Below are 115,343 nucleotides of genomic sequence, written 5' to 3' on the forward strand. Positions count from 1 at the left end.
GCCCGCAACTGGACGATGCCGACGATGGACTTCGGCACCCGCCTCCTCTACCGCACGCTCGTCACCTTCAAGGCCGAGCCCGGCAAGGCCGGCAGCGAGCTCGTCCCCGACCTCGCCACCGACCTCGGCACCCCCTCCAACGGCGGCAAGACCTGGACCTTCACCCTCAAGGAGGGCGTGAAGTACGAGGACGGCTCCCCGATCAAGGCGCAGGACATCAAGTACAACGTCGAGCGCTCCTTCGCCCCCGACCTCACCGGCGGCCCCGACTACGCCGCCCAGTACCTGGTCGGCGGCGAGGGCTACAAGGGCCCGCTCCAGGGGCAGCACCTCGACTCCGTCAAGACCCCCGACGACCACACCATCGTCTTCGAACTCAAGCGTCCGGTCGCCGAGTTCTCCGCCACGGCCACCCTCCCCACCTTCGCCCCGGTCCCGCAGTCCCAGGAGAAGGGCACCCAGTACGACGCCCGTCCGTTCTCCTCCGGCCCGTACAAGATCGAGTCGTACGACCGCGACAAGAAGCTCGTCCTCGTCCGCAACGAGCACTGGGACCCGAAGACCGACACCGTAAGGAAGGCCTACCCCGACAAGTTCGTCGTGGTCATGGGCCTCAAGGGCGGCCAGATCGACGACCGCATCATCGCCGGTGAGGGCGCCGACGCCTCCGCCGTCCAGTACGCCGACATGCGCCCCGAGAGCGCCCCCAAGGTACTGCCGAAGCCGGAGGTCAAGGCGCGCCTGCTCGCCGAGTCCCAGGGCTGTACGGAGATGCTCCACCTGAACAACTCCCGCGCCCCCTTCAACGACCCGAAGGTCCGCGAGGCCCTCCAGTACGCCGTCGACAAGGAGGCCGTGATCACCGCGGGTGGCGGCCCGGCCCTCAACGAGGTGGCCACCGCCTACTTGCCCCCGGCGCTCTCCGGCGGCAAGCAGGCCGACACCCTGAAGATCCCCCCGGCGGGCGACCCGGCCAAGGCCAAGGAACTCCTCAAGGCCGCCGGAAAGGAGAGCCTGAAGGTCTCCCTCGCCGTCTCCACCGGCGACAAGGGCAAGGCCGAGGCCGTCCAGCAGGGCCTGTCCCGCGTGGGCATCGAGGTCGTCATCGACACCGTCGACCCCGGCGCGTACTACGACGTCATCGGCGACCTTTCCACCACCCCCGACATGACCCTCACCGGCTGGTGCCCCGACTACCCCTCCGGCTCCACCTGGATCCCCTTCGTCTTCGACGGACGGACCATCAAGGACAAGGGCAACCAGGGCAACTACAGCCAGTTCCGCGACGAGGCGACCATGAAGCGGATCGACGAGATCAACGCCATGGCCGACGCCAAGCAGGCCAACCAGGCCTGGATCGACCTGGACGCGGAGCTCATGAAGAAGTCGCCGTCCGTCCCGGTCCTGCTGGAGCGCAAGCCGCTGCTGGTCGGCCCCAACATCGCGGGTGCCTACGGCCACCCCGTGTGGACCGGCACCATCGACTACGGCACCGTCGGCCTCAAGGACCCCTCGAAGAGCCAGGGCTGAGGAAGAGGGAGCCCACGACACCATGACCACCACCGCACCCGGCGCCGACGGCCGCACGGCCCCGGCTCCGGATCCGGGCGGGGCGCCTGGCCCCGGCGCCGCCGAGGACGGGCCCGCAGCGGCAGCCACCGGCAGCAGCCCCTGGCAGCTCGCCCGGCGGGAGCTGCGCCGCCGCCCCGCCGTCCGCGTCAGCCTCTGCGTCGTCCTCCTCTTCGTCCTGATGGCCGTCACCGCCCCCTGGCTGGGCGCGCTCGGCGGCTGGTCCCCCGAGGAGTTCGACAAGACCGCCATCGACCCCTACCTCGGCGGCCAGCCCCTCGGCGCGCTCGGCGGGATCAGCCCCGAGCACTGGCTCGGGGTCGAACCCGTCACCGGCCGCGACCTGTTCGCCCGCGTCGTCCACGGCGCCCAGGTCTCCCTCCTCATCGCCTTCGCCGCCACCGCCATCGTCGTCGTCGCGGGAACCGCCGCCGGGATCGCCGCCGGCTACTTCGGCGGCCGTACCGACACGGTCCTGTCCCGCCTCATGGACCTGACCATGTCCTTCCCCTCCCTCATCTTCATGATCGCGATGCTGTCGGTGGCGAAGGACGTCAACCGGATCGTGCTCATGACCGCAGTCATCGGCGTCTTCGGCTGGCCCGGCGTCGCCCGCGTCGTCCGGGGCCAGACCCTCTCCCTCAAACACCGCGAGTACGTCGACGCCGCCCGCGTCGGCGGCGCGAGCTCCTGGCGGATCCTGACCCGGGACGTCCTCCCGGGCGTCTCCGGCCCGGTCATCGCCTACACCACCCTGCTCATCCCCGGCATGATCAGCACCGAGGCCGCGCTCAGCTACCTCGGCGTGGGCGTGCGCCCGCCCACCCCCTCCTGGGGCCAGATGATCGCCGAGTCCGTGGCCTTCTACGAGACCGACCCCATGTACTTCGTCATCCCGAGCACCTTCCTCTTCCTCGCGGTCCTCGCCTTCACCCTGCTCGGCGACGCCCTGCGCGACATCCTCGACCCGAGGGGCGGTCGCACGTGATCCTCTACCTCGCGCGCCGGCTGCTCGCCCTCGCGGGCGTCCTGCTCGCCATCGCCGCCGTCACCTTCCTCATCTTCTACGTGCTGCCCTCCGACCCGGCCGCGGCCGCCTGCGGCAAGACCTGCAGCGCCGAACGGCTGGCCGACGTACGCGAGTACCTCGGCCTCGACCAGCCGGTGTGGCGGCAGTTCACCGACTTCCTCACCGGGATCTTCACCGGCCGCACCCTCGGCAGCGGCCAGTACGCCGTCCAGTGCGACTTCCCGTGCCTGGGCTACTCGTACGAGAACTCCCTGCCCGTGTGGGACCTGCTCATGGACCGCCTCCCGGTCTCCGCCTCCCTCGCCCTCGGCGCCGCTGCGCTGTGGCTCGTCCTCGGCCTCGGCGCCGGGGTCGCCGCGGCCCTGCGCAAGGACACCGTCACCGACAAGGCACTGATGGTCGGCGCGGTCGCCGCCGCCTCGCTGCCCGTCTACTTCACCTCCGTGATGCTCATCTACGGGGTCATCCGGGTCGCCGGGCTGCTGCCCTACCCCACCTACCAGGCCTTCACCGACGATCCGCTCGCCTGGGCCGCCAACCTGCTGCTGCCCTGGACCGCGCTCGCCCTGCTCTACGCGGCCATGTACGCCCGGCAGAGCCGCGGCTCCATGATCGAAGCCATGGCCGAGCCGTACATCCGTACCGCCCGCGCCAAGGGCATGCCCGAACGCACCGTCGTCGTCAAACACGGCCTGCGCTCCGGGATGACCCCCATCCTCACCATCTTCGGCATGGACCTCGGCGGGCTGCTCGCCGGCGCCGTCATCACCGAGTCCATCTTCGGACTGCCGGGCATCGGGCGGCTGTTCTACGGGGCGCTGGTCAGCTCGGACCAGCCGGTCGTCCTCGGGGTCACCCTGCTCGCCGCCTTCTTCATCGTCGTCGCCAACCTCGTCGTCGACCTCCTGTACGCCGTCATCGACCCGAGGGTGAGGTACTGATGGCCGCCCTGCTGGAAGTACGCGATCTGCGCGTCACGTTCGCCACCCCGCGCGGCCCCGTACGGGCCGTCGACTCGCTCGGCTTCACGGTGGAGGCCGGGCGGACCCTCGGCATCGTCGGGGAGTCCGGCTCCGGCAAGTCCGTCACCTCGCTCGCCGTCATGGGCCTGCACCGGGACGCCGAGATCGGCGGCTCCATCGCACTGTCCGGGCAGGAGCTCACCGGGATGTCCGAGAAGGAGCTGTCCCGGCTGCGCGGCCGGAAGATGGCCATGATCTTCCAGGACCCCCTGTCCAGCCTGCACCCCTACTACACGGTCGGCGAGCAGATCGCCGAGCACTTCCGCGTGCACTTCAAGGCCGGCCGGGCCGCCGCGCGCAAGCGGGCCGTGGACATGCTCGGCGAGGTCGGCATCCCGGAACCGGCCCGCAGGGCCGGGGAGTACCCGCACCAGTTCTCCGGTGGCATGCGCCAGCGCGCGATGATCGCCATGGCCCTGGCCTGCGAGCCCGACCTGCTGATCGCGGACGAGCCCACCACGGCCCTCGACGTGACCGTGCAGGCGCAGATCCTGGAGCTCATCGCACGGCTCCAGCAGGAACGCGGCCTCGGCGTCGTGATGATCACCCACGACCTGGGGGTGGTCGCCCGCGTCGCCCACGAGGTACTGGTCATGTACGGCGGCCGGGCCGCCGAACAGGCCGGGGTCGACGAGCTGTTCGCCGACCCCGCGCACCCGTACACGCGGGGCCTGCTCGACTCGCTGCCCCGGCTCGACGACGCCGACGACGCACCCCTGCGGGCCATCCCCGGCTCCCCGCCCTCCCTGCTCGCGCCCGCCCCGGGCTGCGCGTTCGCCCCGCGCTGCGGCCTCGCCGCCGCGGGCACCCCGGACCAGCGCAGCCGCTGCGCCACCGAGCGCCCCGAGCTGCGGGCCCACGGCACCGCCCCGCGCACCGCCGCCTGCCATTTCGCGGGGGCCGGAGCCCCGACGTCCGGCGTGGTGTCCGCCCCACCCGCCCCCACTGCACCGACCGCCCCGGAGGCGATCCGATGACCGTAGAGGCCCGCCCCCCGGACACCACCGCACGGGTGGACAGGATCGGGACGGACCCGGCCCCGCCGCCCGAGCCGCTGCTGTCCGTACGGGACCTCACCATGGCCTTCCCCGGCAGGCGCTCCGCATCCGGGCGCAGGGGGGCGCCCGTGCGCGCCGTCGACGGGATCTCCTTCGACCTCGCCGCGGGCGAAACCCTCGGCCTGGTCGGCGAGTCCGGCTGCGGGAAGTCCACCACCGGCCGGATGCTGGTGAGGCTGCTGGAGCCCACCGCGGGCAGCATCACCTTCGACGGCAGGGACATCACCCGGCTTCCGCAGGGAAGGCTCCGGCCGCTGCGCCGCCACCTCCAGATGGTCTTCCAGGACCCGCACTCCTCCCTCAACCCCCGCCAGACGGTGGCCCGGATCATCTCCGACCCGCTGCTCGTGCAGGGCCGGTCGGCAGCCGACGCGCGCCGCCGGGCGGCCGAGTTGATGGACCTGGTCGGGCTGATCCCGGAGCACATCGACCGCTACCCGCACGAGTTCTCCGGCGGTCAGGCCCAGCGCATCGGGATCGCCCGCTCACTGGCCACAAGCCCCCGGTTGATCGTCGCGGACGAGCCGGTCTCCGCGCTCGACGTCTCCGTCCAGGCGCAGATCGTCAACCTGATGGAACGCCTGCGCCGCGAACTGGGCCTGGCCTACGTGTTCATCGCGCACGACCTGTCGGTGGTCAAACGGGTCAGCGACCGGGTCGCCGTCATGTACCTCGGCCGGATCGTCGAGATCGGGGAGAAGCGAGCCCTGTACGAGAGCCCCCAGCACCCGTACACCCGGGCGCTGTTGTCCGCCGTACCGCTGCCGGACCCGGCGGCGGAGCGGCGGCGCGAGCGGATCGTGCTGCTCGGCGACCCGCCGAGCCCGGCCGCTCCGCCCCCGGGCTGCACGTTCCATCCGCGCTGCCCGAAGGCGCAGGAGATCTGCCGAACGGAGCGCCCGCTGCTCCGGATCGCCGCCTCGCGCGAGGTGGCCTGCCACTTCCCCGGTGACTGACGGGGATCCAGGGGGAGAAGGAGGGCCCCGGAGCCGACACGATCGGCCCGGGGTCCTCCCGCCTCCCGCCTTCCGCCTCCCGCCTTCCGTCTCCCGCCTTCCGCGGTACGACGGCCCGGTGGCATGATCACGACGTGACCAGTGTGGCGAGTGTGACCAGTGAGACCGGCGGGCCGACCCGGCCGGGCTCCGTGCGACACGTCCTCTTCGACGTCGACGGGACGCTGATCGACGCGGTGGCCAACCAGCGCCGCGTCTGGGAGACGTGGGCGGCACGTCACGGACTCGATCCCGTCGCCGTCCACCGGGTGGCGCTGCGGACGCGTCCCCTGGAGACCTTCGCGGAGGTGGCTCCGGAGCAGGATCCGCAGGCATGCCTGGCCGCGTTGCACGAGCTGGAGGACGAGGACGTCCGGTCCGGCGTCTACGCCGCCTTCGACGGCGCTGCGGAGCTGCTGTCCGGCCTGCCCTCCGGGCGCTGGGCGCTGGTGACCTCGAACTACGCGCACCGGGTGCGCGGGCGGTTCGCCCGCACCGGCCTGCCGGTCCCGGGCGTCGTCGTGGACGCCGCCTGCGTCGAGGAGGGCAAGCCGTCGCCCGTCCCCTACCTGCTGGCCGCCGAGCGCCTCGGCGCCAGGCCGCAGGACTGCCTGGTCATCGAGGACGCGCCGTCCGGCGTCGAGTCGGGGTTGCGGGCCGGCATGACGGTGTGGGGGGTCAACACCCCGGCTCCGGTGGACGGGGTGCACCGGCATTTCACGAGCCTGCGGGAGGCGGTGCCCGCGGTCCTCGCCTTCGCGGGGGGAGGGCACCGGGATCCCCTCGGCTGAGCTGCGTCGGAGGGCGGGCGGACGGTGGCTGCTGCGCCGGTGACGGGCCGCCGGCGCCCGCACCCGACGGTGCGCCGGCCCGCCCCGCCACGTGTCAGGCCAGTTCGCGGCGGAAGAATTCCAGTTCCAGCGCCATGAGCTTCTCCTTGGTGCCGTTCGGAGTCATGTGGGTGACGCCGGGCAGGGCCAGGAGCTGGTGCGGGCGGCCCGCGTCCGTCAGGGCCTGCGAGAGCCGCAGGGTGTGCGAGGGGTGGACGTTGTCGTCGGCCAGGCCCGTGATCAGCAGCAGCGGCCGGATCAGGTTCGGGGCGTCCGGGATCAGCGAATCGCGCTCGTACACCTCGGGGTGTTCCTGCGGGAGGCCCAGGTAGCGCTCGGTGTACGCCGTGTCGTAGTTCCGGAAGTCGGTCGGCGCGGCCCCGGCGGACGCCGCGTGGAAGACGTCCGGGCGGCGCAGCACCGCCATCGCGGACAGGTAGCCGCCGTACGACCAGCCGCGCACCCCCACCCGGCCGAGGTCCAGGTCCGGGTGGCGTTCGGCGAGCGCGTGCAGGGCCGCGACCTGGTCCTCCAGGGTGACCTCGGAGAACCCGCGGTACATGGCGTGGGTGAAGTCGGGCGAGACGTACGGGGTTCCGCGGTTGTCGACGGTTACCACGGCGAAGCCCCGGTCGGCCCACCACTGGCGGTGCTGCCAGCGGCGCGGCTCGGCGGACACGTCCTGGAAGCCGGGGCCGCCGTAGCCGTCCACGAGGACGGGTAGCCGCCGGCCGGGGACATGGCCGCGGGGGAGCACGAGCGCGGTGGGGACGCCGTGTTCGGTGACCCGCTCCAACAGCGGGGCCGCGCGGTACGGCAGCGGCGCGGACAGGTCGGCGGGGGCGCACGTCCGTCCGTCGGCGGTGCGTACGGTCCGCCGGATCCCGTCGGCGTCGGCGGTGGTGAGCAGCAGCGTCCCGGCGCAGGCCTGGACGCTGTGCACGCCGGGTCCGTCGGCGAGCGGGGCCAGCTCCCCGGTGGCGGGGTCGAGGAGCAGCACCTGCTGTTCGGCGGGGTCGCGCTGCCCGGCCTCGATGAGCAGCCGGTCGTGGTGGGTGCCGGCCACCCGGCGGACCTGGATCCCGTCCCCGGTCAGCAGTTTGCCGTCGATGGCGAGGGCGCGGGCGGCGCCGCCGGTGGGGGCACCCCCAGCGGCGGCCGGGGGAGTGTCGGCGGCGGTGAGCATCCGCCCGTCGGCGAGCCGGGCCGGGGTGCCGGGCAGCATCGGGTCGACCCAGTGGGGGTGGGTGGTGCGGGACAGCTCCCGGGTCCGGCCGGTCGCCGGGTCGGCGCTGAGCAGCAGGACGCACTTCTGGAGCCGGTCCTGGACGGTCAGCAGGATCTCCTCGGCCGAGTCCCAGTCGGCGTCGGAGACGTAGGGGTACGTCGAGGCGTCCCAGTCGAGCCGCACCCGGGTGCCCGCCGGGCCGAGCACCCACAGCTGGACCTCCGCGTTGGGCCCGCCCGCCTCGGGATACGCGAAGTCCTCGGCCGGGAGCTCGGGGTGCGCGGGGTCGGCGAAGTACCGCCGCTGGAGGGCGGACTCGTCGACGCGGGCGGCCAGCAGGCTCTGTCCGTCGGGGGACCACCAGTGGCCGCGGTCCCGGCCCAGCTCCTCGGCGGCGGCGAACTCGGCGACGCCCCAGCGGGCCCCGTCGGCGGGGCTGACCCGCCCGCCGGGGCAGGTGTGGAGGGCGTCGCCGGTGACGTACGCGGTGCGGGAGCCGTCGGCGTTGGGGCGGGGGTCGAAGACGGGTCCGGCGGCAGGGATCTCCTCGGGCCGCCCGTCCGGGCCGCAGCCGACCCGGTACAGCCGCCCGTACAGCGGGAACACCGCGCTGCGGCCGTCGCCGGAGAGCGCGTACGAGCCGATCCCGGCGGCGACGAGCCGGATGCGCTCCCGGAGCCGGCGCTCGGCGGCCGGCAGGACGCCCGGCTCGGGGGACAGCTCGCGGGGGTCGGCGAGCCGGGTCTCGCTGCCAGTGGCGGTGTCCAGGACCCAGAGGCTGTCGAAGGCGTCGGTCGGGCCGGTGGAGCGGAGGAACCAGAGCAGCCGGCCGTCCTCCCCGAAGGAGAACGCGCGCGGGGCGCCGTACGTGAAGCGACCGGTGCTTGCGGAGAGCCTGAGGAAGTCATCCATGATCGTAGTGTGTCATGTGAAATGGCACACTGTATATGTCATGCAGCCTAGGCTATTCGAGTGGTGTACCCCCCTGAGCAGGTTTAGCGTCGGAGAGGTGGACCGCAACGCAACGCCGACCAGTAAGGGGACCGACGGCAAGGTCCGGAAGAGCGGCAACGGGCTCGCGCTGATCGTCATCGCCTCGTGCCAGCTCATGGTCGTCCTCGACATCACCATCGTGAACATCGCCCTGCCGCACATCCAGACCGCCCTCGGGTTCTCCACCGAAAGCCTGTCCTGGGTCGTCAACGCCTACACCCTCACCTTCGGCGGACTGCTCCTCCTCGGCGGGCGCACCGGCGACATCCTCGGCCGCAAACGCGTGTTCATCTCCGGCGTGCTGCTCTTCGGCCTGGCCTCGATGCTGGGCGGACTCGCGCAGAACGAGGGCCAGCTGATGGGCGCCCGGGCCCTGCAGGGCGTCGGCGCCGCCATCGCCTCCCCGACCGCGCTGGCGCTGATCTCCACCACCTTCCGTGAAGGACCGGCCCGCAACCGGGCGTTCGGGGTGTTCGCCGCGGTCTCGGCGGGCGGCGGCGCGATCGGGCTGCTGGCCGGCGGCGTCCTCGTCGAATGGCTCAGCTGGCGCTGGGTGTTCTTCGTCAACGTGCCGATCGCCCTGGTCATCGCCGTGATGGCCCGCCGGGTCATCCGCGAGTCCGAACGCCACCCCGGACACTTCGACCTCGCGGGCGCACTGCTGTCCACCCTGGGCATGGTCGCGCTGGTCTACGGCTTCATCCGCGCCGCCCAGGAGGGCTGGACCGACCCGATCACCCTCGGCTCCTTCGGGGCGGCCGTGTGCCTGCTCCTGCTGTTCTTCCTCAACGAGCGGCGCTCGCCGCAGCCGATCACCCCGCTGCACATGTTCGCCGACCGCAACCGGGCCGGGTCCTACGGGATCATGCTCTTCCTCGCCTGCGCGATGTTCGGCATGTTCTTCTTCCTGACCCTGTTCGTGCAGAACGTACTGGACTTCAGCCCGATCCAGGCCGGCCTCGCGTTCCTGCCGGTGAGCGTCGTCATCGCCGTCGGCGCGGGCATCACCTCCCAGCTGCTGCCCAAGATCGGGCCCAAACCCTTCATGGTGACCGGCGCGCTCTGCTCGGCGGCCGGCCTGGCCTGGCTGACGCAGACCGACATCAACTCGACGTACCTCGGCAGCATCCTGGGCCCGATACTCGTGTTCAGCCTCGGCATGGGCATGCAGTTCGTCTCGCTGACCCTGATGGCCCTGTCCAACGTCGCCGACCGTGAGTCGGGCGCGGCCTCCGGACTGCTCAACACGACGCAGCAGGTGGGCGGGTCGCTGGGCCTGTCCATCCTGGTCACCGTCTTCGGCACGGCCAGCCGCAACGAGGCCCATGACCAGGTGCCGGCCTTCCTCAGCCAGGCCGGCCCCGTCCAGAAGGCCCTGTTCCTGCGCACCGGCCGGCTCCCGGACCCGTGGGGCGACCAGGTGCTCACCTCGGGCGTGAGCGCCGCCTTCATCGTCGCGGCCTGCTTCGCCCTGGTCGCCGCCGTCATCGCGCTGTTCGCGATCCAGGTCCGCCCCTCGGACCTGGAACGCCTCAAGGGCAACCACGCCCCGGCGGCGGTCTAGCCGGCCCGGCCCGTCCCGGCCTTCCGGATGCGGCAGCGGATCGGGCCGTCCGCCCGGAGGGTGATTCCGGCACTGACCGGGACCTCGGTGTCCACGGCCTCGAACTCGTACGCCCGCAGGACCATCGCCAGCGCGATCACCGACTCCAGCATCGAGAAGTGCTGCCCGATGCAGGCGCGCGGGCCGCCGCCGAACGGGAACCAGGCGTAGCGGGGGCGGCCGGCCTCCGCCTCCGGGGTGAAGCGGTCCGGGTCGAAGCGGTCCGGGTCCGGCCAGTAGCGGGGGTGGCGGTGCGTCACCCACGGGGCCAGGATCACGTCCGAACCCGCCGGGATCGTGCGGCCGCCGACCTCGGTGGCCGCGACCGAGCCGCGCCCGATGACCGGCGCCGCCGGGTAGAGCCGCATCGCCTCCTTGAGGACCTGCGTGAGGTACGGGAGCCGGTCCAGGTCGGCGGCCTGCGGCATACGGTCGCCCAGGACGCGGGAGATCTCCTCGCGGGCCCGCGCCTGCTGCTCGGGGTGGCGGGCCAGCAGGTGCAGGGAGAAGGCGAGCGAAGTGGCGGTCGTCTCGTGCCCGGCGAGCAAGAAGATCAGCACCTGGTCGCGCAGTTCGGCGGCGTCGAACTGCACGTCGTCCGTACTCGTGGCGGCGGCGAGCAGGCTCAGCAGGTCCTCGCCCCCGGCCGTGTCGCCGCTGCGCCGCTCGGCGATGATCTCGTCGCAGACCGCGTACAGCTCGTCCATCGCGGCGGCCGCCCGCTTGTTGCCCGGAGTGGGCCAGGTGCGCGGGACGTTGGCGGGGGAGTAGCCGCGGCGCAGCACGTACTCCGTGATGACCGGAAAACACCGGTCGACGACGTCGACGGTGGCCTCCACGTCGGTGCCGAAGAGGATGCGGGCGACCGCGCGCAGGGCGAGCCGCATCATCTCCTCGCCGACGTCGACCACACCGCCCGGCGCCCGCTCCCAGCCCTCGACGACGGCCCGGGTCTCGGCGGCGACGGCACCGGCGTAGCCGTCCACCCGGCGCTTGGTGAACAGCGGCTGGACCAGCCGCCGCTGGCGCATGTAGTCCTCGTCCTGGCTGGTCAGCAGGCCGTTCCCGAAGGAGTCCCGCAGCTCCTGGTAGAAGGCGTTGTCCTTGCGGAAGTTGACCGACTCCGCGGCCAGGACCTGCTGCGCGCCCTCCGCGGAGAAGACGCAGTAGAGCTCGGCACGCAGCCCCGGCGGCCCGGCGGTGATCCGGACGACGTCGCCGTGCTGCTGCTGGGCGCGCAGGTAGGTCCCGAGCGAGTCCGATTTCAGGTCGAAGAGGGACCCGAGCAACGGGACCCCCGCGAGCGCGGGAACCTCCGTACCACCGGTTCCGCCGTCCGTCCGTGTTCCCACTGCCATGGCCGCCCCCTCGACACCGTACGTACGCCCCGATTCTGCCCGCCCCGTGCCGGGGACCGTCGAGGATCGCCCCACCATGCGGCCGAAACCCACCGGTCGCCCCGCCCGCCCGCCCCGTGTCGCAGGCGCCGCCGACCGTGTCCCGAACGAGGGCGTCCCGGCTGCCGGCCCGGCGGAGCCGCACGGATCAGGCGCGACGCTGTTTCACGTCGTGCTCCACCGGCCACACCAGCACCTCGTGGCCGTCCGGGTCGATCACCCGAAGGGAGCCGGAGATGTCGCGGGGCCCCGGCGGGATGACCGGCACGTTGTGCTTCTCCACCATGGCGGTGACGCGCGCGGTGTCCGAGGAGGACACGGTGAACTGCAACGGCCCCGCCGTCGGGGTGTCCGAGGGCCCTGGTGTCTCCAGCAGGGCGAGCCAGGGCGTCACGTACAACACGGGCCCGTTTCCCTGCAACGCAAGCCCGAGCACCTCGCCGTAGAAGCGTCGGGTCTCCGCGAGATCACGCACAGGTACGCCACATCCGACTGCCGTCCCACCGGCTCCGGAAGCCCCATCCCCCACCCCTTCCGATATGAGGCACCGTCAGTGCCACTGTGAAGGATGCCTGTTCTGCCCCGGTGGTCGAGATGGTTTTAGGTCAAGATCTCCGCTGACGCTTGGGACGAGCCCTGCACCGAAACGTCGTTCGGTTCCGGTGAGTTCGGCGCACTCCGAGAACCGCCGAGCCTCTCCCCGAACGGCTCGATGGACGCGCAAACGGAGGATCCCCCGCTCTCGATGGAGAGCGGGGGATCCCGGACTTGCCCCTTGCTAGAGCATGCGTGCAGTGGCTGGAGGCCGTCCCCAAGTCCCGCTCGTCCCCGCTGGGTTCGACGGACTAGATGTCGCGGAAGATTTCGATCTGGGCGCCCACCGAGTTGAGGCGTTCGGCCAGTTCCTCGTAGCCGCGGTTGATGACGTAGACGTTGCGCAGGACCGAGGTGCCCTCGGCCGCCATCATCGCCAGGAGGACGACCACCGCCGGGCGCAGGGCCGGGGGGCACATCATTTCTGCCGCGCGCCAGCGGGTGGGGCCCTCGACCAGGACGCGGTGGGGGTCCAGGAGCTGGAGGCGGCCGCCGAGGCGGTTGAGGTCCGTCAGGTAGATGGCCCGGTTGTCGTAGACCCAGTCGTGGATCAGGGTCTGGCCCTGGGCGACGGCCGCGATGGCCGCGAAGAACGGGACGTTGTCGATGTTCAGCCCGGGGAACGGCATCGGGTGGATCTTGTCGATCGGCGCTTCGAGCTTCGAGGGGCGGACCGTCAGGTCGACCAGGCGGGTGCGGCCGTTGTCGGCCGTGTACTCCGCCGAGCGGTCGTGGTCGAGGCCCATCTCCTCCAGCACCGCGAGCTCGATCTCCATGAACTCGATCGGGACCCGGCGGATCGTGAGTTCCGATTCCGTGACCACCGCGGCGGCGAGCAGGCTCATCGCCTCGACCGGGTCCTCGGAGGGGGAGTAGTCCACGTCCACGTCGATGTTCGGGACACCGTGCACGGTGAGGGTGGTCGTGCCGACGCCCTCGACCTTGACGCCGAGCGCCTCCAGGAAGAAGCACAGGTCCTGGACCATGTAGTTGGAGGAGGCGTTGCGGATGACCGTGACGCCGTCGTGCCGGGCGGCGGCCAGCAGCGCGTTCTCGGTGACGGTGTCCCCGCGCTCGGTCAGCACGATCGGGCGGCCCGGCGAGACCCCCGCCTCGACCTTCGCGTGGTAGATGCCCTCGGTCGCCGTGATGTCCAGGCCGAAGCGGCGCAGGGCGATCATGTGCGGCTCGATGGTGCGGGTGCCGAGGTCGCAGCCACCGGCGTACGGCAGGCGGAACTGGTCCATCCGGTGCAGCAGCGGGCCCAGGAACATGATGATGCTCCGGGTGCGGCGGGCCGCGTCCGCGTCCATGGCGTCCATGTCGAGGCGGGCCGGCGGGACGATCTCCAGGTCCACGCCGTCGTTGATCCAGCGGGTGCGGACGCCGATGGAGTTCAGGACTTCGAGGAGGCGGTAGACCTCCTCGATGCGGGCGACCCGGCGCAACACCGTACGGCCCTTGTTCAGCAGCGTGGCGCACAGCAGCGCCACGCACGCGTTCTTGCTCGTCTTGACGTCGATGGCGCCGGACAGCCGGCGGCCGCCGACGACCCGCAGGTGCATCGGGCCGGCGTAGCCCAGAGAGACGATCTCGCTGTCGAGCGCTTCACCGATTCGGGCGATCATCTCAAGGCTGATGTTCTGGTTTCCGCGCTCGATTCGGTTCACGGCGCTCTGGCTGGTGCCGAGCGCATCCGCGAGTTGACTCTGCGTCCAGCCCCGGTGCTGCCGGGCGTCACGGATGAGCTTGCCGATGCGTACGAGGTAGTCGTCTGCCATGGGTGCACCGTATCTCAGATATGAGATGACTCCTGCTTCAGGTGTGGCAGACGGGTGTTACGGACCGTCAGTTCCGCGGGACCTTCCCCGCCATCCCTCTGATTACGGACATCTACCCCCTTATCCGTATCGGCAACCTCATGTCACCCGTCAGTGGCCGCAGGCGTGGTGGCGGTTCGCGTGGACCGCCGTGTACGACGCCGGGCGCGCGGCCCCGGCGGCGCGGGTGAGGGCGATCGCCGCAGCCCGACCCGCCGCCGAGTCCGCGTCGTGCACCACCCGGCCGCCGACCAGGGTCATCCGTACGCCGGTCCCGCTGATGTCGGCCACCGGACAGCGGGTCACATCCCGGTCCAGCAGCACCAGGTCCGCCGCCTTGCCCGGTTCCACGGTCCCCGTCAGCCCCTCCTGCCTCAGCTGCCACGCCGTCCCGGCCGTGTGCATCCGCAGTGCCGAGGTCCGGCTCAACCCCTCCAGCTCCCGGTGCAGCTCACCCGTGCCGTACGCGCCCTGCCGGTCGATCGCGGTCCGCAGCTGGTTCCACACCTGGAGCGCGTCCACCGGCCAGTCCGAACCGCCGGTCAGCCGGGCCCCCGCCCGCTCCAGGCTGCGCGCCGGGTACATCCACCGGTGGCGCTCGGGACCGATGTACGGGAGCAGCGCGTCCATCGTCCAGGTGTCCTGCGCCGCCCACTGGAGCTGCATGCAGGCGGCGACTCCCAGCTGCGCGAAGCGCCGCAGGTCCGCCGGGTCCACGAGCTGCAAGTGGGCGATCGTGTTGCGCGGGTCCCGCAGGCCGGTAGCCCGGCGGGCGTACGCGTACCCGTCCAGGGCCGTGCGCACCGCCCGGTCGCCCAACCCGTGGGCGTGCAGCTGCCAGCCGGCCTCGTTGAACACCGCCGTCAGCCGGCCGTAGTCCGCCGCCGAGGTGTACAGCTCGCCGCGGTTCGCGGTCGGCTTGCCGTTCCCGTCCAGGTAGGGCTCCAGCAGCGCGGCCGTCTGCGCCGGGTACTCGATGACCCCGTCGAGGAACACCTTGACCGTCCCGAACCGCAGGCCCCGTACGCCCTCGAACTCCTTTCGCAGCCCGCGCGCGTACGCCAGTGCCCCCGCGGGGTCCTTGGTCTGCTCCGCGTCGAGCCGGATCGCCGGCACGATCCGCTGCGGCAGCTTCCCCGCCGCCGAAAGGACCTGGTAGAGCTCCAGCTCGTGCCGCCCGACCAGGGCGTCCATCATCGTCGTGACCCCGGACGCGGCCGCCAGCCCCAGCACCTTGGCGCAGGCCGCGACCAGTTCGGCCCGGGAGGGCTCCGGGACGTGCCGCTGCACCAGTTCCTGCGCGTCGTCCTTCAGGACGCCCGTCGGCTGCCCGTCCGGCCCCTTCACGATCCGGCCGCCGACCGGGTCCGTGGTGGCCGCGGTGATCCCGGCGATCTCCAGGGCCCGCCGGTTCACCCAGAGGTTGTGCCCGTCGCCGCCGACCAGCGCTACCGGTCTGCGGGTCGCCAGCGCGTCCAGCATCGAGTGGTGCGGCACGCTTCCGGCCGGCAGCAGCCCGACCGGGTTCCAGTCCTCCACCACCAGCCACCGGTCCGGCTCCGCGCCGGCGCCGCCGGTGTCGGCGAGGAAGCCGGCCAGCAGCTCCAGGAGCTCGGGCAGGGTGGTCTCCGCCCCCTCCAGGGAGGGCCGCAGGGACCGGTCGCCGGCGCCCAGCGGGTGGACGTGCCCGTCGTGGATCCCGCTCATCACCGTGTTGCCGCCGGCGTCGACGACCTCGGTGTCCCGCCCGACGTGCCGGCGCACCGCCGAGCCGCTCCCAGTGGCCAGGACCTTCCCGTCCCGCCCGACCGCGACGGCCTCCACCGGCGCGCCGCCCCCGGTGGTCCCGGTGAACACCCGGGCGTTGTGGATCACCAGGGCGGCCGAGCCGCGCCCGCCGGAAGCGGCCGCGGCCGCCGGGCCCGCGCCCATCAGGCCGGCCGCGCCCGCCGCCCCGGCGGCCGCCAGCAGTCCCCGGCGGGAGAGGAAGGAGCGGACGGGGGAAGAAGAGGCGGGAGAAGAGGCAGGAAAGGGGGCGGGAGAAGAGGGGGAAGACGAGGTCATGGCCACTCCAAAACGTCGGTGTGGCCAGGACACTGTTTGATTAACCCCTTAACCAGAACCCGTCGCCGCCGACGAAATCCGCACCGCCGTCCGTACGATGACCCCGTGCCCGGGCCCGGACCGACCATCGCCGACATCGCGCGCGCCGCGGAGGTCTCCACCGCGACCGTCTCGCACGCGCTGGGCGGCACCGGCCGTGTCGGCGAGTCCACCCGCCGGCGGGTCCGCGAGGTGGCGGCCGCCCTCGGCTACAGCGCCCGCCGCGGCCCCCGTACCCGTACGCTCGGCCTCGCCGTCACCACGTACGCGGGTTCCGCCTGGAACTACGTCGAGATCGCCTACTTCTCCCGGCTGCTGACCGCCGCGACCGCGGCCGCCCACGCCCGCGGCTACGCCCTCACGGTGCTGCCCGCCGACCGGGGCGCCGAACCGCTGTGGCACACCCTCGCCGTCGACGGGATGCTGCTGCTCGACAGCCCGGCCGGTGATCCGGTGCTCCGCGCCCTACGGGCACGAGGCCTGCCGGTGGTCTTCGACGGTCGCCCCCCGGACCCGCGGCCGGGGGACGTGTGGGTGGACAACGACCACGAGGCCACCACCCGGGAGGTCCTCGACCACCTCGCGGCCTCCGGGGCCCGCCGGATCGCGCTGCATTCCGCCTACGGTCGGGAGCACTACACCCAGGCCGTCACCTCGGCTCACGCCTGCTGGTGCGCCGAGCGCGGGACGGCCCCGATGGTGGTGCCCTTCGACCCCGAGGACGGCGCCGGGCACGCTTTCGACGACGTGTTCGCCACGCCCGGCGGTGAGCGCCCCGACGCCGTGTACTGCGTGTACGACCCCGGCGGCCGCCAGGTGCTGGCCGCCGCCGCGCGACACGGGCTGCGGATACCGCGGGATCTGCGGCTCGTCTGCGCGAGCGAGGACCCCTCGTACGCGGCGGGCGAGCCGGCGGTGAGCACGGTGACCCTGCGGCCGGAGGTGATCGGGGAGAGCGCCGTCGACTCGCTGGTGGCCCTGCTGGAGTCCCCGCAGGGCGCGCCGCCGGGGCAGCGGACCGTCCCGGCGGCGCTGGCCGTGCGTACGTCTTCGCTGGCCGTGCGCACGTCCGCGCGGCGGGGCTCCGTGTGATGTGGCCCGTTGCCCCGTCTCAGTGAAGTTCGTCGCCGAGCTCGCATGGACCTGCGTGGACCGGGTGGGGTGAGACGGCTTCGTGAGGCACCGATCCGGCCCTGGACCGCTGGTGTCCTTCGACGTCGGTCGTGCAGTACTGGCTGGCCTGGGCGGACTGGGTTGGACGTCAATGTGCGCGAGCGTCCTCGATGTGGTGCTCCGGTCGGGTCCAGAGGGTGAGGTCGCTGCTGGTGGCGACTGCCAAGGTGAGACCGGACGGGGAAAAACCGGCGGCGCGCAGTTCCGAGTCCTCGGAGTGGAAGACGTGCCACCAGGTGCCTCCCGCCGGTCCTTTGATACGAACTCGCTGGCGAGGCCCGAATGGCTCCGTTCGACTCCTCGGGGTGGCGGCTGCATCGTGTCCGGGGCGAGGCGGACGAGACGGCGGGGGACTTCGTGCCGCAGAGCCAGCTCGTGATTGGTGTGGCCTCTGTGGGCGTCGATGTAGACGAGCAAGGGCAGATGGGGCCGGTCGGGGAACAGCTCTGATCGAGTGGTGCCGGGGTTGGGCCTCATGCGGCCGCGCGGGGAGCCGGCATCAGCGAGTGCCCGGTCCAGAGCCTCCGTGGAGCGTCCGGAACCAGCGGCACCACCTCCGGCCCCCCGGCCCGCTCGAAGCCCCCTCCGGCCTGGCCGCAGGCCAGGCGCGTCCCCTCGAACGCCTCCGCGTCCTTCGGTTCGATCCGCTCATCGGCGCGGACATCGACGACCGCAGCCGAGCCGTCCGCGCGGCGTACGAAGTGCTCCGGAGCGTGCCGACGCTCCCGTAGCCCGTCGTGCCAGTGCAGCTAGAAAGGCTGCGAGGCGATCCCCGTCACCCTCGGGTCGAAGTCCATGAGCAGCAGCCGGTCCCGTTCCAGCCAGGACTCGAAGCCGACATGCTGCCCGGTCGTGGCCGCCCCGTACCAGCCGGAGAGGTGACGCTCACCAGCGACCGGCGAAGCGGCCGGACCGCGGCTGCGTCCTCGAACCGGGCTGTCGCACGGTCCAGCAGCGGACGGCGTTGTCGCTCGCGTACGGCATCCACGTACGGCATCCACGTACGACAGCTCGGCGTACGGCTCCGGAAGATCCACCCCGACCGGTACGGCCACCCAGCCACCCCAGGGCGTCACCTCGTACGACTCCGTTCGCTGTCAAACGCCTCGATTGGATGACAGGACACCCATGCCGTGCATGACCACGGCGCGGCAATGCATTAGAGTTATCTCGACATCGAGATATCTGCCGAAGGCGTACCGCAGCCGCCCCTGCTGGTAAGGGTTACCTAACTTAGCCTTACCTTAGCGGATTGGCCACAGGGCGTGGCGGCAGGATTGCGGTAAAACGCGCGAATTTCATGCATGAAGGAGACTGTCGTGTCGGCGAACAGCTTCGACGCCCGCAGCACGCTGCAGGTGGGCGACGAGTCGTACGAGATCTTCCGGCTGGACAAGGTTGAGGGCTCGGCCCGTCTTCCCTACAGCCTGAAGGTGCTGCTGGAGAACCTGCTCCGCACCGAGGACGGCGCGAACATCACCGCCGACCACATCCGGTCGCTCGGCAACTGGGACTCGCAGGCCCAGCCCAGCGAGGAGATCCAGTTCACGCCGGCCCGCGTGATCATGCAGGACTTCACCGGCGTCCCCTGCGTCGTGGACCTCGCCACCATGCGTGAGGCCGTCAAGGCCCTCGGTGGCGACCCGGCGAAGATCAACCCGCTCTCGCCCGCCGAGATGGTCATCGACCACTCGGTCATCGCCGACAAGTTCGGCACGAAGGACGCCTTCGCGCAGAACGTCGAGCTGGAGTACGGCCGCAACAAGGAGCGCTACCAGTTCCTGCGCTGGGGCCAGACCGCCTTCGACGACTTCAAGGTCGTCCCGCCGGGCACCGGCATCGTGCACCAGGTCAACATCGAGCACCTGGCCCGCACGATCATGGTCCGCGGTGGCCAGGCGTACCCCGACACCCTCGTCGGCACCGACTCGCACACCACCATGGTCAACGGCCTGGGCGTGCTGGGCTGGGGCGTCGGCGGCATCGAGGCCGAGGCCGCGATGCTCGGCCAGCCGGTCTCCATGCTGATCCCGCGCGTCGTGGGCTTCAAGCTGACCGGCGAGCTGCCGACCGGCACCACCGCCACCGACCTGGTGCTGACCATCACCGAGATGCTGCGCAAGCACGGTGTCGTCGGCAAGTTCGTCGAGTTCTACGGTGAGGGCGTCGCCGCCACCTCGCTGGCGAACCGCGCCACCATCGGCAACATGTCGCCGGAGTTCGGCTCCACCGCCGCGATCTTCCCGATCGACGACGAGACCCTGAAGTACCTGCGCCTGACCGGCCGCGACGCCCAGCAGGTCGCGCTCGTCGAGGCGTACGCCAAGGAGCAGGGCCTGTGGCTGGACCCGGCCGCTGAGCCCGACTTCTCCGAGAAGCTGGAGCTCGACCTCTCCACGGTCGTCCCCTCCATCGCCGGCCCGAAGCGCCCGCAGGACCGCATCGTCCTGGCCAACGCCGCCGAGCAGTTCGCGGTTGACGTGCGCAACTACGTCTCCGACGACGAGGAGGCCGGCAAGGAGTCCTTCCCGGCGTCCGACGCCCCGGCCTCCGCCAACGGCGTGCCGACCCGTCCGACCCAGGTCACCCTGGCCGACGGCACCTCCTTCGAGATCGACCACGGCGCCGTCACCGTCGCCGCGATCACCTCCTGCACCAACACCTCGAACCCCTACGTCATGGTCGCCGCGGCGCTCGTGGCCAAGAAGGCGGTCGAGAAGGGTCTCGCCCGCAAGCCGTGGGTCAAGACCACCCTGGCCCCGGGCTCGAAGGTCGTCACCGACTACTTCGACAAGGCCGGCCTGACTCCGTACCTCGACAAGATGGGCTTCAACCTCGTCGGGTACGGCTGCACCACCTGCATCGGCAACTCCGGTCCGCTGGACGAGGAGATCTCGAAGGCGATCAACGAGCACGACCTCGCGGTCACCTCGGTGCTCTCCGGCAACCGCAACTTCGAGGGCCGGATCAACCCCGACGTCAAGATGAACTACCTGGCCTCCCCGCCGCTGGTCGTCGCGTACGCCATCGCGGGCTCCATGAAGGTGGACATCACCAAGGACGCCATCGGCATCGACACCGAGGGCAAGCCGGTCTTCCTCCAGGACATCTGGCCGTCCGAGGCCGAGGTCAACGACGTCGTGGCGAACGCCATCGGCGAGGACATGTTCAGCAAGTCCTACCAGGACGTCTTCGCGGGCGACGCCCAGTGGCAGGCGCTGTCGATCCCGACCGGCAACACCTTCGAGTGGGACCCGCAGTCCACCTACGTCCGCAAGCCCCCTTACTTCGAGGGCATGACGATGGAGACCACCCCGGTCTCCGACATCGCCGGTGCGCGCGTGCTGGCGAAGCTGGGCGACTCGGTCACCACCGACCACATCTCCCCGGCCGGTGCGATCAAGGCCGACACCCCGGCCGGCAAGTACCTCACCGAGCACGGCGTCGAGCGCCGCGACTTCAACTCGTACGGTTCCCGTCGCGGCAACCACGAGGTCATGATCCGCGGTACGTTCGCCAACATCCGCCTGCGCAACCAGATCGCGCCGGGCACCGAGGGCGGCTTCACCCGCGACTTCACCGTCGAGGGCGCGCCGGTCGCGTTCATCTACGACGCCTCCCAGAACTACCAGGCCGCCGGCATCCCGCTGGTCATCCTGGCGGGCAAGGAGTACGGCTCGGGCTCGTCCCGCGACTGGGCCGCCAAGGGCACCGCGCTGCTCGGCGTCAAGGCCGTCATCGCCGAGTCGTACGAGCGCATCCACCGCTCGAACCTGATCGGCATGGGCGTGCTCCCGCTCCAGTTCCCGGAGGGCGCCTCGGCGGTCTCGCTGGGCCTCACCGGCGAGGAGACCTTCTCCTTCACCGGTGTGGAGGAGCTGAACAACGGCACCACCCCGCGCACCGTCAAGGTCACCACCGACACCGGCGTGGAGTTCGACGCGGTCGTCCGCATCGACACCCCGGGTGAGGCGGACTACTACCGCAACGGCGGCATCATGCAGTACGTGCTCCGCAACCTCATCCGCGGCTGAGGTCAGTAGCGGCACCAAAGGGCCGTATCCCCGTTAAGGGGGTACGGCCCTTCCGCTTTTTCCGGCCCGGGCCAGGTTTCGGGGAGGTCTCAACTCGGAAAAGCTGACGGACAACTGTGTGCATGATCTTGCTCACACGAGCGGAAGTGGACTATACCTGTGCCCGTCCGGATCACCGCGTTACGAGCGGTACCGGACCGGGGGGCGGCGGGGACCTGCGGTGATGTCCGTATGCGCGGTGACCACGGGCATTCGTCGAGTCCCGGCCTCCTTCACACTTCTGACGAAGGCGAGGACATGAGCATGCGATCCACTGGTGAGGGCATCGGCCGCCGTGACCTGATCAAGCGCTCCGCAGCGCTGGGACTGATCTCGGTGCCCACGATGAGCTTCCTGTCCGCCTGCGCCTCCGGCGGTGGGGACACCTCGACGAAGGGGCCGGACAAGGGCGCGGTGACGAAGGAGAACCCCTTCGGCGTCGCCAAGGGCGGCAAGCTCGACGTCGTCGTCTTCAAGGGTGGGTTCGGCGACGACTACGCGAAGGCCTGGGAGGCCGCCTTCGACAAGAAGTGGGGCACCACCAGCTCCCACCTGGGCACCCAGGAGATCGCCGCCAAGCTCCAGCCCCGCTTCAACGGCGGCAACCCGCCGGACGTCATCGACGACTCGGGCGCCCAGCAGATCAAGGTCGACGTCCTGGCCAAGGGCGGTCAGCTCGCCGAGCTCACCGCGGTGCTGGACGCCCCCTCGCTCGACGACCCGGCCAAGAAGGTGCGGGACATGCTCATCCCCGGCACCGTCGAGCAGGGCACCCAGGGCGGCAAGTTCGTCGCCCTCTACTACGTCTACACCGTGTTCGGATTCTGGTACTCGGGCAAGCTCTTCAAGGAGAAGGGCTGGGCCGAGCCCAAGACCTGGGACGAGTTCCTCGACATCTGCACCAAGGCCAAGGCCGCCGGCATCGGCGGACTCGCCCACCAGGGCAAGTACCCGTACTACATCAACGTCGTCATCATGGACCTGATCGCCAAGAAGGGCGGTCTGGAGGCCATGAAGGCGATCGACAACCTGGAGCCGAACGCCTTCGAGGGCAACCCCGCCGCCCTCGCCGCCGTCGAGGCGGTCTACGAGGTCGTCGAGAAGGACCTGCTGATGGCCGGCACCAACGGCCTCACCCACACGGAGTCCCAGACGGCCTGGAACCAGTACAAGGCCGCCTTCATCCCCTCCGGCTCCTGGCTGGAGAACGAGCAGCTCAAGCAGACCCCCGACGACTTCGACATGAAGTTCCTGCCGGTGCCGACGCTCGCCGACAGCAAGCTGCCCTTCGAGGCCATCCGCGCCGGCGCGGGAGAGCCCTTCATCGTCCCGGAGAAGGCCGCCAACAAGGCCGGCGGCCTGGAGTTCCTGCGTTCGATGCTGTCCCGCGAATGGTCGACCCTCTTCGCCCAGCAGGCCAACTCCCTCACCGTCGTCAAGGACGGCGTCGACCCGAACGTGAAGCTGCGCCCGGGCACGGCCTCGGCGGTCGCGGCCGTCAAGACCGCCGGTTCGAACACCTTCAGCTACCTGTACCCCGACTGGTACAGCGAAATGGACACCGAGATCCAGAACGCGTCCAATGAGCTGATGGCCAAGCGGATCCAGCCAAAGGAATGGATCAAGCGGGCCCAGGCTGCGGTAGACAAGGCTGCCAAGGACCCGAACGCCAAGAACAACCACCGCAGCTGACATACGTCCAAGGGGCGGACACCATGAGCCAAGTAGCCCAGGGCAAGGGACGGATCGGCTTCATCGCCGGCTTCCTCGTCCTGCCGCTCGCGCTGTACCTGACTTTCGTCATCTGGCCGTACATCCAGACGTTCGGTTACTCCTTCACCAACTGGTCGGGACAGTCGCCCACGTTCGATTTCGTCGGCCTGGACAACTATGCGGCGCTGATGAAGGACGAGGTCTTCCGCGGCGCCCTGTGGCACAACCTGCTCCTCCTGGTGTTCGTCCCGACCGTCACCATCCTGCTGGCCCTCTTCTTCGCCTTCATGGTGAACGCGGGAGGGCGCAGCGGGGCCGGCGGCGTCCGGGGCGTCTGGGGCTCCTCCGTCTACAAGATCGTCTACTTCTTCCCGCAGGTACTCTCCCTCGCCATCCTCGCGGTGCTGTTCGGCGCCGTCTACCGCAGCGACGAGGGCGGCCTGCTCAACGGGTTCCTGACCAAGCTGGGGCTGGTCGACCCGGTCCACCCCGTCGAATGGCTCAACCAGCCCGACCTCGCGCTGTGGTGCCTGCTCCTGGTGGTGGTCTGGCACGGGGTCGGCTTCTACTTGGTCCTCTTCTCGGCCGCCATGCAGTCCGTACCCAAGGACATCTACGAGGCCGCCCTGCTCGACGGCGCCGGGCGCGCGCAGACCTTCCTGAAGGTCACGCTGCCCCTGCTGTGGGACTCCGTGCAGACCTCAGCGGTCTACCTGGGCATCGCCGCGATGGACATGTTCGTGCTGGTGTCGACCATGACTTCCGGCCAGTTCGGCGGCGGGCCCGACCACCACAGCGAGGTCATGGCCACGGTGCTGATGCGCAACTTCCTCTACTTCGGCAAGAGCGGCTACGCCTGCGCCATGGGCGTCGTCATGCTCGTCCTGACCATGATCCTCTCCATCGTCACGCTGCGCGCCACCCGCCGCGAGCGCATCGAGTTCTGAGAGGAGATCCCCGATGACTACAGAGTCCACAGTGATCAAGGCACCGGGCGAGGCCTCGGCCGAGCGGTCCGGCGGCAGCGGGCGCGCCAAGGACGGTGCGAAGCCCGCCTCCGACGGCACGGTGCTGAACGTCTTCTCGCACGGGTTCCTCGCCGTCTGGGCGATGCTGATCGTCCTGCCCCTGATCTGGCTGGCGCTCGGCTCGTTCAAGACCGACTCGCAGATCGGCGGCTCGGCCCTCAGCTGGCCCTCCAACTGGCACTTCGACGCCTTCTCCCGGGCCTGGGACAAGGGCATCGGCGACTACTTCGCCCACACGCTGATCGTGATGGTGTTCTCGGTCCCGCTGACCATGCTGCTCGGCTCGATGGCGGCGTACGTCCTGGCCCGCTACCCCTTCCCGGGGAACCGGCTCTTCTACTACTTCTTCGTCAGCGGGGCGATGTTCCCCGTCTTCCTCGCGCTCGTCCCGCTGTTCTTCATGGTCAAGCGCCTGGACATGCTCAACACGTACCAGGGTCTGATCCTCGTGTACGTGGCCTACTCGATGCCCTTCACCGTCTTCTTCATGCACTCGTTCTTCCGCACGCTGCCGACGGCCGTGCACGAGGCGGCGGTGATCGACGGGGCCTCCGACACCCGGATCTTCTTCCAGGTGATGCTGCCGATGGCCAAGCCCGGCCTGATCAGCGTCGGGATATTCAATGTCCTGGGCCAGTGGAACCAGTACATCCTGCCCTCCGTGCTGATGCAGCCGCAGACCGGATCGGACCCCGAGCGCTACATGCTCACCCAGGGCCTGATCCAGCTGCAGTACCAGATGGGGTACGAGACGGACCTGCCGGTGCTGTTCGCCGGCGTGACCATCGCGATGATCCCGATGCTGGTGGTCTACCTGTCCTTCCAGCGGCAGATCCAGGCCGGCCTGACCTCCGCCACCCTCAAGTAGCGGGCCGGCGACGGCCGGGGGCGACGCCGATCGCCCCCGGCCGTCCGCGCGGGCCCCGCACCTACAGCCAGGTGCCGAACGTGCGGATGTACAGGGTCTTCAGGAGCTGCGTGAGCGTGCAGTACGCCAGCAGCACGCCGACCAGCCACGGGAAGTAGCCCGCAGGCAGGGCCGTGAAGCCCAGCGGGGCGGCCAGCGGCGAGAAGGGCAGGTACAGACCGGTCAGCACCGCGAGGACGGTCATCACCATCACCGGCCAGGAGGCGCGGGACTGGATGAAGGGGATCTTCCGGGTACGGATCATATGGACGATCAGGGTCTGCGAGAGCAGTCCCTCGATGAACCAGCCGGACTGGAACAGCGACTGCTCGGCCTCGCTGTTGGCACCGAACACGTTCCACATGATCACGAACATCGCGATGTCGAAGATCGAGCTGATCGGGCCGATGCAGACCATGAACCGGCCGATGCCCTTGGCGTCCCAGTTGCGGGGCCCCCGCAGGTACTCCTCGTCCATCCGGTCCCACGGCGTCGCCAGCTGCGCGATGTCGTAGACCAGGTTCTGCACCAGCAGCATGATCGCGAGCATCGGCTGGAAGGGGATGAACGCGCTCGCCACCAGGACCGAGAAGACGTTGCCGAAGTTCGACGACGCCGTCATCTTGATGTACTTGATCGTGTTGCCGAAGGTCGTCCGGCCCTGGATCACACCCTGTTCCAGGACGGTCAGGTCCTTCTCCAGCAGGATGATGTCCGCGGACTCCTTGGCGATGTCGACTGCGGTGTCGACGGAGATGCCGACATCGGCGTCGCGCAGCGCGGCGGCGTCGTTGATGCCGTCCCCGAGGAAGCCGACGGTGTGCCCGTCGGCCTGCAGGGCGCGGACGATCCGGGCCTTCTGGACGGGATTGACCTTGGCGAAGACCGTCGTACGGGCGGCCAGCGCGCGCAGCGCCGTGTCGTCGAGGGCGTCGATCCCGGTGCCGAGCACCACGTGCCCGACGTCGAGACCCACGTCCGCGCAGACCCGCGTGGCCACCAGGTCGTTGTCGCCGGTGACGACCTTGACCGCGACGCCCTTGTCGGCCAGGGCCTGCAGGGCCCGGGCGGCGTCGGCCTTCGGCGGGTCGAGGAAGGCGAGGAAGCCGACCAAGGTGAGGCGGTCCTCGTCCGCGACGGAGTACGTGTCGCGGGGGGCGCTCACCGTGCGGGTGGCGACGGCGAGGACGCGCAGGCCGCGGCGGTTGTTGTCCTCGGCGATGCGGGTGACGTGCCGGCGCAGCCCGTCGGTGAGTTCGACCTTCCGGCCGCGGTCCGTCATGTGGGTGCAGAGGTCCAGGACCTCCTCCACCGCACCCTTGGTGATCATGATGTGCTCGGGGCGGCCGGGGCCGCCCACGACGGCGTTGCGGTCCAGGACCACGGACATCCGGCGGCGGGCGAAGTCGAAGGGGATCTCGTCGACCATCGAGAACCGTGCGTCGACGACAACCTCCTCGGCCTCGTCCACGCGGTCGATGACGGCCTGGTCCATCAGGTTCTTCAGGCCCGTCTGGAAGTGGGAGTTGAGGTAGGCGTACTCCAGGACCTCGCCGTCCTCGTCGCCGTGCACGTCCAGGTAGCGGTCCAAGGCGATCCGGTCCTCGGTGAGGGTGCCGGTCTTGTCCGTGCAGAGCACGTCCATGGCGCCCAGGTTCTGGATCGCGTTGAGCCGCTTGACGACGACCTTCCGCTTGGACATGGCGACCGCGCCGCGCGCCAGGTTGGCGGAGACGACCATCGGCAGCATCTCGGGGGTCAGGCCGACGGCGACGGCGACGGCGAAGAGGAAGGCCTCGTCCCAGTCGCCCTTGGTGAGGCCGTTGACGGCGAACACGACCGGGACCATGACCAGCATGAAGCGGATCAGCAGGAAGCTGACCTTGCGCACGCCGTTGTCGAAGTTGGTCTGCGGGCGCTCGCCGACCAGCGAGCCGGCCATCGAGCCGAAGTAGGTGTCCGAGCCGGTGGCGACCACGACTCCGGTGGCGGTCCCGGAGGTCACCGAGGTGCCCATCAGGACCAGGTTGTCGGCCTCGACGGGGTCGGTGCCCTCGAACCGGCCGAGGTCGTCGGCGCCGGGGGTCCCCCCGGCGGTGCGGGCGGGAGCATCGGCCTTGGCGACCGGCAACGACTCGCCGGACAGCGCGGCCTGGCCGACCATCAGGTCCTTGGAGGTGATCAACCGCAGGTCGGCCGGGATCAGGTCGCCGGCTGCCAGCTTCACCACGTCGCCGGGGACCACCTGGTCCATGGGCACTTCGAAGGTGGCCGGCCCCGAGCCGCCACCGGCCCGGCGCTGCACCGCACAGGTGGTCGTGACGAGCCTCTTCAGCGCGTCGGCGGCGCGGCCCGAGCGGTGCTCCTGCCAGAAGCGCAGCAGTCCACTGACCGCCACCATCACGGAGAGGATGACGACACCCGGGTCGGCCGGGTCCTGCCACCACATGACGGCGGCCAGGAAGACCAGGACGGTGATGAACGGGTTCCAGAAGGCCTTCGCGAGCTGCGCCCACCAACGTGGGGCCCGCTCGTGGGCGACGACGTTGGCGCCGTGCCGCTCCAGGCGCAGTGCCGCCTCGGCGTGCGTGAGGCCGCTGCGGGTGGCGGACAGCTCCTGGAGGACCAGGGCGCAGGGGCGGGCGCCGAACCCGGCGAGCCGCTCGCCGGCGAGCCGGGTACGGGACTCCAGCTCGGCGGCCTTGCGCTCGCGGCGGCCGTTGCCCGGCGGCGCGAGCTTGGTCGGTGTACGGGGGGTGAGCATGGTCATGATGAGTACCTCCCTCCACCGCGTCCGGGCAGCACGGAGCCGCGCGGTCACGTGGAGTGGTCATGGGTCGGCGCGCCGCAGCGCGGCGCAAAGCGCCGTCGGGCACGCCGGGGGACATGGATGACGACGCACGCCCGCGGACGGACCGGGGCATGCGGAAGGAAGGGGAGGTGGAGAAGAATGAAGGGATGCAGAACCGCACGGGGGGCAGCGGTGGACCGCGGCCGCGCGGCAGGTGCCGCGACCGTGCGCACTCAGGGAAAGATCGGCTGATCCAGGTCAGCCGACGAGAGCGCTGCAAAGACTTCGATCGGGACTCATCCCGAACACCTCCTTGCATAGCGCCGTCATTACGGGGCGCCCGCCCGGCCGGAAAGGCCGCAGAGGACCGGCGCCTCAGCGACCGTAACACGTTCCAGAGGGATGTCTCTCATACTTATGACCGGTAGTGACCGTTTCGTTCCGTGTCAGCCTCTTGACGTCTGGAGGGCCAAAGGCTCGACTTAAGGTTCACAAGTTGGAGAGACGCCGGGGTCTCGGAGCACCAAGCCGCGACGCCGGCTCGGGGGGCGACGGTCGGCCGTCGCTAATGGGCAGGAGTGGATGAGTCGTGCAGACTCCCGGATCGCAGTCTTCACTGCACCGCGCGAATCTCGAACGGGTCGTGCGGGCCGTGCGGCTCGCCGGTTCGTTGACCCAGGCGGAGATCGCCCGGTCCACCGGACTGTCGGCGGCCACGGTCTCCAACATCGTCCGCGAGCTCAAGGAGGGTGGGACCGTCGAGGTCACAGACACCTCGGCCGGCGGCCGGCGGGCGCGCAGCGTCTCCCTCAGCGGCGACGCCGGCATCGTCATCGGCGTGGACTTCGGCCACACCCACCTGCGGGTGGCCGTCGGGAACCTCGCCCACCAGGTATTGGCGGAGGAATCCGCCCCGCTGGACGTGGACGCCTCCTGGGCGGAGGGCTTCGACCGCGCCGAAGCCCTGGTCGGCGAGCTGATCGCGGGCATCGGGGTGGGCCGCGAGAAGGTCATCGGCGTCGGGCTCGGCGTCCCCGGCCCCATCGACGTGGAGTCCGGCACCCTGGGCTCCACGGCGATCCTCCCGGGCTGGGCGGGCATCAACCCGCGCCAGGAGCTCTCGCAACGCCTCGGCGTGCCCGTGTACGTGGACAACGACGCCAACCTCGGAGCGCTCGGGGAGCTGGTGTGGGGGAGCGGCCGGGGGGTCAAGGACCTGGCCTACATCAAGGTCGCGAGCGGTGTCGGCGCCGGCCTGGTGATAAACGGGCAGATCTACCGGGGGCCCGGCGGCACCGCCGGGGAGATCGGGCACATCACCCTGGACGAGTCCGGCCCGGTGTGCCGCTGCGGCAACCGCGGCTGCCTGGAGACCTTCGCCGCGGCCCGGTACGTACTGCCGTTGTTGCAGAGCACGCACGGGCCCGAACTCACCATGGAGCGGGTGGTCGAACTGGCCCGGGAGGGCGACCCGGGGTGTCGCCGCGTGATCGCCGACGTAGGCCGCCATGTGGGTAGTGGTGTCGCGAACCTGTGCAATGTCCTCAACCCGAGCCGGGTGGTGCTCGGGGGGTCCCTGGCGGAGGCCGGTGAGCTGGTCCTGGCCCCCATACGCGAGTCCGTGGGCCGGTACGCGATCCCCAGTGCGGCACGTCAACTCTCGGTGCTCACCGGGTCGTTGGGTGGTCGGGCCGAGGTACTGGGCGCGCTGGCCCTCGTACTGAGCGAGATGGGCGATTCGACGCTTCTGACCGATTCGTCGAACCTCAAGCTCTTGCCTTCAGTTAGATAACGGATGGCACCGTTGTCATCTCGTTAAGGATTCACTCCTTGACGCCAAACTGCGGCCGAGGTTGACTCACGTCCACCTCGGCCGCGCTGTTGCGGCCACGTCAGGGAGGTTCAAGAAATGAACACGCGCATGCGTAGAGCCGCCGTAGCCGTCGCCGCCACCGCCATGGCCGCTTCCCTTGCCGCCTGTGGCAGCGCCAAGGAGGCCGGCGAGAAGCCGAAGGAGTCCGGCTCCGCCGCTGCCGGTGGCGCGATCAAGATCGGTCTGCTCCTGCCGGAGAACCAGACCGCGCGCTACGAGAAGTTCGACAAGCCGCTCTTCGAGAAGAAGGTCGCCGAACTCACCGGCGGCAAGGCCGAGGTGGTCTACGCCAACGCCAAGCAGGACGCGACCACGCAGAACTCGCAGGTCGACACGATGATCACCAACAAGGTGAACGTCCTGGTCGTCGACGCCGTTGACTCCAAGGCCATCGCCGGCTCGGTCAAGAAGGCCAAGGACAAGGGCATCCCGGTCGTGGCCTACGACCGCCTCGCCGAGGGCCCGATCGACGCCTACACCTCGTTCGACAACGAAGAGGTCGGCAAGGTCCAGGGCAAGGCACTGCTGGAGGCCCTGGGCGACAAGGCCAAGGACGGCCAGATCGTCATGATGAACGGGTCGGTCACCGACCCCAACGCCGCCCTCTTCAAGAAGGGTGCGCACTCCGTCCTCGATGGCAAGGTGACCATCGGCAAGGAGTACGACACCAAGGAGTGGAAGCCGGAGAACGCCAACACCAACATGGCGGGTGCGATCTCCGCGCTGGGCAAGGACAAGATCGTCGGCGTCTACTCGGCCAACGACGGCATGGCCGGCGGCATCATCACCGCCCTCAAGGCCGCCGGCATGGAACCGCTTCCCCCGGTCACCGGTCAGGACGCGGAACTCGCCGGTGTGCAGCGCATCGTCGCCGGTGAGCAGTTCATGAGCGTCTACAAGCCGTACGCCCCCGAGGCCGAGGCCGCCGCGAAGATGGCCGTCGCGCTCGCCAAGGGCGAGAAGCTCGACGGTGTCACCACCTCCAAGGTTGACAGCCCCACGGACAAGGGCATCGCCTCGCTCCTGGTCCCCGTCGTCTCGCTGACCAAGAACAACATCAAGGACACTGTCATCAAGGACGGTGTCTACACGGCCGACGAGATCTGCACCGACAAGTACGCGGCCGCCTGCACCACCCTCGGCCTGAAGTAGGCCGACCGGGCCCCATACGGGCCCCTCAGTAGGCCATCCCGGCCCCCACGGGCCGGACCCGGCCGCACGCGGGGTCCCCCCCGGACCCGCCGAGGCCCCAGCGTCCTGCCGGCCGGAGGCCCGCCTCCGAGCCTCCGGTCCCCCAGGACCCCCGCGCCTGCCCGGCGCCCCGCCCACTTTTCCCCGCCACTCGCGGGGCGCCGGGCAGAAACGATTCCTTACCCACCCCGCTCCTGCACTTTTTGCACGACATCCCCGCCGGTCAGGCGGCGAAGGAGATGGTTCATGTGTCCGCTGCGCCCGTGCTGGCGTTGCGAGGGGTCTCGAAGCGATTCGGTGCCGTTCAGGCGCTCACCGATGTAGAGCTTGAGATCCACTCCGGCGAGGTGGTCGCCCTGGTCGGCGACAACGGCGCCGGCAAGTCCACGCTCGTCAAGACGATCGCCGGCGTCCACCCCATCGATGACGGAGTCATCGAGTGGGAGGGCAAGCCGGTCTCGATCACCAAGCCCCACGACGCCCAGAACCTGGGCATCGCGACGGTCTACCAGGACCTCGCACTGTGCGACAACATCGATGTCGTCGGCAACCTGTTCCTGGGCCGCGAGCTCAAGCGCCGCGGTGTCCTCGACGAGGTGGAGATGGAGCGCCGCGCCCGCGAGCTCCTGACCACCCTGTCGATCCGGATCCCCAGTGTCCGCATCCCGATCGCCTCGCTCTCCGGCGGTCAGCGCCAGACCGTGGCGATCGCCCGTTCGATGCTCGGCGAGCCCCAGCTCGTCATCCTCGACGAGCCCACCGCCGCCCTCGGCGTCGAGCAGACCGCACAGGTCCTCGACCTGGTGGAGCGGCTGCGCGAGCGCGGCCACGCCGTCATCCTCATCAGCCACAACATGGCCGATGTGAAGGCCGTCGCCGACAAGGTGGCGGTCCTGCGGCTGGGCCGCAACAACGGCGTCTTCAGTGTCAAGGACACGTCGCAGGAAGAGATCATCTCCGCCATCACGGGAGCCACGGACAACGCCGTGACCCGTCGTGCGGCCCGTACCGGGGAGGCTCGCAAGTGAGCACCGAACACCACACCTCGGCGGAAGAAGTGGCCAAGCTGGCCAACCCCTCCGCCCCGGCGGACTCCATTCCCGCGGTGGACCCGCGTCTGCTCGTGCGCGAGCAGGGCCTCTCCGGCTACGTGAGCGAGTTCGGCCGCAAGATGAAGGCCGGCGACCTGGGCTCCCTCCCGGTCGTCATCGGCCTGATCATCATCTGCGGCATCTTCCAGGGACTGAACGCGAACTTCCTGTCCCCGGAGAACCTCACCAACATCGCGATCACGATGGTCGCCACCGGCATGATGGCCGTGGGCATCATCTTCGTGCTCCTGCTCGGCGAGATCGACCTCTCGGTCGGCTCCGTCAGCGGTGTCGCGGGTGCCCTCTTCGCCGTCCTGGCCGTCACCCACGGGGTCAACGAGTGGGTGGCGATCCTGGCCGCGGTCGCCGGCGGTGCCCTGATCGGCGCAATCCACGGCTTCTTCTTCGCCAAGATCGGCGCACCTGCGTTCGCGGTCACCCTGTCGGGCCTGCTCTTCTGGTCCGGCGCCATGCTGCAGATCCTCGGCAGCAACGGCACGATCAACATCGACTCGGACGGTGTGGTGGGCCAGCTCACCACGTACTTCTTCTCGGACGTGGCGGCCGGCTACGGCCTCGCCGCGATCGCGGTGGTCGGGTACTTCCTGGCGAGCTTCTTCGACAACCGCCGCCGCGAGGCCGCGGGCGTCCCGTCCCGTCCGATGAGCGAGATCGCCCTGCGCACGGGTCTGCTGGCCGTCTTCACCTTCGGTCCCGCCGCGGTGTTCAACCAGTACAAGGGCCTGCCGCTGGCGGTCGTGCTGTTCGTGGTGGTGCTGGCCGGCACGGACTTCCTGCTGCGCCGCACCACGTTCGGCCGGAACGTCTTCGCTCTCGGCGGCAGCGTCGAGGCGTCCCGCCGCGCCGGCATCAGCGTCGTCGGGATCCGCATCGCGGTCTTCACGATCTCGGGCACCTTCGCGGCCATCGGCGGCCTCTTCTGGGCCTCCAAGATCGCGGCGGCCAACCAGAGCGCCGGCGGCGGCGACCTGCTGATGAACGTGATCGCGGCGGCCGTGATCGGCGGCACCAGCCTCTTCGGCGGCCGGGGCCGGACCTGGAACGCCCTCCTCGGCGTCATGGTCATCACCTCGATCCAGTACGGTCTGGCTCTCCAGGGAATCGCCACCCCGATCCAGTACATGATCACCGGTGCGGTGCTGCTGGCCACCGTGGTGATCGACTCGGTCACCCGCAAGACCCAGAAGACGGCCGGACGCGCCTGACACCGCGCCCGTCGCGGTAAGACCGGTCACAGTGCCCGGTGCCACCTCGCGTGGCACCGGGCACGCGTGCGTACAAATGTGCGTACACCTGTGTGGGTATACGCCCGAATGTGAGGTGTGGCCTCGGGCTGATCTGTACAGGGATGCGTACACGCATGACCGAGCCGTGACCCGCCTGCGGCAGCCCGATGACCACCGTCGCCGACGGAACATTAGACTCGACAGACCAGCAAGCAACTGCAAGGAGGCACGGGTGCTGCTGACCCGCATCAAGGGACCGCGCGATCTGGACCGGCTCAGCCAGGAGGAGCTGAACCAGCTCGCCGCCGAGATCAGGTCCTTCCTCGTCGACGCCGTCTCCAAGACCGGCGGGCACCTCGGCCCCAACCTCGGGGTGGTCGAACTGACGATCGCCCTGCACCGGGTCTTCGACTCGCCCAAGGACAAGGTCCTCTTCGACACCGGCCACCAGGCCTACGTTCACAAGCTGCTCACGGGCCGCCAGGACTTCGCCGGCCTGCGCACCAAGAACGGCCTGTCCGGCTACCCCTCTCGCGCCGAGTCCGACCACGACGTGATCGAGAACTCCCACGCCTCCACCGTGCTGGGCTGGGCCGACGGCCTCGCCAAGGCGAACGAGGTGCTCGGCCGGGAGGACCACCACGTCGCCGCCGTCATCGGCGACGGCGCGCTGACCGGAGGCATGGCCTGGGAGGCGCTGAACAACATCGCCGCCGCCAAGGACCGCCCGCTGGTCATCGTCGTCAACGACAACGAGCGCTCGTACGGCCCCACCATCGGCGGCCTCGCGAACCACCTCGCCACCCTGCGCACCACGGACGGCTACGAGCGCTTCCTGGCCCGCGGCAAGGAGCTCCTGGAGCGCACCCCGGTCGTCGGGAAGCCGCTCTTCGAGACCCTGCACGGCGCCAAGAAGGGCCTCAAGGACTTCATCGCCCCGCAGGGCATGTTCGAGGACCTCGGCCTGAAGTACATCGGGCCCATCAACGGCCACGACATCGAGGCCCTGGAGTCCGCCCTGCAGCGCGCCAAGCGCTTCAGCGGCCCGGTCATCGTGCACTGCCTCACCCAGAAGGGCCGCGGCTACACCCCGGCCCTGGAGCACGAGGCGGACCGTTTCCACGCGGTCGGCGTGATCCACCCGGACACCGGACTGCCGGTCAAGACCGCCGCCGCCAGCTGGACCTCCGTCTTCGCCGACGAGATGGTCAAGCTCGGCCACGAGCGCGAGGACATCGTCGGCATCACCGCCGCCATGCTCCACCCGGTCGGCCTCAACAAGTTCGCCGAGGCCTTCCCGAACCGGATCTACGACGTGGGCATCGCCGAGCAGCACGGCGCCACATCGGCGGCCGGCTTGGCCACCGGCGGGGTCCACCCGGTCTTCGCGGTGTACGCGACGTTCCTCAACCGCGCCTTCGACCAGGTCCTGATGGACGTGGCCCTGCACAAGTGCGGGGTCACCTTCGTCCTGGACCGCGCCGGTGTCACCGGCGACGACGGCGCCTCCCACAACGGCATGTGGGACATGTCGATCCTCCAGGTCGTGCCCGGCCTGCGGCTCGCCGCCCCGCGCGACGCCGAGCAGTTGCGCGCCCAGCTGCGCGAGGCCGTCGAGGTCAAGGACGCCCCGACCGTCGTGCGCTACTCCAAGGGCGTCGTCGGCCCGGCCGTTCCGGCCGTCGGCCGGATCGGCGGCATGGACGTCCTGCGCTCCCCGGCCCCCGAAGTCACCCGTCCGGACGTACTGCTCGTCTCGGTCGGCGCACTCGCCCCGATGTGCCTGGAGATCGCCGACCTGCTCGACAAGCAGGGCATCTCCACGACCGTCGTCGACCCCCGCTGGGTCAAGCCCGTGGACGAGGCCCTGGCCCCGCTCGCGGACCGGCACCGCGTGGTCGTCACCGTCGAGGACAACGGCCGCACCGGTGGTGTGGGCGCCGCCGTCTCGCAGGCACTGCGCGACGCGGGCGTCGACGTACCGCTGCGCGACTTCGGCATTCCGCAGCGCTTCCTCGACCACGCCCTGCGCAAGGAGATCATGGCCGAGATCGGTCTGACCGCTCCGGACATCGCCCGGCAGGTCACCGGCCTCGTCGCCAAGCTCGACGGGCGTTTCGACAGCGAGCCGGCCGCCGCGATCGACTAGCCGCCGCCGTCCGCCGGGACGTCCGTCCGTAGATCGCCGCGCGGTTGCACGTCACGGGCCGGGAGATCACCCTGGAATGGGTGGGCCTCCCGGCCCGTTCGCGTTCGTCGTCACCTGTCGGAGGTGCGTCGGTGAGCAAGGACCTGAACAGCCCGTTCCGCACCAAGACGGTGGAGCAGTCCATCCGCGACACGGAGGAGCCGGAACACGCGCTCCGCAAGTCGCTCTCCGCCTGGGACCTGACGGTCTTCGGTGTGGGCGTCATCATCGGCACCGGCATCTTCGTCCTGACGGGCATCGCCGCCCGCAACAATGCCGGCCCCGCCACCGCCCTCGCTTTCGTCGCAGCGGGCATCGTCTGCGCCCTCGCGGCGCTCTGTTACGCCGAGTTCGCGTCCACCGTGCCGGTGGCCGGCTCGGCGTACACGTTCTCGTACGCCTCGATCGGCGAGCTGCCCGCCTGGATCATCGGCTGGGACCTGGTGCTCGAATTCGCGCTGGGCACCGCCGTCGTCGCGGTCGGCTGGTCCGGGTACGTGCGCCACCTCATGAGTACGAACCTCGGCTGGGACCTGCCCGTCGGACTGGCCGGACCGGACGAGGGGGGCACCTTCGACCTGCTGGCGTTTGTGTTGGTCCTGGTGCTGACCGCGATCCTGGTCGTGGGGACGAAGCTCTCGGCCCGGATCACCGCGGTCGTCGTCGCCATCAAGGTGGCCGTGGTGCTGCTGGTCATCATCGCCGGACTGTTCTTCATCAAGGCGGACAACTACAAGCCGTTCATCCCTCCGGCCCAGCCACAGGAATCGGGGGGCGGCTGGAAGGCACCCCTGGTGCAGCTGCTCTTCGGCTACGAGCCCACCAACTTCGGTGTCATGGGCATCTTCACCGCGGCCTCCCTCGTCTTCTTCGCCTTCATCGGCTTCGACGTCGTGGCCACCGCGGCCGAGGAGACCAAGAACCCGCAGCGGGACATGCCGCGCGGCATCCTCGGCTCGCTGATCATCTGCACCGTGCTCTACGTCGCCGTGACGCTGGTGGTCACCGGCATGCAGAAGTACACCGAGATGTCGGCCACCGCCCCGCTCGCCGAAGCCTTCAAATCGGTGAACCAGCCCTTCTTCTCCGGCGCCATCAGCCTCGGGGCGGCCGTCGGACTGATCACCGTGTGCATGATCCTGCTGCTCGGGCAGACCCGCGTGTTCTTCGCGATGAGCCGTGACGGACTGCTGCCGCGCGTCTTCTCCGTCACCCACCCGAAGTACCGCACGCCGTACCGGGCGACCATGCTGCTGGGCGGGATCATCGCCGTCGTCGCGGGCTTCACCAGCCTGGAGAAGCTCGCGGAACTGGTGAACATCGGCACTCTGTTCGCCTTCGTGGTGGTCGCCCTCGGCGTGATCGTCCTGCGCAAGACGCGCCCCGACCTGCACCGGTCCTTCCGCACCCCGTGGGTGCCGGTGGTCCCGATCCTGTCGATCGCGGCCTCGCTATGGCTGATGCTCAACCTGCCGGCCGAGACCTGGGCCCGGTTCGCCATCTGGATGGTCATCGGCTTCTTCGTCTACTTCCTGTACGGCCGCAAGCACAGCCGGCTCGGGAAGTCCGGTCAGGACGCGCGGTACTAGTCGACCGGCCGACGGTCACGGCACGACGAGAGCGGGCCGTACGGGAAGTGCTCCCGTACGGCCCGCTCCCGTGTGCGCGGCGGGTGCCGCGTGCGACGTGCCGTCAGCCCTTGGCGGGGGACTTCTTGGCCTCCGCCGGAATCTTCTGGTCGGTGCGCAGGGCCTCCCACAGCTGGCCCGCCTGCGGTTCCGCGACGACGACGCGGTTCGGGTCGACCTTGTCGTAGGCGACGGGAAGCATGATCGTTTCCATGGTGTCCGGGTCCACGCCCTTCATGCTCTGGGCGAAGTCGGCCAGGGAGGTGAGGGAGGCGAGGTCGGAGTCGGTGGTGAGCGACTTCGTGCCGGCGTCGGCGAGCTTGTAGAGACGGGCCGGGTTGCCGAGCGCGTCCTGCTTCTTGATCTCCGACAGCATCGCCATCATGAACTGCTGCTGGAGGCCTATGCGCCCGAGGTCGCTGCCGTCGCCGTAGCCGTAGCGGGTACGGACGAACTTGAGCGAGTCGGTACCGTTGAGGCGGTGCGTGCCCACGTCGAGCTTGAGGCCTCCCTTGGCCCCGCTCATCGGCTTGTCCAGGGTGACGGTGACCCCGCCGAGCGCGTCCACCAGGCCCTTGAACCCGGCGAAGTCGACCTCGACGAAGTGGTCCACGCGGATCCCGGACATCTGCTCCACGGTCTTGACCACGCAGGCCGGGCCGGCCAGCGAGTACACCGAGTTGAACATGACCCGGTTCGCGGGCTTGACGGTGTTGCCGTCGGCGTCCTTGCACTCGGGCCGGCTGATCAGGGTGTCGCGCGGGATGCTCACCGCGGTGGCCTTGGACCGGCCCTCGGGGATGTGCACCAGCATGGCGGTGTCCGAGCGGGCGCCGCTCACATCGCCGTGGTCGAGGTCCGCGTTGGCCCCGGCGCGCGAGTCGGAGCCGAGGACGAGGACGTTCTGTGCTCCCGCGACGACCTTCTTCGGGCGGTTGTCGCCGAGCGCCTGATCGAGGTCGACGCTGTCGATGTTGCCGTTGAGATGGCTGTACGCCCACCAGCCCGCGCCACCGGCCGCGAGGATGAGGACGGCCACCGTCAGGAGCACGATCCGCAGGACGCGTCGCCTGCCGCCGCGCCGCGGTCCGCGCCGAGACGGGGGAGGGGTGGCCGAGGGCCGGTCGGTCATGGAGGCAGAGCCCTTCTATTATCGATGGGGTGCATCATAAGACACACTTTCGAGTGGCTGATTCTTTCCGGTGAAGAGCTCTGCCGCTTGAGCAGGACATTCTCGGCAGAAGGGTGGACAGCGGAGTGATCCGAGGCAAAGGCGGTGCCCGTACCGCCTCTTCCGCCCGCGGGGCGCAGCAGACGTCCCCCGGCGGACCGGGTTCCCGCCGCTCCTCGCCGCCGGCCGGAAACTGGCTGTTCAAGGGGAGCGACGGCCGGCTGACGGCCTACGCCTGCACCCCGCACGGCCTGCTGCGCTGGACCGAGGCCGCGGCGCCCCACACCGGCTGGACCGGCCCCGACCTCTTCGAGATACCGGGCTGGATGGGTACCGTCTCGATGGCGCAGAGCCGTGAGGGGTACGTGCACTTCGTCGCCCTGCGGGCCGCCCAGGACGGTTCCGGGCGGCCGGAAATCATCGTCTCCACCCAGTTCCAGCCGGGCCGCGGAATGATCGACTGGCACGGTCTGGGCACCCCCGGACTGCGCGGGGGTCCCGCCGACGACCGGCTCGCCGGCCCGCCGCGCATCGCCGTCAACCAGCGCTCCGGTTCCACGCACGTCCTCGTCTCGATGCGCCGCGGCGGCCTCCTGCGCCGCAGCCGCAACGCCGAGGGCGCGTGGGGCGGCTGGAAGCAGGTGGGCCCGGAGCCGTACGAGAGCGGGGTCACCCCGCTGATGCCCGCCGGCGGCCAGCTGGAGATGCTCGTCCTCGGGCCGGCCGGCGCGGACCGCTGGGCGGGCATCGGCCAGGGCCGCTTCGCGCTCGCGCACCGCATCCCCACCGCCGTCGTCCCCGGCACCCCGGCCGTCTGCGAGACGGGCCCGCGCCGGGTCACGTACTTCTGGCGCTACCCGGGCGACGGCTCGCTCGTCGCCTGGCGGGCCGGAGAGCAGGGCGTCCAGGGCGGCCTGATGGGCCTCGGCGGTGCGGGCGGCCGCGGGGCGCCCGGCGTCGTACGGGCCGACCTCGGCGGGTACGACTGCACGGTCCTCGCGCAGACCGGCGCGGAGGGCGACATCGAAGTCACCGCCTACGTCACCGAGAACGAGGGCTACGGAACCTGGTGGGCCTCCCTCGGCGGCCAGGGCGCGTACGCCCCCCAGGTGGCGGTCGACGGCTCGGGCCGGATCGCCGTCGCCGCCTTCGACGCCGACGGCTCCCTGATCTGCACCCGCCAGGACACCACGCAGCAGGGGCTGGTGTTCGGCCCCTGGGAAGCGGCCTGAGCCGGGCTCAGGCCGCGCGTCAGGGTGTCAGCCATCAGGGCGTCAGCCGTCAGGCGCCTGGCGTTTGGCTTCTGGCGTCGGGTCAGGCGTTCCGCGGCAGAGGGGTCCGCTGGAACACCTCGATGCTGAACCCGCCCGTCTCCGTGTAGTACGGCACGGCGGCCAGCTCCATGCCCCGCGCACCGGGCGCCGCCCCGATCGGAACCGGCACCCGGGCGGTCGTGTCCAGGTCCCCGGAGCGCTTCGGCCCGAGCCGCACCTCCTGCGTCACACCCTCGAACCCGACCGCGAGGTACGCGTCCCACGTGCCCGGCGGCAGCGGCCAACCGCTGGAAGTCTGCGCCAGGTTGACCCGTGCCGAGAACCGGCCCATCGCCCGCGGCTTGCCCTTCGCGTTGACCAGCGCGTCGTCCCGGCGGGCCGTCACCGCGTAGCCCTCCTGCGCACCGCTCGTCCGCTCCCGCAGCACCACCCGCGTGGTGCGGTCCTTCGTCGACAGCTGTTCGTAGAACGCGAAGCCGTCCAGCGTCAGCATCGGCCCCTCCCACCTGGCCTTCTGGAGCTGGTGGGTGACCGTCATGTCACCCGTGATGTCGAACAGTTCGTCCGGCAGCCCCACCTGCGGGTCGCGGAAGAACGGCAGCGTCGTGAACACCCGGCCGTTCTCGACCGTCTTGCGCACGGCCGGCCGATCCTTGTCCGCCTCGAACGCGGCCATCTGCTGCGCCTCCGGGAACCGGCCCTGCGCCAGTAGGGCGAGCCGTACGGCCACCATGCGCGGCAGCAGCGCCAGCGCGCCCGGGGAAGCCTGGGCGCGCAGCACCTCGGCCGCGGCCCACAGCGCCTGGTCCCGCTCCGCCGGGTCCGGGGCGGACAGCAGCGCGGCCGCGGTCGCCTTGCCGAGCTCCACCTCCAGGTGGCGCGACTGGAGCTTGTCCCGGCGCGGCCCCTCGGGCAGTTGCGCGGCGACCAGCGCCAGCATCCGGGAGGCCAGGGCGACCCGGTCGGGCAGCGTCGCGCGGACCGCCGGGGAGGGGCCCTTGACCACGCAGGTCGCGTCCCCGACCACCGAGACGTTGTCCGCCCCGATGAACGCGCCGGCGGTGAACGCCTGGTCGTCGCCGATCACCATGTCGGTGGGGAAGGCCAGCCCGCGGCGCTGGAGCAGGCTGGTGCGGAACAGCTTGTCCGGGGTCAGCGACCAGTAGACGCGGGTGGCGTACGGGTCGGTGTGGGCCTGGTTCTTGCGGAACATCGAGGTCGCCACCGTGTGCCGGCCCGAGCTCTCCAGCTTGCCCAGCACGACGTCTGCCTCGTTCGCGTCGGCCGCCGCCACCATCCGCTCCAGCGCGTCGGGCGCCAGCCGGTCCGTGGCCTCCAGGAAGATGACGTACCGTCCGAGGACCTGGCTCAGCGCCCAGTTGCGGGCCCCGGCCGGGCTCAGCCCCTGCGAGACCTGCCCGACGCGCACGAACGCCGGGTACTGGTGGGCCGCGCGGGCCAGTACGGACCCGCTCTCGTCCGTCGACCCGTCGTCGACGCCGATGACCTCCAGCCGGTCCGTGCCGATGCTCTGCACGAAGACGGAGGCCAGGCAGGCGTCGAGCGCGGCGGCCTGGTTGTGGACGCGGACCGCGACGGTCACGTCCTTGACGTCGGTGGGGCGCACGGAGGCGGTGTTCATGGTCCTGTGTTCCTCATCGGTTCCGCGCGGTCTGGTCGGGCCGGGGCCACGGCATCTCCCCGCTGAGCTCGGGCCACTGCCAGGGCCGCATGGCGGCGTCCGCGGGCCGCTGCGGGAAGGCGCCCGGGATGTGGTCCAGGGAGCCCACGAAGACGTTCACGTGGGAGGTCTGCTGCTCCCCGGCCGGGGTGGCCACCGTGTACGTGAAGCGGTCGTAGCCGGTGAAGGAGGGGGCGGGGGTGTACGTCACCCAGCCGTCGTACGACAACTGCACGTCGCCGCCGCGCGGCTGCGTCACGGAGACGGCGGTGCTCCCCGCCGGGGCGGCGGACAGCACGTTGGCCGTGCCCGGCCTGCCGGGTTCGGTCGTGATCCGCAGGCTCCGGGCCGTCGCCGGTCGCAACGGCAGGGCGTCGGCGTCGAGCTTGGCCGTCCGGACGAGCTTGCGGCCGGTCGCGTCCGGTACGGCGACCACGATCTGGGGCCGGATCCTCGGTGCGGTGGCCCTGTCGTGGACGCGCAGGTGCAGGACGCCCGTGCCGGTCTCGCCGGCCTCGGCGCGGATCCGGAACCAGCGCTGCCGCGGGAAGTACTCCAGCCCCTGGACGGCGACGACGTCGGCGGAGTCGGCCAGCGGGGCCTCCAACAGGTAGGCGCAGCCGCGCGAGGCACCCTGGTCGGGCGCCACGGACACGCCGAGCTGGACCGTCTCGCCGGGGGCCACCCCGCGGCGCGGGTCGGCCGAGCTGTACAGGGCCGCGTAGACGGCGCCCAGGGACGGTTCGTCCCCCAGGGCCCGGCCCCGGCACAGGAGGTGATTCACGTGCCGGACTCCTTGGCGCCGGGGAACTGGGACACACGGGACCTGGTGCGCTGATCGAACGTCTCTTCGTCCAGCCAGCCCATCTCGTCGTACGAGAACTGCGTGCGGTCGAGGTCCCGCCCCCAGTGGGACGGGATGACGCCCTGTTCGAGCATGCTGCGGACGGCGAACCGGGCGCACTCGATCGCGCCCTCGGCCCGCAGGTGCACGTTGTCCGCATCCAGGACGTGCTCAAGGAGGGGCTCTCCGCGCCGCAGGTAGGTGAACACGGACTTGGTCGCCTCCGGCCCGAGCTCCTCCCACCACTGAAGGCTCTGGCCGTACATGTCTACGACCGGAACGTGCTCGTCCTCGGCCAGCTGCCGGGCGGCGAGCGGGTAGTCGCCGAGGAACCGGGCCACGTTGCCGTGCCGGTCGATCCGCCGCCGTTCGTACGGCAGGTAGATCACCGGGTGGCCCTGCCGCTCCCGCACGCCGTCCACGTATGCCCGCATGTGCTCCAGGAACGTGGTGAAGGGGTCGGTGTGCAGGCCCGGGTCCGGCTTCCAGTCCGTCTGGCCGAAGCCGAACAGCAGGTAGTCGCCCGCCTCCATGGTGTCCAGGATCCACTGGAGCCGGCCGCGCTCACGGAAGCTCTTGGAGCTTGCCCGCGCCCGGGCGCAGGCGACCACTTCCACCTCGTCCGTGAGGAAGAGGGGCAGGGTCTGTGCCCACCCGGCCATGGGGAGATAGCTGTACGGGCGGCTGACTGCGTTGGAACCGCCGGCCACGAAGATCTTCGGGCGTCGGCCGTGCTGGTGCTGTCCGGGTGCGTACGTCACGCCTAGACCCCCTGGTCCTCCGTGGATGCGATCAGCACGGACGCCAGCGCCGCCTCGAAGCCGGAGCGCTGCGCCGGCGTCGTGGTCGGGTCCTGCTTGCGCACGTCGATGACGTGGCCGGTCATCTCCGACAGCAGGACGTCCAGGGAGGTCAGGGCCACCGACTCGGAGGTGAGCAGCGAGGCCGAGGGCTCCTGGCCGAACGCCTTGGTGCGCATCGGGGTGGCGGTGCGCTCCGGGTTCACGCAGTTGACGCGGATGCCGTCGTCGGCCCACTCGTCGGCGAGGGCCTGGGTCAGGTTGACCATGGCCGCCTTGGTGGAGGAGTACAGGCTGTACTCGGCGCGGCCGCGGGTGTAGCTGCTGGAGGTGAAGAGCAGCAGCTGGCCCTGGGTCTCGCTGAGGTACTTGTACGCGGTCCGGGCGATGTTGACCGGGGCGAGGTAGTTGACCTCCAGCGCCTCCCGGATCGTGTCGTTGTCGGTCTCGTCGAGGCGGCCGACGCGCAGCACGCCCGCGGTGTTGACGACGTAGTCGATGCGGCCGGTCTCGGCGTAGGCGCCCGCCAGGGCCTCCGCGACGTGGGCGGGGTTCTCGACGTGCGTGCCGGTGGTGGAGCGGCCCAGGGCGAAGACGCGGGCGCCGAACCCCTCGGCGATGCGGGAGATGTCGGCGCCGATGCCGTAGGAGCCGCCGAAGACCACCATCGTCTTGCCGGCCAGCTGCTCGCGGTACGCGGCCTCGCCGGCCTGGGCGGGCGCGGCGTGGGAGGCGAGCTGGAACAGCTTGTCGGCGATGAAGACGTCGACGGGCTGGGTGACCTTCATGTTGTAGTCGTCGCCGGTGACGATGTGGACCGGGACGTGCGGCAGGTACTTGACGACGACGGAGCAGTCGTCGGTGGCCTGGAAGAACGGGTCCCCGGCGGCCCGGTCGTACGCGGCGCGGATCGTGGAGAGCCGGAAGCCCTGCGGGGTCTGGCCGCGGCGCAGCCGGGAGCGGTCGGGCACCTCGGTGATGAACTCGCCGTCGTTGCCGTGGGTGCGGGTCACGATGACGGTGTCGGAGGACGGGATGGCGACGTCGACGGCCTGGTAGCGCTCCAGGGACTCGACGCATTCGCGCACCACGCGCTGCGACAGCAGCGGGCGGACCGCGTCGTGGAAGAGGAGGTTGCAGTCCTCGCCCTCGCCGAGCCCGGCGGCCGCGGCCTCGATGGCGATCCGGGTGGTCTCGCTGCGGGTCGAGCCGCCGGCCAGGACCTGCGTGACCTTGCCCAGCTTGGCCCGCTCGACGATGCGGCGGGCGTCCTCCACGTACGCGGGCGTCATGAGGAGGATCACCTCGTCGACGTCCGGCGCGTTCTCGAAGACGTGGAGCGTGTGCTCCAGAATCGGTTTGCCGGCGATCTTGAGCAGCTGCTTCGGTATTTCGAGTCCGATGCGCTGGCCCGTGCCCCCAGCGAGTACGACGGCGATGGTGCGGTGGGGAGGCCTGGAGGACAAGGCTCCTTCTTCCTGAGTGAGGGTGCGGCACGGCGGTTGGGGAGGGCGGGGAGCGGGCGGCGCGACTCGGATACCGGGGGGAAGGAGCGCCTACACGGGGTAGGGGAGCTGCTCCGGGTATTCGATGGGGAAGTCGCGCAGCCCCCGCCGGTAGAGGTTGTTGGCGGCCGCGTTGAAGCGGACGATGCTGGGCGGGTACTCCTCGCCCAGCAGGTATTCCTTGAGCTGCTCGCGGTAGGGCGCCATGACGTCCTCGCGCGGGTTCAGCGTCGCCTCGATGGCTTCCGCCAGACCGTTGCAGTCGCCGTCGAGCAGGTACGAGGCGTACGCCGTCCGCTGCTCGTTGCGGAACTGGTCGTCGGGCAGGCCGTCGAGGTTGAAGATCGCGTACGGCTTCAGGGTCGCGACGAAGTCGGAGACGACGCTGGACATGTCGCCGATGAGCAGGTCGGACTGGTTGAAGCAGTCGTACAGGGCCGGGATCCGCTCGGTCACCACGTGGTGCGCGGCATCGGGGACGGCGCTCCAGTACAGGGCGCCCGCCTGGTTGCGGCTGCGCCGGATGCGCGCGGTCCGCTCCTCCTCGGTGAGGTCCGGGTACTTGGAGCGGACGCCGCGCTCGGAGAGGTCGGCGATGCGCTGGTCGATCCGGGCCAGCTTCTTGGCGGCTGCCTTGGAGTCGGTGAGGTTGCGGCCGAAGCGTCGGGCGTTGTCCTCTTCGAGGAGGGCGATGACGCGGCGGTGCGCCGCGCCGGCCTCGGCGGAGCGCGAGCCGGTGAGCGGGTGCGGCTTGTAGATGATGCGGATGTCGCGGTCGTAGTCGAGCAGCGCCTTGATCAGCTTCTCGCCGGCCGGGATGACCGAGGTGTAGCAGGCGTCGTCGGTCCAGCCCTCCCAGGTGGGGGCGTAGATGACGGTGGGGACGGGGTTGGCGACCCTACCCGTCCAGCGGTGCAGGGGCATCAGCTGGGGGCGGCCGACCTCGACGATCTGGTTGTGCGACACGGCGTGCTTGATGCGCTCGTAGCGGTCGCGGCCGGCCCGGCCGGCCACCCAGATCTCGTCGAAGACCTTGCTGACCCGGTTGCTGCTCGCGAGCTTGTCGCTGTCGCCGTGGCCGATGAAGACGTGCTTGACCTCGGCGCGCTGGAGCATGTGCACGTTCTTGCCCGCGTTGCCGGGGTAGAGGGCGACACGGAGCTCGTTCATCTCGATGCGGGCGAGATTGTCTGCTTTGGGGATGCAGATGACAGGGACCGAGGTCGCGTCCAGGAAACGCAGGGTGGCCCGCTCGCGGAGCACGATGATGGGCCGCAGTTCCAGTGCCTCCAGCGACTCCAGCCACATGTTCACCTGGTACATGAAGTCTTTGGAGACGGCGGCGAACGTGAAGTAGAGGGCGACCTGGGGTCGATATTCGGCCAGCTGGTAGTTGAGCTCCTCGATGGCCTCGTCGGTGGTGGGCAGCTTGAGCGCGTTGCGCGCGTCGGGCACCAGCACCAGCAGGGAGAAGTAGGCGAGGAAGACCGTGATGATCATGCCGTACGTGACGAAGCGCCAGTCGTCCGTCGCGATGGTGGCGAGCGCGCCGGCCACCAGCGGGATGTCCAGGTGCAGCGTCTTGCGGACGTGCTTGTCCATCAGGAACGGGTGCGGCATGCGGCGGATGCCGAGCGCCTCCAGGTCCAGCCCGCGCGTGGTGAACGGCAGCTCGTTGCGCATCTTGCGGACGTGCTTGAGGAGCGCGCCGTACGCGAGCTGGAGGATGAAGAGCAGGAGCAGGCCGATGGTGGTCATCTGCGCCACGAACGACTCGATGTCGGCGATGGCCCCGCACAGACCCAGCAGCAGGAACTGCCGGATGAGGAAGCGCATCGTCAGACCGAAGCGCGAGTCGCGCAGTTTTTCCAGCGTCGGCGACTCGGTGTTGTGGAGCATCAGGTCGGCGAGGTAGCTCAGCGCGGCACAGCCGGCGAACAGGGGGAGGGAGACGAACGCGACGGCGACCAGCATGCCGATGAAGCTGAGGATGAGCCCAGAGGTGATCAGAACGCCGAGCACGGCGCGCAGCCGCTTGGAGCCCATGGTGCGGTGCCTCCCCCGTGGAGGTATAAGGATGCTGTGAAGTGTCGCAGTAGTATAAGCAGCCTGATGGATGGCTGAAAAACGCCGGGTTAACCGAAGGTCAACGTTCTCAGGCCGTGAAGCGATACAGCGCCAGCTCGCGCCGGTCCTTCGTCTTCACGGAAAATCCGATGGTCAATGCCGGCCGTCCGCCGGCCATGGAGACCGCGATTCCCTCGGGCTCCCGGTACACCAGATCCCGCGCAACGGTCACGTGGTGACGCCCCTGCGCCTTGCCGGTGCGCACGTCAATTGCGGAGACATATGTATTTCCGCCGGACTTCCGCGGGTTGTCCCCCTTGTCGCCGGTGTACGGGCCGCCGGTCAACACGTAGACGTAGTCGCCGTACAGGGCGCAGCCCTGGAACCACTCCTCCTGCTTGACCCGCACCCCGGCCTTGATGACCTGTGCGGCGTCGAAGCGCCCCGCCAGGAAATCCGCCATCCCGTACACCGAGAACCGGTGCACGCCCTCTTCCTCGTGGCTCACCAGCACCCGCTCGCCGGGCAGGTCGAGCGCGGGGCAGACATCGGTGGAACCGGGAACCGGGTCGAAATGGTGGACGGAGTCGTCGGCGCTGTCGAGGACCGAACCGTCCTTGAACGGCACCCGGACCACGGTGCGACCGTAGCCGCGCATGGCCTCCGCGCGGCCCTCCACCCATATGTAGGTGTGCTGACCCGTCGGCTCGACGCCGCACGAAATTCCGTGGCCGAAGCCGCGCAGGTACATATGCCCGAGCGTTTTTCCGGAACTGCTCAGCCGGGTCAGGCACATATCGCCGGAGGACTTGCGGTCGGCCGAGTCGACCGGTTCTTCCTCGTCGTCGAGGCGGATATCGTCCTGAACCGTCTGCAGTACGTAGATCTGTCCGTTCGTGTCGTCGAACGCGAACGACTGCGGTCCGGTCGTATTGAACAGCGGAGCCGGGGCCAGCAGTTGCGAACCGGTCCGCATGTCGAACTCGCCGGCCGGCAGCGGTGCGTCATCGTCCTGCTCGCCGTCCCCGGTGCGCAGTGCCCAGGACAGGCCGCCCGTGGTGAGGCCGGCGGCCGCCGCGCCGCCCGCGAACAGCAGGCTCCGGCGGCTGAAAGGTGTCTTGCCATCCGCCATGATCCGTATTCTGCCAGCCCTCACGGGCGGCTGCGGCGCCGGGTCCGGCGCCGCAGCCGCCCGCGGAGGCAGGCCCCCGGAACGGCGGACGCCCGCCCCCGCGCTGGGGACGGGCGTACCTACGGGGCGTTCGGACCTCAGGCCGGGACGCTCGCCAGACCCGGGGCGAGGAACTTCTTGCCGTTCACGCGCTCCGAGACGCCCTCGCGGTCCAGGTACGGCGTGATGCCGCCCAGGTGGAAGGGCCAGCCGGCGCCCGTGATGAGGCAGAGGTCGATGTCCTGGGCCTCGGCCACGACACCCTCCTCCAGCATCAGGCCGATCTCCTGCGCGACCGCGTCCAGGACGCGGTCGCGCACCTGCTCCTCGGTCAGGACCGAGTCGCCCTGGACCAGGAGCGCGGCGACCTCGGGGTCCAGCTCCGGCTTGAAGCCGTTCTCGGCGGAGTAGGTGTAGAAGCCGCGCTTGCCGGCCTTGACGACCGCCGCGAGGTTCGGGGAGACGGTGAAGCGCTCCGGGAAGGCGCGGTTCAGGGTCTCGGAGACGTGCAGACCGATCGCCGGGCCGACGAGCTCCAGCAGCACCAGCGGGGACATCGGCAGGCCGAGCGGCTCGATGGCCTTCTCCGCGGTGACGACCGGGGTGCCCTCGTCGATGACGTTCTGGATCTCGCCCATGAAGCGGGTCAGGATGCGGTTCACGACGAACGCCGGGGCGTCCTTGGTGAGGACCGCGGTCTTCTTCAGCTTCTTGGCGACGCCGAAGGCCGTGGCCAGCGAAGCGTCGTCCGTCTGCTCACCGCGGACGATCTCCAGCAGCGGGAGGATCGCGACCGGGTTGAAGAAGTGGAAGCCGACCACGCGCTCCGGGTGCTGGAGCTTCGAGGCCATCTCCGACACCGACAGCGAGGAGGTGTTGGTGGCGAGGATCGCGTGCGCCGGGGCGACCGCCTCGACCTCCGCGAACACCTTCTGCTTGACGGACATCTCCTCGAACACGGCCTCGATGATGAAGTCCGCGTCCGCGAAGCCCTCGGCCTTGTCCAGGACACCCGTCACCAGGGCGGTCAGGCGGTTCGCCTTGTCCTGGTTGATGCGGCCCTTGCCGAGCAGCTTCTGGATCTCGGCGTGGACGTAGCCCACGCCCTTGTCCACGCGCTCCTGGTCGATGTCGGTGAGGACCACCGGCACCTCAAGGCGGCGCAGGAAGAGCAGCGCCAGCTGCGAGGCCATCAGGCCCGCGCCGACGACGCCGACCTTGGTGACCGGACGGGCCAGCGACTTGTCCGGGGCACCGGCCGGGCGCTTGGCGCGCTTCTGCACCAGGTTGAAGGCGTAGATGCCCGAGCGCAGCTCGCCGCCCATGATGAGGTCGGCCAGGGCCTCGTCCTCGGCGTCGAAGCCGGCCTGGAGGTCGCCGTCCTTGGCCGCGGCGATGATGTCCAGCGCGCGGTAGGCGGCCGGAGCGGCCCCGTGCACCTTGGAGTCCGCGATGGAGCGGCCCTTGGCGACGGCCGCGTCCCAGGCCTCGCCGCGGTCGACCTCGGCGCGTACGACCTCGGTCTCGCCCTTGAGGACGCGGGCGGTCCACAGGAGCGACTGCTCCAGGAAGTCCGCGCCCTCGAACAGGGCGTCGGCGATGCCCAGCTCGAAGACCTGCTTGCCCTTCAGCTGGCGGTTCTGGTTCAGCGAGTTCTCGATGATGACCGAGACCGCGCGCTCCGCGCCGATCAGGTTCGGGAGGATGGCGCAGCCGCCCCAGCCCGGAACCAGACCGAGGAACACCTCGGGCAGCGAGAAGGCCGGGATGGCCTTCGAGACGGTGCGGTAGGAGCAGTGCAGACCGACCTCGACACCGCCGCCCATCGCCGCGCCGTTGTAGTACGCGAAGGTGGGGACGGCCAGCGCGGAGAGGCGCTTGAAGACGTCGTGGCCGCCCTTGCCGATGGCGAGGGCCTCGTCGTGCTGCTTCAGCAGCTCGACGCCCTTGAGGTCGGCGCCGACCGCGAAGATGAACGGCTTGCCGGTGATGCCCGCGCCGACGATGGAGCCCGCGAGGGCCTCCTGCTCGACCTGGTCGATCGCCGCGTTCAGGTTGGCCAGCGACTGCGGGCCGAAGGTGGTCGGCTTGGTGTGGTCGAAGCCGTTGTCCAGCGTGATGAGCGCGAAGCGCCCGGCGCCGAACGGCAGGTCCAGGTGGCGGACGTGCGCGGACGTGACGACCTCGTCCGGGAACAGCTCGGCCGCACCCTTCAGGAGCTCAGCGGTGGTGCTCACTTGGAGTCTCCCTCGGCGTTGAAGTGCGGGTTCTCCCAGATGACCGTGGCGCCCATGCCGAAGCCGACGCACATGGTGGTCAGGCCGTAGCGGACGTGCGGCTGCTCCTCGAACTGGCGGGCCAGCTGCGTCATCAGGCGGACGCCGGAGGAGGCCAGCGGGTGGCCGAACGCGATCGCGCCGCCGTACTGGTTCACGCGCGCGTCGTCGTCGGCGATGCCGTAGTGCTCCAGGAAGGCGAGGACCTGGACGGCGAACGCCTCGTTGACCTCGAACAGGCCTATGTCCTCGATGGACAGGCCGGCCTGGGCGAGGGCCTTCTCGGTGGCCGGGATCGGGCCGTAACCCATGACCTCCGGCTCGACACCCGCGAAGGAGTACGAGACGAGGCGCATCTTGACCGGGAGGTTGTTCTCGCGGGCGAAGTCCTCGGACGCGATGATCGCGGCGGTGGCACCGTCGTTGAGACCGGCGGCGTTGCCCGCGGTGACCCGGCCGTGCGTACGGAACGGGGTCTTGAGGCCGGCCAGGTTCTCCAGCGTGGTGCCCGGGCGCATCGGCTCGTCGGTGGTGACCAGGCCCCAGCCCGTCTCACCGGCCGCCTCGTTGGTGTTGCGCACCGAGATCGGGACCAGGTCCTGCTGGATCTTGCCGTCGGCGTACGCCTTGGCGGCCTTCTCCTGCGAGCGCACGGCGTACTCGTCGGCGCGGAGCTTGGTGATCGTCGGGTACCGGTCGTGCAGGTTCTCGGCGGTCATGCCCATGAACAGGGCGGACTCGTCGACCAGCTTCTCGGAGACGAAGCGCGGGTTCGGGTCGACGCCCTCGCCCATGGGGTGGCGGCCCATGTGCTCGACACCGCCGGCGAGGGCGACGTCGTACGCACCGAAGGCCACACCGCCCGCGACGGCGGTCACGGCGGTCAGCGCGCCGGCGCACATGCGGTCGATGGAATAGCCCGGGACGGACTGCGGGAGGCCCGCGAGGATGCCGGCGGTACGGCCCAGCGTCAGGCCCTGGTCACCGATCTGCGTGGTCGCGGCGATGGCGACCTCGTCGATCTTCTTGGGGTCCAGGTCCGGGTTGCGGCGCAGCAGCTCCCGGATCGCCTTCACGACGAGGTCGTCGGCGCGGGTCCCGTTGTAGATGCCCTTCGGGCCCGCCTTGCCGAACGGGGTGCGGACGCCGTCGACGAAGACGACGTCCCTGACGGTACGAGGCACGTTGGCTCTCCTCCAGGTGCGGGTGTGCACTGCTGCGCGGGGGCGACCCATCACTGAGCGCCCGCTCACCCGGTCATGCTACTTGCCGGTAACCGGAGTGGACACCCCCTCCCGAAGGAGCGGCGAACGTCACACCGGCACGCACGGCGTGAGCCCCCTTGCGCCCTGACGCGCGCCCGGCCGTTCGGAGCGCCCCGGGCTACCCGAACGGGTCGGGCCACCCGCCCCCCGGTCGCGTCGATGGCGCCGGACGACGCTCTTCCGGATTCTGGCCGGGCCCGGGCGCCCGCCCGGCATCCGACCGGCGAAGCGGAGCAAAGCGATGGCGGCACCTGTTCTCACGAACCACTACGTCGACCACAAATCGACCATCCCGGCGAACGCCGGCGATCTCGTCAAGCTCCACGTGCGGGAGCGCAACGGCACGCACACGGGCCAGCCGCGCAGGCCGGTCCTGATGCTGCACGGCAGGAGCGTGCCCGCCATGGCGGGCTTCGACCTGCAGTACAAGAAGTACAGCTGGGCCGAGGAACTGGCGAAGGCGGGCTTCGACGTCTTCGTGATGGAACTCCAGGGCTCCGGGCTGTCGACCCGCCCGAAGATGGACGACTGGAAGAACGTCAGCCCCACGGTCGCGCAGCGGCAGCTCCTCGTGCCCCACCCGAACGCGACCACGGACGTGACACCGCCGGTGTACGCCGCCCAGCTGAACAACTCCCAGAGCGACTGGGACGAGGTCGACAGGGTGGTCGACTTCGTCCTGCACGAGACCGGCGCCTCCAAGGTCGACCTCATCGGCTGGTCGGCGGCCTCCCAGCAGTTCGGGCCCTACGCCATCCAGCACCCCGGCAAGGTGCGCAGTCTCTTCCTCCTGGCTCCGATCTTCCCGCCGTTCGGCAGGGCGAGCGCGCCCGGGACCGCCTTCGGGGCGCCGGTGACGCTGCCCGTGTCCAAGCCGGAGGCGGCCTTCGGCTACCCGATGACCGTCGGCACGAAGGCCGGCGTCGACGCAGCGTGGCAAAAGGACCTGAAGTGTCCCGGGCAGCGTGAGTCCACCATGGTCGACGAGGTGTGGAAGGCGATCATGGACGTCGACCCGATCGGTGCGACCTGGGGGTCCGCGGTGGGTGGTCCCGGCGGGCCCGCGCAAGGGCTCAACCGCATCCGGAATTCGTACTGGTGGGGATGGAACTCCACCACCGTGCCGCTCAACGGGACGCTCGGCGGGACGGTGCCCGTGTGCATCGTGTACGGGGAGAACGACTCGATCGTGAACACTTCGCCGGACCTGGGCCTGCTGTACTTCTCGGTACCGGAGCTGTACAAGGCCATCAAGGGCCCGAACAAGCTGATGTTGCGCATCGCCTGCGCGGGGCACCAGGCGCCCTGGGAGCGCGTGGCGAACGACCTGCACACCATGTCCGAGCACTGGCTCAAGCTCGGCAAGGTCGAAGGCGCGGAGACCGGGAGCTACTACAGGGACGAGGACGGGGCCCTCACTCCCCTGGAGTGAGGGCCCCGCGCCGGATTCCGGCGGGCCGGACGGTCAGACGGTCGCGGCCAGCGCCCTCACGAGAGCCGGCGTCACCTGCTCGATCTGCCACGGGCGGGCGCCATAAGCCGCGAGCGCCTGCGCCACCGCGTCCGGTTCGAGCCGCTGCGGCGGCTCCCAGCACAGCCGGCGGACCGTGTCCGGGGTGATCAGGTTCTCCTGGGGCAGGTTCAGCTCTTCCGCGAGCGCCGAGACGGCGGTCCGCGCCGCAGCCAGCCGCGCCGCGGCCGCCGGGTCCTTGTCCGCCCAGGAACGCGGCGGCGGCGGACCGGCCGCGGTCGCACCCGGCTGCGGCAGCGCGTTCTCGGGCAGGGCCTTCGCCCGGTCCACGGCGGCCATCCACTGCTCCAGCTGGCGCCGGCCCATCCGCTGCCCGTAGCCGGGCAGCGCCTGCAGCGCGTGCACGTTCGCCGGGAGCGCGAGCGCGGCTTCGACGATCGCGGCGTCGCCGAGCACCTTGCCGGGCGACACGTCACGCCGCTGGGCGATCCGGTCCCGGGACTCCCACAGCTCCCGTACGACGGCCATCTGTCGGCGCCGGCGCACCTTGTGCATGCCGGACGTACGGCGCCACGGATCCTTGCGCGGCGGCGCGGGCGGGGCGGCGGCGATGGCGTCGAACTCCTGCCGGGCCCATTCCAGCTTGCCCTGCCGGTCCAGTTCCTCCTCCAGCGCGTCCCGCAGGTCCACCAGCAGCTCCACGTCGAGCGCGGCGTAGCGCAGCCACGGCTCGGGGAGGGGACGGGTGGACCAGTCGACGGCGGAGTGGCCCTTCTCCAGCGCGTAGCCGAGCACGCTCTCGACCATCGCGCCCAGTCCGACCCGCGGGAAGCCGGCGAGGCGGCCGGCCAGCTCGGTGTCGAACAGGGAGGTGGGAACCATGCCTATTTCGCGCAGGCACGGCAGGTCCTGGGTCGCGGCGTGCAGGATCCACTCGGCGGAGGACAGTGCCTCGCCCAGTGCGGACAGGTCGGGGCAGCCGACCGGGTCGATCAGCGCGGATCCTGCGCCCTCGCGGCGCAGCTGCACCAGATAGGCGCGCTGGCCGTAGCGGTATCCGGAGGCGCGCTCGGCGTCGACGGCCACCGGTCCGGTGCCCGCGGCGAATGCCGCGACCACTCGGGCGAGTGCGTACTCGTCGGCGACCACCGGAGGGATCCCCTCGCGGGGTTCGAGCAACGGAATCGGCGCCTTTTCGACGTCGTCCGGGGGGCCGCCCCCGGTGGTGGTGCGCAGGTCTGCTGCGGTCTCTTGGGCGTCGGTCACCGCTCAAGGGTATCCGTGGATGTGGCGCGCCCGTCGCCGGAACGTTCCGTCGACGGGCGCGGGGTGGAGGCGGAGCCGATTCCCCGGCTTTTCCCGGGTGCCCCTCCCAGCGGTAGCTGGGGGAGGGTTTGCCCGCCGGTCGCCGGGCGGGTGTCAGTGGATGATCCCGGTCCGCAGTGCGACGGCGACCATCCCGGCCCGGTCGCCGGTCCCCAGCTTGCGGGCGATCCGGGCGAGGTGGGACTTGACGGTCAGGGCGGACAGGCCCATCGAGACGCCGATGGCCTTGTTGGACTGGCCCTCCGCGACGAGGCGCAGGACCTCGACCTCGCGGCCGGAGAGCTCGCGGTAGCCGCCCGGGTGGCTCGGGGCACCCGGGGGGCGGCGGTGCATACGGGCGGCGGCGGCACCGATGGGGGCGGCGCCGGGCCGGGTGGGGAGCCCGATGTTGGTGCGCGTACCGGTGACGACGTAGCCCTTCACGCCGCCCGCGAGGGCGTTGCGCACGGCGCCGATGTCGTCGGCGGCGGACAGGGCCAGGCCGTTCGGCCAGCCGGCGGCCCGCGTCTCGGAGAGCAGGGTGAGACCGGAACCGTCGGGCAGGTGTACGTCGGCCACGCAGATGTCGCGCGGGCTGCCGACGCGGGGGCGGGCCTCCGCGATGGACGAAGCCTCGATCACGTCACGTACTCCGAGGGCCCACAGATGACGGGTCACGGTGGAACGCACGCGCGGGTCGGCCACGACGACCATGGCCGTCGGCTTGTTCGGGCGGTAGGCGACCAGGCTTGCGGGCTGCTCGAGAAGAACGGACACCTAGGCCTCCTGGGGGAGTGGCGGGGCGGGCCGGCTCGGGGAAGGAAGCCGGTGCGAACCGTGCGGATGGTCACCCACTCCTTCGGCACGTCACCCGCCCGGCTTTAGGGAATGATCACGATTTGGTGAGTAACAATTCGGGCAATTCGGACGCACGATCGATCATCGGGTGATCAGAAGCCCACAACGGGCGCCCGGTTCCGACATCCCGCCGCCGGCCCTCGATCGGCCGTTCTACGGGGCGCGGTGCATTCGGGGTCGGCCGCGGGCGGCGCGGGGCGGCTACGGGTGGTGCGGACCGCGCCGCTGTGGCAGGGAGACCACGCCCGTACCCGAATCCGTCGGCCCCACCGGCGGCAGCCCCGCGATCTGGCACAGCAGCTCGCACCACGCCGACAGGTGCGCCGAGGTGTCCGGCACCCCACCCACGCCCTCCCGCGGCGTCCACGAGGCCCTGATCTCGATCTGCGTGGCCGCGCGACGCTCCGACAGCCCGCCGAAGTAGTGCGAGCTCGCCATGGTCACGGTCCCGCTCGCCTCCCCGTACGCCAGGCCGCGCGCCTCCAGGGCGCCCGTCAGCCACGACCAGCACACCTCGGGGAGGAGGGGGTCGGCGGCCATCTCGGGCTCCAGCTCGGCCCGTACGAGCGTCACCAGCCGGAAGGTCCCGTGCCAGGCGTCGTGCCCGGACGGATCGTGGAGCAGGATGAGCCGGCCGTCGGCCAGGTCGTCCTCGCCGTCCACGACCGCGGCTTCGAGGGCGTACGCGTGCGGGGCCAGGCGCTGCGGCGGTCTGGCGGGATCGATCTCGATCCCCGGACGCAGCCGCGCCTTCTTCAAACCGTCGACCGCCCGCCGGAACGGGAGCGGGACGGAGCTCTCCTTCGCGCTGTCCGTACCCTCGGCGCCATCTGAAAATCGTCCCTGAGCCGCAGCCATGCGGGGAAGACTAGGCGGAACGAGCGTCCGTGCGGCGCAGGGACACCCGCGCCGGGCCGGGCACTTCTTCATACGTGCGAAGATTTGGCGCGTGAGCGCCAATGACCTTCCCCTCGCGCACGGCTCCGCCGGCGCTGGGGAGACCCCTCTCAAGGGCCAGCCGAGTCAGACGTACGATTCCGCCTTCCTGAAGGCGTGCCGGCGGGAGCCGGTGCCGCACACCCCGGTGTGGTTCATGCGGCAGGCCGGGCGCTCCCTCCCCGAGTACCGCAAGGTGCGCGAGGGGACCCAGATGCTGGAGTCGTGCATGCGGCCCGACCTGGTCACGGAGATCACGCTCCAGCCCGTTCGCCGCCACGACGTGGACGCGGCGATCTTCTTCTCCGACATCGTGGTGCCGCTGAAGGCCATCGGCGTCGACCTGGACATCAAGCCCGGCATCGGCCCGGTCGTCGCCCAGCCGATCCGCCGCCGCGAGGACCTCGCACAGCTGCGCGACCTCACCCCGGAGGACGTCTCCTACGTCACCGAGGCGATCGGCATGCTCACGGGTGAACTGGGTTCCACGCCGTTGATCGGCTTCGCCGGTGCGCCTTTCACCCTCGCGAGCTACCTGGTCGAGGGCGGCCCCTCCAAGAACCACGAGCACACCAAGGCCCTCATGTACGGGGACCCGCAGCTCTGGGCCGACCTGCTGGACCGCCTCGCGGAGATCACCTCCGCCTTCCTGAAGGTCCAGATCGAGGCGGGCGCCTCCGCGATCCAGCTCTTCGACTCCTGGGTCGGCGCCCTCGCCCCGGCGGACTACCGGCGCTCGGTGATGCCGGCGTCGGCGAAGGTCCTGGAGTCCGTCGCCCCGTACGGGGTCCCGCGCATCCACTTCGGCGTGGGCACGGGCGAGCTCCTCGGCCTGATGGGCGAGGCCGGCGCGGACGTCATGGGCGTCGACTACCGGGTCCCGCTGGACGAGGCGGTGCGCCGGGTCGGCCCCGGCAAGGCGCTCCAGGGCAACCTAGACCCGGCGGTGCTCTTCTCCACCGAGGAGGCCGTGCGGGCGAAGACGGACGAGGTCCTGGCGGCGGCGTCCGGCCTGGAGGGCCACGTCTTCAACCTGGGCCACGGCGTCCTCCCGACGACGAACCCGGACGCCCTGACCCGCCTGGTGGACTACGTCCACACCCGGACGGCCCGCTGACCCGGACGCCCTCCGACACGATCGAAACGTCGGTACCTTGCCCTGCATGACATGGCACGGACCGACGTTTCGCACATCCGACGGAGAACGCGTCGACGGGGCCTGGTGCCTCGTGTGGCGCAAGCACGAGCTGGGCGGCGAGCACTACCCCGAGCACCTCTTCGTCTACGCGGACGGCCGGATATCCGTCGGCCGCTACGAGGCGACCGACCTGGCCGGGCTGGAGCGGTGGCTGGCCTCGGGGAAGATCGCCGTCACCCGGCCGGACCCGCGCGAGCGGTCCGCCTCCGCCTCGAAGTGGCAGTCGCGCAACCCCGAGCCGCTGACCGCCGCAAGTTTCCTCACGGAGGTGGCCGACGAGATCGCCCGCCTGGCCGGCCGGCCCACGGCCGTCGACCGGCTCCGGGAAGCCGAACGCGGCTACCGGCGGGAGGCGACCGAGACCAACCGCGTCCTGCTCCGGGAGGCCTACCTCGCCGTCCCCGCGCACCTGCGCGTCTACGTCCTGGGTGACATGGACCGCCAGGACCGGCCGCTGCGCATCCTGACGACCGACATCGGTCAGGCCGTGGACGGGGACGGGCCGGTGGTGACGGAGGAGATGCACCAGAGCGTGCGCGACCACTTCGCCGAGCGGGACGAGGCTGACGAGCAGGCCGAGGAGCTGCGGGCCGTGCGGTACGCGGACGAACCGACCGGCGCTCCGCAGCCCCCGGTCGTCCTGCACGAGGTCGTGCATCCCAACGGCCGGCCCGCCGAACTCGGCGACTTCGTCCTGCGCAACGACTACGAAGCCCCCGTCACCTACCGGGGCGAGACCTACCCCACCGTGCTCCACGGGTACTGGGCCCTCTCCGCGGCCGACCCCGCCGACCGCGACCGGATCCGAGCCTGCGCGACGGCACGCGAGGCGCACGACACGGGCGGACGGGCGGCGCGGCGTGCGGACTGGCCGGCCCTGCGGCTCGCGGTCATGGCCGGGCTCGTGCGGGCCAAGTTCGAGCAGCACCCCCGGCTCGCGGAGATCCTGCTCGCCACGGGGGAGACGGGCATCCGCTACACCGGCATCTCCGAGGCCCCCTTCTGGCGCGCGGACGGCCCCCGCGGCGGCCGTGACTGGATGGGTCGCCTGCTGGAGCTGGTCCGGGCGGAGTTGCGCGCCGGGGCCGAAGGCCTGTGACCGGCCTGCGGGGCGGTCCGTGCCGCAGCCGCGCGGCACGGACCGGGGGCGGGCCCGGCCGCGCGCCCGCCCCGGACGGGGATCAGGCGGGGGACGAGCGGACCGCGGAGACCGCCTTGCGGGCGGCCACCAGGACCGGGTCCCAGACCGGGGAGAACGGCGGGGCGTAGCCCAGGTCCAGAGATACGACCTGCTCCACCGTCATGCCCGCCGTCAGGGCGACCGCCGCGATGTCCACCCGCTTCGCGGAACCCGCACCGCCGACGATCTGGACGCCCAGGAGCCGGCCCGTACGGCGCTCCGCGAGCATCTTGACCGTCATGTCCGCGGCCGTGGGGTAGTAGCCCGCCGTCGTCGTCGAGCTGATCGTCGCCGTGACGAAGCGCAGGCCCGCAGCCAGCGCGTCCTTCTCCCGCAGCCCCGTACGGGCGATCTCCAGGTCGCAGACCTTGCTGACCGCCGTCCCCACCACCCCCGGGAAGGTGGCGTAGCCGCCGCCCACGCCCGAACCGATCACCTGGCCGTGCTTGTTGGCGTGCGTGCCCAGCGGGATGTGCCGCATGCGGCCCGCCACCAGGTCCAGGACCTCGACGCAGTCACCGCCCGACCAGACGTTCTCGTGGCCCCGGACCCGCATGGAGAGGTCCGTGAGGATGCCGCCGGACTCGCCGAGCGGCAACCCCGCATCGCGGGCCAGCGCCGTGCGGGGTTCCACGCCGATGCCGAGGACGACCACGTCCGCCGGGTACTCGTCCCCCGCGGCCGTGGCCACCGCGCACGCCCGGCCCTCCTCGTCCGTGAGGATCTTCGTGACCTCCGCGCGGGACACCGTACGGATCCCCATCCGGTTCATCGCGGAGTGCACCAGCCCGCCCATGTCCGGGTCCAGGGTGGCCATGGGCTGCTCCCCGCGGTGCAGGACCGTGACCTCGTACCCGCGCGCGACCAGCGCCTCCGCCATCTCCACGCCGATGTAGCCCGCGCCGACGACGACCGCCCTGCGGCCCTGCGCCCGCTGCGATCCCTCGATGGATTCCAGCGAAGCCATCAGGCGCTGCCCGTCGTCCAGGCTCTGCACGCCGTGCACCCCGTGGGCCCCGATGCCGGGCAGCCGGGGGCGGACCGGCCGGGCGCCCGTGGCCACGACGAGCTTGTCGTAGCCCGTCCAGGATTCGGAGCCGGAATCCAGATCGCGGGCACGGACCCGGCCCCCGGCGAGGTCGAGCTCCACCACTTCCGTGCGCATGCGCAGGTCGATGTCGCGCGCGCGGTGCTCCTCGGGCGTACGGGCGATCAACTCGTCCCGGCCGCCGACCCGGCCGCCGATCCAGTACGGGATCCCGCACGCGGAGTACGAGGTGAAGTGCCCGCGCTCGAACGCGACGATCTCCAGCTCCGCAGGGTCCTTGAGCCGCCGGGCCTGTGACGCGGCGGACATCCCCGCCGCGTCACCGCCGACCACCACCAGTCGTTCCACCGCCATCGTCCGCCCCGTCCTGTGCGCCGCCGTCTGGTGGGTGACACGCTACGGGCGAATGCGTGTTCAGTCCGGAACCCGAGCCGTTTCCGTCGGATCCGCGGGCCGGGCAGAGGGGACGGCCGGTACCCGCTTCGCCGACAGACCCGTCTTCGGCTCCGCCGGGCGCAGCCGGCGGTACAGCCGGAAGCACAGCAGCGCCAGCGCGGCCGTGACGGCGAACGGCAGCACCACGGCGATCACCAGGGCCAGGTAGCGGACGATCGTCGTGAAGGCGTCCCAGCCCCCGCTCAGGGCGCCGGTGAAGGAGGGCTCCCCGTCCTTCTTCTGCGCCGCGGGCTTCGCGGCCGGCTCGGAGACCTCCATCGTGATCGTGCCCATCGAGGTCTGGTCCTTCAGCGCCGTCTGCTGCGCCAGGAGCGACTCCAGGTCCGACTGGCGCTTGCTCAGTTCGCTCTCCAGCATCACCACGTCGCTGAGCGCCGTCGCCCTGTCCATCATGTCCCGCACCCGGGCCACGCTCGCCTGCTGCGACTTCACCCGGCTGTCGACGTCCGCAACCTTCTCGGTCACGTCCTGCGCCTCGACCTTGCGGTTGAGCAGCTTCCCGCTGCCCTCCATGGCGCCGAGCACCGCGTCGAAGCGGTCGCCCGGCACGCGCAGGGTCAACGTCGAGGTCATGCGGCCGTCCTCGCCGCGCCGGGTGGACTCGTTGCCCACGTACCCGCCCGCGCCCTCCGCCGCCGTGCGGGCCGCGGCCAGGGCCTTCTGCGCGTCCGTCGTCTCCAGGGCGAGCGTGGCCGTACGGATGACGTGCGGGCGTACGGCGGCCGGCTGCTGCCCGTTCTTGGCCGCGTCGGTTCCGGGGGCCGCCGGGGGAGCCGCCGCGGCCGCCCCCGGCTTGCCCCGGGCCGCGCCCTCCGGGGCGCCGGCCGCGGCCTTGTCGGCGGAGGACGAGCCGGCGCTGACCCCGCCGGCGCCGCACCCGGTGAGCGCGAGCGCTCCGGCCAGGGACAGGGCGGCCACGGCGGCCGCTCCGCGGTTCCGCACGGCGGTGCCTCTACTGGTGGTGCGCATCGGTGGTACCCCCCGAGGATCGGCTGATGTCGCCGGTGTGACAAACAGGGTCGCGCCGCCGGTTTCGCCCCGGCGGTCCCGGGCCGATCCCGATGCGGTCACGGTCCGGCCTCGGTGATCGGCCGGTGAACGGTCTGAGACGATGTGTCCATGCACGAAGCGGACATGCGTACGGACGGCGCGACCGGTACGGGCGCCACCGGCGGAACGGGCGGCCGGCCCGGCCCGGCCGGCCACGCCGTCGTCATCGGCGGCGGCATCGCGGGCCTCGCCGCGGCCCACCGGCTGCTCGCCGACGGCCTGCGCGTCACGCTCCTGGAGGCCGGGACGCGCCTCGGCGGCAAGCTGCACGCCGGAGAGCTCGCCGGTGCCCCCGTCGACCTCGGCGCCGAATCCGTGCTGGCCCGCCGGCCCGAAGCCCTGGAGCTGGCCCGGGCGGTGGGCCTCGGCGAGGCCCTCCAGCCGCCCGCCACCGCCACCGCCCACCTGTGGACCCGCGGCGCGCTGCGGCCCATGCCGCGCGGCCACGTCATGGGCGTCCCCGGCGACCTGGCCCCGCTCGCCGCCTCCGGGGTGCTCTCCGCCGAGGGCCTGGCCCGCATCGAGGCCGAACGCACGCTGGCGCCCACCGAGATCGGTGAGGACGTCGCGGTCGGCGAGTACGTCGCCGCCCGCCTCGGCCACGAGGTCGTCGACCGCCTGGTGGAACCCCTCCTCGGCGGGGTGTACGCCGGCGATGCCTACCGCATCTCCATGCGCGCAGCCGTCCCCGCCCTCTTCGACGCCGTCCGCACCCACCCCACGCTGACCGAGAGCGTCCGCGCGCTCCAAGCCGGGGCCGCGGCCCGCGCCGCCGCCGAACGCACCACCGTCACCGGCGCGGCCGCCACCGGGGCCTTCTTCGCGGGGATCTCCGGCGGCATCGGGCGCCTGCCGCTCGCCGTCGCCGACGCCTGCCGGGCCGCCGGGGCGCGGATCGCCACGGGCACCGCCGTGCGCGAGGTCCTGCGGACCGCCGGAGGCTGGAGGGTCGTCACCGACGTCGAGGTGATCGACGCCGACGCCGTGGTCCTGGCCGTCCCGGCCGGGCCCGCCGCCCGGCTGCTGGACGGGCTCGCCCCGGCCGCGGCCACCGAGCTGCGGACCGTCGAGTACGCCTCGATGGCCCTGGTGACGATGGCCTTCCGGCGCTCCGAGCTGCCCGCCGCGATCACCGACGGCGACGCCAGCGGCTTCCTCGTACCGCCCGTCGACGGGCGGACCATCAAGGCCTCCACCTTCTCCAGCAACAAGTGGGCCTGGGCCGGCGCCGACCCGGAGCTGTTCCTGCTGCGGACCTCGGTCGGCCGGTACGGCGACGAGGGCGACCTGGGGCGCGAGGACTCCGAGCTGGTCGACGTCTCGCTGCGCGACCTCGGCGGGGCCGTGGGCCTCGCGGCCCGGCCGATCGCCTCCACCGTCACCCGTTGGGACGGCGGCCTGCCCCAGTACCCGGTCGGCCACCTCGCCCGCGTGGCCCGGATCCGCGACGCCGTCGCCGCCCTGCCCGGCCTCGCCGTGTGCGGCGCGCTGTACGACGGCGTGGGCATCCCGGCGTGCATCGCGAGCGCCGGGAAGGCCGCCGACGTGGTGATGGCCACGTTGGGCACCCCTGGCACCGACCACTGATCAGCACACGGGACAATGGACACATGACTGCACCAGAGAAGATTCCCAACGCGGGGAAGAAGGCGAAGGACCTCAACGAGGTCATCCGCTACACCCTGTGGTCCGTCTTCAAGCTGAAGGACGTTCTGCCCGACGACCGGAGCGGCTACGCCGACGAGGTCCAGGAGCTGTTCGACCAGCTGGCAGCCAAGGACATCACCGTCCGCGGCACCTATGACGTCTCCGGCCTGCGAGCCGACGCGGACGTCATGATCTGGTGGCACGCCGAGACCTCGGACGAGCTGCAGACCGCGTACAACCTGTTCCGCCGCACCAAGCTCGGCCGCGCGCTGGAGCCGGTGTGGTCGAACATGGCCCTGCACCGTCCGGCCGAGTTCAACAAGTCCCACATCCCGGCCTTCCTGGCCGACGAGGTCGCCCGCGACTACGTCAGCGTCTACCCGTTCGTGCGCTCGTACGACTGGTACTTGCTGCCCGACGAGGACCGTCGCCGCATGCTCGCGGACCACGGCAAGATGGCCCGCGGCTACCCGGACGTCCGGGCCAACACCGTCGCGTCCTTCTCGCTGGGCGACTACGAGTGGATGCTGGCCTTCGAGGCCGACGAGCTGTACCGCATCGTCGACCTCATGCGTCACCTGCGCGCCTCCGAGGCCCGTATGCACGTCCGTGAAGAGGTGCCCTTCTACACCGGACGCCGCAAGTCCGTCGCCGATCTGGTGGCCGGGCTCGCCTGATACCTCCCCTGGGGGGAAGGAGCCGGAGGACCACTCTCGTGACTGGGAGCGGCTTCCGGTGGATCGGGAGGCCCAGCCCCCGAATCGACGCAGCCGGAGACCCCGCCCGGAAGTTCAGACGACAGGCGGCAGCAGAGCCCTGGGTACCTTCCCGGGGGCCTTCGCTGCCCGGTCGTCCAGCGACACCGGTGCGGGCTCCGGATGCGGCGCACACGTGACACGCCACCCCGAGGTGTCACCCGTCAGCAAATACCGCTCCACGTGGCGGTCCACGCAGTCATTGCGCCCGCCGACCACTCCGTGGGTGCCGGCCCCCTCCTCGGTGACCAGCGCCGCCTCGGCGCCGAGCCGCCGCTGGAGCTCCAGCGCACCCGGGTACGGGGTCGCCCCGTCCCGCTCCGCCGCGACGATCAGCGTGCGCGGGATCCGCGCCGGCTGCGCGCCGACCGCCACCGGCTGCTGCCGCTCGCGGACCGGCCAGTACGCGCACGGCAGGTTCAGGAAGGCGTTGGCCCAGGTCTCGAAGGGCGCCCGGCGGGCCAGTTCGGTGTTGTCGCGGTCCCAGACCTCCCAATCCGCGGGCCAGGCGGCGTCGTTGCACAGCACCGCCGTGTACACCGCCCGTGCGTTCTCGCGCGCGGCCGCCGACTCCGTTTCGGGGCGCGCCTGTTGGACCAGCGGGCCCGGATCGCCGGCCAGGAAGGCGCCGAGTGCGGCCGCCCGCTCCGGCCAGACGTCGTCGTAGTACGCCGCCTGGAGGAACGCGGCCTGGAGCTCGCCGGTCCCGACCGCCCCGCCCGCCGGCGCACGGGCCACCGAGTCCCGCACCCGCTCGTAACTCGCCTGCACCGCCGCCGGGGTGGCGCCGAGCCGGTACGCGGCGTGGTGGCGGGCGGCCCAGGCGCGGAAGTCGTACCAGCGGCGCTCGAACCCCGGCGCCTGGTCGAGGTTGTCGAGGTACCAGATGCGGCGCGGGTCGGGGTCGACCGCGGAGTCGAGGACCATCCGGCGGACGTGGCCGGGGTGCAGCGTGGCGTAGACGGCCCCCAGGTAGGTGCCGTACGAGGCACCCATGAAGGTCAGCTTCTCCTCGCCGAGCGCGGCCCGCAGCACGTGCAGGTCGCGGACGTTGTCGAGGGTCGAGTAGTACGCCAGGGCGGCACCGGCCCGCTGCGCGCAGCCGCGGGCGTACGCCCGGGCGGCGGCGACGCGCTGCTGCTTGTACCCGGCGGAGGGCTCCGCCGGGACCTGGGTGGGGCCGTGGGCGCGGGCGGGGTCCTCGCAGGACAGCGGCGCGGAGCGGCCGACACCGCGCGGGGCGTAGCCGACGAGGTCGTAGGCGGCGCCGATGCGCTCCCACTCGGGGAGACCGGCGACGAGCGGGAAGAACGTCCCGGAGGCGCCGGGACCGCCGGGGTTGTAGAGGAGCGCCCCCTGCCGCGCGGCGCCGCCGCGTCCGGTGGCGGCGACCCGGCTGACGGTGAGGGAGATCTGCGGCCCGTCGGGCCGCGCGTAGTCGAGCGGAACCCTGAGCGTCGCGCACCGCACGGAAGAGGGGAGCTCCTCGGCTTCGGGGCAGGCCCCGAAGCCGAGCCGATCGCCGCTGGCGGTTGCGCGGGAGCCGGAGTTCGGGCCGGCGCCGGCGCCGCCGGTGGCTGTGGCGCGTGGGGCCGAGGCGGCCTCGGCCGCACGGCGGGCGACCAGTTCGGCTCCCGCGTCGGCGGCGGCCCTCCTGGAGGCGGAGCCGGCGGTCCCGCCGGACCCCGTGGTTGCACCGGTCGTGGTGGATCCGGGGACCGTGGAAACGGGGGGTGCGGCGCGGGCCGAGGGGGACAGGGCGAGGGAGAGGACCGCCGCGGCGACTCCGCAGCGGGCGAGCGGAGTCCGCATCATGGGCCGCCTTCATCTCTTCGGATGAGCCGATGAGATGCGCTCGACGGGACCCTTGTACAGGACCGCCGCCGGGTGTCGGCCGCGATCCCCCCGTTGCCTAGGCAAGAGCCGCCCGTAAGGCGGGATCCGTCAGGACGCGGACCCCGCGCAGCGCGACCGCCGTGAGGCAGTCCCCGTGGGCGAGCTCCCGGTCCAGCGCGACGAGCAGCCGCTGCCCCGCCGGGGACGCCCACGCGGAGTACGGGTACGTCTCGAACCGGGCGATGGCCAGGCAGCCCAGGGTGAGCAGCAGCGGCAGCGCGAACCAGCTCAGGATCACCGTGACGGCGGTCCCGCCCGCCGGAACGCACAGTGCGGCCCCGGCCGTCGCCGCCACCAGCAGCGCGGCCCGCCGCACGGCCCGGACTCCGCCGGCCACCCCGCTTCGGGCGGCGGCCGGCAGCGCGAGGCCCGCCGAGCCGAGTCGCTGCGCGAGGGCCCGTACGGCCTCGTCCCGGGCGGCAGTGCTCCGTACGACGGACACCGGCGACTGCCCGTCCGGCCCGAACGCGCCGAGCACGGACCGCTCGTGCGGATCGCGGCCCACCGGGTCGACGACGGTCGCCCAGCCGGTGTGGGCCAGCAGCAGCCGCCGCTCGCGCTGCATGGACAGCAGCGTCAGCTCGGCCACCCGTCGGGGGCCGCCGGCGAGGTAGGCGGTCTCGTACGGGTTCAATTCGTCAGGGCGCAGTCCGGCGCCCGCACCGCCGTCGGGTGCGGGCGCGGGTACCGAGGCCACGGCGGCGGCCCTCAGCAGGAGGGTGCACGACGCCAGCACCCCTGCCCAGGCCGTCAGGAGGAGCAGGACCCAGAACATGGCGGATTCCCACGAAGTGTAGAAGTGCCCGGTCAGGAACTGCTGCCGCAGCTCGAACCGGACGAACTGCCGCAACTGGAACTGCTGGAACAACTCGAACCGCTGGAGCAACTCGAACCGCTGGAGCAACTGGAGCCGGACGAGCAACTGGAAGCGCCGGAGCAGCTGGAACCGCCCGAACAGCCACTGGAGGAGGATCCGCAGCCCGCCCCGGAGCCCGTGCCGCCGTCACTGCTCGCGCACCATACGACGGGCAGGATCGCGGCGGAAGACCCGCAGGAGTCGACGGGCGACGAGGACGACGTCGACGACGAGGTCGAGGACGGACCGCGGCGCGCGGAGCGGGCCTGGGCGGCCGCCAGCCGGGTACCGCGGGCGGCCGCCGCCAACTGCTCCCGCAGGTGCGGGTCCTGTAGCCCCCGCAGCCCGTACAGGGCGGTCTGCACGTGCGGCGTCCGGTCGTTCAGGTACCGCGCCCGCATCTCGCGCAGCGCCGCCCGCCCCGCCGGCGTGAGCCGCTGCCTGGCCCGTGCGGCGAGGACGCAGCCCATCACGATCCCGCCGGCCAGAGCGGGCAGCACCTTGAGGATGAACGGCACCTGAGGGTCCGGGTCGAGCGCCAGCGCCACGAACGTGAGCGGCAGCGAGAACACCACCCACGCCGCGCACACCACGGTCTGGGCCAGCGCCCGGCGCCGCCACTTGCGCCCGGAGCCGGGGGCGGCCAGCAGCCCGCGGGCGGCGAGCGCGTCGCCGGTCTCCTGGACGGCCGGGTCGACCATGGCGGCGTACCGCACCTGGTAGAGCCAACCGGACGGCGCCTGCCGGTGGGCTTCGAGGACGGCCCGCTCGGCGATGCCGTCGGCCCGCGCCCCGGGGCACACCTGGACGATCCCGGGACCGCCGGCCACCAGCCGGCCGTCGCCGAGCATCGAGACGAGCGCGGTGTCCACGACCGCGCCGGGGCCGCCCGCCATGAACGCGGCCTCGGACAGGTCGTGCAGGCGCGGCGCCGGGCCGGCCGAGCGCGGCCGGGACCGCCGCACACCGAGGCCCAACAGCAGGGTGGAGGCGATGACGGCGACCCAGATCGCCACGGCGAGGGCGTTCATGCGGCACGCCCCACGAGGGTGCGGGCCCAGCGCACGATCCGGCGCGGCGGCCGGGCCCCGGCCCGGTCCTGCCACCAAGTGGTGAGCCGGCGCCGGGCGGCCGGGTCGGCGGGCAGGTCCCGGATCAGCAGGTGCTCGGCGAAGTCGAGGGCGTCCCGCCGGTATCCGGCGGTCATGGGCCGGTTGCGGGCGTAGTCGAGGAAGGCCTCGCGGTACGGGTCCGCACCGCCCAGGATCCCGGGCAGCTCGGGCGCGAGCTTCGCGACGACGCCGGCCCGCTTGGCGGCCAGCGCCCGCGTCTGCACGCCTACGCGCTGCCGGTCGAACCCCTCGGGCACGGGCGTACCGGCCACCAGGGCGGACAGCAGCGCCGCCTGCTCCAGGGCGACCCGCACGCGTGCCCGCTCCAGCCCGGCCCCCGCTCCAAGCGCTTCAGGCGCTCCAGGGGTTCGAGGCGTTCGCGGGGGGTGCGGCGCTTCGGGCGCAGGGCGGGCGGGGGACGCTCCGACCGTACCGACCACTCCGCGGATCGCGGCGAGTTCCGCCGCCAGCTCCGCCTCCGCCGGGAAGTCGTCGTCGCGCTCCAACAGCACCCCGGCCGGCTCCACGCGCCGCCGCAGCTCCGCCAGGATGTCCAGCACCACCGGCGGTACCGGATGCGCGTGCGTGTCGTGCCACACCCCGCCCCGCTCCACGCCCCCGGCGACGTGCACGTACGCGAGCGCCTCCAGCGGGATCGAGTCCAGCAGGGCGAACGGGTCCTCGCCCCGGTTCACCCGGTTCGTGTGCAGATTGGCCACGTCGATCAGCAGCCGGACCCCCGTCCGCTCCACCAGCTCCGTCAGGAACTGCGCCTCCGTCAGCTCCTCCCCGGGCCAGGAGATCAGCGCGGCGATGTTCTCCAGCGCCAGAGGCACCGGCAGCGCGTCCTGCGCGATCCGGACGTTCTCGCACAGCACGTCCAGCGCCTCCCGGGTCCGCTGCACCGGCAGCAGGTGCCCGGCTTCCAGCGCCGGCGAAGCCGTCCGTACGAAGGCGATGTGCTCGGTGACGACCGGCGCCCCCAGCGCCACCGCCCGCTCCCCGAGGGAGGCCAGCTTCGCGGCATCGGGCCGTTCGGCGCCGCCGAGGCCCAGCGAGACCCCGTGCGGCACGACCCGTACCCCGCGCTCGCGCAGCCGCAGCAGGGACGCGGGCAGGTGGCCGGGGCAGATGTTCTCGGCCACCACCTCGACCCAGTCCAGGCCCGGCAACCGTTCGACCGCGTCCGCGATCTCCGGCCGCCATCCGATGCCCACCCCCAGGTGCGCCATGCTCTTCATGTCCCCTCGCCCCCTCTCATCGGTCGTGTGCCGATGTCATCGCCCCGACGGAGTCGGGCCAACCGCGAAGAGGGACGTTCAGAGCAACATTTGAGGTTCCCGGCCAGCCCCCTCCTTGGAACCGGCGCATTCGCATGACCATCAGCACAGCCGTTGTTGCTCCGGCCTTCACACGCAGTGGCAGCTGCCGACGTCGTCGGAGGGACGGGACCACGGGCCGAGGTCATCTGGGCCGAGGTGGCCGGTGAGGCCCGGGTGATGTGGAAGACGTTGGTGCACCGGTGTGTGGTCGGCCGAGGCAGGCTGCTCGCGCTGGCGGAACGGGGCATACGGGGCTCCGAAGCCCTGCGCGATGAAAGCAGTGCCGGACAGAGCCGCCCGCGCAACCTGTTCGCCGCGCCTTTCGCCGCTTTCGTGTCTTGCTCCGGTCTCGGTGACGCCGAGTGCCGGCAGTTGGTGCTCGCTGTCCAAGAAGCCCAGAGGGCAGGCTGCTTCGACAACTTCGTTGCCCGTTCCAGCACGCCAACCCGTGGACCCGGGCGAGGTCCGCTCCGCCACGGATACCGCCGCGCTCACCGGGACCGTCCGGACGGAGATGCTTGGTGCCGGTTTGCCGCCACCCATGTACCACCGGGTTTCGGTCGTCGATCGCCACCGTGCCCGCTCCGCCGCCGTACTCGGCTCGTCTCTCCGGCTGCGCCGCAGACGCCGGGCGAATTCGGCCGTGTACTCGGAGCTTTCCTCGGCTTCGGCGCGTTCTCGCGCGTACAGGTGAACGAGCTTGTGAAAACGGTATTTGCCGGGTGCGGGCGAGGTGAGGAGGTGAGAATCCACGAGCATGGCCAGCCGCGGCTCGATCGCTTTCTCCTCAACAAATGCACGGGTGATCTGCGAAATTTTAAATTCCGAACGATCGTTGAGTCCGAGAAGTCGGAAAAGCCGGGCCGTCGCTGCGGGTAACGCCAGGTACGACCAGGAGAAGACGGCTCGGAGTGACGTGGCCGGATCTCCCGGAATGTCTAAACCTTCGAGTCGATTTGGATTCCTGATCATCGTGTCCACCCATTCTGAGATGGGATTGGCAGGGTACCGTACCAGGCGTTCTCCGATAATATGCAGTGCCAGTGGAAGGCTGCCGCAGAGCGACACCAGCGTGGCCACCGCTTCGGGCTCCGCGTTTATCCGGTCCATGCCGACGACGTTCGCCAGCAAGTGAAGGGACGCGTCTTTCGGTAGGCAATCCAGATCGACCCTCAAGGCGCCGTGCCGGATGGTCAGACCAGTGAGGCGATCGCGACTGGTCACGACCGTGACGCTGCCCGGGCTGTTGGCCAGCAGGGGGCGTACTTGCTCTGCAGATTGTGCATTGTCCAGCACTATGAGCATCCGCCGCCCGGCGAGAGCCGTTCGGTACATGCCAGACAGCTCGTGGGTCTCTTTCGGCAGGGTGTCCGCGGGGTGCCCGAGAGCGGCGAGGAATCCGTGCAGCGCGGTCGACGGTGTCATGGGGGGGCTTTCTTCGAATCCCCGCAGGTCAACGTACAATTGTCCGTCGGGAAACGAATGTGCCCGATCGTTGGCCCAGTCCAGCGCCAACGCGGTCTTTCCCACGCCGGGCATGCCGGTGATGGCCAAAAGGGCTGGAAGGCTGTCGCTGAGCCGACTGGCGACATACTGGTTCAAACCCTCGCGAACTTCTTCCCGCCCGAAGAGCTCTGCCATCGCGAACGGAAGCTGAGCGGGGTGCGCGTGTTCAGGTGAAGCGCTCGATGGAGTCGAAACGTGGGGATCGGCGCGCGTGGCTTCCTTGCGTGGCGGGTCACCACGTCGGCTGCGAGGGGCCACGCCGTCGAAGGCCGGCGCCCTGTCCTCCCCGGGGAGGCGTGTGCGAGAATCCAAATGACTATTTCGAGCGACCGCCAATAACTGGGCAGTCTGCACTGCGTCGAGTTCCAGTGCTGCAGCCAGCATTTCAACGGTCTTGAGGCGGGGTGTGGCAGCACCTTGCCCCTGCTCGATGTATCGGATGGTACGCACGCTTAGACCTGCGCGATCTGCCAGCTCTTCTTGCGTAAGACCGGCAGATATGCGTAACCCCCTGACCATTTTCCCCCCGTTTTGGTGCAATCTGCTCTCAATTCTCATGAGTTGGAAACGGACTGTATATCCTAGGTCGACTCCAAGGTCTTGGCCAACGGTTTTCCTGCCGCCCTCTGTGTGTCTGCCGGGTCCTGGGACAAAGAAAGTAGCTCTGTGTAACGGCCCCTCATGGCGACGAGTTGGTCATGCGTACCGTGTTCGACGATGACGCCCTTGTCGAGGACAACGATCTTGTCGGCTCCCCTGACCGTGGACAACCGGTGGGAGATCGTGATGGTGGTCCTGCCCTCGGACAAGCGGTCGAGGGCCTGCTGCACGGCGGCCTCGGTACGTACGTCCAGGGCGCTGGTGGCCTCGTCCAGAACCAGAACGCGAGGGTTGCGCAGCATGGTGCGGGCTATTGCCAGCCGCTGCTTCTCCCCACCCGAGAACCGGTGACCCCGTTCACCCACGATGGTCTGGTAGCCGTCCGGAAGGCCGGCGATGAGGGAGTGGATCTGCGCGGCCCGAGCCGCCGCAACGAGCTCCTCGTCGGATGCCCCCGGCCGGGCGAAGCGCAGGTTGTCGGCGATGGTCGTGTGGAAGAGGTGAGTGTCTTGCGACACGACTCCCACGGTTGCCGCGAGAGTGGCAAAGCTCAAGTCGCGAACGTCGACCCCATCGATGGTGATCCGACCGGCCGTGACGTCGTACAGCCTCGGGACGAGATAGCCGAGGGTGGTCTTGCCCGCGCCACTGGACCCGACCACGGCCAGGTGGCCACCGGCCGGGAGGTCGATGTCGACACCTCGAAGCACCTGATCGTCACCGTGAGAGAACGAAACCCCCTCGAAGCGGACGTGACCGTGATGCGTGGGGATCGCGACCGGCACGGGCGCTTCGACCACGTCCACCGGCATGTCCAGATACTCGAAGACCCTCTCGAACAGGGCGAGCGAGCTCTGGACGGTGATGCCGACCTGGAGGAGCTGCACCGACGGGCCGAAGAGGGCCTGCTGGACAGTCGTGAAGGCCACCAGCGTTCCCACTGAGATCGACCAGCCGCCCTGCCCGGCCATTCCAGCTGCCCAATATATGCCGATGGGCATGGCGGCCATGATGATCTGAAGCGTCGACTGACGCCATCTTCCAGCCATGGATGCCTGGACGTTCAAGTCGGTCAGCACTGCGGACTCACGGGCGAATTCCTTGGTGAGCGTGCCGGTGCGCCCGGAGACCCGCCCCAGCAGGAAGCCGTTCACGGACAGGGATTCCTCCACGAGAGTGGACATGAGAGCGAGTTGTCGCTGTCGACGCAGGGTGAACTCCCTTCGCTCCTCCCCTACGTTGCGGGTGATCCACACGAACAGGGGAAGCATGAGCACCGAGACGACGGTGAGCCGCCAGTCCAGCGTGAGCATGGCCACCAGGCTGGCGATCAGGGTCGTCACGCTGCTCACCACCGTGGTGCTCACGCTGGTGACGGTGACCGTCATGCCACCGACGTCGTTGGCGATCCGGGACTGGACTTCGCCATTGCGCGTCCGAGTGAAGAATGCCAGGGACATTCGCTGCAAGTGCGTGTAGACGGCGTTCCGGAGGTCGTTCATGACGTGCTGGCCCACGGAGAGCGACAGGTACGACTGGAGGATCCCCAGGACTGTCACGGTTCCCACGATCGCCAGCATTCCGCCGGCCAGAACGGACAGAAGGCTGGTGCGGTGCTCCGGCAGGGCGACGTCCATGATGCCCCGCAGCAGGAACGGGGAAATCATTCCCAGAAGGGCTGAAACGACAATGAGTGCGAAAACCGCAGCGAGCCTGCCGCGGTACGGGACGAAGAGGCGGAGGATCCTGCGCAGTGGAACGGGTGAGGGCTTGGCGGCCGGTGGCATGACGTTGTTCTCCTTGCGGGCGGCACAAGACGCGACGGCAGGTCGGCCGACCCCGGGAGGGCCTGTCCGACCTGCCGCCGGGCGTTCATTCCGTGGTTCTACGCCAGGGTCAGGAATCCCTCACGCACCATCGTCTTGACCAAGAGCAGTCGCCCGGGCTCGTCCAGCAGCCCCTGAATGGTTCGCGCGGTGAAGGACGGCTCGGTTCCCTCGGCCACGAACCGGACCTCATCGGCCACGTGTACCGGGAGTTCGACCATCTTGTTGTGGAAGTGGAGCTGAACCGTCGTGTCCGACTTCCGCATGTCCCAGCGGATGCCCGGCCGGCGGTGGACCGTGGTGTCCAGGTCCATGCTGCCGAGCTGTTCCAGGTCGGTCAGGTGGTTGCGCAAGTCGGGGGAGTTGACGGATATCGCCTGGGTGATGGCGTTCTCCATCATCCCCGCAGCGGACAGTTTCTCCGTCAGGATGCCGATGAGCCGAGTCAGGTCCTCCTCGGTCTGTCGGCTGAGCTCCTTGTCGGAGACGAACCCCAGCGGAAGACCCTGACGGAACCTGACGTCACTCTTCATCACCTGCTCAAGTGCCTCGACCAGGATGCTTGCCCGCAGGATCGGCCGGGCGCCGAAGGTGAGGTGCAGTGATGCGCTGTCGGTGGAGCGCGCCGCGTGCACCGTTCCCCGCGGCAGGTACAACAGGTCTCCGGGGTACAGGTCGAACTCGTGCTCCGGCTCACCGTACTGATCCAAAGGAACCTGGTGGTTCTGATGCTTCAGCGGGAGCTCATAGCGAGTGCCGTACAGTGCCCACCGCTTGACGCCATGTGCCTGGGCGATGAAGACGTCGTGATTGTCCTGGTGCGGCTTGAACCCCTGGGCCTTACCGCCCGGCGTGAGATACGTGTTGACCTGGAATTTGGCGTTCGTCTCGGCACCCAAGGCGTGGACGAGCCGCTTCAGGGGTGCCCAGCGGCCGTGCAGCCCGTCGACGATGATCGTCGCGCCTTCGCGGTAACTCGCGTAGACCGCTTCCTGCGCGTTGGTGTGGCCGTGCGGGCCGAAGGCGAGCCGGTCGTCCAGCGACACGATGCTGCCCTCAATGGCCACCCGTACATCTTCATTGTGCAGGCTGGCATGGGACAGAATATCGTCCATGTTGTCGAGCGTCAGCAAGTCTGCGTAGTACGCGCGGTCCCCGCGGCGGATCAGCAGCGGCTTCTTCTCGAAGAACTCACTCTGGAATGTCGCCATATCCAGCGGGGCGATCAGCCTTGACAAGCCGAGAGCCGGCTGCGCGGTCGATTCGCCGTTCTTCTCATACGTAATGGTTTCCACGCGCACACCTCTCAATATGAAACGAAAACTGAGGCCTACCGGCCACCAGGGCCTGCGGGACCCGGGACGGAGCTCTTGGATCCCGCAGGCGAGGACGGCTTAGGCGTCGTTGTCGTCGAGTCCGTGGTCCCTGCCGAATGCGGCAAGTTCGAAGTCCCCGCGACCCTTGTTGGTGTCGCCCCACGGCCAGCTCATCTGCCCGGTGGTCTCGTCGGGACGTACAACCTGGATGTCGGCAGCATTCAGACTATTGGACATGCTAATTTTTCTCCTTTGGCGAGAAATGGCGACAGGTCGAAAATTTGACCTAATTCATGATCTCTGAAGTTGCGGCGTGTGCCAAGGCAAACTTTTCGGCAAAATCACCGGCAAAATCGCCTCTCGACGGAAGTTCCGTCGAGAGGCGATTTTGCCGGTGTAGCGGTCGGGGGGAGCTCGCGTCGGCGGTGCTCGGCCGACGCCGCCGACGGAACCGGCAGAACCCCAGCTGAGACCGGCAACGTGGCTCGCTGCAGGCGGGTGGGCTCTATGGAAGCCCCCGCTGCCCGGGAGTGGACGTGCGTCGGTGTGCGCACGCAAAAGGCAGGCCCGGATCCACTGGGTCCGGGCCTGCCTTGTCATGTCTGGAGTTGTTGCCGAAGCGTCATGCCCGCGTGAGGCGTGAGGTGAGGGTGGCGGCGGCTTGCCAGGGCTTCAGCAGGTCGCTTTGGCGATCGGCCGCAGTCGAGGAGCCGTCCTTGAGCTCAGCTCTTGGCGTTCGCCTCCGCGTTGGCGAAGAACTCGTCGGCAATGGTGCGGGCGCGGTCAATGTCGGTAAGCGGTTCGCCGATGATGCGCCCTGCCAGCTCGGTGGCCAGGCCGAGAACGTCTTCGCGAAGCTCGGCCTCGGCGATGACCCGGTCCGCACCGAGCTGAACGGTGGCGACGGCGACGAGTTCCTCGCGTAGCCGCTGCCCCTCCGCGCGAACAGCGGCGAGCAGTGTTACGCCTTCCTCGTGTGCAGCCTGACGGATCTGCGAGGCTTCGTGACGGGCAGCACTCAATTCGGCATGGTACTCCGCATGAATGCGCTGCGCTTCAAGCCGGACTTCCTCGGCTCGTTCGGTGGTGCCCGCGGTGGCCTCTTCGCGCTCCGCGAGAGTCTTCTCGATCCTGGGGAGCAGGGTCTTGGTCAGGGTGGCGAAGACCGCTAAGAAGGCGATGAGGCCGACTGCGAGGTCGAAGAGATTTGGTTTCAGAGGTCCCATAATCTGATCGTAGCGACACGCTCCTGGTCCCTGTTTCCAGTGGCGTGTACAAGATGGCCAGAAAGTGGTTATGCAGTAACGGATATGGCTGAGTGTCAGTTCTGCCGCTTCGAATCGACGGCTCGTTGCTCTTCGCCGGGAGTGCCCTGTCCGGGCCTCAGGCGGGCCCGCAGGGCCGGATGGTCCGCGACCACCGTCGCCGAACCGGGTGCGATCTCCGTGAACCCGGCGTCCCGCACCACCGGCAGCCCGCTCCCGCTCAGCTGCGCCCACTGCTCGCGCGGGGCCGTCCGCACGGCCAGCCGGAAACCCGAATCCCGCCACGCGGTGCGCTCCGGGGCGGTCAGCTCCCACCAGGCCAGCTGCGCCGCGTGCCCGGCCTGGGCCATCGCCTTGCCGGCGGACATCTCCAGGTCCGGGTTGAGCCACAGCACCGCGATCCCCGGCTCGACCGGAGCGAGCGGCTCAGGGTCGTCCAGGTCGGTACCCGAGACCTGGAGCTTGGCGAGCTCCTTGGGCCAGCCGTCCAACGGCACCGGCGGGAAGACCCGTACCTCCGCCGCGCCGCCGTGCACCGTGACACCGGGCAGGGTCGAGGCCTTGCGCCACTCCGCCCCGCGGGCCCGCCGCACCACCTTCCGGATCCGCGCGTCCTGCCAGTCCCGCACCGCCCCGGCCCATTCGCCCTCGCCGTGCGACCGTACGTCGGTCAGCAGCACCAGGACGGCCCGGGCAGCCGTCTCCAGCGCGTCCGTCCGGGCGGGCGGTTCGGCCTTCTCGATCCGCACCACCAGGGGCAGGACGAACTGCGGTGCCTCGTCGCGGGCGGCGTGCTCCTGCCGGAAGGGGCTGTCCGCCCCAACCGCCGGTACGTCTGAAGTGTGGTTCTGGTGCTGGCTGCTCATCCCGCCAAGAATGCCAGGCTCCATCTTCAGGATGATGTCGCAGGGTCCCGGCCCGGGTGAGGATCGAGGCCATGAAGAGTGATCTTTTCGCGTCGGAGAACCTCGCCCAACCGTCTGCCGCTCCCGGCATGACCCTCCAGAACGCCAAGTCCGTGAAGTACACCGTCAACGGTGAAATGCTGGCCCGGCAGGGCTCGATGGTCGCCTTCCGCGGGAACCTCCAGTTCGAGCGCAAGGGCCAGGGCATAGGCGGCATGCTCAAGCGCGCCGTCACCGGCGAGGGCCTCCCGCTGATGTCCGTACGCGGGCAGGGCGAGGCCTGGTTCGCGCACCAGGCCGGCTACTGCTTCGTCATCGACTTCGAGCCCGGCGACGCGCTGACCCTCAACGGCCGCAACGTGCTCTGCTTCGACCCCACGCTCTCCTACGAGATCAAGATGGTGAAGGGCGCCGGCATGACCGGCGGCGGCCTCTTCAACAGCCTCTTCACCGGCACCGGCAAGCTCGCCGTGGTCTGCGACGGCCACCCGATCATCATCCCGGTCACCGCGCAGAACCCGGTGTACGTGGACACCGACGCCGTGGTCGGCTGGAGCGCCCAGCTGGAGACCGGGCTGCACCGCTCCCAGTCGGTCAGCTCGATGATCCGCGGCGGCTCCGGCGAGGCCGTCCAGCTCATGCTGCGCGGAGAGGGCTTCGTCATCGTCCGCCCCAGCGAGGTGACCGAGACGGCGGCGGCCCACTGAGGCTCACCGGCGTGGGCCGCCGCTACGGACTGCGCAGGCCCTGGGTGCTGCGCGGGATCGAACTCGACCTGCCGGCCGGCGCCCTCGTCCGCATCGAAGGCCGCAACGGCGGCGGCAAGTCCACCCTGCTGCGGATCGTCGCCGGGATCGACACCCCGTCCGAGGGGCGCATCACCGGCAGGCCGCGCCGCACGGCGTACGTTCCCGAGCGTTTCCCGGCGGCGCTGCCGCTCACCGCGAGCGCCTACCTGACCCACATGGGTCGGGTGCACGGGCTCCGGCGCACGCAGGCGGCGGACCGGGCGGCCCGGTGGCTGGAGCGCTTCGGCGCCGCCGCGTACGCGCAGACCCCGCTGGCCGAACTCTCCAAGGGCAGCAGCCAGAAGGTGGCCGTCGCGCAGGCGCTGCTCGCCGAGCCCGGGCTGCTCGTCCTCGACGAAGCGTGGACCGGGCTCGACGCGCCCGCCCGCGCCGAGCTGGACCGGGCCGTCGCCGAGCGGACCGCAGCCGGAGGCACCGTGGTCTTCGTCGACCACGACCCGGAGCGGCTCGCCGGCGCGGCCGAGGCACACCACCGGGTCGAAGGGGCCGCGCTGGTCCCCGTACGGGCACCTGCCGAGGCCGCCGGCGCGGGACCCCGCGTACGGATCGAGGCCGCCGGACCGCCGGGCGCCGAGCCGCCCCCGGGGCTGGCCGCCGCGCCCGCACCCGGCGGGGGCCTGCTGCTGACGGTGCCCGCCGCCCGCTCCGACGCCGTCCTGCGCGACCTGCTCACCGCGCCGGAGCCCTGGCACATCCGAGCCGTGGAGGAACTGCCGTGACCGGCCTGATGCGGTACCAGAGCGCACTGCTGCTGCGCTCCCAGCGGTGGATCGCCCCGCTGCTCCTGTACGCGGCCTTCCTGGCCGCCGGGGTCCGGCCGGGCGACCCGCTGCTGGACTCGCTCGGCTTCACGGCCGCCGGACTGGTGCCGATCACGGCCTGGCTGGTCCGGGTCTGCGTCACCAACGAACCCGACGCCGCCCGCGACTGCGCGGCCGCCGCGGCCGGCCCCGTACGGGTGCACGCGGCGGCCCTGCTCACCGCGCTGGGCGGGGCGCTGCTGGCCGCTGCCGTGGGTACGGCGGCGGTGCTGCTGATCGCCGACTCCGGCAGGGCGGAACACGTGGAACGGCAGGACGCGGCCCTGGCCGGGGTGTTGGCGGTCCTCGCCTGCGCGCTGACCGGCGCGGCCGTGGGGGCCCTGTGCAGCCGGCCGCTGCTGCGCCCGACCGGGGTCGCGGTCCTGGCGGGCGGCCTCGGCTCGCTGCTGGCCTGGGGCCTCGCCGGCTCCCCGGCGCGCAGCGCGGTGACCGCGCTGGTGGAGGGTTCCCGGGCACACACCGTGACGCTGCCGCTGGCGTCCTTCGCGGGGGCGTTGGTGCTGGCCTGCGGGGCGGGCGCGGTGGCCTGCCTCGTCAGCGCGCGCCGGGGCTGAGTACGCTCGGGGGCATGGACGAAGTGGACCGCGAACCCGAGGGCACGGCCGGGACCGGGGCGTACTGCCCGACGCCGACGTCCCCGGCGGGGCGGGTGCCCGGGCCGCCGTACGCCGACTGCCTCGCGTGCGGCGAGCCCACCGAATACGGGGTCGCCACCCCGGGCGTGGTGCTGTGCCCGGTCTGCGAGTGGCAAGAGGCGCAGCGCACCGCCTGCTCCGGCTGAGGCCCCGAGCTCCTCCGCCCCGGCACGGCCGCGGCACTACTTTCCGATGAGCTCGGAGACCTTCACGAAGCGGTAGCCGCGCTTGCGCAGCTCCGGGACGATCTTCTGGACGGCTTCCTCGGTGACCGGCGCGGCGCTGCGCGTGCAGTGCATGACCACCACCGAGCCGGGCTTCACGCCGGTGAGGACCTGCTCGGCCACCGCGTCCGGGTCCTTGGCGAAGGCGTCCCCGCTGACCACGTCCCACTGGACGGCCGTGACCTTGGCGGTGGACACCGCCCTTAGGGCCTGGTCGTCGTAGCAGCCGCCGGGGAAGCGGAAGTACGGGACCGTGTTGACCGCGCCGGCCGTGCGGAAGGCGGCGAAGGCCCGGTCCACATCGGCCCGGGCGGCGGCGGCGTCGAGCGTGGGGAGCCCGTAGCAGGGGGACTTGAAGGCGTGGTGGCTGTACGAGTGGTTCGCGATCTCGAAGTTCGGGTCGGTGCCGATGGACTTGGCCTGGTCCGGGTACTCCTCGGCCCAGCGGCCGGTCATGAAGACCGTCGAGGGCACCTTGAGCCGCCGCAGGGTCGCGATCAGCTGGGGGTTGTCGAAGTGCTCCCCGCCCGCGGCGCGCGGCCCCTGGTCGGAGGTCATGTCAGCGTCGAAGGTCAGCGCGACGGTCTTGTCGGTCTGCTGCTTCGCCCGCTCGAAGACCGGGGTCAGGCCGTTCGGCCCGGGCGCCAGGGTCGGGGCGGCCTTGCCGGGCGGCGGGGCGGCGGCAGGGGCGGAGCCGGCTGCCCCCGGCGGGGCGGGGGCGGCGGAGGACGAGGGCGCTGCGGAGGCCCCGGGGGTGCCCATTCGGGCTTGGCTGCCGGAACCGGATGCGGAGGTGTCGCCGCCTCCGCATCCTGCGAGGGCGGTGCAGAGAGCGGCACTGAGGGCGGCCGCGACCGCCACATTGCGCATGGAAAGGGTCACGGATGCAAAATATATGACCATCTGTCAATCGGATCGCAGCGGCGCGGGGGCCGGTCGGGGAATCGCCCGCCCGCAGGACCCCGTCAGCTTTCGAGCAGCCGGGCGCGGCACGCCTCCACGTCGTAACCCGCCTCGGGACAGCTCGGACCGATCTCCTCCAGATGCTCCAGCAGCAGCTTGCTGACCGCCCAGTTCCGGTACCACTTGCGGTCCGCGGGGACCACGTACCAGGGCGCGGCGTCGCTGGAGCAGCGCTCCAGCGCCAGCTCGTACGCGTGCCGGTACTCCGGCCACACGGCGCGGTCGTCGATGTCGCCCGGGCTGAACTTCCAGTGCTTGTCGGGGTTGTCGAGCCGCTCCAGCAGCCGCTTGAGCTGCTCCTCCGGGCTGATGTGGAGGAAGACCTTCACGAGGGTCACGCCGTCCTCCGCGAGCGACTGCTCGAACCGGTTGATCTGCGCGTAGCGGCGGTTCAGCTGACTGCGCGACACCAGCTCGCGGACCCGCGCGATGAGGACGTCCTCGTAGTGCGAACGGTCGAAGATGCCGATCTCGCCCGGCGCGGGCAGGGCCTTCCTGATGCGCCAGAGGAAGGGGTGCTCGTGCTCCTCGGGCGTGGGCGCCTTGAAGGCCCTGACCCGGCAGCCCGAGGGGTTGAAGTGGCCGATCACGTGCTTGACCGTGCCGCCCTTGCCGCTGGTGTCCATGCCCTGGAGGACGAGCAGCACGCGGCGCCGGTCCCCGGCCGTGCTCGCCGCGTACAGCCGCTCCTGGAGGGAGGCGAGGGGGTCGGCCAGCAGGGCGCCGGCGGCCAGGCCGGCCGCCTTCCCCGCCGGTCCGCCGGGGGTCGCGGCGGGATCGAAGGCGTCGAGGTCGAGACGCTCACCGGCGGGGGCGCGGAGCAGCGGGCGCAGCGCGACGCCCCGGGTGCCCTGGTCGCCCCGGCCCTCCCGCCCGGTCTTCTCCCGGTCCTTCTTCCCGCCGTCCTTCTTCTTGCCGTTCTTCGCGCCGTCCTTCTTCTTGGTCTTCTCGGCCACTGCCACCTACCCCGATCCGGTCGACTCCCTCCGATCCTCCACCACATCGGACGGGGTCGCGAGGGCACGGCCGCAGGGTCAGTGCCAGGGTCCCGTCACCGCGAAGGTGGTCCCCGGCGCGTAGGCGTTGACGTACATCGTCCGCCCGTCCGGAGCGAAGGTGACCCCGGCGAACTCCCCCCACTCCGGCGCCCCGGGCCGGCCGATGTCGTCGGCGTTGCGGGCCACCGGGTAGACCTCGCCGTCCCGGGTGACGCCGAAGACGTACTGTGCTCCGCCGCCGTCCTCGCACACCATCAGGCCGCCGTCCGGGGCCAGGCAGATGTTGTCCGGGGAGTCTCCGGGCAACTGGACGTCGGTCGCCGGGCCGAAGAGCACGTCGAGACGGATCGTGGAGCGTCGCGGATCGTGGAACCACACCTGGCCGTGGTGGTCGGCGGCCGCACCTTCGACGGTGCGGGCGTAACTGGAGACGAAGTGGACGCCGCCGTCGCCCCAGTAGCAGCCCTCCAGCTTCTGCGCATGGGTGATCCCGCCCGGCCCGAAGTCCTGGAACCGGATCGGGGTGCCGGCCGCAGAGGGGTCCGGTACGGGGACCCACTCGACCGGGAACTCGGCGCCCGGCTCGTCCATCACCGACAGGTCCGCCACGCCGGGGACGCGCAGGGCCTGGAGGGTGCCGCCGGCGCGCAGGGAGCCGGTGCCGCCGAGGGGCTGCGCGGGCAGGAACCGGTAGAAGAGACCGAAGGGCTCGACGAACGCGTCCTCCGTCTCGTAGACGGTTCCGCGGTACGGGTCCACGGCGACGGCCTCGTGCGCGAAGCGGCCCATCGCGGTCAGCGGGACGGCGCCGGAGCGGTGCGGGTCGGCGGGGTCGACCTCGAAGACGAAGCCGTGGTCCTTGGTGTAGCCGGAGGTCCCCGCCCGGTCCTCGGTCTCCTCGCAGCTGAGCCAGGTGTTCCACGGGGTCCGGCCGCCCGCGCAGTTGACGGCGGTACCGGAGAGGGCCACGCGCTCGCCGGTGACGTTGCTGCTCGGGTCGAGGTCGAGGAGGGTGCAGCCGCCGAGGGCGTTCGGGTCGTACGTGAGTCCGCGGACGGCCGGGACACGGAGGGCGGCGGTGGTGCGGTTCTCGTGGTTGCGGACGAGACGGACGCGGCCGGAGCCCGCGTCGAAGGCGGCCATGCCGTCGCAGTTGGCCGGCACGGCGCCCTCGCCCGAGCGGAGGGGGTCGCCGGCGCGGGACAGCACCCGGTAGCGGAACCCGGCGGGGAGGTCGAGCAGCCCACGGGGGTCGGGGAGCAGGGGACCGTACCCGTGGCGGGCCGGGACCGCGGCGCGGGAGCTCCCGGCGAAGAGCGCGCCGAGGGCTCCGCTGAAGACGATGCCGGTGCCGGCGGTGAGCAGGTTGCGACGGGTGACGGACATCGGCGGCTCCCGGGGCGAGGGGTGAGGGGGCCGTGTTACCACGCGCCCCCACCCCCCTCGCGCTCCGACGCGTACGAAGCCGGTCGGCCCTCACCCCACCGGCCGGGTCCCCGGGGCGTCCGGCTGCGGCGGCTGGGCGGGACCCCGCCCGCGCGCGGCCGGCCCGGGCGGGTCCCGGTCGGGCAGGGGTGCGCCGGGTGTCAGACGAGTTCGGCGCTCAGGGTGATCGTCGTGCCGGTCAGGGCCTGGCTGACCGGGCAGTTCTTCTTGGCGTCCTCCGCGGCCGCGGCGAAGCCCTCCGCGTCCAGGCCCGGGACCTCGGCGCGGACGGTCAGGTGGATCCCGGTGATGCCCTCGCCCGGCTGGAAGGTCACGTCCGCCTTGGTCTCCACCCGGGTGGGCGGGGTGCCGGCGCCGTCCAGGCCGTGCGAGAGGGCCATGGAGTAGCAGCTGGAGTGCGCGGCGGCGATCAGCTCTTCCGGGCTGGTCTTGCCGTTCGCGGCCTCGGCGCGCGAGGGCCAGGAGACGTCGAACGAGCCCCGACCCGAGGAGTCGAGGGTGACGACGCCGGCGCCCTTGAGCAGGTTGCCTTCCCAGTTGGTGTGCGCGGTACGCGTGGTGGCCATGGTGGATCCCTTCGCAGAAGTGGGAACGGCCGGCCCGTACGGGACGGGCCGGCGTCCCCAAACCTACTGGGACACCAGGGGTTTCGCGTCGCGCGCCAGTGCGGTGAGCCTTGAGATGGCCCGGAAGTACTTCTTGCGGTAGCCGCCGTTCAGCATTTCTTCACTGAACAGCCGGTCGAACGGCACTCCGGACGCCAGGACCGGTATCTCGCGGTCGTACAGCCGGTCCGCCAGGACCACGAGCCGCAGCGCCGTCGACTGGTCCGGGACCGGGCCGACGTCGGTCAGGCAGACCGCCGAGATGCCGTCGGTGAGGGCGCCGTACCGGCTGGGGTGGACCCGGGCCAGGTGTTCGAGCAGGCCCGGGAAGTCGTCCAGGCTCGCGCCCTCGGTCGCGTACGCGGCCTTGGTGACCTGCTCGTCCGTGAACGGCGCAGGCGCCTCCGGCAGGCCGCGGTGGCGGTAGTCCTGGCCGTCGATGCGCAGCGGGCGGAAGTGCGCCGAGAGCCCCTGGATCTCGCGCAGGAAGTCCGCGGCGGCGAACCGGCCCTCGCCGAGTTTGCCGGGCAGGGTGTTGGAGGTGGCGGCCAGCGCCACGCCCTGTTCGACCAGGCGGCTGAGCAGCGAGGACACGAGCACGGTGTCGCCCGGGTCGTCCAGCTCGAACTCGTCGATGCACAGGAGGCGGTGGCCGCCGAGGGTCTGGACCGTCTGCTGGAAGCCGAGCGCGCCGACCAGGTTGGTCAGCTCGACGAAGGTGCCGAAGGCCTTGAGCTGGGGCTCGGCCGGGGTGGCGTGCCACAGGGAGGCCAGCAGGTGCGTCTTGCCGACGCCGTAGCCGCCGTCGAGGTAGACCCCGCGCGGGGCGGCGGGGGCCGTGTTCTTCGAGGCCCTCGCGAACCAGCGGCGCTTTCCTCCGCCGCTGGCGTGGGATCCGCCCAGGCCTGCGGCGAAGTCGCCGAGCACGGTGACGGCCTCGGCCTGGCTGGGCTGACCGGGGTCCGGGTCGTACGTGTCGAAGCGCACCGAGTCGAACCGCGGCGGCGGCACCATCTCGGCCACCAGCCGCTCGGCGGGGACCCGCGGCTCGCGGGCGCACAGGGCCTGCGGGCCGGCGTCGCCCGGGCCGGCTATCGGGGGTCGCCCGTAGGTGGATCCGGAGGTGGAGAGTGATGTTGACACAGCTCTTAACTCTACGGGGCGTGGCACACTGCACCGATGCGACGCCTGTTCCCTGTGACCGATCAGACATCAGCCCCGGCGGACCGCGGTGACCGTGAGTGGTCGCTGGACGAGCTGGCGGACGCGTACGCGTACCCCGGGCTCGGCGCGGACGGACACTGGCTGCGGGCCAACATGGTTTCCACCCTGGACGGCGCGGCCCAGCACGACGGGCGCTCGCAGCCGATCTCCGGCGAGACGGACATGCGGATCTTCGGCACCCTGAGGGCGCTGGCCGATGTGGTGCTGGTCGGCGCGGAAACGGTTCGCCAGGAGGGGTACCGCCCGGCCCGGGCCCGCGAGGCCTTCGCGGCCCGGCGGGCGGCCGCCGGGCAGGGTCCCGCGCCCGCCATCGCGGTGGTCACCGCCAGTCTGGACCTGGACTTCTCCCTTCCCCTGTTCACCTCCCCCCTGGTGCCGACCCTCGTGGTGACGGGGGCGGCCGCACCCGCCGACCGGGTGGCGGCGGCGGCCGCCGCCGGGGCCGAGGTCGTGCTGGCCGGCGAGGGGGCGGGCGCGGATCCGGTCCGGGTGGTCCGCGAGCTCGCGGACCGGGGGCTGCGCCGTCAGCTCACCGAGGGCGGGCCCCGGCTGCTGGGGCAGTTCGTGGCCGCCGACGCGCTGGACGAGCTGTGCCTGACCATCTCGCCGATGCTGGTGGCGGGAGGGGCCCAGCGGATCTCCGGAGGGCCCTCGGTGGCCGTGCCGCACAGGCTGGCGCCCGCCTCGGTACTGGAAGAGGCCGGGTTCCTTTTCACGAGCTACCGTCGGATCTGACAAGGGGCGGAATTTCTTGTTCCGCTTTGCTTCCGCTGGGCACATACCTGGGCAGAGATATCCCCGCAAGGCCCCGTGCGAGAGCGGGGAAGGATGGTTTCCGCAGGGGCCGGCCGACCGGCCTCGGCCCATGAAGGAGAGGGCGTCCGTGTTCACGAGCGTTTTGATGATCGAGCAGCCGCTGACCAGCGTCGACGTGGACTTCGTCACCAGCCTGCACGGGGACGACCCGGTCTCCTTCCTTGTCCTCATGCAGCCCCGGGGCGACCAGGACCGGCTGCTGCGCGCCATCGACGACGTGGCCCTCGGCGAGCTGCCCGAGGCGCTCCGCGAGGCCGACGTACCCGAAGGGCACGCCGCCCGCGGCCCGGCCGAGCAGGCGCTCGTGCACTCCCTGGAGGCCTTGCGCAAGAAGGGCGCCAAGGCCAGCGGGCAGATCATCGAGGACCATCCGCTCGACAAGCTGAAGGCCGTCGTGGAGGAGGCCAACGCCGACGAGGTGATCGTTTTGACCGCCCCGCACTTCGTCGAGGAGTTCTTCCACCGGGACTGGGCCTCCCGGGCGCGCCACAAGGTCGGGGTTCCGGTGCTGAAGCTCTTCGCCCACAACGAATAGGCTGGCGTCCGACACACGCGCCGGGACGGTCCGCACCGCCGAGACCCCCGACGTACCGACCCGCACCTTGGGGAGATCCCGTATGACGCCGCCCGGCCTGCCGAACGCCATGGAACGCCCGCACTTCATCGGCATCGGCGGCGCCGGCATGTCCGGCATCGCGAAGATCCTCGCCCAGCGCGGCGCGCAGGTCGCCGGCAGTGACGCCAAGGACTCCGAGACCGCCGGGGCGCTGCGCGCCCACGGCGCCACGGTCCACATCGGGCACGCGGCCGGCCACCTCGCCGACGACGCCACCTGCGTGGTCGTCTCCAGCGCCATCCGCGCCGACAACCCGGAGCTGGCCCGCGCCGCAGAGCTCGGCATCCCCGTCGTGCACCGCTCCGACGCCCTGGCCGGCCTGATGGACGGCCTGCGCCCGATCGCGGTCGCCGGTACGCACGGCAAGACCACCACCACCTCGATGCTGGCGGTGTCCCTTTCGGCCCTGGGCCTGGACCCCTCGTACGCCATCGGCGGCGACCTGGACGCCCCCGGCTCCAACGCCCACCACGGCGAGGGCGACATCTTCGTGGCGGAGGCGGACGAGAGCGACCGCAGTTTCCACAAGTACACCCCGCAGGTCGCGATCATCCTCAACGCGGAGCTCGACCACCACGCGAACTACGCGTCGATGGAGGAGATCTACGAGTCCTTCGAGACCTTCGTCGGCAAGATCGTGCCCGGCGGCACCCTGGTCGTCGCCCACGGCCAGGCGGGCGCCGCCGAGATCGCCGGCCGGGTCCGCGCCAACGAGGGCCTGAACGTCGTCACGTACGGCGAGGAGGAAGGCGCCGACGTCCGCATCACGAAGATCACGCCGCGTGGCCTGACCAGCGAGGTCACCGTGGTCATCAACGGCCGGATGCTCACCTTCACCGTCTCCGTGCCCGGCCGCCACTACGCGCACAACGCCGTCGCGGCCCTCGCCGCCGGTGTCGCCCTCGGCATCCCGGCGCACAACCTGGCCTCCGCCCTCGGCAAGTACACCGGCGTCAAGCGCCGCCTCCAGCTCAAGGGCGAGGCCGCGGGCGTGCAGGTCATCGACTCGTACGCGCACCACCCGACCGAGATGACCGCCGACCTGGAGGCCATCCGCGGAGCCGCCGGGGACGCCCGGATCCTGGTCGTGTTCCAGCCGCACCTGTTCTCCCGTACCCAGGAGCTCGGCAAGGAGATGGGCCAGGCCCTCTCCCTGGCCGACTCGGCGGTGGTCCTGGACATCTACCCGGCCCGCGAGGACCCGATCCCCGGAATCACCAGCGAGATCATCATCGCGGCCGCCCGCGGCGCGGGGGCCGATGTCACCGCCGAGCACGACAAGGCCGCCGTCGCCGATGTGATCGCGGGAATGGCCAAGCCCGGTGATCTCGTTCTCACCATGGGCGCGGGTGACGTCACGGACCTCGGTCCGGCGATCCTCGCCCGGTTGACGGACTGAGCGACGAGGGAGCGGGAGAGTCATGTCGTACGAGGTCGAGAAGACGGACGAGCAGTGGCAGGCCGAGCTGACGCCGTCCGAGTACCAGGTGCTGCGCCTGGCCGGCACCGAGCCGGCGTTCCGCGGTGAGTACACCGACAGCAAGACGGCCGGCGTCTACTCCTGCCGCGGCTGCGGCGCCGAGCTCTTCCGCTCCACGGAGAAGTTCGAGTCGCACTGCGGCTGGCCGTCCTTCTACGACCCGAAGGACTCCGACGCCGTCGAACTGAAGGCGGACGTGTCGCACGGGATGGTCCGCACCGAGGTGCTGTGCGCGAAGTGCGGCTCCCACCTGGGCCACGTCTTCGAGGGCGAGGGCTACCCCACGCCCACCGACCAGCGCTACTGCATCAACTCCATCTCGCTGCGGCTGGCCCCCGACGAGGGCTGAGGCGGCCCGCTGCTCCTCCCGTCACCTTCGTCCCGCCGGGCCCCGCCCGGCGGGGCTCCGGTCAGACGCCCACGCGGTCCAGGGCCGGGAGGAACTGGTCGTAGAAGGCCGTCTTGAGCTGCACCGACCGCTCCTCCAGTTCTTTGAAGCAGTCGCCCGCCCCCTCGCGGGCCAGCAGTTCGGTCACCCGCGCGGCCAGGCGGTCGGAGTGGGAGCCGGAGAGCAGGGACACCCTCGCGAGGGGCCGGGTCTTCGCGTCGTGGACGTGGTGCGGGTGGTAGAAGCGCGAGCGGTTCTCGCCCCCGCCCGCGAACAGGGGGCCCATCCGCTCCCAGAGCCGTCCGTACTCGGCGGAGACCAGGACCTCGCCCCAGAACCGCAGGACGGTCAGCAGCCGCAGGTCGGCGTCGTCGTGGGCGCCGCATGCGGCGATCAGCTCGAAGGCGTCGTCGACGGCGCGGCGCGTGGCGGCCGTCGGTCTCGACGCCACCACGGCGTCCCTGGAGATCCCGAGCAGGCCCAGGTCGTGCGTCATGTCCTCGCGGTGCGAGGGCGTGTGCCCGTCCCCGCCCGGGTACTCCTCGCGCAGGATGACACGGGCGATCCGCTTCCCGGCCTCGTCGCGCAGCAGGTCGATCGCCAGATCGTAGGACGGGGTGAAGGCGAGGGAGACGAATCGCCGCTGGAGCAGGAGGGCGGCGAAGTCCTCGTCCGGCAGCAGCGCGATGCCTGCCAGGACCGGGTGCTCCTCGAACCGTTCGACCAGTGCGTCCTCGAACGCGTCCAGCTCGTGCAGGGGCGTGGGCATGGGCATGGGCCGTACCTTTCCGTGGTTCACAGGCTGATGTCCCCGATGGAGTTGCGCCAGTCGCCCAGGTCCACGTCGCGGCCGATGCGCCACAGGGTGTCGAGCTCCTTGCGGACCTCCGTGCCCATGACGGTGTCGTCGCCGTCGATCTCGGTCTGGGTGGAATCGATGGCGAGCTGGCCGTGCAGGAACGAACTCACCAGGAAGTGGCCGTCGACCTTGAACACGGCGATGGACGGCAGGGAGTTGTACACGCGGACCCGGAGCAGTGGACGGCCCTCCGGCCGGATTCCCAGGCAGAGCTCGGCGAGGCCGGCCAGGCACCGCTCCACGCTCGCCCTCACGTCCACCGCGAGCGCGCGATCGCGTACGGCCGTCAACGCCTCGTCACGCAGCCCCGCCACGGGTGATGCCGGATGCAGCAGCATGATGCGCACCGGGACCTGCCGGTCGACGATCGCCTTGCGCAACGCGGGCTCGATGTGCTCCAGATTGGGGATCCACGTCTGCAGGATGACGACTTCCTGTGCGGCGCGGTTCGCGAACTCCGTGAACTGGTCCTCGGGGAAGCGCCGGTGCACCCTGACCACGCCGCTGTAGTGCTCCTGCTTGAGCCGCTGCGCGACCGCGTCGATGTCCAGCTTGGACAGGTGTGCCTCGATGTTGGAGTCCAGCGCGCTGACCTGGGCCTGGACGTCGTCGAGCTTCCTCAGCCGGTCGATCTCCAGCAGGAGGAACACCGTGACCGTGCTCAGGATGAGCAGCGTGACCTTCGGGAGCGCACCTCCGGGCGCCAACGCGTCGAGCCAGCCGAACAGGTCCGCCAGCAGCACCACGACACCCGATGCGGCCATCAGGCCCAACGCGATCCGTTCCGCCCGATAGCGAAATTCACCGCTCATGCCACACCAGCCCCCCGGCGCGCCGTCTGGGCGTCGACCGTACACCGCGCCACTGCGCCGTAGACGTGCTTCTGGACATGAACGGTTTCAGATGAGGCTGTGCCGGACCGCGCAGGCCACGGCGTGGGCGCGGTTGCGGGCCTGCAGGCGGGACATCAGCTCGTAGATCACGTTCTTGATCGTGTGCTCCGAGCAGGACAGGGTGCGGGCGATCACCGCGTTGCCGTGACCCTCCGCCATCAGCGTCAGCACCGCGGTCTGGCGGGCCGTGAGCCGCGGGGCGTCCGGTGGGGCCCCCGCGGACCGGAGGGCCCCAGCGGCCGTGGTGGCGGCCGGGGCGGCGGTGGCGTTGCCCGCACCGGCGGTGGTGGCCGCGCCGAGCAGCCGGACCAGGGCCGGGTACGGCATCCTGCCGTCCCCGGCCTGGCGCAGCAGGCTCAGCCGGTCCGGCGCCGCGGGGAGCCGTACGGGCACGCTCTCGCGCGTGAGTTCGGCGACGGCGCTCACAGCAGGCCGACCCGGAGGGCGTAGGCCACCGCGTGCGCACGGTTGCGCAGCCGGAACCGTTGGGTGATGTCGTGGACGACGCTGGTCACGGTCCGCGGCGAGTAGCACAGCTGCTTGGCTATCTCGTTCGTCTCGTGGCCGTCGGCGACCAGCCGCAGCACGCTGCGCTCGCGGTCGCTCAGGCCGGCCGCCGCCCACGGGTCCGCGCCCCCGGCGGGGTCGCCGCCCGCCCGGCCGCCGGCGCCGGAGCGCTCCAGCAGCCGGTCCAGGAGGTCCGGCGGCAGCGTGCAGTCGCCGCGGGAGGCGGCCAGGACGGCGCGCGAGAGGCGGGTGACGTCCGCCTCGCGGCGGCGCAGCAGCCCGCGGGCGCCGGCCGCTATGGCGTGCAGGGCGCCGTCGGGCGCCAACTCGGCCGCCACCAGCACCACATCGGGGCGGGCCGGAGTGTCGCGGACGGTGCGCAGGACGTCGAGCTCGGGCCGGCCGACCTGGTCCACGGTCATGACCACGACCCGCGGAGCGCCGCCCGGGGCCGTCAGGGACACTTCGGGGCAGGCGAACAGGGTGCTCTTGGTTCCGGCTTCCAGCACGGGGTCGAACGCGACGACGTCGACAGGGACGGGTACTCCCACCAGGTCCTCCGATGATCATCCGCCGGCCGGGGTGCCGGACGGGCGGAAGGGGCACTGGACACAGGCTGCGGGTAGGGGACCGGGTGCGGCATCGGGCGGCGGCCCCCACATTTGTGAAGGACCGCCCCCGCTGGCGCGGTTCCTGCGCAGCCAGCCCTCCGAGGAGCCCGCGACCTGCCGGAACCCGTACGCCGCGGGCCCGCCCCGCGGCCCCCGCACCACCCCGTACGGCAGGCCCGCGGGGCCCATGGGGGCGGCTCCGCGGAATATGGGGGATCGGCCCCCATGTGCGCGGCCCCCGCCCTCTGCGAGTTTTCTCCTGTGACTGACACCGCCACCACCGCCGAAGAAACCCAGGTCGGCGGCCTGGCCCCCGCTTGGTGGGCCCGGGCCCTGAACCTGCGGGAGCGGCTCGCCGCCCCGGGTACCCCGGTACCCGCGCCGGCCGACGCACCCCACAGCCGACCGGCTGCGTGGAACCTGGGGGACACGGACGGCTTCGCGGCCCGGCTGGCGAACCTGGGAGCCACGGAGGAAACGGCGTACGCCCTCGCGGCGGAAGCCCCCGGCCGGCTGGCCGCCCGTACGGCCGCGCCGCAGTGGGCCCGCTCCATCGAGCAGATCGTGGCATCGGCCCCCGCACTCGCCGGCCGACCGGCCGCCCCGGCGGCGGGCGCGGACGGCGCCGCGGTGTTCCTGCCCGCGCTGCGCCCCCTGATCGACTCCGCCTGGGCGCAGGCCGCCGCGCAGATCGACCTGCCCGAGGACGAACTCGCCGTGGTGCGAACCGCGTTCGAGGAGCGGCTCGGCGACCGGCTGGTCCGCCAGTCCGCCCGCACCCTGGTCCGCGAGCTCCACCGGGCCCGTACGGAGGGCCTGTTGGCGGGGGAGACCCCGCAGGGGCGGTTCGCCTCCTTCACGGCCCGGCTCAGCACCGGGAAGGGCCTCGCCGAGCTGTTCACCCGCTACCCGGTGCTGGCCCGGATGCTGGGCCAGGCCTGCGGCCACGCGGCCTCGGCCACCGTGGAGCTGCTGGACCGGTTCACCGCCGACCGGGCGGAGATCGTCGCCGGGCTGCTGCACGGCACCGACCCGGGCGCCCTCGTACGGGTCGACCTGGGGCGCGGCGACGTCCACCAGGGCAACCGGTCCGTGGCCCTGCTGCGCTTCGCCGGTGGCGCGACCGTCGTGTACAAGCCCCGGCCGCTGGACCAGCACCTCCTGCTGGACCGGGCCGTCGAGTGGACCAACGGCAAGGTACCGGGCCTGGGCCTGCGGACCCCGCGCTCGGTGCGCGGCGACGGGTACGGCTGGCTGGAGTTCATCGAGCACGCCTGGTGCGGCTCGCCCACCGAACTGGACCGGTTCTACCGGCGCCAGGGCGCGCTGCTGGCGCTGCTCTACGCCGTCGACGGCGTGGACATGCACTACGAGAACGTCATCGCCTGTGGTGACCAGCCGGTGCTGGTGGACGCCGAGACCCTGCTCCACTTCGGGCTACCGGCGGCCGTGACCTGCGGAGCCGACCCGGCGGCGGACGCCCTGGCCTCCTCGGTGTACCGCACCTGCCTGCTGCCGAGCCTGCTGATCGGGGAGAACGGCGCCATGGACATCTCGGCGCTGGGCGGCGGGGACGGCGGCTCGTACCCCAGCGACGGACTGCGCTGGGAGGCCGCCGGGACGGACGGGATGCGGCTGTTGCGCGGCCCGGTGGCCAGCGCGGCCGGACAGAACCGGCCTGCGCCGCAGAGCAGGGCGGCCGGCCACGCGGACCACCGGGCCGCGCTGCTGGAGGGGTTCCGGGTCGGGTACGACGCGATCACCGAGCACCGGGCCGAACTCCTCGGCACGGACGGAACCGACGGAACCGACGGAACCGACGGAACCGACGGCAGCGGCGACGGCGGCGGCCTGCTGGCCCGCTGGGCGACCAGCCCCGGACGCCTGATCGCCCGCTCGACCCGCCTCTACACGACCCTGCTGGACGAGTCCACCCACCCCGACCTGCTGCACGACGCCCTGACCCGCGACTCGGTACTGGCCGTGCTCTGGGCCGAGTCCGAGCACGATGCGGCCCGCCAGCGGCTCATCGAGGACGAGATCGCCGACCTGTGGTCCGGGGACGTGCCGCTCTTCTTCCACCACCCCGCGGACACCGCGCTGAAGACCTCCCGGGGCACCCGCCTCGACGGCGTACTGTCGGCCCCGAGCCTGCGCGCCGCCCGCGCCAAGATCGCCGCCATGGGGGAGGTGGACCGCCACGACCAGGAGTGGATCATCTCGGCGACGCTCGCCGTCACCGGGGCCAACCTCAGCGTCGGCGGACCCCGTTCGACCCTGGCCGGGCCGGCCGCGCCGGCCGTCGTGCCCGAGCCGTCCCGGCTGCTGGCCGCGGCCTGCGGGATCGCCGACGAGATCGCCGCCCGGGCGGTGCACGGCGGCGGGCGCGTCAACTGGCTAGGCCTGGAGCAGGTGGCCGGCGAGCACTGGGCGGTCCTGCCCATGGGGGGCGGCCTCGCCCAGGGCTACTGCGGAGTGGCCCTCTTCCTGGCCCAGCTCGGCGCCCTGACCGGCGCCGAGCGGTACACCGCGCTCGCCCGGCAGGCCGTACGGCCGCTCCCCGCGCTCCTGGCCACGCTCGCCCGCGATCCCGGGCTGGGCGCAGCGGTCGGACCCGGCGCCCTGCACGGACTCGGCGGCATCGTCTACACGGCGGCCCGGCTGGCCCCGCTGCTCGGCGAGGGCCTGCGCGACTGCCTGCCCGACGCGCTCGCCGCCCTGGAACGCGCCGCCGACGCCGATGCCGAGGAAGGCGCCGAGGGACCGGCCGCGCTGGCCGACGGCCTCGCCGGAGCGCTGGCGGCCGCGGTCGCGGCGCAGCGCACGTACGGGGAGGCGGCGCAGGGAACGGCCCGGCGACTGGCCGACCGGCTGCTGGTCCGGGCCGAGAAGCACCTGGCCGAACAGCACCCGGCGGTCCCCGGCTTCGCCCACGGCGACGCCGGCATCGGCTGGGCCCTGCTGCGCTACGCCGCCGCCCGGCAGGAGGCCGGGCAGCCGGGGGCCGCGTACGCCCGTACCGGCGCCGCCCTGCTGCGTCCGGCACTGGACGAAGCCCTGCTCCGCCCCGCCGACCTCGGCTGGCACACGGGCCTCGCGGGCACCGCCCTGGCGGCCGCCGACGCACTCGGCGCGGCCGGGCAGCCGGTTCCCACGGTAGAACTCGACCGGTGCGCCGCGCTGTTGGGCGCGCCCTCCGAATCACCCGACCTCGGTCTCCACCGCGGCGCCCTCGGATCCCTGGAACTGTTGGGCGTCCTCGCCGGGCAGGGCCACGAGGGGGCCCGGACCGACCTCGGCCGCCGCGCCGGGGAGATTCTCGGCCGACTTGAGGATCACGGCCACCGCTGCGGCACCCCGGACCACGTACCGTCCCCCGGATTCCTCACCGGACTCTCCGGCATCGGGTACGCCCTGCTCAGGCTGGGCTTCCCGGAGGCCGTCCCCTCCGTCCTGCTCCTCGAACCCGCCGTGCACGCCGGCGCCCCCGCACTTCAGCACTGAGCACCACTCCCCATCAGGTAACGAGAAAGGTACTCATCACCATGCAGAAGCCCCAGGTCAACGCCCAGTCCGTCACCGCCGCCGACGAGGCCGCCGCCACGGCCGCCGCCGAGGCGCGGACCGAGGACCCGGCCGGCGGGATCACCCTGTCGGGTCGGAACAAGGCGTGCGCCCGGGCCCGTGCTCTGGCCGGTGTGGTGCTCACCAGCGGCATCGTCATCACCCTGAGCTCGATCGACACCAGCGTGTCGGCCCCGAACGTCACCTGGTAGGGGGTCGGCGGCCCGTGTCCGATCTTCTCCGGATCTCTCCCTGATCTTCACTCCGCCCTTGTTCGAAACGGCCAACTTTCGTCGCACAATCAGCCGTTCGCATGAACTAGATTGCGGACATGCGTTCCCGTTCGCGGTACATCGTCGGTCGTGACTCGCAACTGCGGGAGATCAAACAGGCACTGACCGACGCGGGCGAAGGGCGCGGCGGCGTCGTCTTCCTGGTCGGTGAGGCCGGAATCGGAAAGTCCAGGCTCGCCGCCGAAGCGGTGGGCATGGCCTTCGGCATGGGCATGCGCGCTCTGAGGGGCCGCAGCAGCACCACCGGCCCCACCGTCCCTTTCCGGCCACTCACCGAAGCGCTCATGTCGCTGTTCCGCAGCGGCCCGCTCGACGGCACCTCCCTGGACGACCTGCCCCTGGGCCCCTACCGGCCCGCGCTCGGCAGGATCATCCCGGACTGGAGCAGCGACGCCCAGAACAACAGCTCCATGGTCATCCTCGGCGAGGCCGTCCTGCGGCTGCTCATCGCCACCGGCAAGGAGCACGGCCAGCTCCTCCTCCTGGAGGACCTGCACGACGCCGACCCCGAAACGCTCGCGGTCGTCGAATACCTGGTGGACAACCTGGAGTACACCAACGTGGTGCTCCTGGCCACCATCCGTACGGAGCCCTGCGACGCGCTCGACATGGCCGACTCGGCCCGCCGGCGCGGCGTGGGGACCGTACTGGAACTCGCCCCGCTCACCCGCCCCGAAGTCGGCGCCGTCATCGCCGCCCAGCTGGACACCGAGCCCGAACGCGTCCCGCAGGCGGCCCTGGACCGGCTCTGGGACGACAGCGCCGGCAGCCCCTTCCTCGTCGAGGAACTCCTCCAGGGCATGATCGGCAGCGGCGCCCTGGTCCGGTTCGAGGACGGCTGGCGGGTCGTCGGCGACCTGCGCAGCGACGTGTCGACCGCCCTCGCCCGGGGCATCCTGCGCCGTATCGACCGGCTCGGCCCGCAGGGGCTGACCCTGCTCTCCGCCGCCGCCGTGATCGGCCGCCGCTTCCCGCTGACCGTGCTCCAGCGGATGACCGGCATCGACGACCGCGGACTGCTCAGCCACCTGCACGCCGGTGTCGCGGCCCAGCTCGTCGTCCCCGACGAACCCGCCCCCGACTGGTACGCGTTCCGCCACTCGCTCACCGCCGAGGCCCTGCTCACCCAGCTCACGCCCGGCAACCGGGCGACGATGGCCGGCCGCGCCGCGGACGCGGTCCAGGAGCTGTACCCCGACCTCGAAGGCGACTGGTGCCCCCTCGTCGCCGAGCTGCGCTCGCAGGCGGGCGACGAGGCCGAGGCCGGCCGGCTGTTCACCGACGCCGGCCTGCGCGCCCTGGCGGCCGGTGCGATCGGCTCCGCGATCACCTTCCTCAGCCGCGCCGAACGGCTGCTCGCCGCCAGCCAGGACCCCGCCGGGCGCAGCGACGCGCTGGAAGCCCTGCTTCCCGCGCTCGCCGAAGCCGGCGACTTCGCCCGCGCCTTCGGCTTCGCGGAGAACCTGCACACCCTCGGCGGCAGCGGCCTGAGCGCCGGCCGGCTCGCCGCCCTGCACACCCGGCTCGCCAAGGTCGCCCACACCGCGGGCCGCTGGGAGGACGGCAATAGACAGATAGCCCAGGCCAGAGCCCTCCTGGCCGCCCACCCCGACGAGAGACGCACGGCCTCGACGGATGTCACCGCCGCCTACCTCGCACTCGACACCCCCGGCCCCGACCGCACCCAACTGGCCGAGAAACTCGCCCACTCCGCCCTCCAGGCGGCGCAGCGGCACGGCCTGGCCACCGTCGCCTGCCAGGCCCTGGAACTCCTCGCCACCCTCGCCCGCGAGCGGGACTTCGACGAGGCCACCGCCCTGCTGGAATCGGCCCTGCAGACCGCCGAACAGCACCAGCTGCCGCTCCAGCGCATGTACGCGCTGACCCGGATCGGCGGCAACTACTGGCTCACCGAAGGCGCCACCGCCCCGCTGCTGGCCGCCCGGAGCGAGGCCCAGCGGCTCGGCTCGGCCACCATCGTCTACACCATCGACGGCATCATGATCCTGGACGCCGTCCTGCGGGCCGAGTTCGCCACCGCGCAGCAGTCCGCCGAGGAGTGCCTGGCCGTCGTACAGCGCCTGCGGCTGGCCCCGGCCACCCGGTACGTCCTGATGGCCCGGGCGACGCTGGCCGCCCACCGCGGCGACCGGCCCGCGATGGAGAGCGCCCTCGCCGCCTTCGTCGACTGGGACGGGGCCGGCTCCCAGGAGGAACCGCTGACCCGCGGTCTCGCCCGGGCCTTCTGCGCGCTGACCGAGGAGGACCGGCCCGGCGCCGTCCGCGAACTGCGCGCCGTCGCCGACCTCGAAGACACCAACCCCAGTACGTACTACCTCAGCGGGCGGTACGGCATCGGCCTGCTCCTCGACGTGCTGTCGGGGGAGGCCGACCGCGCCGCGTACGAGGAGATCGCCGCCACCGCGCCCGGTCGGATGCGCTGGAACAGACAGTTCGTCCTGTTCGCCGGGGCCGTCCTGCTGGGCCGCGAACGGCGCCCCGAGGAGGCCGCGGCCGCCGTGGCCGAGGCCCTGCGCGCCGCCGCCCCGTACGCGACCGCGCTCCACCTGGGCCTGCGGCTGATCGCCGACGCGGCGTACGAGGACGGCTGGGGCGAGCCGGTGGCCTGGCTGCGCCGCGCCGAGGAGCACTTCCACCAGGGCGGCGTCGCCGCGGTCGCGGGTGCGTGCCGTGCGGCCCTGCGCCGCATGGGCGCCCCGGTGCAGCAGCGCCGCTCGGGTTCGAGCACGATCCCGGACGTCCTGCGCTCCCAGGGCGTCACGGTCCGCGAGTACGAGGTCTTCCTGCTGCTCGCGGAACGCCTGGGCAACAAGGACATCGCCGACCGCCTCTACATTTCGCCGCGCACCGTCGAGAAGCACATCGCGGCCCTCGGTACGAAGACCGGCCGCACCAACCGCGCCGCCCTGTGCGAGCTCTCCGCGTCCCTGGCTCCGTCGGCGCCCTGAGGCGCCGACCCCCGCGCCGGGACGCCCCCGCCCTGCGGCGCGGGCGTCCCGGCGCGGCCGGCCCCCGGTCAACGCATCTCGCGGACGGTGCGCGAGCTGAGGATGCCGATCCCCGTCACCGCCAGGACGACCGCCGAGACGGCGAACATCGGGCCCGTGCCCGACCCGGCCAGGGCCCCGCAGACGATCAGGGAGAGCGGGGCCACCGCGTAGCCGATCACCAGGTCCACCGAGATCACCCGGCTCAGTACCGAGCCGTCGATGGTGCGCTGGATCCAGCTGAGGCCGAAGACCCCCTGGAAGCCCATCCCGAAGCCCATCGCCAGGACGGTGGCCAGGGCCCCGGCGGTGTTGCCGACGAGGCCGAGCAGGCCCGTGCCGATCGCCAGCCAGCCCGCCAGCGCGGCGATCAGCAAGCCGATCCGGGGGCGGCTGTTCAGGGCGCCGCCGACGAGGGTGCCCAGCATCGCCCCGCCGGCCAGTGCGCCGTTGAGCAGTCCCAGGGTGGCCGAGCCGCCCTGCAGGTCGACCTTGGCGAGGGTGGCGAAGCCGACCGTGAACGGCCCCGCCTGGCAGAAGGTGACGGCCGCGTCGACGGCCAGGATCGTACGGATCCGCGGGTCCTCGAAGGCGTACCGCAGCCCGGCGCGGATCCGGGCGCCCAGCGAGAGCGCGGCCGCCGCCCCCGCGTTCCCGTCCGCCCCGTCCGCCCCGTCCGCGCCGTCCGCCCCGTCCGCCCCGGGGCGGGACGGCGGGCGGATCCCCGAGACGCACAGGCCGCAGAGGGCGAAGCACACCCCGTCGACGAGGAAGGCGACCGGTGCGTTGGAGAAGGCCACCACCATGCCGCCGACGGCCGGCCCGAGCACCGAGGACACCTTCGCGGCGACCCCGAGCAGGGCGTTGGCCGGGGCGAGCAGCTCCTTGTCCACCACCGACGGCAGGATGGAGGCCCGGGCGGGCTGGAAGAACGCGTCGACCGCGCCGAAGGCCGCGGCGGCGCAGCACAGCATCCACACCGTCAGGGATCCGGCCAGGCCGGCCAGGCCCACGCCGGCCATCAGGCCGGCCCGGACCCAGCTGGAGAGCGTCATCAGGGTCCGGGAGGACCACTTGTCGCTGAGGGAGCCGCCCACCAGGGTCAGCAGGGCCCGCGGCACCGCCTGGCACGCGAGGACGTAGCCGAGGGACAGGGCTGAGCCGGTCAGGCCGAGCGTGATCCAGGAGAAGGCGATGTAGCTGAACCCGTCGCCGAGCAGGGACAGGGACTGCCCGAGCCACAACAGGCGGAACGACGGCAGCCGGGCGGGGGCGCTCAGCCGGGACCGCACGTCCACCAGGGTGGAAGCCATGAACGAATCCCCTTCGTAGGTCTGTCGGGCCGCCGTCCGGCGGCCGTGGTCAGTAGCGGACGGGCAGGGCCGTCAGCGCGCGGTTGAGGAGGGACGGCTGCCAGGCGTGCTGCTCGGGAAGCAGCTCCAGGCCGGGGTACTCGCGTACGAGTACGTCGACCACCGCGCCGGCCACCAGCCGGGCCAGCGCCGCCCCGATGCAGAAGTGCGCGCCGAACCCGAACCCGAGGTGCGAGGCGCTGCCCCGCCGGACGCTGAACAGGTCCGGGTCGGGGAAGCGCGCCGGATCGCGGTTGGCCGCCGCCGTGACCAGGAACAGCCGGTCTTCGGCGCGTACGGAACGACCGTCGAGGTCGAAGTCCCGGGCGGCGGTGCGGATCGACATCTTCGACGGGCCGTCGAAGCGCATCGCCTCCTCCACCGCCATCGACACCAGCTGCGGATCGTCGCGGACGGCGGCCAGCTCGTCGGGGTGCTCCAGCAGGGCGAGCACGGTGTTGACGATCAGGTTGCTGGTGGTCTCGCCGCCGGCGAAGGCCATCTGCGTCAGCATCCCGACGAACTCCTCCTCGCTGACCGAACTCCCTATCTGGCCGCCCGCCAGCACGGCGCTGATCAGGTCGTCCTTGGGGTCGGCGCGGCGCTGGCGCACCAGGTCGGCGAGGTAGTCGTCCAGGTTGACCAGGGACTGGAGCGAGGTGCGGTACTCGCGCTCCTCCTGGGCGGCCCCCAGGACGAGGTCGCCGACCCGGGCGTTCCAGTACCAGAAGGACGGGCCGTGAGCCTGGGGGACGCCCAGCCAGCGGGCGAAGACCAGGGCGGGCAGCGGCCGGGCGATGTCGGCGACCAGGTCCCCGATCCTGCCGGGGACGGCGCGGCGGGCGAGCATGGCGCGGGTGGCGCGCTCGACGAAGGCCCGGTAGCGGCCGATCGCGCGGGCCGCGAACTGCTCCTGGAACACCTGGCGCAGCCGCCGGTGCTGCGGGGCGTCGTTGAACACCATCCAGCGGGACAGGATCGCGAAGGCCCGCTCGGCGTCCTCGCGGGCGCCCTCCGGCACGGCGTCCATCAGCGGGCGCACCCGCTCGGCGGAGACCGCCGGGTCGCGCAGGCAGTGCATCAGCTGGGCGTGCCCGGTGACGAGCCAGGCCCGGTGCATGGCCGACCAGTACACGGGGTCGTGGTCGCGCAGGGAGTTCAGGTACCCGTACGGGTCCGCGTTGACGGCGGGGTCGAGGAGGTAGCGCTCGGTGAAGCCGGCAGCCGGGGCGGGGGCCGGCGGCCGGACCTGCGGGGCGGACGGGGAGGCGGCCCGCGGCGCCGTCCTCCCCGTGACCGGGCACACCAGCCCGGTCTCGGTCGCGGTCGCGGTCGTGGTCGCGGGGGTGTGGGTGGTCAGGACGGTCATCGGCGTTCCTCCGACTGGATCCGGCCGAGCACGGCAGCGGTCTTGTGCATCAGCCGTTCGGACATCATGGACATGTGGTCGCCTTCGGTGACATGGACGGTCAGCCCGCCGAGCGCGGTCTCGCGCCAGCGCTCGACATAGGTCCGGAAGTCCACGTCGAGCCCGGGCATCGCCTCGCCGTCGGGCAGTTCCGCGGCCGCGCTGCCCACCACGAGGTGGACATGGCCGGAGTAGGGGCGCAGCTCGTAGCCGGCCAGTGCGGTGAGCAGCGAGTGCCACACCTCGATGGGGGCGTGCTCCACCAGGGCCGCCTCGCCGGGGCTCATGCCGGCGCCCAGCAGCAGCGTGGTGAGCTCGGCCACGGCCGTCACGCGCTCCGCGGACGGGGGCAGCGCGCGGACGCGATCGCGCATCCGCAGCCCCCGCTCCATGTCCCGGCCGACCGCGGCGAGGCGTTCGCGGGCCGCCGGGTGGGGCAGGTACGGCTCGATCAGCGTCAGCGGGGCGACGGTGTGACCGGCCTCGTGCAGCTGGGTGGCCATCTCCAGGGCGATGTTGGCGCCCATGGACCAGCCCAGCAGGTCGTGCGTGCCGTGCCCGCCGTGCACGGCCAGCTCGGCGGCGTAGTTGGCCGCGATGCCGGCGATCGTGGTCGGGTCCACACCGCCGAGCAGCCCGCGGGCCTGGAAGGCCCGGACCGGCTGCCCCGGCGGGAGGGCCCGGGCGAGCGGCACGTACCAGGCGCCGCTGCCGCCGCTGGGGTGCACGCACCACAGCGGGGAGCCCTCGCCCTCGCGCAGCCGGACCTCCGAGGTGACGGCCCGGGGCGGCGCGAGCGGGTCCGCCGGGCCGGCGGGCCGCGCGGCTTCCGCCGCCGCCTCGGTGGCGCGGGCGGCGAGCCGGGAGATCGTCGGGAGTTCGAGCAGGTCCCGTACGGAGACGCTCAGTCCGCGGGCGGCGGCCTGCGCGGCGACCCGGACGGTGGAGAGCGAACTGCCCCCGAGGGCGAAGAAGTCGTCGTGGACGCCGACCTGGGAGATGCCGAGCACCGTGCGCCACACCTCGGCGAGGACCACCTCGGCCGGGGTGCCGGGCGCGACGTACGCGGTGGCGCTGTGCAGGCGGTCGGCCGAGGGCAGCGGCAGGGCCTTCTTGTCGACCTTCCCGCTGCTGTTGACCGGCATCGCGTCGAGGAAGACGAACCGGGCGGGAACCATGTAGGCGGGCACCTTGGCCCGCAGGGCTCGGCGGAAGGGTTCGACGACGGGTTCCGCCCCCGCCTCGGGGACCACGTACGCGACCAGGGCCGGCTCGGGCAGGTCGCGCCGCAGCAGGACCACCGCCTGCTGCACGTCCGGCAGTTCCCGCAGCCCGTGCTCGATCTCGCCGAGCTCGATGCGGAACCCGCGCAGCTTGACCTGGCTGTCGCGGCGGCCCAGGACCTCCACGGCGCCGTCGGGCAGCTGGACGCCGATGTCGCCGGTGCGGCACAGCCGGCCGCCGGGGGCGCCGTACGGGTCGGGGACGAACGCCGCGGCGGTCAGGTCGGGGCGGTTCACATAGCCCCGGCCGATGGCGCGCCCGCCGAGGTAGACCTCGCCCTGCACCCCGACGGGGACCGGCTGGAGGTCCTCGTCGAGGACGTAGACCTGGGTGTTGCGCATCGGCCAGCCGATCGGCGGACGCTTGCAGTCCGGCTTGAGGAGGGTGGAGACGGACCACACCGCCGTCTCGGTGAGCCCGTAGACGTTGTAGAACCGCCGTCCGCGCGCCCACTTCTGGGCCAGTTCGGCGGGGCACGCCTCGCCGGCCACCTGGAGGGTCCGCAGCGCGGGGAAGCGGTCCTCGCCCAGGGCGGCCAGGGCGCTCGGTGCCAGCATGGCGACCGTGATCCCGTAGTCGAGCAGGGTGTTCGACAGGTCGGCGCCTGCGCGCAGCGCCTCCCGGGGCGGGGTGCACAGCTGGGCGCCGTTCGCCAGGGCCCACGTCAGGTCCAGGATCGAGACGTCGAAGCTGAGGGAGGCGAACTGGAGGACCCGGTCGGCGGGGGTCACGGGGAACAGGTCGCGCTGCCCCTCCAGCATGTTGGTCAGGCTGCGGTGCTGGATGGTGACGCCCTTGGGCGTTCCCGTGGAGCCGGAGGTGTAGAGGACGTAGGCCGCGTTGTCCGCGGTGACCGGCAGCGCCGGGGCGGCGTCCCCGACGGGGCCGGCCCAGGTCTCCGGGTCGTCGACGACCAGGGTCGGGCCGTCGAACGGGACCGTCCCCAGCAGCGAGGACTGGGTGATCAGCACCGGCATCCCGCTGTCCTCGACGATGAACTTCAGTCGGTCGGCCGGGTGCTGCGACTCCAGCGGCAGGAAGGCGCCGCCCGATCGGAGCACACCGAGTACGGCCCGGACCATCTCCGGACCCCGGTCGAGGCAGATGCCGACCGGTACCTCGGGGCCGACACCGAGCGCGCGCAGGCGGTCCGCCAACTGGCGCACCGAGGCGTCCAGTTCGGCGTAAGTGACCTCGTGCTCGCCCTGCCGGACGGCCACCGCGTCGGGCGTGCGCGCGGCGTGCTCGGCCACGCACTCGTGGAACATCAGCGGGGTGTTGGGCAGTTCGGGCCCGCGCCCCCACTCCTCCAGCGCGCGGATGCGTGCCTCGCCGGCCAGCGCCGGCGCGGTGACGGGCGCCTGCGGCCGCGCGGTCATCGCCTTCAGCACCCCGCACATCAGGTCGGCGAGCTGCTCGGCGGTGGCCGGGGCCAGGTAGTCCGGGTCGACGTCGAGGGTGAAGGACTCGATGCTCGCGTTGAGCATCAGCGGGAACGCCGTGCGGGCGATCTCCAGCGAGTCGTCCCAGCTGTCCCCGGACAGTCGGTGGAAGTTGACGTAGTTGAAGAGGGTGTCCGCCAGGCTGGGCGTGCCGGGCCGCAGCTGCGCCATCCGGGCCAGCGGCACCCTGCGGTAGGGGAGCATCTCCTGTTCGGCGGCGAACGCCGCCCGCAGGTACTCCAGCCAGCTGCCCCGGGGCCGCCGCACGCCGAACGGCACGGTGTTGAGGAACAGCCCGCGCATCCGGTCCGCGCCCGGCACCTCGGGCCGGCCGTTGGTGACCAGGCCGATCGAGTGTCCCTCGGCGGAGCCGTCGCGCTCGGCGAACAGGCTCATGGTGTGGTGGAACGCCGAGAGCAGGACGGTGCGGCGGGGCACCCCGGCCAGCTTGGCCAGCCGGCCGATCGGCTCGGCGAGGGCGGCGTAGGAGCGGCGCACCTCGTGGACGACCTGCCCGCCGTCGGAGGCCTCCGTGCCGCGCCGTGTGAACCGGATCGGGCTCAGGTCGCTCAGCGCGGACCGCCAGTAGTCCAGGCCCTCCTCGTCGACGAGCGCGGCCCGCTCCAGCGCGACGTACTCGGCGTACGGGGGCGCCGCCGGCAGCTGCGGGGTCCGGCCCTGCGCCACGGCCTGCCGGTGCAGGTCGAGCAGGTCCGCGATGAGCGAGGTCAGGCTCCAGCCGTCGAGGACCACGTGGCAGTCGGTGAGGGTGAGCCGCAGCTCCCGGTCGGTGAGCCGGTGCAGGTGGATGCGGACCAGCGGAGGGGCCGCCAGGTCGAAGCGCCGGGCGAACTCCGCGTCGACGTAGCCCCGGACGGACGCCCACTGCTCCTCGTGCGGCAGGCCCCGCAGATCGCTGTAGCCGACGGGGAGTTCCGCGGTGCGGTGCACCAGCTGGAGCGGCTCGGAGAAGGACACCAGGTCGATGGAGGACCGCAGGATGCTGTGGCCGCGTACGACGGTGTCCACCGCGGTCTGGAACGCGCCGAGGTCGAAGCCCTCCGGCACGGTGATCTTGAGGTCGGTGACGTTGTGGTAGGCGCCGCGGCCCGGGTCGGCCAGCATCTCGTGCAGCATGCCGGCCTGGAGCATGGTCAGCGGGTACGCGTCGTCGAGCCCCTCCGGGAGCCGGGCCGCGTCCGCCGGGTCGAGCTGGGAGAACGGCTCCACGGGCGCGGGGCCGCCGCAGTCGGCCGCGTCCGTCGCCAGCGCCGCCAGGTCGCCCAGGGTGCGGGCCCGGAACAGGTCCGGCACGCTCAGGCCCAGTCCGGCGGAGCGGGCCTGCCCGATCACCCGCAGGGCCAGCATCGAGTCGCCGCCCAGGTCGAAGAAGTTCGCCGTGCGGCTGATCCGCTCGGCGCCCAGCACGTCCGACCAGATGCGGGCCAGCGCCTCCTCGGTCGCACCGACCGGCGGGACGTGCCCGGCGGGCGCGGCCGCCCCCTCGACCGCCACCGCCACCAGCGACGTGCGGTCCACCTTGCCGTTGGTGGTGATCGGCAGCTCCGGGTGCCGCACGAACAGCGCGGGCACCATGTACTCGGGCAGCGTCAGCCGCAGCCGGTCGCGCAGGTCCGGCGCGTCCAGCGGCCGGCCCTCGGTCAGCACCACGTGGGCGACCAGGCGGGCGCCGCCGTGCGCGTCGGGCCGCGCCACCACCGCCGCGTCCCGTACGCCGGGCAGCGCGCGCAGCGCCGTCTCGATCTCACCGGGCTCGATGCGGAAACCGCGGATCTTCACCTGGTGGTCGGCCCGCCCGGCGTACGCCAACTGGCCGTCGGGCAGCACCCTTACCAGGTCACCGGTCCGGTACATACGGGTCCCGGCCGGACCGAACGGGTCGAGGGGGAACCGCTCGGCGGACAGCTCCGGCCGGTTGCGGTAACCGCGGGCGACGCCCCCGCCGGCCACGTACAGCTCACCCACCGTGCCGTGCGGCACCAGCCGGCCCGCGCGGTCCAGGACGTAGCCGTGCTGGCCCGCCAGGGGGCGGCCGATCGGCGAGGACACGGCGCTGACCGTGTCCTCCTCGGTGATCAGCCGGTAGGTGACGTGCACGGTGGTCTCGGTGATCCCGTACATGTTCACCAGAGCGGGCCGCCCGTCCTCGGGCACGGCGAACCAGTCGCGGTAGTCGCGGGCGTCGAAGGCGTCACCGCCGAAGACCACGGTGCGCAGCGCGAGTGCGCCGAACTCCTCGCCCTGCTGGGCCAGATGGGCCCGCAGCCCCTTGAAGGCGGCCGGGGTCTGGTTGAGCACGGTCACGCGCTCGTCGCGCAGGACGGCGTGCACCGCGGCGGGGTCGCGGACCTCGTCCTCGGTCAGCACCACCACCCGCCCGCCGGAGGTCAACGGGGCCCACAGCTCCCAGACGGAGAAGTCGAACGCGGGGGAGTGCAGGAGCGTCCACACGTCGTCGGCGCCGAAGTCGAAGTGGCGGTCGGCGGCGCCGAGCAACCAGGCGAGGTTGCCGTGGGTGATCTCGACGCCCTTGGGCTGTCCGGTCGACCCGGAGGTGTAGATGACGTAGGCGAGGGTGTCCGGGCCGGGGAGCGCGTCCGCGAGGGGGTCGTTGGCCCCGCTGCGTTCGCCGGTGCGGTCGCCGTCGCCGGCGCAGTCGGCGGCCAGCGGGATCACGCCCACCGGCAGCCCCTCCACCGCGGCCCGGCCCACACCGTCGGCGACCACCCACTCCACCCCGGCGTCACCGACGGTGAACTCCCGCCGGGCCCGCGGGTGGGCGGGATCCAGCGGCAGGTACGCCGCGCCGGCCCGCCAGACGCCGAGCAGCGCCACGGCCAGGTCGACCGAGCGGCCCAGGCACACGCCGACCAGGGACTCCGGGCCGATGCCCGCGGCCCGCAGTCGCCGGGCCAGGGCCAGGGAGGCCGCGTCGAGTTCGGCGTAGGTCAGGCTGCGGCCCCCGCCGCAGACGGCCACCGCGGCGGGGGTCAGCCGCATCCGCTCGGCCAGGCGCTCCAGGGCGAGCCGCGGAGCAGGCTCGGGCACGGAGTCCGCCGGGGGGCGGTTCGCGGGGCCGTCTTGGCCGAGCAGTGCGGCCCGCTCGTCCCCGGTGAGCAGGTCGGCCATGCCGAGCGGCACGTCCGGGGCCTCGGCGAACGCCCGCAGCACCGCGACCGTGTGCTCGGCCAGCGTGGCCACCGAAGCCGCCTCGAACAGGTCGGGGCGGTAGACGAACCGGAGTCGGATGCCGTCCGCGTCCTCGCCGACGTCGAGCGTCAGGTCGAACTTCGCGGTGGTCAGCTCGATGGGGAAGGCCGTGCCCGTCGCCCCGCCGAGGGCGTACGTCTCCTGCCGCGCGGTGGCGGAGTGCGAGAACAGCACCTGGAACAGCGGGTTGCGCGACAGGTCCCGCTCGGGGCTCAGTTCGTCGACGACCCGCTCGAAGGGCAGGCTCTGGTGGGAGAGGGCGCCCAGGACGCTCTCCCGGGTCCGGGCCAGGAGCTGCGCCGAGGTCGGGTCGCCCCCCAGATCGGTGCGGATGACCAGGGTGTTCACGAAGAAGCCGACCAGCTGCTCGATCTCGGGGCGCTCGCGGTTGGCGACGACGGTGCCGATCGCGATGTCGTCCTGGCCGCTGTGGAAGGCGAGCGCCGCCTGGAAGGCGGCCATCAGGGTCATGTACGAGGTGGTGTCGGCCCGTCGGTTGAGCTCGGCCAGGGCCGCCGTCAGCGGCGCGGGGAGCTCGACGGCGTGCACGGCGCCGGCGAAGGTGCGCACGGCGGGGCGCGGGTGGTCAGTGGGCAGTTCGAGCGGTGTCAGGCCGGAAAGGGTCGTGCGCCAGTAGTCCAGTTCCGTGCTGTCGTCGGCCCCGCGCTGCCAGTGCGCGTAGTCGGTGTACTCGACGGGTGGCGCCGCGAGCTGCGGGGGCCGGCCCCCGCTCCTGGCGTGGTAGCAGGCGCTCAGGTCGCCCGTCAGGACGTCCAGGGACCAGCCGTCCGAGACGATGTGGTGCATGGCCAGCACCAGCACGTGGTCGTCGGCGGCGATCCGCAGCAGGGTGGCCCGGAACGGGGGCGCCGCGGCCAGGTCGAAGGGGCGCAGCGCCACCTCCCGTACGGCCTCGGCGAGCGCCGCGCGGCCGCCGTCGCGCACGGCCGGGGGCAGCTCGACCACGTCCAGGCCCGCCGTGTCGGCGGCGGCGAGCACGTGCTGGGCCGGCACGCCGTCCTCGTGGGAGAACACCACCCGCAGCTGCTCGTGGCGGGCGACGAGGTCTCCGATCGCGGCGCTCAGCGCGGCCACGTCCAGCGGGCCGGCGAACCGCCAGGCCGCGGGCATCAGGTACTCGACGCCGCCGGGGTCGAGCTGGTCGAGGAAGTACAGGCGCTGCTGGGCGGCCGACAGGGGGGCATGGGCGGGGCGCGGTTCGAGGCGGGGGATGCCCGCGGGCGCGGCGGCGGTCTTGCCGCGCAGCCGCATTTCGAGGAGCCGGCGAGCGGCCGGCGAGAGACCGGCCGGGGCACCGGGGGCCGCGGTGGCGGCCGTGGCGGGCGTGGCGGCGGTGCCGGTGGCGGCGGTGGCGGAGGTTTCGACCTGCGCAGTGGTCATTGCGAGTGCCGTCCAATCAAGGGCTGGGATCGCCTGGGCGATCAGAAGTCGGAGGTCAGGGACAGGTCGATCTCGTCGTCGCTCATCGCGGATATCTGGTCGATGAGTTGCCGTTCCACTTCGATGGCGAGCAGTTCGACCGTCGGGTGGTCGAACAGGTCGCGCACCTGGATCGGGCAGTCGAACGCGGTGCGCAGTCGGGACGCGGCCGCCACGGCGCGCAGGGAGTGCCCGCCGAGGGCGAAGAAGTCCCCGTGGATGCCGACCTCGGCCAGGCCCAGGACCTCGGCCCAGATCTGGGCCGTCACGACCTCGGTGGGGGTGCGCGGCGCCACGGACGCGGCCGGTTCGGGCAGTGCGGGGTCGGGCAGGGAAGCCGTGTCGACCTTGCCCTGCACGGTCCGGGGCAGGGCGTCGAGCAGGACGAACGCGGCGGGCACCATGTAGCCGGGCAGCTGGGTCCGGCACCAGGCGGCCAGTGTCCCGGCGTCGAGCCCCCGGCCGGCCGCGTAGCCGACGAGGGCGCGCTCGCCGCGCAGTTCGCGGACCAGGACGGCCGCGCCGTGCACGCCCGGGTGCTGTTCCAGGACGGCTTCGATCTCGGCCGGTTCGATGCGGAAGCCGCGGATCTTGACCTGGTCGTCGGTGCGGCCGAGGAACTCCAGTTCGCCAGTGGGCAGTCGGCGGACCAGGTCGCCGGTGCGGTAGAGCCGGCCGCCGTCGCCGGCGTACGGGTCGGGGACGAACTTCAGGGCGGTGAGGGCGGGCTGTCCGAGGTAGCCGCGGGCCAGCTCCGGGCCGCCGATCAGCAGCTCGCCGGGCACCCCGACGGGTGCGAGCTGGTCGAGCGCGTCGACCACGTACGCCCGGCGCGAGCCCAACGCCCGGCCGATCGCGACCCGGCCCTGGACCGGTGCGGTGACCGGCTGGGCGGTGGCCGAGATGACGGCCTCGGTCGGCCCGTACGTGTTGACGATCGGCACGTCGGGGAGGTGCGCGAACCAGCGCTCCAGGGGCGCCGAGGGCAGCGCCTCGCCGCCGGTGACCAGCAGCCGCAGGCTCTTGAGGTCCCCGGCGACGGTGTCGAGCCGGGCGACGATCTCCTCCCAGTAGGCGGGGGTGGCCTCCATGACCGTGACGCCCCGGGTGCGGACGGCCTCGGCGAGCTCCTCCACCGACCACACCTCGTCCGGGCGGACCACCACCGAGGCTCCCGCGCCGAGGGCGGGCAGCACCTGCTCCAGGGACGCGTCGAAGGAGAAGGAGGCGAAGGCGAGGACACGGTCGTCCGCCGTGATGCCGAACAGCTCGCGGGCCGCGGCGGTGTGTGCGCCGAGCGCGTGGTGTGCGACGCCGACGGCCTTGGGGCGGCCGGTGGAGCCCGAGGTGAAGATGACGTAGGCGAGGTCACCGGGATGGGGGGTGTGGCGGGGCGCGTCCGGGTCGGGCACGACGGTCTCGACGGGCACGGTCCGCGGGCCGAGCGCGGCGGCCAGTGCGTGCGTCGAGGCGTCGCTGAAGACGCTGCGCACGCCCGCCTCGGCACACATGAACCGCAGCCGGTCCGCCGGCAGCCGCGGGTCGAGCGGTACGTAGACCCCGCCGGCCCGCCAGATCGCGGCCATGGCGGCGACCGAGCGGATGCCGCGCCCCAGGCACACGCCGACCGGTGTCCCCGGCCGTACCCCGGCGGCGGCGAGGGCGCGGGCCAGCCCGCCGGTCATGCCGTCCAGTTCCCCGTACGTCAGGGTCTCGTCCCCGCAGAGCAGCGCCGGCGCGTCCGGGGCGCCCGACACGGTGAACGGGACCGCCGCCGGGGCGGCCACCGCGGAGCCCGCAGCTCCGGCCAGCTCCGCGTACTCCGCGGGCGACAGTAGCTCCAGCCGTCCGACGGCCTGCTCCGGATCGGCCACCACCGCCGCCAGCACCCGGCCCACGTGCCCGGCGAACCGGGTGACCGTGGCGGCGTCGAAGAGGTCGCTCGCGTACTCCACGTTCAGCGCGAACCGGTCGGGATAGAGCAGGAAGGTCGCGGTCAGGTCGAACTTGGCCGAACCCCACGGCAGGACGAAGTGCTCCACGTCCAGTCCCTCGACCCGCGGCCCACCGGCGGCGCTCTCCTGGACGTCGAACATCACCTGGAACAACGGGTTGCGGGAGGGGTCCCGTTCCGGCCGCAGCTGCTCCACCAGCCGCTCGAACGGCACCTCCTGGTGGTCGAAGGCCCCGAGCACCGACTCCCTGACCCGGCCCAGGAACTCCGTGAACGACGGCTCGCCGGACAGGTTCCCGCGCAGCACCACCGTGTTCACCAAAAGCCCCACCAGCCGCTCCAGCTCCAGCTGGCCGCGGCCCGCGACCGGTGTGCCCACCGCCACGTCCTGCTGCCCCGACCAGCGGCCCAGCACGATCTGCACCACGGCCAGCAGCACCGTGAACCGCGTCACCCCGCAGCGCCGGGCCAGCTCGCCGAGCGCCGCCTCCAGCTCCCGGGGCAGATCGATCTCGACCGCGCCGCCCCGGCCCGACCAGCCCGCCGGGCGCGGCCGGTCCGTCGGCAGCTCCAGTACGGGCACCCCCGCCAGCGCCCGCTCCCAGTACGCCAGCTGCCGTTCCAGTACCTCACCGGCCATCCGGTCGCGCTGCCAGACCGCGAAGTCCCCGTACTGGATCGGCACCGGCGGCAGCTCGGCCGGACGCCCCGCCACCCGGGCGGCGTACGCCTGCGCCAGCTCACCGATGATCACGTCCTTGGACCAGCCGTCGGTCGCCGCGTGGTGGAAGGCGATGACCGCGACGTGGTCCTCGGGGTCCAGCTCCCACACCCCGGCCCGCAGCAGCGGCGGCCCGGCCAGGTCGAAGCGGCGGGTGGCGTACGGGACGGCCACCTCCCGCAGCCGCTCCAGCCGCACGGCCTCGTCGTCCCCCGGCGGGGCCGACTGCCACACCAGCGGTACGCGGACCCCGTCGACCACCCGCTGCGCCGGCCGGCCGTCCACCTCGACCAGCGCGGTCCGCAGCGCTTCGTGCCGGGCCACCACCTCGTTGAGGGCGCCCTGCCAGGCGTCCCGGTCGAGCCCGCCGCGCATCCGCCACGAGAACCAGAGCACGTACTCGTCGCCGACGTCGGACATGCGGTCCAGGAACCACATCCGCTCCTGCCCGAAGGACAGCGGCAGCGGCCCCGAGCGGTCCACGGGGACGACCGTCGCCGCGCCCGCCTGCCGGGCCGCGGCCACCAGCGGCCCGAACCCGCGGATGCGGGGGTTCTCGAACAGGGTGCGCAGCTCCACCTCGCGGCCGAGCCGCTCCGCGATCCGGGACACGGCCATGGTGGCGAGCAGGGAGTGGCCGCCCAGGTCGAAGAACCCGTCGTCGATGCCGACCCGGTCGACGCCCAAGACCTCCGCCCAGATCTCGGCGACCACCCGCTCGGTGGCGTCGCGCGGCGCGACGAACTCGGCGCCGCCCGCCGCCCGGTCCCGCTGCGCCGGCCCCCCGTCCGGCCGCGCCGCGGGCAGGGCGGCCCGGTCGAGTTTGCCCGAGGCGTTCACGGGCAGCGCGTCCAGCGCCACGAAGTCAGCGGGCACGGCGTAGTGCGGCAGCCGGCCGGCGCAGTGGGACCGCAGCGCGGCGGGCTCCACGGGGCCGTCGGGCCCGGCCACCACGTAGCCGGTCAGGCTCTTGCCGCCCTGGGCGTCCTCGCCGACGGCCACTGCGGCGGCCACCACCCCCGGGCACGCGGCCAGGGCCGCCTCCACCTCGCCGAGTTCGATGCGGAAGCCGCGGATCTTGACCTGGTCGTCGGTGCGGCCGAGGAACTCCAGTTCGCCGGTGGGCAGTCGGCGGACCAGGTCGCCGGTGCGGTAGAGCCGGCCGCCGTCGCCGGCGTACGGGTCGGGGACGAACTTCAGGGCGGTGAGGGCGGGCTGTCCGAGGTAGCCGCGGGCCAGTTCCGGGCCGCCGATCAGCAGCTCGCCCGGTTCGCCGACCGGTACCAGCTCGTCCTGCGCGTCGACCACGTACGCCCGGCGGGAGCCCAGCGGCCGCCCGATCGGCACCCGGCCGTCGTCCCCGGCCGCGCCGATCTCGTGCGTGGTGGCGGTGACGGTGGTCTCCGTCGGTCCGTACGCGTTGAGCACCCGCACCTGCGGGGCCCGCGCCAGCCAGGCGGCCAGCGCCGCCGACGGGACGGACTCCCCGCCGAGGATCAGCAGGCGCAGCCCGGCCAGCGCGGCCGCCGTGCGGTCGGTCAGCGAGAAGGCCAGCTCGGCCCAGTACGTGGGCGGCAGGTTCAGGACGGTGATCCCGTGCCGCTCCACCACCGCGGGGACCTGCGCGGGCAGCCACTGCTCGTCGGGCCGGACCACCAGGGTGGCCCCGCAGCCGAGGGCGGTCAGCAGCTGGTCCAGTGAGGCGTCGAAGGAGAAGGACGAGAAGGCGAGCACCCGGTCCCGGGAGGTGATCCCGAACTCTTCGCGGGCGGCCGCGACGTGCGCGGCGATCGCACCGTGCTCGATGCCGACGGCCTTCGGCCGCCCGGTGGAGCCCGAGGTGAAGATGACGTACGCGAGGTCCCGCGGACCGGGGGTGTGGTGCGGGGCGTCCGCATCGGGCGCGGCGTCCTCCACCCGCAGTACCCGCGGGCCGAGCGCGGCGGCCCGTTCGCCGGTCGCGGCATCGGTGAGCACGCAGTGCAGACCGGCCTCCGCGGCCATGAACCGCAGCCGCTCCTCGGGGAGCGCGGGATCCAGTGGCACGTAGACCCCGCCGGCCCGCCAGATCGCGGTCATCGCGGCCACGGACCGCACCCCGCGCTCCAGGCACACGCCCACCGGGGTCCCCGGACCGACGCCCGCCGCCCGCAGGGCCGTGGCCAGGCCGCCGCCGAGCGCGTCCAGCTCCCCGTAGCGCAGGGACTCCTCCCCGCACACCAGGGCCACCGCACCGGGCTCACCGGCCACGGCGAACGGCTTCGCGGCCGGCGCCGGGCGCCCCGAGCCCGCCATCGCGACCAGCCGCCGGCGCTCCTGGCCGGGTAGCGGCTCCAGCCGGCCCGCGAGTTCGGCCACGGACGTCTGCGGCGAGGCCGTCACCGCGCGCAGGAGCGCGACGTAACCCTCGGTGAAGCGGACCATCGTGCTCCGGTCGAACAGGGCCGTGGAGTACTGGAGCCGCGCCGCGATGCCGCCGCCCGCGCGCAGGCTCAGGTCGAGGAACACGTCCAGCGGGGTGCCCGTCAGCGGGGTCCGCACCAGCGCCACGTCCAGCTCGTCCAGGCGGGCCGCCGACGGGACGGTGTTGAGCAGGGTGAACGAGGCCTGCGCGAGCGGGTGGCGGGACAGGTCGCGCTCGGTGACCACCTCGCCGACGACCCGGTCGAACGGCGCTTCGGCGTGCGAGAAGTCCCGCAGGGCCGCCGACCGGACCCGGCCCAGCAGCCCGGCGAAGCTCGGATCGCCGGACAGATCGGTGCGCAGCACGATCGTGTTCACGAACGGCCCGATCAGAGCGCCCACTTCGGGGCGCCCGCGGTCGGCCAGGGTGGTGCACACGGCGATGTCGGTGCGGCCGGAGTAACGTCCCAGCAGGGCCTGGTACACGGAGAGCAGCAGCATGTAGCGGGTCGCCCGCTGTTCCCGGGCCACCCGGTCGACCTCGGCGACCAGCTCGGCCGGCAGCTCGAAGCGGACCACGTCCCCGGAGCCGTCCCAGAACGCGGGTCGGGCCCGGTCCGCGGGCAGCGCGAGCGGGGCGACCCCGGCCAGCCGCTCCCGCCAGTACCCGAGCAGCCGCTCCATGCGCGGACCGTTCAGCCGCTCGGCCTCGGTGCGGGCGACGTCGGTGTACTGGAGCGCGGGCGCGTCCACCGCCTCTCCCCGGTAACCGGCGTCCAGTTCGCGCAGCAGTACGTCCCAGGACCAGCCGTCCACGGCGATGTGGTGGACCACCAGGAGCAGCACGTGCTCCTCGGGCCCGATGCGGGCGAGCGTGGCGCGCAGCGGGTGCTCCTTCGCCAGGTCCAGGGGGCGCGCCAGCTCCCGGTCGAACAGCTCGTCCGTGCCGGCCACCTCCACCCGAGCCAGCCGGGTGCGGCCCGGCGGGTCCACCTGCGGTACGGGCTCGCCGTCGACGGCCGTGAACCGGGTGCGCAGCACCTGGTGGCGGTCCACGATGCCCGACAGCGACCGCTCCAGCGCCGGGACGTCGAGCGCGCCGCGGATGCGCAGGGCCAGCGGGAGCAGGGACTCGGTGGAGCCTCCGGTGAGCTGGTCGAGGAACCACAGCCTCCGCTGCGCGAACGACACTCCGTCACCGTCACGGACGACGTCGCCGGCTTCGCTGCCGTGCCTCGCCGGTCCGCCGTGCGCTGCGACAACCTTCACTGTGGGCCTCCAAGCGGTGTTTTCCTCAACACTGCTGGCTGTGGAGATCCGTCAGTAGGGAAGAAGACGCAGCCGCGCACGCAGCCGCCGGGGGGTAGAACGCGCAACGGCGCCGCCGCACGGCCCTGTTCCGCCGTGCGCGTCGCCGTGTGCGCGTCGCTCCCCCCTGTGCGGCACGCGCCGCGCCGGTCGGCCCCGGCCCGTCAGACCCCGTCGGGTCAGCCCTCGTCCACCGCCACGAAGCGCAGCTCGGAGGTGTACACCTCGCCCTGGTCGTCGGTCAGCCAGGCCTGTTCGGGGCTCGGCAGCATCTCGGTGAACACGGCCCGGCCCGCCGGCTCCTTGCGGGCCATTCTGCGGACCGCCTTGGCGAGGATGTTCACGTACACCGGGCTGTCGAAGTCCACGTAGAACGGGCGGGTTTCGGTCGCCAGCACCACGAACACGAACCGCGGCAGCCCGCGCCGCTCCCGCCACTGCCGCGCCCGTACGAAGCGGCGGGCCTCGTCCTTCTCCTCGGCGAAGTCCATGTCCGACGGGGGCAGCCGCCAGGTCTCGCGGGCCACCACCAGCCGGTCCACCGTGACCCGGGGGGAGTGCTCGGTCCCGTCCGGCAGGATCTGGAACAGGTCCATCGCCAGGGTGGTCAGCACGTGCGAGAACACATCCACCACCGGGAACCCGGACCCGTCGGGTAGGACCACCGCCAGCTCGCCGTCCGCGCCCTCGGTCACCACCACGTCGGCGCTGAGCACCGTACGGGGCCGGCCCGGATCGGCGGTGAAGTCGACGAGGGCGACGTAATAGTCCTCGGGGCGGACCAGGGAGTGCCGGATCCGCGCCGACAGCCGGGAGCGGTGCTCCTTGGGCAGCAGCGGCAGCAGCCGGGGACCGGGATGGTCCCGATCGGTGAGCCGGGTCAGCTCCGTGGCGTCCGGATGCTGGTTGACGAACAGCGAGGCGCCCAAGGTGTTGGCGGCGACGTGCAGTTCGCCGAGGACCAGCTCGAAGTCGCCGCGGGCCACCGCCCGTTCCCCGGACGCCGCGATCATGATGTCGGGGCTGAGGTAGCGGGCCGCGGTCCAGCCGCCGCCCGGGCCGCCGAACTGCTCGGCGACGGGCCCCGCGACGGCCTCCAGCGGCAGCGTGACCCGGCGCGTGCCCGGCGGCGGCGAAAGGATCGCGTCCCAGCGCCTGCGGAACTCCTGCTGGAGCTCGGCGGACTCCGTGCGGGCGGCGCCGTGCAGGATCGGCATGCAGGCGAACCAGAACGCCGCCAGGTCGACCGGCCCCTGCGCGGCCAGCCGGCGGTACACCTCCCGCGCCCGGCCCATCACCGCGTCGGCGAGCCGTGCGGTCAGCCAGCCGGCGCTGGTCAGCAGCGGGTGCAGCGGGGCGAGCGCCTCGTGCACGGTCCGCCCGAGGGTGGCGGTCGCCGCCCGGCGGCAGTCGGAGTACACCAGGGCCCGGCAGGGCGCCGTACCGGCCGCCTTCTCCCGTACGGCGGCGGTCTCGGTCAGCGCGACGAACTCGCCCTCCAGGTCCGTCAGCGCGGCCACCAGCGCCTCGGCCCCGTCCGCAGCCCGTACCCGGTCCCGGCCCCGCTCCAGGGCGTCCAGGGCGGCCAGACCGGGGTCACGCAGCTCCGCGTCCCCGACCCGTTCCAGCCAGGCCCGCAGATGCCGCTCCGGGCGGGCGTCGGCGGGCACCTCCAGCTTCCACAGCACCCACCGGCGGGCGACCAGGTCGGCCAGCACCGCGGACACGTCCACGTCCGGCAGAGCGGCGCGGATCTCCCGGGCGGGCCGTACGCCGTCGCACAGCGCGAGCACGGCACGCGCCTGCTCGGCGAGGGCCTGGCGCGGGCGGCCCGGCACCGTCACGTCCAGGCCGGACTGGCGGACGAACGGCACGCGCCGCGGCGCCACCCACTCCCGTACCCGCGGGTCGGTGTCGATCCGTGCGGCCAGCGCGTCGACGGCCCAGCTGGCGAAGTACACCTCCGATCCGGCGATCAGGCCGCTGCCGGGGTCGACGCGGACGCCGTCGGTGGTCAGGTCCCAGCGGCCCCAGCCGACGGGTCCGAAGAACCCGATGGTGTCGTTCTTGACGCAGAACCGCTGCCAGTAGTGCGCCACCAGCTCTTCGCGCTGGCGGGGCATGCTGGTCCGGCCCGCCGCGGTCGGCGTCCAGTTCAGGAACGGGGCGATCCCGGAGCTGAGGACCGGGCGGTTCTGCCAGGCCACCGCCTCCCGGAAGGCGGGCATCCGGGCGATCTCCTGGAGCGTGTGAGCCGTCTCCACCTGGGCGTCGGCGAACAGGCCGGTGAACTCCCCCCACCGCTCACCGGCCAGGCCCGCCGGGCCCTCGTC

Annotated in this window: 79 protein-coding genes (2 of these 79 only partly in view); 35 read left to right on the forward strand and 44 right to left on the reverse strand. The window is 71.8% G+C overall.

The genetic code is table 11. From position 1 onward, the window contains the following. The 6 genes from OHA65_RS28970 to OHA65_RS28995 all read left to right on the forward strand — a co-directional run. Window positions 1-1,530, forward strand: the 3' portion of a protein-coding gene (locus OHA65_RS28970; RefSeq protein ID WP_327279125.1) for an ABC transporter substrate-binding protein. Its footprint begins 213 nt before the window's first position; only the last 1,530 of its 1,743 coding nucleotides appear in the window; its start codon lies off the left edge, out of view; its stop codon occupies window positions 1,528-1,530. A gap of 22 nt (window positions 1,531-1,552) precedes the next feature. Next, window positions 1,553-2,557, forward strand: coding sequence for an ABC transporter permease (locus OHA65_RS28975; protein ID WP_327279126.1), 1,005 nt, complete (start codon window positions 1,553-1,555; stop codon window positions 2,555-2,557). After that, on the forward strand, window positions 2,554-3,540 hold the full coding sequence (locus tag OHA65_RS28980) for an ABC transporter permease (protein ID WP_405762687.1): 987 nt from the start codon (window positions 2,554-2,556) through the stop codon (window positions 3,538-3,540). The genes OHA65_RS28975 and OHA65_RS28980 overlap by 4 nt, the downstream gene beginning before the upstream one ends. Then, window positions 3,540-4,598, forward strand: coding sequence for an ABC transporter ATP-binding protein (locus OHA65_RS28985; protein WP_327279128.1), 1,059 nt, complete (start codon window positions 3,540-3,542; stop codon window positions 4,596-4,598). Before OHA65_RS28980 ends, OHA65_RS28985 begins: the two co-directional genes overlap by 1 nt. 101 nt (window positions 4,599-4,699) lie before the next feature. Further along, window positions 4,700-5,635, forward strand: coding sequence for an oligopeptide/dipeptide ABC transporter ATP-binding protein (locus OHA65_RS28990; RefSeq protein ID WP_327285825.1), 936 nt, complete (start codon window positions 4,700-4,702; stop codon window positions 5,633-5,635). Window positions 5,636-5,787: 152 nt separating this feature from the next. Next, window positions 5,788-6,465 (forward strand): HAD-IA family hydrolase, encoded by a 678-nt coding sequence (locus OHA65_RS28995; RefSeq protein ID WP_327279129.1) that lies wholly within the window; start codon window positions 5,788-5,790, stop codon window positions 6,463-6,465. Between the two features lie 94 nt (window positions 6,466-6,559). Here the strand turns inward: OHA65_RS28995 and OHA65_RS29000 are convergent, their stop codons facing one another. Beyond that, complete coding sequence (locus OHA65_RS29000; RefSeq protein ID WP_327279130.1) at window positions 6,560-8,644, reverse strand: prolyl oligopeptidase family serine peptidase; 2,085 nt, start codon at window positions 8,642-8,644, stop codon at window positions 6,560-6,562. A 97-nt stretch (window positions 8,645-8,741) separates the two neighbouring features. Here OHA65_RS29000 and OHA65_RS29005 point away from each other — a divergent pair, with 97 nt between their 5' ends. Further along, window positions 8,742-10,289, forward strand: coding sequence for an MFS transporter (locus tag OHA65_RS29005; protein ID WP_329314864.1), 1,548 nt, complete (start codon window positions 8,742-8,744; stop codon window positions 10,287-10,289). On the opposite strand, the gene OHA65_RS29010 is transcribed toward OHA65_RS29005, so the two are convergent. The 4 genes from OHA65_RS29010 to OHA65_RS29025 form a co-directional block, all read right to left on the reverse strand. After that, the gene (locus OHA65_RS29010) at window positions 10,286-11,686 is read right to left on the reverse strand and encodes a cytochrome P450 (RefSeq protein ID WP_371645110.1); all 1,401 of its coding nucleotides are present in this window, start codon (window positions 11,684-11,686) and stop codon (window positions 10,286-10,288) included. The genes OHA65_RS29005 and OHA65_RS29010 overlap by 4 nt on opposite strands. A 187-nt stretch (window positions 11,687-11,873) precedes the next feature. Then, window positions 11,874-12,200 carry a VOC family protein gene (locus OHA65_RS29015; RefSeq protein ID WP_405757243.1) on the reverse strand — a complete coding sequence of 109 codons (327 nt, stop codon included), beginning with the start codon at window positions 12,198-12,200 and terminating at the stop codon, window positions 11,874-11,876. Window positions 12,201-12,570: 370 nt separating this feature from the next. Next, window positions 12,571-14,100: a UDP-N-acetylglucosamine 1-carboxyvinyltransferase gene (locus tag OHA65_RS29020; protein ID WP_327279137.1), complete on the reverse strand. Its 1,530-nt coding sequence runs from the start codon at window positions 14,098-14,100 to the stop codon at window positions 12,571-12,573. A 150-nt stretch (window positions 14,101-14,250) separates the two neighbouring features. Then, entirely contained in the window at window positions 14,251-16,071 is a 1,821-nt protein-coding gene (locus tag OHA65_RS29025) for an amidohydrolase (RefSeq protein ID WP_405763451.1), read from the reverse strand. Between the two features lie 237 nt (window positions 16,072-16,308). Here OHA65_RS29025 and OHA65_RS29030 point away from each other — a divergent pair, with 237 nt between their 5' ends. The 5 genes from OHA65_RS29030 to OHA65_RS29050 all read left to right on the forward strand — a co-directional run bounded on the left by OHA65_RS29030 (window position 16,309) and on the right by OHA65_RS29050 (window position 25,097). Next, window positions 16,309-17,334, forward strand: coding sequence for a LacI family DNA-binding transcriptional regulator (locus OHA65_RS29030; RefSeq protein WP_405762690.1), 1,026 nt, complete (start codon window positions 16,309-16,311; stop codon window positions 17,332-17,334). Between the two features lie 1,385 nt (window positions 17,335-18,719). After that, window positions 18,720-21,449, forward strand: a complete 2,730-nt coding sequence (gene acnA / locus OHA65_RS29035) for an aconitate hydratase AcnA (protein WP_327279140.1) — start codon at window positions 18,720-18,722, stop codon at window positions 21,447-21,449. A 297-nt stretch (window positions 21,450-21,746) separates the two neighbouring features. Next, complete coding sequence (ngcE, locus tag OHA65_RS29040; RefSeq protein WP_327279141.1) at window positions 21,747-23,180, forward strand: N-acetylglucosamine/diacetylchitobiose ABC transporter substrate-binding protein; 1,434 nt, start codon at window positions 21,747-21,749, stop codon at window positions 23,178-23,180. A gap of 23 nt (window positions 23,181-23,203) precedes the next feature. Then, on the forward strand, window positions 23,204-24,148 hold the full coding sequence (locus OHA65_RS29045; RefSeq protein WP_327279142.1) for a sugar ABC transporter permease: 945 nt from the start codon (window positions 23,204-23,206) through the stop codon (window positions 24,146-24,148). Between the two features lie 13 nt (window positions 24,149-24,161). Beyond that, the gene (locus tag OHA65_RS29050; RefSeq protein WP_327279143.1) at window positions 24,162-25,097 is read left to right on the forward strand and encodes a carbohydrate ABC transporter permease; all 936 of its coding nucleotides are present in this window, start codon (window positions 24,162-24,164) and stop codon (window positions 25,095-25,097) included. Window positions 25,098-25,158: 61 nt separating this feature from the next. Here the strand turns inward: OHA65_RS29050 and mgtA are convergent, their stop codons facing one another. Then, on the reverse strand, window positions 25,159-27,906 hold the full coding sequence (gene mgtA / locus OHA65_RS29055; protein ID WP_405762692.1) for a magnesium-translocating P-type ATPase: 2,748 nt from the start codon (window positions 27,904-27,906) through the stop codon (window positions 25,159-25,161). A 610-nt stretch (window positions 27,907-28,516) separates the two neighbouring features. Between mgtA and OHA65_RS29060 the strand changes: the two genes are divergently transcribed. From OHA65_RS29060 to OHA65_RS29085, 6 genes are all read left to right on the forward strand, one after another. After that, window positions 28,517-29,719, forward strand: a complete 1,203-nt coding sequence (locus OHA65_RS29060; protein WP_327279145.1) for an ROK family transcriptional regulator — start codon at window positions 28,517-28,519, stop codon at window positions 29,717-29,719. 117 nt (window positions 29,720-29,836) lie between these two features. Next, on the forward strand, window positions 29,837-30,952 hold the full coding sequence (locus tag OHA65_RS29065; RefSeq protein ID WP_327279146.1) for a substrate-binding domain-containing protein: 1,116 nt from the start codon (window positions 29,837-29,839) through the stop codon (window positions 30,950-30,952). Window positions 30,953-31,230: 278 nt separating this feature from the next. Next, window positions 31,231-32,019 (forward strand): ATP-binding cassette domain-containing protein, encoded by a 789-nt coding sequence (locus tag OHA65_RS29070; RefSeq protein WP_327279147.1) that lies wholly within the window; start codon window positions 31,231-31,233, stop codon window positions 32,017-32,019. Window positions 32,020-32,048: 29 nt separating this feature from the next. After that, window positions 32,049-33,308, forward strand: coding sequence for an ABC transporter permease subunit (locus OHA65_RS29075; RefSeq protein WP_327285826.1), 1,260 nt, complete (start codon window positions 32,049-32,051; stop codon window positions 33,306-33,308). A 253-nt stretch (window positions 33,309-33,561) separates the two neighbouring features. Then, window positions 33,562-35,478 carry a 1-deoxy-D-xylulose-5-phosphate synthase gene (dxs, locus tag OHA65_RS29080; RefSeq protein ID WP_327279148.1) on the forward strand — a complete coding sequence of 639 codons (1,917 nt, stop codon included), beginning with the start codon at window positions 33,562-33,564 and terminating at the stop codon, window positions 35,476-35,478. A 131-nt stretch (window positions 35,479-35,609) separates the two neighbouring features. Further along, window positions 35,610-37,106 carry an amino acid permease gene (locus tag OHA65_RS29085; RefSeq protein WP_327279149.1) on the forward strand — a complete coding sequence of 499 codons (1,497 nt, stop codon included), beginning with the start codon at window positions 35,610-35,612 and terminating at the stop codon, window positions 37,104-37,106. A gap of 103 nt (window positions 37,107-37,209) precedes the next feature. On the opposite strand, the gene OHA65_RS29090 is transcribed toward OHA65_RS29085, so the two are convergent. Next, a complete protein-coding gene (locus OHA65_RS29090) occupies window positions 37,210-38,277 on the reverse strand; it encodes an LCP family protein (RefSeq protein ID WP_371645117.1) in 1,068 nt (355 codons plus the stop codon). A gap of 125 nt (window positions 38,278-38,402) precedes the next feature. Between OHA65_RS29090 and OHA65_RS29095 the strand changes: the two genes are divergently transcribed. Continuing rightward, window positions 38,403-39,548 carry a hypothetical protein gene (locus OHA65_RS29095; RefSeq protein WP_327279151.1) on the forward strand — a complete coding sequence of 382 codons (1,146 nt, stop codon included), beginning with the start codon at window positions 38,403-38,405 and terminating at the stop codon, window positions 39,546-39,548. 82 nt (window positions 39,549-39,630) lie between these two features. Here OHA65_RS29095 and OHA65_RS29100 read toward each other — a convergent pair whose 3' ends face one another. From OHA65_RS29100 to OHA65_RS29135, 8 genes are all read right to left on the reverse strand, one after another. Further along, window positions 39,631-41,232: a glycosyltransferase family 2 protein gene (locus OHA65_RS29100; RefSeq protein ID WP_327279152.1), complete on the reverse strand. Its 1,602-nt coding sequence runs from the start codon at window positions 41,230-41,232 to the stop codon at window positions 39,631-39,633. A 13-nt stretch (window positions 41,233-41,245) separates the two neighbouring features. Beyond that, window positions 41,246-42,055, reverse strand: coding sequence for an Ig-like domain-containing protein (locus OHA65_RS29105; protein ID WP_327279153.1), 810 nt, complete (start codon window positions 42,053-42,055; stop codon window positions 41,246-41,248). Then, on the reverse strand, window positions 42,052-42,876 hold the full coding sequence (locus OHA65_RS29110; protein ID WP_327279154.1) for a rhamnogalacturonan acetylesterase: 825 nt from the start codon (window positions 42,874-42,876) through the stop codon (window positions 42,052-42,054). Before OHA65_RS29110 ends, OHA65_RS29105 begins: the two co-directional genes overlap by 4 nt. Window positions 42,877-42,878: 2 nt before the next feature. Then, window positions 42,879-44,381 carry a bifunctional cytidylyltransferase/SDR family oxidoreductase gene (locus OHA65_RS29115; protein ID WP_328764102.1) on the reverse strand — a complete coding sequence of 501 codons (1,503 nt, stop codon included), beginning with the start codon at window positions 44,379-44,381 and terminating at the stop codon, window positions 42,879-42,881. 90 nt (window positions 44,382-44,471) lie between these two features. Further along, window positions 44,472-46,466: a hypothetical protein gene (locus OHA65_RS29120; RefSeq protein WP_327279156.1), complete on the reverse strand. Its 1,995-nt coding sequence runs from the start codon at window positions 46,464-46,466 to the stop codon at window positions 44,472-44,474. Between the two features lie 109 nt (window positions 46,467-46,575). Continuing rightward, a complete protein-coding gene (locus tag OHA65_RS29125) occupies window positions 46,576-47,619 on the reverse strand; it encodes a signaling protein (RefSeq protein ID WP_327279157.1) in 1,044 nt (347 codons plus the stop codon). Between the two features lie 137 nt (window positions 47,620-47,756). Continuing rightward, window positions 47,757-49,895 carry a 3-hydroxyacyl-CoA dehydrogenase NAD-binding domain-containing protein gene (locus tag OHA65_RS29130; protein ID WP_327279158.1) on the reverse strand — a complete coding sequence of 713 codons (2,139 nt, stop codon included), beginning with the start codon at window positions 49,893-49,895 and terminating at the stop codon, window positions 47,757-47,759. Further along, window positions 49,892-51,118, reverse strand: coding sequence for an acetyl-CoA C-acyltransferase (locus OHA65_RS29135; RefSeq protein WP_327279159.1), 1,227 nt, complete (start codon window positions 51,116-51,118; stop codon window positions 49,892-49,894). The genes OHA65_RS29130 and OHA65_RS29135 overlap by 4 nt, the downstream gene beginning before the upstream one ends. A gap of 322 nt (window positions 51,119-51,440) precedes the next feature. On the opposite strand from OHA65_RS29135, the gene OHA65_RS29140 reads away from it, so the two are divergent. Further along, entirely contained in the window at window positions 51,441-52,631 is a 1,191-nt protein-coding gene (locus OHA65_RS29140; RefSeq protein WP_328764103.1) for an alpha/beta fold hydrolase, read from the forward strand. A gap of 33 nt (window positions 52,632-52,664) precedes the next feature. Here the strand turns inward: OHA65_RS29140 and OHA65_RS29145 are convergent, their stop codons facing one another. From OHA65_RS29145 to OHA65_RS29155, 3 genes are all read right to left on the reverse strand, one after another. Then, on the reverse strand, window positions 52,665-53,936 hold the full coding sequence (locus OHA65_RS29145) for an HRDC domain-containing protein (protein ID WP_371645123.1): 1,272 nt from the start codon (window positions 53,934-53,936) through the stop codon (window positions 52,665-52,667). 153 nt (window positions 53,937-54,089) lie between these two features. Then, entirely contained in the window at window positions 54,090-54,752 is a 663-nt protein-coding gene (locus OHA65_RS29150) for a response regulator transcription factor (protein ID WP_007267191.1), read from the reverse strand. Window positions 54,753-55,034: 282 nt separating this feature from the next. Continuing rightward, window positions 55,035-55,691, reverse strand: a complete 657-nt coding sequence (locus tag OHA65_RS29155) for a DUF3000 domain-containing protein (protein ID WP_327279162.1) — start codon at window positions 55,689-55,691, stop codon at window positions 55,035-55,037. 91 nt (window positions 55,692-55,782) lie between these two features. On the opposite strand from OHA65_RS29155, the gene hemE reads away from it, so the two are divergent. Then, window positions 55,783-56,886 carry a uroporphyrinogen decarboxylase gene (gene hemE / locus OHA65_RS29160; protein ID WP_405757266.1) on the forward strand — a complete coding sequence of 368 codons (1,104 nt, stop codon included), beginning with the start codon at window positions 55,783-55,785 and terminating at the stop codon, window positions 56,884-56,886. Window positions 56,887-56,932: 46 nt separating this feature from the next. Beyond that, complete coding sequence (locus OHA65_RS29165) at window positions 56,933-58,066, forward strand: NADAR family protein (protein WP_329314878.1); 1,134 nt, start codon at window positions 56,933-56,935, stop codon at window positions 58,064-58,066. Window positions 58,067-58,148: 82 nt separating this feature from the next. Here the strand turns inward: OHA65_RS29165 and OHA65_RS29170 are convergent, their stop codons facing one another. After that, the gene (locus OHA65_RS29170; RefSeq protein WP_327279164.1) at window positions 58,149-59,549 is read right to left on the reverse strand and encodes an FAD-dependent oxidoreductase; all 1,401 of its coding nucleotides are present in this window, start codon (window positions 59,547-59,549) and stop codon (window positions 58,149-58,151) included. A gap of 60 nt (window positions 59,550-59,609) precedes the next feature. Beyond that, the gene (locus tag OHA65_RS29175; RefSeq protein WP_405757270.1) at window positions 59,610-60,593 is read right to left on the reverse strand and encodes a DUF4349 domain-containing protein; all 984 of its coding nucleotides are present in this window, start codon (window positions 60,591-60,593) and stop codon (window positions 59,610-59,612) included. A 177-nt stretch (window positions 60,594-60,770) separates the two neighbouring features. On the opposite strand from OHA65_RS29175, the gene hemG reads away from it, so the two are divergent. Together hemG and hemQ are read left to right on the forward strand one after the other, a co-directional pair. Beyond that, window positions 60,771-62,288 carry a protoporphyrinogen oxidase gene (gene hemG, locus OHA65_RS29180; RefSeq protein WP_371645127.1) on the forward strand — a complete coding sequence of 506 codons (1,518 nt, stop codon included), beginning with the start codon at window positions 60,771-60,773 and terminating at the stop codon, window positions 62,286-62,288. 23 nt (window positions 62,289-62,311) lie between these two features. After that, window positions 62,312-63,025 (forward strand): hydrogen peroxide-dependent heme synthase, encoded by a 714-nt coding sequence (gene hemQ, locus OHA65_RS29185; protein ID WP_327279167.1) that lies wholly within the window; start codon window positions 62,312-62,314, stop codon window positions 63,023-63,025. A 114-nt stretch (window positions 63,026-63,139) separates the two neighbouring features. On the opposite strand, the gene OHA65_RS29190 is transcribed toward hemQ, so the two are convergent. The 10 genes from OHA65_RS29190 to OHA65_RS29235 all read right to left on the reverse strand — a co-directional run bounded on the left by OHA65_RS29190 (window position 63,140) and on the right by OHA65_RS29235 (window position 75,668). After that, window positions 63,140-64,918 carry an alpha/beta hydrolase gene (locus OHA65_RS29190; protein WP_405757275.1) on the reverse strand — a complete coding sequence of 593 codons (1,779 nt, stop codon included), beginning with the start codon at window positions 64,916-64,918 and terminating at the stop codon, window positions 63,140-63,142. 97 nt (window positions 64,919-65,015) lie between these two features. Beyond that, window positions 65,016-65,849: a TIGR04222 domain-containing membrane protein gene (locus OHA65_RS29195; protein WP_405757278.1), complete on the reverse strand. Its 834-nt coding sequence runs from the start codon at window positions 65,847-65,849 to the stop codon at window positions 65,016-65,018. Next, the gene (locus OHA65_RS29200; RefSeq protein WP_405757280.1) at window positions 65,807-66,886 is read right to left on the reverse strand and encodes a TIGR04222 domain-containing membrane protein; all 1,080 of its coding nucleotides are present in this window, start codon (window positions 66,884-66,886) and stop codon (window positions 65,807-65,809) included. Before OHA65_RS29200 ends, OHA65_RS29195 begins: the two co-directional genes overlap by 43 nt. Then, the gene (locus OHA65_RS29205; RefSeq protein ID WP_405757283.1) at window positions 66,883-68,208 is read right to left on the reverse strand and encodes a DUF692 domain-containing protein; all 1,326 of its coding nucleotides are present in this window, start codon (window positions 68,206-68,208) and stop codon (window positions 66,883-66,885) included. Before OHA65_RS29205 ends, OHA65_RS29200 begins: the two co-directional genes overlap by 4 nt. 168 nt (window positions 68,209-68,376) lie before the next feature. Next, window positions 68,377-70,353 carry an NB-ARC domain-containing protein gene (locus OHA65_RS29210; protein ID WP_328764112.1) on the reverse strand — a complete coding sequence of 659 codons (1,977 nt, stop codon included), beginning with the start codon at window positions 70,351-70,353 and terminating at the stop codon, window positions 68,377-68,379. 23 nt (window positions 70,354-70,376) lie between these two features. Further along, window positions 70,377-72,182 (reverse strand): ABC transporter ATP-binding protein, encoded by a 1,806-nt coding sequence (locus OHA65_RS29215; protein WP_328764113.1) that lies wholly within the window; start codon window positions 72,180-72,182, stop codon window positions 70,377-70,379. A gap of 98 nt (window positions 72,183-72,280) precedes the next feature. Then, on the reverse strand, window positions 72,281-73,516 hold the full coding sequence (locus tag OHA65_RS29220; protein ID WP_328764114.1) for a JmjC domain-containing protein: 1,236 nt from the start codon (window positions 73,514-73,516) through the stop codon (window positions 72,281-72,283). Window positions 73,517-73,615: 99 nt separating this feature from the next. Further along, the gene (locus OHA65_RS29225; protein ID WP_328764115.1) at window positions 73,616-73,774 is read right to left on the reverse strand and encodes a hypothetical protein; all 159 of its coding nucleotides are present in this window, start codon (window positions 73,772-73,774) and stop codon (window positions 73,616-73,618) included. 485 nt (window positions 73,775-74,259) lie between these two features. Continuing rightward, complete coding sequence (locus OHA65_RS29230) at window positions 74,260-74,763, reverse strand: hypothetical protein (protein WP_328764116.1); 504 nt, start codon at window positions 74,761-74,763, stop codon at window positions 74,260-74,262. Between the two features lie 95 nt (window positions 74,764-74,858). Beyond that, window positions 74,859-75,668, reverse strand: coding sequence for an aminoacyl-tRNA hydrolase (locus tag OHA65_RS29235; RefSeq protein ID WP_328764117.1), 810 nt, complete (start codon window positions 75,666-75,668; stop codon window positions 74,859-74,861). A gap of 71 nt (window positions 75,669-75,739) precedes the next feature. On the opposite strand from OHA65_RS29235, the gene OHA65_RS29240 reads away from it, so the two are divergent. Genes OHA65_RS29240 through OHA65_RS29255 form a run of 4 tightly spaced genes read left to right on the forward strand, consistent with a single transcriptional unit; the run spans window position 75,740 to window position 78,118 of the window. Then, window positions 75,740-76,414, forward strand: a complete 675-nt coding sequence (locus OHA65_RS29240; protein WP_327279176.1) for an AIM24 family protein — start codon at window positions 75,740-75,742, stop codon at window positions 76,412-76,414. Next, on the forward strand, window positions 76,411-77,235 hold the full coding sequence (locus OHA65_RS29245) for an ATP-binding cassette domain-containing protein (RefSeq protein WP_328765256.1): 825 nt from the start codon (window positions 76,411-76,413) through the stop codon (window positions 77,233-77,235). The genes OHA65_RS29240 and OHA65_RS29245 overlap by 4 nt, the downstream gene beginning before the upstream one ends. Continuing rightward, window positions 77,232-77,891, forward strand: coding sequence for an ABC transporter (locus OHA65_RS29250; protein WP_328764118.1), 660 nt, complete (start codon window positions 77,232-77,234; stop codon window positions 77,889-77,891). Before OHA65_RS29245 ends, OHA65_RS29250 begins: the two co-directional genes overlap by 4 nt. 14 nt (window positions 77,892-77,905) lie before the next feature. Next, window positions 77,906-78,118, forward strand: a complete 213-nt coding sequence (locus OHA65_RS29255) for a hypothetical protein (RefSeq protein WP_328764119.1) — start codon at window positions 77,906-77,908, stop codon at window positions 78,116-78,118. Window positions 78,119-78,154: 36 nt separating this feature from the next. Here OHA65_RS29255 and OHA65_RS29260 read toward each other — a convergent pair whose 3' ends face one another. The 5 genes from OHA65_RS29260 to zapE form a co-directional block, all read right to left on the reverse strand. After that, window positions 78,155-79,078, reverse strand: a complete 924-nt coding sequence (locus OHA65_RS29260) for a polysaccharide deacetylase family protein (protein ID WP_405757291.1) — start codon at window positions 79,076-79,078, stop codon at window positions 78,155-78,157. 83 nt (window positions 79,079-79,161) lie between these two features. Next, a complete protein-coding gene (locus OHA65_RS29265; protein WP_405757294.1) occupies window positions 79,162-80,115 on the reverse strand; it encodes a PPK2 family polyphosphate kinase in 954 nt (317 codons plus the stop codon). A 78-nt stretch (window positions 80,116-80,193) separates the two neighbouring features. Continuing rightward, on the reverse strand, window positions 80,194-81,543 hold the full coding sequence (locus OHA65_RS29270) for an alkaline phosphatase PhoX (protein ID WP_329314895.1): 1,350 nt from the start codon (window positions 81,541-81,543) through the stop codon (window positions 80,194-80,196). Between the two features lie 200 nt (window positions 81,544-81,743). After that, window positions 81,744-82,169: an OsmC family protein gene (locus tag OHA65_RS29275; protein ID WP_327133997.1), complete on the reverse strand. Its 426-nt coding sequence runs from the start codon at window positions 82,167-82,169 to the stop codon at window positions 81,744-81,746. Between the two features lie 63 nt (window positions 82,170-82,232). Beyond that, complete coding sequence (gene zapE / locus OHA65_RS29280; protein WP_327285830.1) at window positions 82,233-83,303, reverse strand: cell division protein ZapE; 1,071 nt, start codon at window positions 83,301-83,303, stop codon at window positions 82,233-82,235. 84 nt (window positions 83,304-83,387) lie between these two features. On the opposite strand from zapE, the gene OHA65_RS29285 reads away from it, so the two are divergent. The 4 genes from OHA65_RS29285 (at window position 83,388) to msrB (ending at window position 86,693) form a co-directional block, all read left to right on the forward strand. Continuing rightward, window positions 83,388-84,167, forward strand: coding sequence for a pyrimidine reductase family protein (locus OHA65_RS29285; protein ID WP_327279181.1), 780 nt, complete (start codon window positions 83,388-83,390; stop codon window positions 84,165-84,167). Between the two features lie 148 nt (window positions 84,168-84,315). Beyond that, on the forward strand, window positions 84,316-84,783 hold the full coding sequence (locus OHA65_RS29290) for an indole-3-glycerol phosphate synthase (protein ID WP_327279182.1): 468 nt from the start codon (window positions 84,316-84,318) through the stop codon (window positions 84,781-84,783). Between the two features lie 82 nt (window positions 84,784-84,865). Continuing rightward, a complete protein-coding gene (gene murC, locus OHA65_RS29295; RefSeq protein WP_327279183.1) occupies window positions 84,866-86,263 on the forward strand; it encodes a UDP-N-acetylmuramate--L-alanine ligase in 1,398 nt (465 codons plus the stop codon). A gap of 22 nt (window positions 86,264-86,285) precedes the next feature. Continuing rightward, window positions 86,286-86,693 carry a peptide-methionine (R)-S-oxide reductase MsrB gene (msrB, locus tag OHA65_RS29300; RefSeq protein ID WP_327279184.1) on the forward strand — a complete coding sequence of 136 codons (408 nt, stop codon included), beginning with the start codon at window positions 86,286-86,288 and terminating at the stop codon, window positions 86,691-86,693. A gap of 61 nt (window positions 86,694-86,754) precedes the next feature. On the opposite strand, the gene OHA65_RS29305 is transcribed toward msrB, so the two are convergent. The 4 genes from OHA65_RS29305 to OHA65_RS29320 form a co-directional block, all read right to left on the reverse strand. Then, window positions 86,755-87,507: a hypothetical protein gene (locus OHA65_RS29305; protein WP_327279185.1), complete on the reverse strand. Its 753-nt coding sequence runs from the start codon at window positions 87,505-87,507 to the stop codon at window positions 86,755-86,757. 20 nt (window positions 87,508-87,527) lie between these two features. Beyond that, window positions 87,528-88,403 carry a hypothetical protein gene (locus tag OHA65_RS29310; RefSeq protein WP_327279186.1) on the reverse strand — a complete coding sequence of 292 codons (876 nt, stop codon included), beginning with the start codon at window positions 88,401-88,403 and terminating at the stop codon, window positions 87,528-87,530. A gap of 87 nt (window positions 88,404-88,490) precedes the next feature. Next, complete coding sequence (locus tag OHA65_RS29315; protein WP_327279187.1) at window positions 88,491-88,910, reverse strand: helix-turn-helix transcriptional regulator; 420 nt, start codon at window positions 88,908-88,910, stop codon at window positions 88,491-88,493. Beyond that, window positions 88,907-89,542 carry a LuxR C-terminal-related transcriptional regulator gene (locus tag OHA65_RS29320; protein ID WP_405757302.1) on the reverse strand — a complete coding sequence of 212 codons (636 nt, stop codon included), beginning with the start codon at window positions 89,540-89,542 and terminating at the stop codon, window positions 88,907-88,909. The genes OHA65_RS29315 and OHA65_RS29320 overlap by 4 nt, the downstream gene beginning before the upstream one ends. A 321-nt stretch (window positions 89,543-89,863) precedes the next feature. Between OHA65_RS29320 and OHA65_RS29325 the strand changes: the two genes are divergently transcribed. The 3 genes from OHA65_RS29325 to OHA65_RS29335 all read left to right on the forward strand — a co-directional run bounded on the left by OHA65_RS29325 (window position 89,864) and on the right by OHA65_RS29335 (window position 96,428). After that, window positions 89,864-93,106 (forward strand): type 2 lanthipeptide synthetase LanM family protein, encoded by a 3,243-nt coding sequence (locus OHA65_RS29325; RefSeq protein ID WP_405757304.1) that lies wholly within the window; start codon window positions 89,864-89,866, stop codon window positions 93,104-93,106. Between the two features lie 41 nt (window positions 93,107-93,147). Further along, window positions 93,148-93,378: a hypothetical protein gene (locus tag OHA65_RS29330; RefSeq protein WP_054220842.1), complete on the forward strand. Its 231-nt coding sequence runs from the start codon at window positions 93,148-93,150 to the stop codon at window positions 93,376-93,378. Window positions 93,379-93,497: 119 nt separating this feature from the next. Beyond that, window positions 93,498-96,428, forward strand: a complete 2,931-nt coding sequence (locus OHA65_RS29335; RefSeq protein ID WP_327279190.1) for an AAA family ATPase — start codon at window positions 93,498-93,500, stop codon at window positions 96,426-96,428. A gap of 68 nt (window positions 96,429-96,496) precedes the next feature. Here OHA65_RS29335 and OHA65_RS29340 read toward each other — a convergent pair whose 3' ends face one another. The 5 genes from OHA65_RS29340 to OHA65_RS29360 form a co-directional block, all read right to left on the reverse strand. Further along, complete coding sequence (locus tag OHA65_RS29340) at window positions 96,497-97,780, reverse strand: MFS transporter (protein WP_327279191.1); 1,284 nt, start codon at window positions 97,778-97,780, stop codon at window positions 96,497-96,499. Between the two features lie 49 nt (window positions 97,781-97,829). Continuing rightward, window positions 97,830-99,188 carry a cytochrome P450 gene (locus OHA65_RS29345; RefSeq protein WP_405757306.1) on the reverse strand — a complete coding sequence of 453 codons (1,359 nt, stop codon included), beginning with the start codon at window positions 99,186-99,188 and terminating at the stop codon, window positions 97,830-97,832. Then, window positions 99,185-106,585, reverse strand: a complete 7,401-nt coding sequence (locus OHA65_RS29350) for an amino acid adenylation domain-containing protein (RefSeq protein WP_405757309.1) — start codon at window positions 106,583-106,585, stop codon at window positions 99,185-99,187. The genes OHA65_RS29345 and OHA65_RS29350 overlap by 4 nt, the downstream gene beginning before the upstream one ends. Window positions 106,586-106,626: 41 nt before the next feature. Next, window positions 106,627-112,971: a non-ribosomal peptide synthetase gene (locus OHA65_RS29355; RefSeq protein WP_327279194.1), complete on the reverse strand. Its 6,345-nt coding sequence runs from the start codon at window positions 112,969-112,971 to the stop codon at window positions 106,627-106,629. Between the two features lie 218 nt (window positions 112,972-113,189). After that, window positions 113,190-115,343 carry the 3' portion of a lantibiotic dehydratase gene (locus tag OHA65_RS29360; RefSeq protein WP_327279195.1) on the reverse strand. Its footprint extends 138 nt past the window's final position, so only the last 2,154 of its 2,292 coding nucleotides appear in the window; its start codon lies off the right edge, out of view — the gene reads right to left on this strand; its stop codon occupies window positions 113,190-113,192.

It is taken from the genome of Streptomyces sp. NBC_00045 (assembly GCF_045041095.1).
Taxonomy (GTDB): domain Bacteria; phylum Actinomycetota; class Actinomycetes; order Streptomycetales; family Streptomycetaceae; genus Streptomyces.

Excerpts from the sequence above, each read along its gene's own strand:
- OHA65_RS29215 (WP_328764113.1), bottom strand. The coding sequence starts at position 72,182 with ATGCCACCGGCCGCCAAGCCCTCACCCGTTCCACTGCGCAGGATCCTC.
- OHA65_RS29205 (WP_405757283.1), bottom strand. The coding sequence starts at position 68,208 with ATGAAGAGCATGGCGCACCTGGGGGTGGGCATCGGATGGCGGCCGGAG.
- OHA65_RS29120 (WP_327279156.1), bottom strand. The coding sequence starts at position 46,466 with ATGGGCTCCAAGCGGCTGCGCGCCGTGCTCGGCGTTCTGATCACCTCT.
- OHA65_RS29140 (WP_328764103.1), top strand. The coding sequence starts at position 51,441 with ATGGCGGCACCTGTTCTCACGAACCACTACGTCGACCACAAATCGACC.
- OHA65_RS29235 (WP_328764117.1), bottom strand. The coding sequence starts at position 75,668 with ATGAGCAGCCAGCACCAGAACCACACTTCAGACGTACCGGCGGTTGGG.
- mgtA (WP_405762692.1), bottom strand. The coding sequence starts at position 27,906 with ATGACCATGCTCACCCCCCGTACACCGACCAAGCTCGCGCCGCCGGGC.
- murC (WP_327279183.1), top strand. The coding sequence starts at position 84,866 with ATGACGCCGCCCGGCCTGCCGAACGCCATGGAACGCCCGCACTTCATC.
- OHA65_RS29190 (WP_405757275.1), bottom strand. The coding sequence starts at position 64,918 with ATGATGCGGACTCCGCTCGCCCGCTGCGGAGTCGCCGCGGCGGTCCTC.
- OHA65_RS29285 (WP_327279181.1), top strand. The coding sequence starts at position 83,388 with ATGCGACGCCTGTTCCCTGTGACCGATCAGACATCAGCCCCGGCGGAC.
- hemG (WP_371645127.1), top strand. The coding sequence starts at position 60,771 with ATGCACGAAGCGGACATGCGTACGGACGGCGCGACCGGTACGGGCGCC.
- OHA65_RS28975 (WP_327279126.1), top strand. The coding sequence starts at position 1,553 with ATGACCACCACCGCACCCGGCGCCGACGGCCGCACGGCCCCGGCTCCG.
- msrB (WP_327279184.1), top strand. The coding sequence starts at position 86,286 with ATGTCGTACGAGGTCGAGAAGACGGACGAGCAGTGGCAGGCCGAGCTG.
- OHA65_RS29210 (WP_328764112.1), bottom strand. The coding sequence starts at position 70,353 with ATGAGAATTGAGAGCAGATTGCACCAAAACGGGGGGAAAATGGTCAGG.
- ngcE (WP_327279141.1), top strand. The coding sequence starts at position 21,747 with ATGAGCATGCGATCCACTGGTGAGGGCATCGGCCGCCGTGACCTGATC.
- OHA65_RS29335 (WP_327279190.1), top strand. The coding sequence starts at position 93,498 with ATGCGTTCCCGTTCGCGGTACATCGTCGGTCGTGACTCGCAACTGCGG.
- OHA65_RS29070 (WP_327279147.1), top strand. The coding sequence starts at position 31,231 with ATGGTTCATGTGTCCGCTGCGCCCGTGCTGGCGTTGCGAGGGGTCTCG.
- OHA65_RS29125 (WP_327279157.1), bottom strand. The coding sequence starts at position 47,619 with ATGGCGGATGGCAAGACACCTTTCAGCCGCCGGAGCCTGCTGTTCGCG.
- OHA65_RS29345 (WP_405757306.1), bottom strand. The coding sequence starts at position 99,188 with ATGACCGTCCTGACCACCCACACCCCCGCGACCACGACCGCGACCGCG.
- OHA65_RS29255 (WP_328764119.1), top strand. The coding sequence starts at position 77,906 with ATGGACGAAGTGGACCGCGAACCCGAGGGCACGGCCGGGACCGGGGCG.
- OHA65_RS29270 (WP_329314895.1), bottom strand. The coding sequence starts at position 81,543 with ATGTCCGTCACCCGTCGCAACCTGCTCACCGCCGGCACCGGCATCGTC.
- OHA65_RS29155 (WP_327279162.1), bottom strand. The coding sequence starts at position 55,691 with ATGGCTGCGGCTCAGGGACGATTTTCAGATGGCGCCGAGGGTACGGAC.
- OHA65_RS29065 (WP_327279146.1), top strand. The coding sequence starts at position 29,837 with ATGAACACGCGCATGCGTAGAGCCGCCGTAGCCGTCGCCGCCACCGCC.
- OHA65_RS29340 (WP_327279191.1), bottom strand. The coding sequence starts at position 97,780 with ATGGCTTCCACCCTGGTGGACGTGCGGTCCCGGCTGAGCGCCCCCGCC.
- OHA65_RS29225 (WP_328764115.1), bottom strand. The coding sequence starts at position 73,774 with ATGTCCAATAGTCTGAATGCTGCCGACATCCAGGTTGTACGTCCCGAC.
- OHA65_RS29230 (WP_328764116.1), bottom strand. The coding sequence starts at position 74,763 with ATGGGACCTCTGAAACCAAATCTCTTCGACCTCGCAGTCGGCCTCATC.
- hemQ (WP_327279167.1), top strand. The coding sequence starts at position 62,312 with ATGACTGCACCAGAGAAGATTCCCAACGCGGGGAAGAAGGCGAAGGAC.
- OHA65_RS29165 (WP_329314878.1), top strand. The coding sequence starts at position 56,933 with ATGACATGGCACGGACCGACGTTTCGCACATCCGACGGAGAACGCGTC.
- OHA65_RS29090 (WP_371645117.1), bottom strand. The coding sequence starts at position 38,277 with ATGACCGACCGGCCCTCGGCCACCCCTCCCCCGTCTCGGCGCGGACCG.
- OHA65_RS29000 (WP_327279130.1), bottom strand. The coding sequence starts at position 8,644 with ATGGATGACTTCCTCAGGCTCTCCGCAAGCACCGGTCGCTTCACGTAC.
- OHA65_RS29275 (WP_327133997.1), bottom strand. The coding sequence starts at position 82,169 with ATGGCCACCACGCGTACCGCGCACACCAACTGGGAAGGCAACCTGCTC.
- OHA65_RS29100 (WP_327279152.1), bottom strand. The coding sequence starts at position 41,232 with ATGAACACCGCCTCCGTGCGCCCCACCGACGTCAAGGACGTGACCGTC.
- OHA65_RS29050 (WP_327279143.1), top strand. The coding sequence starts at position 24,162 with ATGACTACAGAGTCCACAGTGATCAAGGCACCGGGCGAGGCCTCGGCC.
- OHA65_RS29240 (WP_327279176.1), top strand. The coding sequence starts at position 75,740 with ATGAAGAGTGATCTTTTCGCGTCGGAGAACCTCGCCCAACCGTCTGCC.
- OHA65_RS29045 (WP_327279142.1), top strand. The coding sequence starts at position 23,204 with ATGAGCCAAGTAGCCCAGGGCAAGGGACGGATCGGCTTCATCGCCGGC.
- OHA65_RS29170 (WP_327279164.1), bottom strand. The coding sequence starts at position 59,549 with ATGGCGGTGGAACGACTGGTGGTGGTCGGCGGTGACGCGGCGGGGATG.
- OHA65_RS29010 (WP_371645110.1), bottom strand. The coding sequence starts at position 11,686 with ATGGCAGTGGGAACACGGACGGACGGCGGAACCGGTGGTACGGAGGTT.
- OHA65_RS28990 (WP_327285825.1), top strand. The coding sequence starts at position 4,700 with ATGGCCTTCCCCGGCAGGCGCTCCGCATCCGGGCGCAGGGGGGCGCCC.
- OHA65_RS29350 (WP_405757309.1), bottom strand. The coding sequence starts at position 106,585 with ATGACCACTGCGCAGGTCGAAACCTCCGCCACCGCCGCCACCGGCACC.
- OHA65_RS29305 (WP_327279185.1), bottom strand. The coding sequence starts at position 87,507 with ATGCCCATGCCCACGCCCCTGCACGAGCTGGACGCGTTCGAGGACGCA.
- acnA (WP_327279140.1), top strand. The coding sequence starts at position 18,720 with ATGAAGGAGACTGTCGTGTCGGCGAACAGCTTCGACGCCCGCAGCACG.
- OHA65_RS28985 (WP_327279128.1), top strand. The coding sequence starts at position 3,540 with ATGGCCGCCCTGCTGGAAGTACGCGATCTGCGCGTCACGTTCGCCACC.
- OHA65_RS29025 (WP_405763451.1), bottom strand. The coding sequence starts at position 16,071 with ATGGGCGCGGGCCCGGCGGCCGCGGCCGCTTCCGGCGGGCGCGGCTCG.
- OHA65_RS29020 (WP_327279137.1), bottom strand. The coding sequence starts at position 14,100 with ATGGCAGACGACTACCTCGTACGCATCGGCAAGCTCATCCGTGACGCC.
- OHA65_RS29330 (WP_054220842.1), top strand. The coding sequence starts at position 93,148 with ATGCAGAAGCCCCAGGTCAACGCCCAGTCCGTCACCGCCGCCGACGAG.
- OHA65_RS29310 (WP_327279186.1), bottom strand. The coding sequence starts at position 88,403 with ATGAGCGGTGAATTTCGCTATCGGGCGGAACGGATCGCGTTGGGCCTG.
- OHA65_RS29200 (WP_405757280.1), bottom strand. The coding sequence starts at position 66,886 with ATGAACGCCCTCGCCGTGGCGATCTGGGTCGCCGTCATCGCCTCCACC.